Genomic DNA, 115,343 nt, shown 5'->3' with positions numbered 1-115,343 from the left:
AAAATAATACGTTAATGATTAATGGTCAATTAACTAGCTATAAAATTAATCAGCAACCTCTTACTTATAATTTACCAAAAGAGGAGCAATCAAGCGCCGTGATTGCCACTGAATATTTAGCTAAAAAAGCACACACCGTTATGGCTTTACCAGCCAAACCTGCGCTACGCACATTTGGTCCGATAACGGTACCCGAAGGGCAATTTTTAATGTTAGGTGATAATCGTGATGATAGCGCCGATTCACGTTTTTTTGGTTTTGTTCCACGTCAACAAATAATTGGCCGCGCAGAACGAGTCATTATTTCTTGGGATAAAGAAAACTTATATAAGCCACGGGTAAAGCGCTTTTTTCAATCACTGATTTAGGCGCTTTAAAGGGAGGGTACAACGATTATGTCAATTAAATGTTCGGTTTTTATTGCCATGACGCTTGATGGTTTTATTGCTCGCGAGGATGGCGAAATTGATTGGCTTACCCAAGCTAATAATCAAGCCTCTGCTAATGAAGATGGCGGTTATCCAGCATTTATTGAGACCGTGGATGCCTTAGTTATGGGGCGGTACTCTTTCGCTAAAGCGCTAACTTTTGGCCAATGGCCCTATGGTGAATTACCCGTTATTGTCTTAAGTAGGCAGCCACTTCTTATCCCTATGCACTTACAACAATGGGTTCGTAGTTCCACCGAATCACCCACGCAACTAGTTCAGCGCTTATTGCAAGAAGGTTTTAAGCATCTTTATATTGATGGGGGCGTCACTATTCAGCGCTTTCTTAAAGAAAATTTAATTGATGAGCTGACATTAACGCTTACGCCGGTGTTAATTGGCACAGGACGCCCTTTATTTGGGCCTTTACCACAGGATGTCAAATTAAATCATCTAGAAACAAAAAATTTAAGCGGGGGTTTTGTGCAAATTAAATATCGTATTGGTAAACCTAACGATAATAAATAAAGAATTATTTTATCATTCTACTTTGCATTAAATGAGTACCTATTTATGGTTATGCTTCTAAATATATTAAAGAAAATTGGCTAGTTAGTTTAAGGTTGCTAATTATAGCTTTGCGATGCAAAAGGGATGAATGGTTAGAGTAAATTAAGCTATTAACTAGTTTTATTAACTCGTGGTTAAGGCAACGAATGTCTATTTTTAAAAAATTAATTAAATTTTATCGTCAGTCTCCAGAAAATCGTATTCAGCTCATTTTGTTTTTAGGCTTTGTTATTTTACCCATCTTTGGAATGACAGTGCTCTACATTCTAGTTAGACTATTTTGGTTATAAGTTTAAACGAGTAATTGGAAGGCAACTAATGTGCTGCTAGTATAATCTAACAGCATTATCATGAGACGTTTAATCTCTTCCTGTTCTACTAATCATGCTGCAAGCAGCTTGGTCAGTAGGTAAAATAGTCATTTCAGTGACATCAACATGTAGTGGACGCGTCAGTACATATAAAATGGCATCGGCAATGTCTTCAGCAACTAGGGGGTTAAAATCTTGATAAAATTCTTTAGCCCGTTGTGAATCATTCCAGCGCACGATACTAAATTCAGTTTCTACAGCACCAGGTGCGATTTCTGTCACGCGAATTTTTGTTCCAGCTAAATCAAGGCGCATGGATTTAGTAATTGCGCGGACCGCATGCTTGGTAGCACTATAAACATTACCATTAACATAACAATCCTGCCCAGCAATAGAACCAATGTTTACAACATGGCCTTGGTTACGCTCAACCATAGTCGGTAAAATAGCACGACTCATGTAAAGCAAGCCCTTAAGATTGGTATCAATCATCGTGTCCCAATTTTCTAAGTTTGCTTTATGGATAGGATCGGTTGATAGTGCTAAGCCAGCATTGTTAATAAGAATATCGATAGTCTGCCAGGCAGTAGGTAAGGAAGAGTAAAATTGGCTAATTTTCTCTTTGTCACAAATATCTAATTCAACTGGTAAAACCTCTACTTGATAATCTTGTTCTAACGAGGATGCTAAGGCTTTTAAGCGGTCAAAGCGTCTTGCCGTTAAAATTAACTTAGCCCCCTGACTAGCCAATAGCTTAGCACAAGCGGCTCCAATACCGCTTGAGGCACCAGTAATTAAAATAATCTTCTTTTCAAGAGAAATAGCCATAGTTTAATCTTAATTTAAAAGTTAAAAACTATAGCTTATCTCTTCCTTAAAGCAAAGAAGAAAGTGTATAAACCCAGCGGTTTTAAGCGACTTTAAACAACGATTAAGCGCTATAGTTCCTTAATGGAAGTAAATCAGCTAAGTCATTAGCGTGTTCTTCTTCCTCTTCAAGGATAACTTCAAGTATTCTGCGCGTAGTGGGATCTTTATCGCCAAACCAATCAATTAATTTTCTATAAACCATAATAGCAATTCGCTCGGCAATGAGATCTTCTTTGATTAAAGTTTCCAGATCTTGGCCTTGGCCGAATTCAGTGGCAGTTCGTTGCATAATAGTAGAGGGATTAAAATCTGGGTTACCGCCTAATTGATCTATCCGCTCAGCAAGCATTAGCATATGCTTTTCTTCTTCTATGGCATGCTCTTCAAATTCGGCAGCAATTTGAATATAATCGATACCCTTAGCAATAATCTGATGATGCCTGTAGCGCAATACACACATGATTTCTGTTGCTAATGCATCATTTAAAAGCTTACAAGCTTGAGCAATATCTAGCGGGTAATCGGTTGTTATCGCGCCATCGGTAATGGATTTCTCTGCTTCTTTTCTAATCTCGTCAAGATTATAAGGTGTAGATGGTGTTTCAAATGATTTCATAGCGTCCCTTGATTATTTTATAAGTTAACTAAGTAACAAGTATAGTAAAAAATAAAGAAAGACTAAGAAAGTAAAAATTTCTTTATAAAGAACTTTTTATCTTATTATAAAGTGTAGTAGCGTGCTAATAATGATAGCGCTACCGGTAATAAAAAATGATTTTTTTATAGTTAATCTTGCGCAAGGGATTGATTTTTTAAATGAGAAATTTACTAATAAATAGGCTTGCAATTGGCTTGTTGGTTCTTTTAAATGGAGCGACTATTACTTCTGCTGAGTCAAGTTTTTGTAGTGGTAAAAATGCGTTTATTAATATAGTTAATAGACCTAGTAATAGTGATAGTCCCTGTGTTATTCCCTATAAGCACTTTGACCTAGAATTAGGTGCTGCTTATCAAAAATTAGCCCAAGGTATGGGTGAAGGGTATAATTTTCCCCAACCTGAAGTACGGATTGGCCTTTTGCATCAAAGTGAACTCTTTTTCTTCTTGCCTAATTATTATTATCAGCGCCTCCCTGTTCTTTCAGGCTTTACTAATGCCTCGCTCGGCCTTAAACATCAGCTAGGTTATACTGACAAATGGGTCTGGGCTCTAGAAGGAGAGCTGGAGCTGCCTGGTGGGAGTAAAAATTTTGGCACTAAAGCCTTAGGTGGAATTGTTAACGGGATTATAAGTTGTACACTTAGTAACACTTTAAGCTTGACATTCGTAATTGGTGTTAGTACGGAGTCTGATTCAATTAATGCGGGTGGACGCCGTTATAATAGTTTTAATCCCGATGGACTGTTAGCTTATTCCTTTACAGATACGTTATCATTTTATGCTGAAGTTTATGGGCAAACTAAAACCAGTGCCACGACAGGTAGCGGCTTTAATGCCGATGCGGGGTTATTGTACCTAATACGGCCTAATATGGTAGTTGATTTAAGTGCAGGCCAGCGACTTAGCGGGTTTTTAGGTGGTTTTAACCATTATTTTGAGGCTGGTATGTCTTTTTTAATTTAACAAAAAGGGTAATCCTAACTGTTGTTTTAAGGCATTTTGGTAAACGACTTCGGCAACACTTAGGTCTTGAATAGCTAACCCCACTGATTTAAACACCGTCAAAGTATGTTGATAGTTAGGCGTTTTATGGGTCAACCAAGGACCGATTTCAAACAGAGCGGTTTTCGCTAGGGTTTGATGTTTCAAGGCATTAATAATCTCGCCAGCTTCTTTTAACGCCGCCTCCACTTGATCAACGAAAACAATAGCTTCTTTTAATACCGCGGCACTAATTTCTTGCATTGTTGGGCTATGAGAGCCAATCGCATTGATATGTACATTAGGTTTTAACATCGCTAAGTCAATTAAAGGTTCAGTACTGCTCGTTACCGTACAAATTACATCAGCGTGTTTTACTGCCTCTTGTATGGTTGAATAAACCTGCACTTCATAATTTTTATTAATTTTTTGTGCTAAAGACTTAGCATTTTCAATAGTTCTAGACCAAATAGAAACATGCGTTATTGGCCGTACAGCGCTAACTGCTTCTAGTTGCATGTAAGCCTGGGCCCCTGAGCCAATAATAGCTAAATGCTTAGCATCTGCTGGAGCAAAATATCTAGTGGCCAATCCTGAAACAGCCCCCGTACGTAACGCCGTTAAATAGGCGCCATCCATTACTACTTTGGGTTCACCGGTTGAGGCATCAAGTAACATAACAATCCCGTTAATCGCAGGCTTATTATGCGTTAAGTTATGGGGAAAAACTGAAACAACTTTCAGACCTAATGCTTTATGTTGGGCCAAATAAGCAGGCATAGTAAGCATTAAAGCTTCTTCCTCTGCAATAGGAATGCCAGTTCTTAAGGGCATATTAACGGATTGGTGCGCTAATTGGATAAAGGCCTTTTCTAACGCATCAATTGCTTCAAGCATGGAAATGCTCTGCTTTACTTCAGCTAAAGATAATAATGTTAAGCTCATTGCCTTATATCGTAGCAAAGGGGAATTCATTCATTGTGCGTTTTCTTAAGTTTAAATGCAATCTTATTTTCTGTAGGTTTTTTATATCAATAAATGCCTTAATTTAAAGACTATACTACTAATAATACAAAGCCTAAGTAATACGCTATAACTAAGCAAGGATAGTTACTATATGGAAAAGAGTATTCATATTGGCTGTATTATTGGCACTAGACCTGAAGTTATCAAAATGTATCCAATTATCAGGCGCCTTCAAGCCTGCTCGTGGGCTAAAGTAACGATTATTAATACCGCTCAGCATCGTGGCTTATTAGATGACCTGCTTACTTTTTTTCAAATCAAACCAGATATTGATTTAGATACTATGATGGTTAATCAATCTTTAGGGAGTTTAACAAGTAATCTCTGTAGCAAGCTTGAACCACTTATAGCCAAGCATCAATTTCATGTGCTACTCGCTGCTGGAGATACCACGACAGTGTTTGTTTCTGCTTTAATCGCTTTTTACAACCAAATTCACTTTGGTCACATTGAAGCAGGTTTAAGGACCTATAACGCTCACCAACCTTTTCCTGAGGAAATAAATCGAGTATTAACAGCGCCGCTAGCTTCCTGGCATTTTGCGCCAACGATAGCCGAAAAGGAAAATTTAGTGCGTGAAAATATCTCACCAGAAAAAATTATTGTAACTGGCAATCCGGTCATTGATACATTATATTGGACCTTAACTCAAAGCGCTAATTTAAGTCAATTTGAACATTTACATAATATCATTATTGTCACCGCGCACCGCCGTGAAAATTTTGGGAACAACTTAGAAAATATTTGTACATCAATTATTGAGCTGGCCAAAAAATTTGATGTTAATTTTGTTTTTCCAGTACATCCTAATCCGCATGTACAAACTGTTATTGCTAAACGTTTAGCTCATCAATCGAATATCCACCTGCTATCACCGCTACGCTATGATGAATTTGTTCATTTAATGAAATGCTGTATTTTAATTTTAACAGATTCTGGGGGTATTCAAGAAGAAGGGCCTGCCCTAGGTAAGCCAGTTTTAGTGTTAAGAAACACCACTGAAAGGCCTGCTATTATTACGGAAGGTGTAGGGTTATTAGTAGGTACAGAACAAGAAAATATTATAAAATTGGTAGCCAATCTTTTAGACGACTCTAATTTTTATGCCTCTCTTGCTAAGGGAGTTTCCCCGTATGGAGATGGTCATGCTAGCGAGCGTATTGTGAATTATTTACAAGGCGTGCTCTTATAACTTAAGTACTTAAATCAATTAAAACAAAGCGAATTTTTAATGGTCTAAATCGTTGTAAAATACTTTCAATGAGTAGTTCATTGGTTGGATCAGTTATACCAATGGTTACCATTTCTTTATCTTCATTGTAATCTACTATTCGGCTACCGCGATCGGTTAACCATTTAGTCAATTTATTGGAGAGGCCTTTGGGGATAGGCAGGGCGCTTTCTTTAGGTACTAATTCTAAATTATGTTGTTTTGCCAATATTTCAAGTAAGTTTTTTTCACTAATTAATTGTAACCGTGCTAAGACTTCGCCTAGGCGTTCACCGGTTTTTTGCTGCTCTAAAATGGCCTGTTTTAATTGCTCTTCGGTCACTAAGCGTAGTTCTAATAAAATATCACCTAGTCGACGTCGGTAAGGGATTAAAATATGGCTGCCGGGAAATACATGATCAGTTTTATCCCAGCTTGGTTGTTTTGCTAATGTTTTTTTGGTTTTTTTTCGTTCAGCAGCAACGAAATAGAGCTTATAAGCACGTAAGATAGACTGTAAATTTAAAATATTGCCATAAAAAACACGCGGAATAGATAACCAAGCGGGAATAAGGCCATAAACCCTATAAAGACCAATAAAACGTTGCAACATTCGCTCTAACATTAGTAAAGTACTAATAATGATTAATACCCAAACCCAGGGATGGAGATTTAACTGTTCTTGCAGCGAGGGATAATTTGGGTTGCCATAGGTTAAAAGACTATAAATTACCCAAAATAAAAAGATAAGATAACCGACGCCATTAATAAAATGCGTGATGAAAGCTTTTCTATCATGCATTAATGTAAAGCGTACCCGCCATGACTTAGGCCACTTAGCATGCAGCCATTCTTGAAAGACAATACCTATGATCCAGCGTGCTTTTTGTCGAACCGCTTTTTTATATTCTGTTGGAAATAACGCCCGAGTTGCAATATATTCTGTTTTAGGTCGTAATACATAACGCTTACTAAAGAGTCCTCGCCTCTCCCATTTAAGCCGTTGAATCGTTTGCAGCAAAAAAATTTGCTTTAAATCTTTCATGCGAATGGTCAAGGAGGTGCGATAATCTTCGGTTAACGAATCGGTAGAGAAGGGGCCTTCGTTTAAGGGGTCTTCAAGCATAGCGAGTGCTCTACGAGAAAAAGCAGTTCCTACGCCTGCGGAAGGAACATGGCCATGAATAGCTTCGCGCACGATTAAATCTTTAGTATGAATTTCGGCAAACTCATCAGCATATATCCAATGGGTGAAATTGAAATAATTGACTTTCAGGGGAAACATCGGAATTTGAATCATGTCTTTACGGGGGATTAAATAATTATAAAGTTTAAACGAAAGCGGATGAATGACATCTTCTGAGTCATGAAAAACAAAAATGTCAAAGCGTATACCTTGGGCTTGTTCAAAGTCTTTAATATGGTTGTAAATGCCATTTAAATTGGCAGCTTTAGTTGTTGGGCCAGGATTCTTTCCGATAACACATTGGACGTTTTTAATATAAGATTGAACTTGTTGAACTTCAGCTACGGTTTCTGGGTCATTAGGATAGACGCCAACAAATAAATAATATTTATTATAATCAATAGAATAACAATTATTTAAGAGCATAGTGGAAATTACGTTCGCTTCATGCCAGCAGGGAATTAGTACGGCAATATATTTTTCTTCATGATTAGCTAAATCTTCATAAGTAAGCGGTTTATAGTGACGTGTTTTCCATTTGCGAATTAAATACCGCAGCCAATAGTAAAAGTCGAAAAAAAGGTCATCAAGCCCCGATATCATAAAGAGAATGGCAAAAAAAATAAGAAAATACCACATGATCAAAAACAGGGTAATTAAATTTTCATATTCCATTTACATCCTTTTTGACTATATTTTTACGTAATAAAGTAACTGGACTACTTTATTAGTATAGTGCTTTCCGTAAGGATTTACCGAACCGCCTGCTGGTAAATAGGTACCATGAATATAGTCAAAGCGAATTTCTAGTCGATAGCGATTGGAAGGAATCAAGCCTATACCAGGCCCATATTCGGCAATATTATTAAAAAATTCCCGCCGTGTATCCTCTATAACACGACCTAAAAAATATAAATTGATCATCGTGGCTTGGTATTGCAGTATATGTATTCCTTGGCGGGTTATAAAAGTGCCAATGATATTATTGTCAAAACGGGAGTAGTAGGTGACATCGCCATAAAAGGTACTGTAATAATCTGGACTTAGACGTAATTTATCATAGTAGGCGGGCTTAGTACCAAATTCATTATAATACATTAAGCCACCGCGTAAATCGCCTCGCCACCTATCTCGATTACGGTATACTAAGTCATAGGCTCCTCCGGCCTCAACCCACGCAACTATGGGCGTATTGGTAAAGGGCGTAATCGAGCCGCCAACACCGGTGATACGCACATTATCTTCAAAAATTTGTGGTAATTGTCCAGCGTTGGTTGATTTATTGTCATCAGTTCGCCTAAATGTTAAATAAAGTCTTGGTTGCCAGCTACTAGCAAATTCAAGCCCTAAGCGTGCAATCATAGGCCTTACGGTTAAACCAAAGCGGCTTTGCGTAAAGGGTGTAAAGAAGAATTCCCCAAAATAAGGCGGTGGTAGTGCTTTAGTTTGTAAACCAGCTAAATTAGTTAACGCATTTTGGGCGTTAAGCTCTAGTTTTTTATCTGAAGTTTTAGTAGCTAATTCAAAATAACGGTAAGCAAGATTTTTATTGGGTGTATCATTGTATAAATAGCCTAATTGCATCGCGATGGCTGGGTCATATGTTAATTCATACACCCGTGTGAAATAGACAATAGCATCATTAGACTGCTTAAGTTCGATTGCTAAATAGCCTGCCTCTTTTAAAGCTAAGACATTATTAGGATACGCTTGCACTATTTTTTTAATAGCTTGCCAAGCTAGCCTTTTATTTTGCTTTTTTAAAGTATAAAAATTATCCAAAAGTTGCATCTCATGGCTACTAGTCCCTTTAGGCGCTGTAAATTTATTTTTTGGCTGATAAGCGTTAGATGGCTTACTTACGTCGCTAGTACTAATGGGGGTGGCATTTTGCAAATAGGTTAATGATTTAAGCGCGGTTGCTCGTATCTGTTTATTTTGGGATTGAGCGGCAAGTAAAAAATAATGACGAGCAGCTTCTTTGTCCTTTAATTGATAATAAAGATAGGCAATTTGTAAGGCTATTTGCGCTGTAGGCTGTCGATGATAGTTTGCTAAAAAGAAAGGTAGGGCCGCTCTAGTTCGATGGTTTTGTAATTTTAAATAAGCCATTTCTAAATTTAAACGGGGATTAGTCGGTTCAAGAAGGCAAAGTAGGGTAAGCAGGGATTCGGCCGCCGTTTTATCTTCTTGTTTTAATTTATAAAACCAGTTTAAAAAAATGATATTGATAATAGGGCTACTTACTTGAGTATTAATTGTAATAGCATCTGTTTGATAATTAGGAATAAACGATGCCATTTTCTCTAACAACTGAGTTGCTCTAAATTTATTAAGATGATCTTTATTTTGGTTTGCTAATGGCAAAAGGTAATGGTGAGCCTGTGCCCAATCACCTAGCTCATAATAGAGTGCACCCATTTGGAGGCGATATTGTGGCGCGTTAGGTTTCAAGGCTATTAGTCGTTGTACCAGAGGTAGTGCCGCTGAGAGATTCTTTTCTTCTACATAAAGCTGACTTAGTTCTTCTAAAGCAAGGGTATTATTTGGCTCTTGCTTTAAGATAATCTGGAGAGGCTCTTTCGCGGCCTCTTTATCTTTGTTACGTAAAGCATAATATTGATTAAATAAGATATGGGAATCTCGTTTTAAATTTTTTGATTCTTGTCTAGCTAAGAAAAAGAAACTTATTGTAATTAGAAGAAAAATAAAAATCACCACTAAGATTTTATTCCTAAGCATTTAACCTACATCCCTTTTGTATTATTGCTGTTATTACTTAGTAACTTAACTTATGATTTGAGGGTTAAGTTTAAATAACTTGCTTTTATTTTTTTGTGCCTTTTTTAAGACCTCTTTAACAAACTACTCACCGTTAATAAAGCTTGTTTGTTTACAATGATACTCTAAATAATTGCTTAAATGGGGCTAACTAGTTTTGTCAAGTGGAAAGCCGACTAAATACATAATAGTACTGGCATAAGTTATTAATTCTAATTTAAATTATCATTACAACACAGCTTAATTTAAGAGTAAACGCTGGGGTGGCTCTAAGAAGACTTTTAGCAATCAATTTAGGTATTGGTAAGTTAGTATTTCAGCTAATTTAATTTACTATTTATGCGAAAAGCCAAACAAAGAGAGGCTACCATGCTTAAAGTTATGTTTTATCTTCTTCTTATTTTTTTAACGTTGTTAAATACGACTTATGCTCAGCCACCAGCCTCAACATCATTACCTTCGCATAAATTGTTTTCTTTTTTTACTAACAAAAACAGAAGGTTAGAGGTAAAACAAACTAGTTTGCCTGTTCCTTATGATTACTTATTAAAGCAACCGTTATTAACTTTAGGCCTTAAAAAATACTACCAGCGCACCCCAATGATTGAAGTGTTAGCAGCTAAATTGGATTCCCTTAATAAACGTTATAATCGCGTTATCCTTATGCTGATAGTCTAGAAATAATGCAGCGATTGCCAAACGAAAGAAAGAAGCACAAATTATAGAAATAGCTTTTATCACAATAAATTTTGCGGCTTTACCGAAGCCTGTAACTCATCAAGTACTTACCACCACGATTCCTTTTGGCCAGCTACTGGCTGCTCATCATTTAAAAGTAAGAACCAATCATCGTAGCTACTTTACTATTTTATGTGATAAAAAAATCGCTACGTTAACCAATTGCCTAGTAGGACAGAAGCTTTATGGCCGGACAAATACCATAATTAACGCTAAGGATAAGCAGTGGTTAGCGCATGTCATTGAAATTTTGACTTAAAATTATAATGTGGGCGGGTAAAAATTAATTTATCGAGCTTAGCTGCTTTTTTCAACAGCTTACGCTCAATAAATTAGAAAAGTATGGTTTTAATTAGTGTTTTGTCTGGTTTTGCAACCTTTCATTTAAAGCTACTTGCTTACTCTGCGCTTCTAAGTCGCTAACCATTTCTAATAAGGTATTCATTTTAAAGTGAGGAAACTTAAGTTGTTTTAGATTTTGGACAGGCTCCGTTCTTAACTGTGGAACATCAAACTCAGTCAGCTCATAATCTCTGGGATCAATTGATTTCTTGCTTGCCATGATTTATCTCCAGTCTAGTTTCCTCCATTATAAGCATTAATCCTTAAGGCTGTATTAAGGAAACTCTAAGTGAATATTATTTAATCATTTTTTAAGCTGCGCATCATCGTTTGAATAAAAAGTATTAAGTCCACAAGCGTAAATTAAATTTCTTTATTAATTCGGGGCTTATCTCATTAATCACTTATTAAGAAAATATTAACAAATTGATGAAATTTAATTCATTAAGTTGTTAATTTTATCTTAATGTAATTGTGCTACATTACCAATAAAGATGTAAATACTATATATATCATGCAAGAATCTTTTGAAATTGATAAGTCAAGTGCTTCTGAAAGTGTGCTCTCAAACGATAAAACTGGACCTAAACATGCATCTAGTTCATCTAAGTCAATTAGAAAGCGCCCATCTCAAGAAATACTCGAACCAAATAGCAATACTTCTTCTTCTCTTAAAAAGAAAAAAGAAGAAGATTATTTTTTTGAAAAAGGAGGCGTCCCTAGATTAAGTTTTATAGTATTAAACTCCGAAGGAACTATGGTCGGGGCAGGTAGAAGAGAACCTCCTAATAATTCAGATAAATCTTTTTTACTACCACGAAGCACGCCTTACATTGGTGATAAGGAATTTAAAAGTGCTTATGTAGTCTTTAATGGTGTAGATAAAAATGATGAAAAAGTTCAGCTTGTTTTTATGTACGGAATAGAAGCAAGTGGTGGAAGTAACCATAATGGCTTAGGTCAATTTGCGCTGTCTTTAAAAACTATGTTAGAAGAAAAACATGGTATTAAGCTAGCAAATGAGTATTTATTTACGGGTGAATGTAAATCAACTTTAACAGATGATGATATAGCGAGATCCTTAGGCGAATTTTTCTCGGGTATAACCTTTAACACTAAAGGCACGAAAACAGATGGTTTTCGTCATGAAGGAAATCCAGCGATAGAGACCTTCATTCCTAAAGATTGCTTTCGCTTCGATGAAGGTTTTGATGATTATATCAAACAAAATATGAAAGCGCCCATAAAAGCCCAACCAACCGAGTCTTCATCATCTAGTCAGACTTCGTATGGCTTTTTTAATAAGCAAAACAGCAGTCTTGAGTCACGTATCGCGGAAGTCAAAGTAAGGCCTAGTGAAAATCCTGATATAAAGGATGAAAGAGTTTTAGAATTACCACCACAATCTTCACAAGTGTCTAATTTAAATTCAAATCCGCGACTTGGGATTCCGCTTAATAATGACGAAAGTAATAATGAGGCAACTAATAAGGAAACTTGCGAAGAAGAACCTCATGAGCAGAGTGTTAACTCCTATTGTTAAGTGTATTAAGCTTAAATTGCTAATATATTTTTAATTTCCTGGTAAGTATAAGCAATAGTTTTTATTGACTTAGGCGCAATAAAAATAGAATCGTCCCCGGCGATAGTTCCTAAAATTTGTGCTTTCTCCCGATGATAATCTAAAACTCGAGCAACCAGCTGTGCCGCCCCGGGGCTAGTATTGACAATAATGATTGTCTCATTAGCAACGATATCTATAATTAAGCTTGATAATTGGCTTGAGGTAGTGGGAGGTGCCGGTTCACGTGCTAAACGATAGACTACCTGGCCTAATTCATTTTTCGATTTAATAGCGTTTAATTTATGCAGCAAGCGCGATACCTTGGATTGATTTATATGATGTCCTTTCGCTTGCAAGGCTGCACATATATCCTCTTGTGTCGTAACACTACCTTCTAAAAGTAACTGTCTTAAATTATCAATTAAGAGTTGCTCTTGATCATCTTTACGGTTTATTACATTGGACATAATTTATATTTCCTTATTAATTCAGTTAAATTGAATTATTATTCAATATTATGCCATAAATTTGCATAATGTGTTAATTTTTGCTTGCCAATAGTGCCTTTTTAATTTAATATGCAATTATTATGAATAATTAATCAATATGATAGTTTTAATCTGGATATTTATGCATGTTTAAGACAATTAATGTGGCAATTTCAGGTGTTCAAGGCTATAGTGGGCAAGCCTTAATGAAGCTTATTAATAGCCATCCTTATTTAAATTTAACAACAGTTTATAGTCGTCAAACTCAAACTGAAGTTTATCAACAATTGCCGAACTTAAAGCGGCAGCAAATTCCTGTTTATCCGCCTGCAGAAATTAGCAAGCATGTTGCAGATATTGATGTACTATTTCTAGCTACTCCAGCACAAGTATCCCTAGATACGGTAACCACTTTAATCGACAAAGACCTTTTGATTATCGATTTAAGCGGGGGATTTCGCCTACCAGCGGAAGACTTTCACTTTTGGTATGGGTTAGAACATACAGCGCCCACTTTAATTAATAATGCCTGCTATGGTTTAACACCTTGGGTAACTACACAGCCAGCCCATAAACTAATTGCCAATCCGGGCTGTTATGCTACTTGTGCCTTAATGAGCCTATTGCCCTTAGTAAAAGCCCAAGTGCTAAATCAAAATACCGTTATTATTGATGCTAAATCAGGCTTATCGGGCGCAGGTAAACAGGTAAAAGCTGAATTGATGTTTTGCGAAATGGCCAATAATTTTTTGCCCTATAAAATTGGTAAGCATCAACATATACCAGAAATTAAGCAGGCTTTAAAAAGTTTTGGTGGTCAAGACTTAACTATTCGCTTGACCACTGCACTACTGCCACTTCATCGCGGTATTGCCATGACTATTTATGCTGAGGCACAAGCAGGCTTGTCAGATGCTGAAATTGCCAAAGCCATTTATAACGCTTATCACCAAGCCTACCAAGGCTACCCCTTAGTTTATTATCAAGAGTTAGGACAAGAGGCCGCGCTTGATAATTTTATTTTAGCGCTTAACCAGGTGGTGGACACGCCAAATTGTCATATTGGCTATTTTGTTTCCTCAGGTCAAATTACGCTTTTTGCCTGCCTTGATAACTTATTAAAGGGGGCTGCAAGTCAAGCTGTTGAAAATCTTAATGCAGTTTATGGCCTACCGCTACAAACTGGCTTGTTATCGTTACAGGAGACGCTATGATTCTTGGCTCTGGCATTTTTAGAACTAAATTACCCCAAGGGTTTAAAGCCGGTGGTATTAACTCTGGAGTTAGACTTTATCGACCAGACTTAGGCGTCATTATTTCTGATTCACCTGCTGTTGCTGTCGGTGTTTTTACCCAAAATAAATTTAAAGCCGCGCCAGTTACCTATTGTGAAACTTGTCTACCTTCTAACACTATTCGAGCCATTATTACCAATAGTGGTGAAGCAAATGCTGCTACGGGTAATGCTGGAGTCACTAATAATTTTATTATGGCAGATACCTTAGCCAACGCCATAAATTGCCAAACTAACCAAGTATTAACGGCCTCTACTGGGGTAATAGGTGCTTCTTTATCTATAGAAAAAATTACGCAAGCTATTCCCCACTTACTCACGAAAACCACCGATATTGCTGAGAATTTTGCAACAGCTATTTTAACTACCGATTTAGTACCTAAAACGGTTTATAAGGATGTTGAGTTGTCTTTAGGAACGGTACGGATTACCGGTATTTCTAAAGGGTCAGGCATGATTCATCCTAATATGGCAACGATGCTAGGTTATTTCTTAACTGATGCAAAGCTTGCCATTCCTGAAGCTGGAACCTGGTTAAAAGAGGTTTGTGATAAAAGTTTTAATATGATTAGTGTTGATGGTGAAACCTCGACTAATGATTGCGTTTTTTTAATGGCCAATGGGCAGAGTAAAGTCACTTTAGAGAATACCTTTGATCAAGATTTATTTTACGAAGCGCTTTTAGAAATTGCCATTGCGCTTGCTAAAAGTATCGCCCGTGATGGTGAGGGGGCTTCAAAATTAATTGAAGCACAAATAATAGGTGCCGAAAATGAAGCGCAGGCAAAAGAGGTCGCAAAATCGATTATTACCAGCCCATTAATTAAAACCGCCATTTACGGCCAGTCTCCTAATTGGGGCAGGATTATGGCACGAATTGGTAATACCTTAATTACCGAACAGATGCTTAATCAATGTGAAATTGCGATACAAGATATCGTGCTATTTACGCAAGGGGCACCAGTAGCGAATTTAAATACAACGGCCTTTAAAGAGCAATTAGCTAAAGACACCGTAAGAATAACAGTTAATTTTTTTCAAGGTAGCGGTCAGGCTACGGCTTGGGGATGCGATTTAACGGAGAAATATATTAAAATTAATGCGGAGTATGTTTCATGAATGTGCACCCTCTTAACGTTCCTGCTAATACAGGCAAATTAATTCTTATTAAAGCCGGTGGCTCCATTTTACAAGATAGCAGCGCTATCTCTACCTTATGTGGTGATTTAAAAACCTTACTTGCTAATGGTTATCAAGTTGCCTTAGTTCATGGCGGCAGTAAGGCGATTAATGAGGCATTAAATATTTACGGTATTCCCTCAGAATTTATCAACGGTTTGCGTGTTACTTCGCAGGCTGCTATGAAAATCATTGAAATGGTGCTTTGTGGTCAAGTTAATCAAATGCTGGTAAGAGCATTAAATCAGTTTGGCATTAAAGCCATGGGACTATCGGGTGCAGAAAATCAACTTCTCCATTGTGATTACCTTGATGAAAAATTTGGTTTTGTAGGCAAGATAAAACAGGTTAATTCAACTGATGTAGAGCAGTTATTAGCTAATAATGTTCTGCCAGTCATTGCAACGGTGGGGGTAGATGATAAGGGTCAGGCTGTTAATATTAATGGCGATATCGCCGCTTGCCATTTAGCAACTGCACTTGCTGTGGATGAGTTGGTTTATTTAACTGATCAAGAGGGTATTTATAATCAGCATGGGGCTTTACTTTCTAAATTGTCAGCCAACCAATTACAACTACTCATTAAAAAAGCTATTGTAAGTAACGGCATGCTAGTTAAAGTCAATGCTATTTTAAATGCCTTAGAACAGGATTTAGATCAAATACGAATTTTAAATGGCAGGCAACACCAAATTCTAGTAGAAACCCTTTTGCATGGAAAAAATAGAGGAACAATGTGTTTAAAAAATTGATAACCGCCATTGGCAATGTAATTAAATGAGGAGCGTAACATGGCTTTAAGCATTAAAAAAATTGTATTAGCATATTCAGGTGGTCTGGATACGTCTGTCATGATTCCGTGGCTTAAAAATAATTACAAAAATGCTGAAATTGTGGCAGTGATTTGTGATTTAGGGCAACAAGAGGATTTAAAAGCTATTCAACAAAAAGCTTTAAAAAGCGGTGCTAGTAAAGCCTTGGTGTTGGATGTCCAAGAAACTTTCGTAAATGATTATCTTTGGCCTTTAGTAAAAGCTGGCGCTTTATATGAAGATCAATATATTTTAGGTACCATCTCAAGACCACTAATTGCTCAAAAATTAGTCGAAGTTGCTTTGCAAGAAAAAGCAGATGCTATTGCCCATGGCGCAACCGGGAAAGGCAATGATCAGGTTCGTTTTGAGTATACTATTAACGCCTTAGCCCCTAAGCTTAAGGTGATTGCGCCTTGGCGAGTATGGGAGATTAAATCCAGACAACAAGCTATTGATTATGCCGCACAGCATGGCGTTGAACTAAGCGTAACGCCGAAAGCACCTTACTCACGTGATCATAATATTTGGTATATCTCGCACGAAGGGGGTGTTTTAGAAGATCCCGCACAAAGCTGCCCTGATGATGTCTTATTAATGACTAAGCCTTTAGAGCAAACGCCTAATCAGGCAGAAAAAATAACGATTGAATTTAAGCAAGGGATTCCAGTGGCTATTAATAATCAATCCCTGCCAGCGACTCAATTATTAACGCTCTTAAATGAAATAGCCGGTAATCATGGTATTGGGGTTGCTGATATTATCGAAAATCGGCTTGTTGGCATGAAAATTCGCGGTGTTTATGAGGCGCCTGCGGCCGCTGTACTTTATAAAGCGCATAAATTGTTAGAAAGTTTATGCCTTGATAAACACACTCTTCATCTTAAGCAATCGCTACAAGGCACCTATGCGAATATCGTTTATGAAGGTCGTTGGTTTTCAGAAGCGAGAAAAGCATTAGATGCCTTTATGGCGGTAACACAACAACATGTTACAGGCAGCGTTGCGCTTAAACTATTTAAGGGAAATATTGTGCCTTGTGGTATTACATCTCCTTATAGCCTACATCAAGCAGCCTTAGCCACCTTTGAAGAAGATGATGTTTATGATCAGCAAGATGCACAAGGGTTTATCAATTTATTTTCTTTATCGGCTAAAGTTTATGGTCTGGTACATGGAGACGGAAATGAGTAATAAGACATGGGGTGGCCGCTTTAAAAAATCTCTACATCCGCTTGCGGTTAATTTTAATGCATCATTGGCTTTTGATTATGTGCTTTATACCTATGATATTTTAGGCAGTAAGGCGCATGCGCACATGCTGGGGCAACAAGGTATTATTCCGTCTAATGAAGCTGAAATGCTTGTTAAAGCATTAGATGAAATTCAAGAAGAACTTGCCAAAGACAAACATCCCTTAGAAGAGCGATTTGAAGATATTCATATGTTCATTGAACACTTATTAATTCAAAAGCTAGGGGATGTGGGTAAAAAGTTGCATACTGGGCGCAGTCGTAATGATCAAGTTGCGCTCGATTTACGGCTCTATACGCGTGATGCGCTAGATAAAGTGGTTAATCAACTTGAAAAAGTAACTCATGTTTTAGGCAAGTTAAGTGTCAAACATGCTAAAGATAAAATGCCCGGATATACCCATTTGCAGCAAGCACAGCCTGTTTATTTAGGCGTTTATTTAGACGCTTATAAAACTATGTTTGCACGTGATATTAGTCGCTTTTTAGACTTAAAAGAACGAATGAATTTTTCTCCCTTAGGTGCTGGCGCCTTAGCCGGTAGTAGTCTGCCGCTAGATAGAGGGTTAACTGCTAAGCTATTAAGTTTTAATGGCGTGATAGAAAATACCTTAGATGCGGTTAGTGATAGGGATTTTATCATGGAATTTTGTAGTGCCGCGGCCATTGTGATGGTGCATTTATCAAGGCTTGCTGAGGATTTTATTATTTGGGCGAGCGCTGAATTTAATTTTCTTATGTTAGATGACGAGTTTGCGACTGGCTCATCGCTCATGCCCAATAAAAAAAATCCTGATATTTTAGAATTAATTCGTGGTAAATCAGGACGAGTCTTTGGGCATTTAGTGGGTATTCTAACCATTATGAAAGCATTACCTCTAGCTTACAACAAAGATATGCAGGAGGATAAAGAAGGTTTGTTTGATACCGTCACCACACTCACGGCATGCCTTACCATTTTACCGCCTTTCCTAGAAAGCTTGACCTTTAACACCTCTCATATGGCTAAACAAGCTCAAAGTGGGTTTTTAGAGGCAACCGCTGTATTAGAAACCTTAGTGAAACAAGGTATCCCTTTTCGTGATGCCCATCATCAAGTAGGCGCGTTAGTGGCTAAAGCGCTTGCAAAAAATTGCACCTTAACTGAAATTATAAAGGAGAATGACGATGGCATCTCTCATAAAACCCCAGACTAAAGCTACTATTTCGCATCTTTTAACGGGTTTAGAATTAAGCGCAAACGATATTGCCACAATTCTTAAGCTGGCCCGCGAAGTAAAAAGTAATCCCAGCCATTATAAAGAAGCCTTGGCAGGAAAAGCGTTGGCTATGATTTTTGAAAAACCTTCTTTTCGAACCCGTTTAAGTTTTAATTTAGCCATCCAAGGTCTAGGTGGTCATGTTGTTGAGAGCATTAGTAGTACTAGAAAAACAGAACAGCCAAAAGATTTTATCCGCGTATTAAATGGTTATTGCGACTATGTCATGATAAGAACCCATGGAGATAGCCAACTTCAAGAGATGGTAGAGTATGCAACTATACCGATTATAAATGGCTTATCAGCTTTATATCATCCCTGCCAAGTGCTAGCCGACTTACTTTCTTTACAAGAATACTTTAAAACATTAGATAATTTAACCTTAAGTTACATCGGCGATGGCAATAACATTTTACATAGCTTGTTATTAATGGCGCCTCAAGTAGGCGTAAACATTAATTATTGCTGCCCTGTCGGTCATGAACCAGACGCAACTATTTTAGCAGTTAGTAAAAGTTTATTTCCTAAAAAAATTCAGCAATTTACGCTACCGTCTGCGGCTGTGCAAAATACACATGCGGTTTATACCGATGTTTGGGTAAGTATGGGATTTGAAGGGACTGGTAATGAATCTGCTTTTCAAGGATTTCAAGTAAATGAAGCACTAATGGCACAAGCTAAACCTGAAGCTGTGTTTATGCATTGTATGCCAATGGAGCGCGGAAAAGAAGTTTCCGAAACCTTGCCCGATAGTACTAAATCTCTTATTTTTATCCAAAGTGAAAATAGGTTACATGTTCAGAAAGCTATTTTATTATTTCTTGCGGCAAGCTTTTAATACCTTGCTAGATAATTAAGTGGTACGTTATTAAATTGGCTTTTTGGTAAAAATTTGCTAAGGTGCAATTCTAAAATTAGTAGTTATCAATAATGTATAAAACGCGATTCTTACAAATTTGCCTTACATCATGTCTATTTTTAAGTTCATTTTATGTTTTAGCAGAAGAAAAACTTATATTAGCTATTGATTTAATTCGGCATGGTGATAGAACACCAACCATGGAAATTCCTAAGGCACCTTATCAGTGGCAAGAAGGATTAGGAGAACTAACCGAGCAAGGCATTGCACAAGAAGTTAACTTGGGTAAAAAGTTACGCCAAATTTATATCAACCAGTTTCACCTGTTACCTGACAATTATAAACCAGGAACGCTTTATGTACGCACAACTAATTTTAACCGAACGATAGCTAGTGCTAAAGCAGTGCTATTAGGTTTATATCCTCTATCAAAACGCGGGAATCAAACTATTCCTATTGATACAGTTTTACAAACCAAAGATGATTTATTATTAGCACGTCCTAGTAAAAATATTTTATTTTTAGCCAAACTTTTCTTAATAAATCAGCGTTATTGGGCACTTAAAACTTATTCAATAAAAGAAAAAATTAATAATTGGAGTTTAGAAACCGGCATTAAACTTAATAATTTTTTAGCCTTAGGCCGGTTAGCAGATAATCTTTCTATTCGGCAATTACATCATATAGCATTACCACAGGGTCTAACCGAAGAAGATGCAAAAGAAATCACAGACTTAGCAACATGGGCAATGGTGGGTTACTTTAAGTTACCCGAAGTTTCTTATCCGCAGGGTCTGCGCTTTATTCAAGAAGTGACCAATTATTTTACGCAAGCAAGTGAAAATAAATCGTTGTTACGCTACATATTGTATTCAGCCCATGATAGTACCATTATGAGTGTCATGACGACCTTAGGGACGCCGCTTAGCGAGCGTCCTCCGTATGCTTCAAGGCTTAATTTTTTATTTTTTAACAATAATAATAATTTTTATGTAAAAATTAGTTATAACGATAAGCCTTTAAAATTGCCAGGCTGTAAAACAATAGCTTGTACCTTGACAGAATTCAAAAGCCTTGCTTTAAAACAACTACCATTTTAAAAATAATAAAAAAAATTATTAAGCTGGTAATTTTCTGAGTTTATGAGTTTGCTTGCAACGTGCTGAAAACGTCGATTTAAGGGTGAACGTCTATAAACGAAATTGGCTATACCATGCCATCAATGCAGCAGAAGCTAATAAGAAGATGCCACCAATAAAGATTAAACCAAGGGTACCAAAAATAGGTAAAAGGTTAGCGCTTAACCCGGTAATTGCCCATGCCATAGCCATTAAGGCACCTGAAAGCCCCATTACCCAACCCTGAGCTGATTTATCAACGGCATCAGAGAAAGCCGTTAATAAGGCGGTATACGCAATCATATCAAAGGCACTAATAGGAAATGCTAAAACCCAAATTGCCCAAAGGTTCGTGCTTAAAACAGTTAAAATTAAGCCTGTTCCCACAATAAAGAGACAAATAGTGGCAATAGTATTAGCTTGCCAAAATTTTAACATCCATTTCATCCCCACTACTAAAGATAGGACAAAACAAAAACCAATAAACCCATTAAAAGCTCCTAGTTGCCAATTGGAGTACTGATAAGTATTGTGTAGTAGCACTAAAATGAACTGAAAATAAATACTAAAACCGAGCTGCATTAATAAGAAAATTACCGCTAACCAGCGAACTTTTTCATGTTTAATTCCATCAATAAAAATATAAATTGGCCGCAGTAAGTTAGTCGATTTTACCTGATGACTGCTATACGTTTCTGCAAATCCATAATAAAGCCAGATAGCAGCTATCAATGCAAAAGCCGCGGAAATAAAAAAAGGCATTGAAAAATTAAAAAATGCAAAGAGCGAATGATCTGAAAATACGCCGCCAATTAAGGGGCCTGCAACATTAGCAAAACTTAACGCGAGCGTCATAAGGCTCATATTAGAAGCTTTATTTTCAGTCGTACTAATATCGGCAATGGCAGCTTGGGCGATAGGTTGGCTACCAGCCATTAAGCCAGAAAAAGCGCGTCCCAGCATCAAGAGAAAAATGCTTGCAAATAAAACACTTAAACCCATTAACATGAAACTAATAAAGAGGCCAAGCATACAAATTAAAATAACTTTTTTCCGGCCCCAATTGTCTGATAAATCGCCCATAAATGCCGCACCAAAAAACATGCAGAAGGGGTAGAGCATATACCCTAAACCTAAATAAAAATGGCGCAACATAATAGATAAATGGGCAGCAAATACTGTATTTGGATTCGTAAACATGGCAGTCATGATGGGATAGACTAAGCCAAATCCCATACCATCAACCACAATCGCTAATAAACAAGGCAAGACTTTATAACTGGTGTTTTTCATATGGTTTAAGTTAATTTAGTTTAATCCATAAAAAGCATTGGCATTTTACGTTTCATAGCACTAACTTTAACAAACTAAAAAACGCTCTTATATTAAATAATAGCGTTAAAATGATTAAACACCATTTTCAGTTATAAATACTCTTATATTATTAAAACAGAGGGTGATGATTATTTTTTCATATCCGCATGCGGACTAGATAAATTAACTGGCTCATCAGGTAATAAGCTACTATCTTCTGTTTTCTTAAAGAATGTATACCCCAAGATTTTCTCTACCTCTTTGACTCTATTATCGCGCTTTGCACCTATGTATTGTATATGGTTAGCATACATGCTCGCCACTGAATTAAGTTTGGATATCTCTTCTTCAACTTTATCTTTTTTGCTATTTAAATCATCGAGTTTATCTTCAGCTTTAATCACTAGAGAATGTACTTTTCCTACTTTTTCAAGTTCTCTAAGAGTTTGTTTGGCAGCAACATTATCTTCTATAGTATCTTGCTCAGTTAAATACGATTTAACCTCTTGTAATAGGCGTTCATCGTCATTAACCATAAACGAGCTAACACTTTCTCTAATAGATTCTAAGGTAGTTTGTTTTTCATGTTTTAGGTCTGTTGCTTTCTGTGCTTCCTTAAGTTTAATAAGGATACTTTCATACTTAGTTGCTTCTTCCTGATATTTAAGTAATTTTTCACTTTTTTTGATAATTTTTTCGCGCATATCCTTATGAACCTTCAGACCTTTATTGTAGCTTTCATTAAGGTCTTCAACTTCACCTTCAAGTTTTTCTATTTTTGCTTTTTGCTCTCTTAATTTTTCCGCAATATACATTAACAATAAAATAAAGAATAATTGTAAAGCATGCGATGAAACCTTATTGACAAGATTTTCGTTAACACGGCCATCTTTAGAAAGAACAATAAAGATGGGCTCTAATTTAGAACGAGCATAGGCTTTAAACGGGTATTCAATAAACTTTATTACCATATTACCTAAATAGGGCTTTGTTTTTGATAAAGAGATCTCGACAACTTTATTGGCTGCCTCATTAGGCGTTAGATCTTTAGCTTCTTTAGATTGTTTATCAGCCTTTAACTTAGGGCGGGCATTAGTAGTCGGTTCGCGCTTAAGCTGAGTTGTTTTAAGTTGATTTGCAAAGATAAAATGCGGATTCATACTTGTTGTTTTTAAGCTAAAAATTGGTTTTTTAGCTGGCTTGTCAATCTCGGGCTTTACTTCTTTTACTTTATAATATTCGCTGAATCCTTGCTGATATTTTTGTTGTTCAATGCCTTCTAGCTTTGCCGCTTCGGTAATGATTTTGCCAAATTTTTTATCACTTATAGTAACACGTTTGGTTGAAAAAGCGCGCTCAAGTTCTATCGGTTTTTTAGCTAGACTTATTGCAGTTACAGGAATTGCGCTTTTTAAACTCATTATACTTTGTACTTTTGTTATATTTTTAAATACAGGAAACATACAAACTCCAACGAAGTTGACCTTTAGGTATTGGCTCTAGTGCAAGTTAGATTAACAAAAAAAAATTAAGGAAAAATTAAGCAAATTGTTTTAATTTATAAAATTTGTATCAAATTAAGTATAAATTGAAAATATTTTACTCTAATAGGTTGGTTTAGTAATTTAATGTAATAAATCAATAAGAAATAACTTGTATTTTATAAGCCACACCGCTTTTTTTTTTACCGACAGTAATATATATTAATCAAGATAATTGGTAATAAGACAGGAGAGTAGCTTTAACCTTAGTAAAAAGGTGAGCTATTAAGTTATTTTTTTAAAATAAAGGAGTGCTAGGATGAAATCGTCAGATGCTAAAACGGAACCTAAAATTAAGTTTGAAGATACAGCAGCGCAGGTCTTATTAAAGGAGAAGAAACTTAATAAAATTAAAGAAATAGAAAAAAAAATAGTTTTTTTCAGCACGTTAACTAGAAAAATGCAAGAAAATCCTACCCAAGCAAATCTAGATGCATTAAAAGCGGACGATGAGGAAATTAATAATTTTTATTCAGGTATGTAAAAATAATATAGAAGAGCGGGTTGCTTGCCTAAGCTAATTTAAATAATTTTCGGCTATTATTAAAATGCAAAGATAAGCCTAATTTACTTCTATCCAAATCTTCCCAACGCCTAAACAGCTGTGGGAAATTACCTTGCATGATTAGTTGATTGACTATATTCCATTAAGGGTTTTCGGATACTGCCAACCCATTGAGATGCCACACATAATGACATAATGTTGAGCAAATTATGTAGAAAAGGGGAGGATCTTACTCAATAACTCATTCTATTTCATCCTCATAGGCACATTAAAATGAGCTATAGTTTATTTTATATATAGAAGTATGTAGGTTGTATGATATGAAAATAAATTATGAATCTTTAAAAGCTATTTCTAAAGGAAGTAATCAAGTGGTAGTTTATGGATTTAGCCAATTTAAATACCAGGATATTTATAAAGCAATAAATGATATTAGTGATATTACAAACGTAAAAGCATTCAATTGTAATGATTATCAATTTACTGAAAATATCCAATATGGGAAGGAATTTAATTCATTATATGGCCATTTTAAATACCTACTTGATGATTTGTTATTAAGTAATTATAAGAAGCAACAAAAACATGAGCCTATAGTACCTTTAATTTTTATTGTTGGCTTCAATGATAAGAAGTATGAGATCGCTAGGATACTAGAAAGAGTTGATCACTTTGATAAAGGCGTATCTTTAGCAGAGCTACGCAGATGTTATAAGCTAGCTACTGAATTTGACAAATTAACAGAGGTTGCACACCATACTTTTAACTTTGTTGTCGCGACTAAAAAAGATGATTCTTATGATTTAACTGTAGTTGACCCACCTTGGAAAGAAGCCTCATGGGAAAAAGGTTGGGAAGTGAGAAAACAATCTACTGAGAAAAAATCTGGTAGCATACACAAAAATACAATTTGGCGCGAAAACTATAAAAAACATATAGAATCCACAGAAGCTAATAACGGCAAAAGCTCAGACGAAGATCAAACAAATACTATCATTAAAACAAAGAACTAATAGATAGAAAGCTAAACCATTTAAAAAGGCAGTTAAAGAATAATATAATGTCTATATTTGCCATTAGAAACTGAAATGCATATTTTTATTAAAACTATACTTGCTGCCTTAGCTATAACCATTTATTCAACTGCAATAGCCTCACAAACGACTACAGCTGCCTCAAGTATGAAGGCAGAATCACAAATGGTTTTTCAAGTGGTTCAAAGCCAGTTGGTTATTGATAGCTCAATGGTTGAATCTGCAAAAATCATATCGCCAGAAAAGCCATCGGATTCCTATGGGCTTCAATTAAAACTAAAAAGTACTGCAGCCAATGAGCTGACACGTATTAGCAATGAAAACATAGGCAAACATATGAATTTAATCCTAGGTAATATTGTTATATCGTCACCAATAATTCAAAGCGAGCTAGGCGCTGAGTTTCAGATAACTGGTTTAACCAAAGAACAAGCAGAACAATTTATCAAAAGTCTATCATTAGTCTATCATTATCAAAATGATTGTTAGCATTTAAATAGTGTGATTTTTGCTTTGTATCTATATGAGTATAAATATCGATGAAGAACGAGAATATACGCTTAATATAGCAATAAATACTATTATTAAATTAAGTCTGATTATCACAATAATCAGACTTAATGGGTTATATAAACTAGTGTGGCCTACTATTTGATTTGTCTACTTTATTAAATTTTCTTTACTTAATCCAGATTCAGAATTTTCTTGAGGTTGCATAACATTTGGGTTTAAATCCTGCACGAAGCCTTTAAATTCTTGAGATTTCTCTATAAGCGTCTGTGCAGCGCCATAGTTATTATATTCTGGGGTTTTTAATTTAATTGATTCTTGCTTTGGTATCGGTACAGGATTTTTTGATTTATCTATCATATCAATTATAGTCTTGTATAAGTCAACTGTAGATTTTTGTCTCGCGCCCCAACCAAAAAATCCCCAACCTTTATCAAATCAGAAATGTAGCCTGGGTGAAACAAAGTGAAACCCGGGTTTCGGCCCTGCAGGCCTGCACCCAGGCTAAGCCTGCTTAATTTTTCTTTATGTAATACAGATACAGAACTCGATTAAGTTTTCTCAATATTTAAATTTGAAGCCTTCAAGAACTCTTTAAATTTTTGGGATTTTTCTATAAACATCTGTCCAGCCTCATAGTTATAGTCTAAAGTACATTTATGGTGTTGCCCCAGGAAAGCTCGTTATACTATTTTCCTCTTCTTGCTCATCTGTATTTGACTTTTGCTCATTCGGGTTTGGCGTTTGCTTTACCTGTTGGTTTTTAAGGATTTCAGCATTTTTAAACCGCTCAACTTCTGCTTTAAGTCGTTCAATTTCTGCCTCATCTCTTTCTTTTCTTTGAGCTCTTCTTTCAGGTTTAGTTTTATAAAGACCTAATTCTTTTTTTTCCCTCTTAAAAAAAGCATCCAAAGAATTATCTTCTCTTGCAAGCGGCGGCAAATTAAAACCTCTTCTCATATCCCGACGTCTAGACATAGGACTACTCCGATACAATACTCTAGTATTTTTTATTATAGACTAGTCATATTGATTTTTAGTGAGCAAATCTTATATTGGTGAATAGTATATTTTTACCTAATTTAGAAACTATATTAAATAAATAGGTTTTCTGAGCTACTACATTTCTATGGGCTATTCTTCCCTATCATAAATTTTTTCCTTTTTTGTTAAATTCTGGAAACAAGGCAAATCTGAGATAGCAGTTTTTTAAATTTTACCTAAGTTGATTGTCATCCTCATGTCTTCTAATTGCTTTAAAGTCCCATGCCCTAACTTCGGGTTAAAAAGACCGCGCTTAATTCTAAAGAATCTTCCTAAGTTTGAAGCTTTATCTAAACAAGCTGTTATTAGTTCCTGTTTTGTTTCTAGAGGTAACATTTTTATATGCTTAACAACCTCTTCTTTATGGGCAGCAAGGGCTTTTAGTTGCAATGGAGCAATAAATTTTTTTGTTTGTAATGCTGATACTATGTATTGTGCGCTATGTCTATGTTGAAGTATGGTTTTTAGTTCATCTTCTTTTATTATTTCATCAGCATGCAGTGTTTGCAAAAAATTAAAGGGATCGTTCACATTATTAGGATTATAGGTTTCCAAATTGGCATTAGTCGCTTTATGATAACGCCATTTACCAGGATGACGAACTGAACTATAAATTCCTATTTGTCTGTCAGTAGGAAAAATTATTCCAGGTCTAATTTTCGCCTTTACTAAGCTTGCTTCTATTTCTTCTAGTGTGTGCTCACATTCTTTTTCAAATCCAGGTAAAATATAGATAGTAAATTGCATCCCTTCATAGAGCCTAAAACCATTTTTTAATTTTTGTCTTCTTAAGTCAATTAAGCTTTCATAGATAGTTTTAGTGTAAGCCAGCAAATCCTCTTTATTTAACGTATATTGATTAAAGAAACTATTAAATAAAGTATTTGCAGGATCTCCCTCCCCTGCGGATAGTTATTTTATAAAAATAATAGTTAAAAATATCACTGCTTTTTCATATAAGCGCTACTATACTCTGTTACTTTAACTATTTCATCAGCCATCAATTCTAATGCATCTACTGATGGTTTATTACTTGATTCTGTCATTTGACTAACTTCTTTTGAAGGAACATAATTTTCGATATTATGGTTAAGTAATTCTGTTTTTTGTACTCGAGGAAGTCGAAAAAAACTATGGTTTGTTTGGCCTACACGTAAGTCATGAAAACTATTAACGGTAGGATAATAATAGGTTGCACCTGCTTGTGATTCTATAGAAAGACAAGTAGATCCGTCTGATTGCTCAACATAATTTTTACTTCTCATAATATTTGAACCAATTAAATTATAAAGTTTAATTATTTTACCAAATGATTATAATTTAATCAATATATTTGTTGATAAGACAACTATAGAAAAATAGCTAGGCAGTAAAATGATTAAGAGAGATTACTTTAGAAATTTCCTCAATAGGTAATCCCATCACATTATAATAAGAGCCTTTAATTTCTTTAACGAAGGTATTATAGACATTCTGAATGCCATAGCCTCCAGCTTTATCAAACGGGTCACCTGAATCAATATAATGATGTATTTGTTGTTCTGTAAGGGTATTAAAAGTAATACTAGTGGTTACGCAATCAAACCACCATTGTTGTTTTGGTAAAAAAATTAACGCATAACCCGTGTAGACTTCATGTCTATTACCACTTAGCATGCTTAACATGCGATAGGCATCTTCATAGTCATGAGGTTTCTCAAGAATATGATTTTGATAAACTACGGTAGTATCTGCTGCAAGAATTAAGTCTGCTGCACCTAGTTCAATTTGTGGCAAAATAGTTTGCGCTTTTTCTCTTGCAAGTCGAGTTACATAGTCTTTAGCCGCCTCACCTTTTTGCTGGATTTCTTCAATATTAGCAGGCTTTACAAGAGCACTTAATCCATGCTCTTGTAATATTTGTAAACGTCTTGGAGACGCACTGGCTAAAATTATTCTCAATTGCTTTGCTTTCATGTTGTAGTCTTTTAAGCACTATTTTAGTGCACTATGATAACTTCTTAATATAATTTTTCTATAATTAGCTCTTTAAAAGACATGGTAAGTTCATAGAACTAGCATTATATATCTTAATTTCTTATGAATGGCTATCAGCAAATAGATAAAATAGATAAAATATATTTTCCTAATTTATTCAATGTACTTACATGACCAAACTACATGATGTTTTCTTAAAGAAAAATAGCGATATGAACCATGGGCAAGCTATTTATGATTTACTCAAGCACGATAATTTAGATATCAATGCGCAAGATGAACAAGGTAATACAGTTTTACATATAATGGCTATGTATATTTCTAGCAATTATCATAATCCTTATTTTCATAAACCTAATCCGGAAGGTAAATTTACTAATAATACAGGCTATAGTGGTCATTTTTATATGACAAACTATCAAGGCCCTTCATTTCTTGAGGATTTAGAATTATTCTTGCGTCTAGGCGCTAATCCCACTTTAAAAAATAAAAATGGTCAAACTGCAAGTGATCTATTTTTTAAAAATTCTCATTTTGCGCTACAGCATTTAGATAATTATTTTCAGATGTTGCAAAAATATTATCCCCATGCCTCAGAAATTATTGCTGTTATTAATTATGCGGCGTTGCGATCCTCTACATACTTTCAAGAAAAATGCTTCAGTCAAAACCTTTCTTTTTATCCAGCTAATCCGTGGAATGAAGAAAAATTACCCAATCTTTTAGATGAGCGACTTTTACCATTAGATTGCCTAGAAAAACTAATCAAATGGATTGATTCTACTAACCTAAGCGAGCTTATAAGCAAAAAAACCATGAATACCATTCGAGAGCGATTAAATAATCAGCTCAACTTACAGAAATCAAATCCCTTCTTGATTGGTATAATGAGTAAAATTGCAACACTTTATCAAACCCAAAAAAATACTTTCAGGCGCGCTATGCTTTTAAACCATCCTGATTATCCCCTGTTTGATTTAATAAAGCAGCTTTCTGAAGTTAATCATATTGAATCCTTATTAAATCAAGAATTAGTGGACTATTTAAATCAAATATTAAAAGATTATGAAGACACTAGAATTTTTTGGGAGCAACTGAAAGTATCAGCACTAGATCCTATAGCTTTGTCAGAAATTAAACTAATTAAACCCATTTGTGAAAATTTAAGTGATATTCTTGAAGGTGAAAATCAATTAAAAGTAACTAAAAGTTGGAATTTGAAAACGGACTACAGCGAATTGCGTCAGTTTATGGCAGCAAAACAACATCTTTTTTACAGTCAACAAGAGGTTATCAAGGAGCTTAGGCAGCAATTTAAAGAAAATGAGTCTATTAAACCTTCTTTACTGTAGCTAATTTGATACACCTGCTAAATCTAGAAAGCGAGTAAGCAAGTCTGCGCCCTACTCGCTGAAATAATTAAAATCCCCAAACTAACTGCTCTAATTCTTTCAATGAGGAAACTTTACTTTTCCAATCGGCAATTCTTAGCTGAACATTTAAATTACTGTATTTATGGAGCAGCATCAAGGCAGTTAATTGATGGCTTAATTGCGCATTAAGTTCATGAGATAAATAGCCATAAGCAGTTAAAAAATTAACTAATAACTCTTTGTCACCTTGAATTAAAAAAGCGCCTGGACCTAATAAATCATATTGATAATGGCCCAACATCGCATCACCAAAATCAATTAAACCTGAGATGTGCCAACTACCTGTAATATTAGTCACTAAAAAATTCATTGGAGTGTATTCTCCCGTTAAAAGCACTGATTTTTCACTTGCTCGTAATGATTCAGTAACCATTCCAATATAAGCAGGAATTTGTTCAATTAAAGAAGCATTTAATTTTTTAGTTTTATGATTCTCGACACAGGATTCTATTTGCTTTGCAATAAAAGTTGGCCATTGACAATCAATAGCCTCTAATCCTACAGTTGATAGCGCATGAACTTCACGGATTAGTGCCCCTAATTCTTTAATAATGATTAATTTATTATCATGGCTTAAGGTTGGCCAAAGCGTTTCCAATAAGGTACCGTGAAGCTTAGTCATTATTATATAAGGCCATCCCGCTATGTCGCCTTCATGGATAAGAGTTGGGGTCTTAACGGAAAGTTTTCCTGCGAGCGCTTTTAAAACTAATCGCTCACTTACAAATTGATATTGATGAAAAGGAGGAAACAACTTAATAACTAAATGGTTATCATAAGCATATACAACGTTAGTACCTTCGGAAAAAAGCTGTAAAGATTTTAAGGGTAAGTGATGGCGCTCTAGGATGTTTTTGATAACCTCTATAAAAATTTGGCTCGTTAATTTTAACTCTTCAAACTGCTCATAAGAGCTTATTGATGCCAAGGTGTTATTAATTTCATTCATTCTATGTCCCTTTTAACGCGTAAATTCTAGCCTAGAAGCCCAAGACACTATCGTTTAACAAAAACCTAGCAATTAAGCAATCTTATTATAAAATTGCTAGACAATAACCAACACTAAAGCTGGATTGACCTAAATTTAATAGTCCTTACTAGGTCTTATTTCCTATATAATTAGATTTAAATAAACTATTAATGTATTATTTATTGACTAATTGCCATTAATATATTATTTTTATACATATGTAGATGCTTATAGGAGGCTAACAATGAGCAGCCTATCTCTTTTAAAAAATAATCAAGCAAGTGAGCTTAATGCTGATAATTTAAAAAGAAATACAGCCAACATAATCCAACTTTTCAAACACTGGGACTTAAAAGTGGATGAACAATGTAATTTGTTAGGTGGTATAAGCCCCCAGCAATTGAATAAATTTAAAAACGGTAAAGCTCACATTTCCGGCCGAGATACTATAGAACGCGTTGGTAATCTTTTAGGGATACATAAGAGTTTAAGGATTTTATATCCCTACAATAGAACAGTTGTTTATAAGTGGGTTAAGGCGAGAAATAAAAAACTGCATAATTTAACCCCTTTAGAAATTATGCTCTCTGAAGGCTATATTGGCATTGCTCAAGTTAGGAAATTAACGGATTATATGAGAGGCATGTAATGTCGCTGTTTGAAACAATAATTGATTATTCTGAAGACGTTTTTCGCAATATTCCCTCCGTAAGGCCCTCGCAAGATTTATTTGATGATTTAAGTGATGATGCAGATAATTGGGCTGCTGCTAATAATTTAGAAGCCGTTACGCGTATGCCTCTGGAAAATAACCAATTAATACAAAGAGGATTTGAGTATAGTGAAAATCCTTTTATTGATTACCCCTTTGAGAATTTAACCATTTCTCGTTTTAGCAATGGGCAAAACCCCTGCCTATATGCTTCTGAAACATTAGAAACTACCATACATGAAACAGTGTATCATTTTAGCAAAAATATAGCTGATTCTTTAGAGGCTTTCAGTGGCGAAAAACAAATTCTTGCCGACAGGCGCGTAGCTAAAATAGCGTGTATTGGCATAGCGATAGATTTGTCAGCGAAAACAGAGGAATATCCTTGGCTGTTAGATCCAATAAACTACGATAGATGTCAAGAAGTTGGCAGACGTATTGCCAAAGAAGGCCATCCGCTGTTAAGAGTAAGATCAGCTAGGCAATTAGAAGGTATTAATATCGTAGCCTTTAAAAGTAACATCTTATCTAATGTGAGAGAACATTGCTTTTTGCGCTACTGTCTTAATTTAGAGACGATGAAAGTAATTGTTACCCGCGGAGAGGAAATTATTATTAAAATTTAGTCCTAACGCTTTTAATGCTAAATTCAAAAATAATAGTATGGTAATACCTTAATAATGAAAAATAATCATGCACTTAAGTGAAGATAAAAAAATAATTTTAAAAGTAGCTAATGATGAAATTGATTCTAAAGGCACTTACAGTACTCCTGAAGCAATAACAGCTATTGAAAGTAAAGCGTTTTATAGTTGTAACCATTTAAAAGCTATAACGATGCCTAATGTAAAATTAATTGGTTCCTGGGCATTTTATGATTGCATCAATTTAAAGACTGTTAGCATGCTGAATGTTACGGCTATTGGTCCTGGCGCATTTACTAAATGTAGAGGCTTAGAAGCCCTTTTTCTTTCCGAAAAAATTACTGCAATCGGTACTTATGCGTTTCATAATTGTTTAAATTTAAAAAATATTATTATCGATATAAGCGATGACTCTAAGTTAGAATATATTAAAAAGTTATTTCCTAGCTATTTAAGAGATAAAATTATTGCGCTAGATATAAGCGGCACGCGCAACACCTATCTTGCCAGGATTCTGCAAACTCCACAAACAAATGCCCTTTTTCGCTTTTTTAATCCCAACGCAAGGCATGTTGCTAAAGTTCAATTAGATAAGACAAACCAACAGATAGAAAAAGAGTCTCCCAAATTAATTGATGATATATTTTGCTTAATAAATAGTTTTTTAGTAAATGACAATCTCTATTATGCCAAAGTAAAACAATTAATATTTAAAGAGCCTCTACCTTGTAACAAGGCCCAATTCATTGCTTATAAAAATAAACTAGAAACTATAACCCAAGACTGTATTGATAAGGCTAAAGAATGTACACAAATTACCGGGAGTATTACTGCCTTTCATTGATAACTAAATAATTTATCATTAAGGTATACGTTGGCTTGAAAGATCGTTTCTCAATATAGTTGTCTTTTCAAGATATTTACTATAGCCTGCCGAAAAGTAAACAATTGTCCCATCCCATTTTTTATTAAAATCATCAAATTTAACGAGCATATTTGATCCAGCCCAAGGATCATCAATTAAAACTTGATTATTTACCATTCCCTTAACCACCACAAAATGCCCACCAATTTCGTTAGTTCTCATAATTAAAGGGCCATATTTATATAAATAATAGGTAAGATGGCCAGGTAATACTTCTTCTACATATTCTTTGCGATTACCTTTTTCTTTTAGATCAACCTTATTTAAAAAATCACTATAACTTTTCAACTCGGCAGACGTCTTTCCAGAAAATAATTTAATTGGTCTCCTCTCATAATTAGATTTTAAATCGTTTCGTTGTTCGGAGAAATTAGCGTCTTTTAGCTCATTGCACTTTTGAATATGATAGTCTATTAACATTTTCATAGCTGTATCGGCACAATCAAAAATACGAGGCTGATGATAGTAGTTAAGATCTTGATAACAGATGTCGCCTGAGCAACAATCTCGGCCCACTTCTAAACATTCTGTTAATTCCAATGTCTCAAGAGACTCAGGTAAATGATCCTTAGAAGTTTTACCATAGAATATAGATGTCGCTGAGTTTAGGGTTTGATGGGTTTTTGTATAGATTCCTTCTTTTAGGCTTGGACTTTTTGTAGATAAAATTAGCTTATCTGCACAATCCATCCACGTAAACTCCTTACCGCGTATTATGTTATTAGGGTCTGTATATTTGATAATATGCAAAGGGGGCTTTTTGTTTTCAATCACACAAGCAATAAAGGTAGATGATGGCATGGGAATTAATTTGAGAGTAGCTTTCCTAAGGTCTTGTAACGAATCTACTATGGCAATAGAGGTGCACTGGCTTATAGGTTTTGTAAGAGCTATTTCTTCAAATTTCGTAACATCAACTAGGAAGTTAATTTTTATAATTGCGTAAAACATGACTCTCACGCCTCAAAGTCGTTTAATATCTTAATAAATTATAGCAGTACTTATTTAGAGCAAATACACACGCTCAGCTTAAGGATATCACCTAAAGATGTGTTTTAAGTTAGCAAATTTTCCCTAAGCTAATTAGCTTAGGGAATTTAAAGAATTTTTCTTAAGTTACATAGCTAGATTAGTTTGTCGGTGCGTCTGCTGCTGGTGTAGCGCCACCTCTTCTTGGCATTCTCTCACACTAGGTTTCGAACTATTCAAATCAAGTACTGTTTCATTAGCGTTATTGACAATAGTGGTATCTACGCGTGGGTCTTGCAGTAAACGTTTAACACACGCTAGGTGGCCACGTTCGACTGCGTCATGAAGTGCTGTATAGCCCATATTGTCTTGTTTATTAGGATCTAATTTCGGGTCAGCAAGAAATAAATCAAGCACCGCAACATCACCAATGGAGGTAGCCATAAATAGCAGGGGTTCTGAGGAAGCCATAAGCGCATTAATATTAATACCAGGCATTTTAAAGAGCATATTGACTATCTCAAAAGCTTCCTCATGGTCTTTCCCTTTTTTACCAGCAAGTAGTCGTATAGCTTCTGTTAAAGGAGTGGTGCAATAAAGTGAGCTAGAATTAACTACTTTAAGCGTAGGATAGGTGAGTAAACAGCCGCGAATAGCACGAATATCATTTAAGCGAATAGCCACAATTAAATAATCTATCTCTTCATTAATAATACCAAGTTTGCTGTTTTTAAACTTTTCAAAATACGTTAAATCATCTTGCCTTTCTTTTTCTTTTAGTTCAATTAGCTGCTTATTGAATTTTTCAAAATATACTAAATCATCTTGTCTTTCTTTTTCCTTTAATTCAAGCAGCTGCTTTATGTCGCTATCTTTAGTCATATTAACTATCAAGTCACCGCGATATGGCGCCTTAAACAAGGTACCAGGATATTGAATTAATAGCTTAGCGGTATCAGGATGTTCATTTCTAAGCGCTAATTGTAAAGGGGTAACGCCATTGACATCACACGCATCTGGATTAGCGCCGCCATAATAAACCAAATTACGAAGGTTTGTATTATGGCCATTTTTTGCAGCAGCGTGAATGGCACTACTGTAATTGTGGGTAGGTTTTGTTACTATGGTTGGATAAAAATCAATGAGTAACTGTAAAATTTTAGGATCTTTACTCGCGGCATAAGTCGCACTATATTCACTGGTTTTAGCGCCTCGTTTAAGGAGAGCCTCTACTAAATCTACGCGGTTTGCTTTGATAGCATAATCTAGAGCATTATCATACTCTGTCCTCGCAATACTTGCTCCGGCTTTAATTAAGAGATCAATCATCTCAACCGATTTTACGAGACACAAAGGCTCTTCATCAAACCAATTGGTGTGATTGACCGTTTGGGGAAAGAGCTGAATAAGTGAAGTAGCTAAGGCTAAATTGTTATTCATTACCGCAAAATGTAACAAGGAATAACCCTGGATGATTTGCTTATCAAGAGACCATGATTTTAATTCCTCTAAATCATCGCTAGTCACGGTGTCCGTAAGGAAATGATTTAATAGTAGCAAGCGAGGATTTAAGTTAGGCTTAAGAACTATCCCAAGTGATTGTAGTTGCTTATCAAACTGGGTAAGCGAATTACCTTTAACGCGTTTTTTCCATTGATAAAGCATTAATTCAGCTTGCATGATTTCTTGGCTGGCGTCAGTAGTAAAATAATCTTGTAATAATTTTCCTGCTAGCTCCAACTTTTTCTCAGGTAGCAACTTTTGGATAATTAAGCGCATGAGTAGATGCGGTAAAATAGGATTATCAGCGTAGCGCGATAGAAATTCTTCTAAATAAAATTGTTCAAAAAAAGTTATCGTATCAAGGTATAATTCATCAGCAATATCTGCAGGTAAAAACAGGCGATATTTGACTTTCAATGCGATAAGCATACTAGCAAGACTACAATTACCCACGGTTTGAAACTTTCCAGCAATACTTTGATTAAAAACCAAACCGAGAAGCGTATGCAAATCATGTTGAATATAAGGTTTATTTGATTCTAGACGACTTTCTTTAAAGAGCTTGGTTAGTACTTCTGCGGATAAATTTTGCGGTTTAGTTATTTTATAATGCTCAGTGGTAATATCCGTACTACAACCGCCACCATTATTTCGATACAAATTATCTTGGTGAATGATAAGATCTATCGCATGTCCAGACCAACCGGTAATAATTTCAGCACCACAAGTTTTACTATCAGCTAATATAGCTGCCCATAAATCCTCGTTAGAAAATTCCATCGACGGGTAATAATTCCAGGGTGTAGACAACAAGTAAAAGCGCATTGCTTTTAGGGTCATATTTCTTACTTGTTTAATAACATCTTGGTGGACAGTATATTTTCCCTTTTGCTCACAATCTTTCACATAGGCATTCATCAAATGTGTAAGAAATGGCGCGGTATCAGAAAAATGACTGCCAGTTAGTTTAATAGCGTTACTGTTAGTTACAGCGCCACTTAAGGAGAATAAATGACCAAACATTTTACAATCTTTGTTTAAATCTGAATTACTTTTAGTTTGAAGATGGGATTCTTCCCAAGCTAGTATCTCCTCATCAAAACAATCTAAATTAAAAGTAGCTCCTCGGACAAAATTTATAGCTTGTAATTGTTCATCACTGTTTTCGATAGTTAAGTTCTTAACATGCTTAATAATGGTATTTACATCCAAGTTTAAAGCAAGTTTTTTAAGGTTGGCATAGGTTTCATTTCGCTCATAAAAATCTTTACCGATAGCAAGACAAGCTAGGCAATATTCAATATCTATCTCAATATTAGCTTTAAGCAGCGCTTCCGTTAACGTAATAATACTAGTTTTAGCAATATGATTTTTCCGAAAGTCATTAAAGCATTCAGAGATAATAGATTTAAGCAGTTCCCTATTTTCTGTTTGCTTTTTACATAATTTAAAAAAATCGTTAAATTGGGAGGTAACCGAGTAATCGGTACTTTTAAGTAACTCACCTAATATTGTTTTATCATTTGGTTTTTTGGTAAAAAATAAGGTTGGCTGAAGTTTCAGTATTTTTAGAAATAAAAGTAAATTGCCATAGTCTGATCTACCTGCTAGATTGTCGTCAATTAAATCAATAGCTGATTTACCTGCGTAATTAGTATGCGAAATATCAATGCCCTTCTCTATAAGTAAAGTGGCAATCTCTTCGGCTAAATATTGACAATGAATAATTACCAATTGCAAATAATTATTTCCATCCTTATCCAGTGTATTGACGTCAAACTGGTCAGTATTAATTAATTCTTTGATTAACTCCATGTCTTTATATTCAGTACTAGATAAAATCTGAGCTAAAGCTGTTTGTCCATTGTTATTTTTGATATTGGGATTGGTTTTAGGATTTTTAATGACTTGAAAAAGACAGTCTTTATAAGCATAGGCTGGCTCAGAGAGCATATGTAGTAAGATGGAATTATGTTTAGAAGTGGCTTGATTAGGGTTAAAGTTTTTATGTTCAATTAACTTTTTAAAAGAATTGACGATAGTATAATCGTTTAAATTATACATTAATTCAAAAAATGTCTGGTCTGCTTGAAAGGGCTGCTGAAAATCAAAGTTTGGGTTGTTTAACAAGAGATCAAAAATTTTCTCTATATAATAGGATAATAAGACACGCTTTAAATAGTAAGTTAGAAAACTATTCCCCTGCTTATCAAGCGCATTCACTGGCGCCCCAGCCTGTATTAAAAGCTCAGCATAATCAAAAAAACTACTGCTTTTCGTATGTTTTGACTTAGCTAAGACATGTAATATAGAGTCACCCTCTGCAGTTAAGTCCGTAACTTGGAAGTTTTCTTCGTTAAGTTTGCTTAAAATTTCAGAAGGTTGATAGCTATCATTGAGTAGAGCGAGCAGTTTTTCACTTGTCATATTTTTACCAGCTAGCTTTAAAAATCGGCTAGCTTAACAAGCAAAAATTAAGGAAATATTAAGAATTAAGGCTAAAGCTTAAGAGTAGATTAGCCTAGCTAAGTAATCAAATTGAGAGCCTACTTAAATAGGCTGCCCCAAACTAATAAGCTTTTTATCCCAGCCTGCGAGCTCGCTACTGGCCTGATAAGTAGATTCTAAAAACATTAATAAATCAGTTTCGGGTGTTTTTGATGTTCGGATATCGTCATAATCAAGAATAAACAAGCGCATCGTGTTATCCCAACGTGCTGCAGTAGGCTTAATTTTACTTTGTTCAATTCCTGGGGGCTCTGGATAAATAAAGGAATAATAAGCAGGTTTAGGATAATTCTCATTGCCGCTCCACCAACCACATTCAACCTGCGCTTCATTCATCGCATTACGACGAATGTAACCTGAATTAATACCCGTAGTAGGAACCATAGTCCCCTGATAACGCGCATCGCGCAAATCAAATGTACCCCACATAAAACCAATAGGCGGCGTTTTACCATTAAAACGGGCATGATACTGCTGCATCACGCGATACGAACTCACTAGAATGCGCCACCAGGCATTAGCAAGCTTACTATCATAAGATTGCTCTTGAGTATCTTCATCAAAGGGGATAGGATTTACGACTTCCTGCGGCCGAAGATTTATTGGGATAGCAATACCGACTTGCGATAGTAACTCAAATAAAGCGTGCGTAAATTCTGCTACTGACATAGCACGTAATTGAAACTCGCCCATCGTTTGCCAACTCGTTGAGCAACTAACTTTATGCTCAATAAAATCAAGGTCAACAGTAAAAATTCCAGTTTGATAAGGTATAGGCCCCGTAGTTAAACCGCGGCTGGTTATACTAAATGCGACATTTGCCCATTGGGGTTCAAACGGTGTAACTAACTTTAATTTGCCAATAGCTTGCATGCCCATATGCAATAAATGAGAGGTAGAGGCAAAATCCTTATAAGGCAACGTTGGCCATGGTTCATAATGCGCTAACAATTCCATAAGTAGTGCTCCTTTTTTAATTTAATGATAGATGATTTTAATGCTCACCACCAAAGTGAGAAGACAAAGACACCACAGGTCTCTTAGCCCTGATGTCTGCTGAGCTTCTTAAAATAAGCTATATATTAAATTAAATAATCAAAAAGGAATTGCTATGGAAAAGCATGTTAGTAGTCATCATTCTAAAGCACATACCCCATACTATCATTGGGGATGGTACTTTGGTTTAGGCTTACTATTATTGATTTTAGGCGTTATTGGTTTAGGGATGGAAATCGCCTTAACGATTGTTAGTATGTATTTTTTTGCGGTACTACTGTTAATTTCCGGACTGTCACATATCGCTGATGCTGTTCAATATAAAAGATTAAAGGGAGTTGCATGGAAGATTCTCATTGCTATCTTTTATCTTATTGCAGCCGGGATTATCCTCTATGATCCGTTATTAGCATCGACTATTATTACGGCTTTACTGGCATGGTCACTTATCATTATTGGTATTGCGCGTATTGCGATGTCCATCTCATTGCGAGATACCAAAGGCTGGGGATGGATTTTATTTGCAGGCTTAATCTCCTTAATGCTTGGGCTCTTTATTTTATTGCATTGGCCAATGAGTGGATTATGGATAATTGGACTTTTTATTGCTGTTGAAATGATAGTTAGTGGTTGGACTTATATTTTCTTAGCTATTGCTATGCGGGTTTCTAACGCCGCTGCAGTTAAACCATGAAAAAGGCAAAAAAAATAATTAATCCTATTCTTATTGACTTAGCACTCCAAGGGGGTGGAGCGCATGGCGCTTTTACTTGGGGAGTATTAGATAGGTTATTAGAAGAAAAAAGGTTAATAATTGATGGTATTTCAGGTACCTCTGCTGGCGCGATGAATGCAGTAGTCCTTGCTGATGGTTACACCAAAGGGGGTGCAAAAAGCGCGCGTAATTCGCTTGAATTATTTTGGAAGAAAGTCTCTGATGCAGCGCGTTATAGTTTTCTACAACGCAGTCTGTTTGATATTATGATGGGGCAATGGTCGCTTGATCACTCACCTTTTTTCATTACAATGGATGTTTTATCGCGCTTATTCTCGCCATACGATCTCGATCCGTTCAGTGATAACCCTGTTCGTACCATTTTATCAGACCTTATCGACTTTAAACGCCTGCCCGAAAGTTCAATCAAATTATTCATTACGGCCACGAATGTTAGTACGGGTAGAGGCAGAGTCTTTCGCAATGATGAAATCACCGCTGACGTACTTTTAGCATCAGCCTGTTTACCGACTATGTTTAAAGCGGTTGAAATCAATGGTGATTACTATTGGGATGGGGGTTACTCAGGCAATCCCACCATTACCCCGCTTGTGCGCGAATGCAAGTCACAAGATACTATTTTAGTACAAATTAATCCGGTGACACGCCCAGGGTTTCCCAAGGCTGCTAGAGATATCTTCACGCGCTTAAATGAAATTTCGTTCAATGCCGTTTTACTTAAAGAACTTCGCATGATTGCCTTATTAAGACAATTAGTGCACCCGGGTAATTCTGAGGGGGCAAATTGGGCAGGCATGCGCATTCATCGCGTAAGCAGCGACATCATGCTTGAACTCAGTTATTCCTCTAAGCTCAATGCAGAATGGAACTTTTTACTGATGCTTCGTGATGAAGGACGCCGGGCTGCTGAAGTATTCCTGCAAAAACATAGTGATGATCTAGGCAAACGCTCAACACTTGATTTGGATGTATTACTGGAAGGAATTTAATAGGTTAATCCTGTTAACTCGCCTGTGCTTTTCGCCGATACTGCGCGGGAGTTTCACCTGACCATTGTTTAAAGCGGGCGATAAAACTACTATCATTGCTATAACCTAGGCATTGACTTACTTTAGTAACTGAATAGCCACGGGCTAATAAATCAAATGCATGCATTAAGCGCAATTCTAAGCGCCATTTTTCAAAACTCATGCCTATTTCTTTTTGCGTGATTCTATTTAACGTACGGGAAGTAATATTAACAAGGCGTGCATACTCATTAACCGTTTTGGTATCGCCCGGGGCCTTTAATATATAGTTAAAGAGTTCATTTAACCGCTTATCTTTAGGTTTTGGTAGTGACAGCGGCAGTGTGATGGCTTGGTTAATAGCATCAACAATAACCAAAGCCAGCCGATATTCGGCGCTATCTTTAGTATAGCCTGGCTCAAATAGACAAAATTTTTCAATCATAAGTTTTAATAAAGGCTCAACTTGGAGGATTTCCATGTGCTCCGGTAATTGAGCAAATTGCTTAACATCAATATATAAAGAGCGATAGCTAACACTCCCGGTAGAATGGACATCATGTTTTACATTCGGCGGAATCCAAGCAGCTTTTGTGGGTGGTAAGAGAAAATAACGTCCTTGACAGTAAAAATGAGTCACGCCTTTACTGCAGTATAATAACTGTCCTTTCGCATGCGAGTGTTCACCTGGCGTTGTTGGATAATTATCTATAGCAAGCCCTATCATCGCGGCACCAAACTCATCCGGATTAAGATTAACTTCAGAACTATAATAAGGCATGTCTTAATATCATTATATTTTGGCAAAATAAGGATATTAATCCATATTCATACAAAATAAAATGATATTTTAACTTAAAGCGAAGAGTTTGCTATGTATGTTGATTTAACCCTTAAATTAAATAATTTAACTATTAATAAAGACGTTATCGATGAGCGTTCAGATGCTATTATAAAATCAGGTCACTTTGGCACGCACATTGATATTCATCTAAAAACAGAAATCCCGCTAGATTATATTATCAATCGCGGCTTGTTATTTGAGGTAAGTCATATTAAAAATCGAGATATTGCTGTTAGTGATATTGATATGGAAGCGGTAAAAGCTGGCGATTGTGTCTTATTTAAAACCGATAGAATTAAAGAATATAACTATGGTACAAAAGAATATTTTTATGACCATCCTCAACTAGCAGATGAGTTAATTGACGCTTTAATTGCTAAAAAAGTTCATATCATCGCCATTGATGCCGCTGGTATTCGCCGTGGTAAAGAGCATGCGCTAGCCGATAAACGTTGTGAAGCGCAAGGTATTTATATTGTTGAAAATATTGTTAACTTAGATACCTTAGCTGAGAAAGCGCAAAACCCCTTTAGTATTTATCTTATGTGGTTAAATTTGCCAGGAAAAACCGGTTTACCTTGTAAAATGGTTGCTAAATTAAGTTAAACATAGCCTACTTTCTCAAAAGTATTATGCTCAGTTTACTGTAACTATTATTTGTCTTGGTTGAGGGCTAGTTGCCCTCATAATCAGAGTAAAATTAGAAATGTTTTTAAACTAGTTAAGTACCAGCATTTTTAAATTAGTTTAATGTAGGTAGATGATCTGCTGTTTGCGCCGAAGTTTTTTCACTCTGCGGTACGGGCTCAAAAAAGTGGTAAATTAAAGAAGTATTAGATTAATTGTTTTTTTCAGAAATTTCCTTCGCAACTATCTCTTCATTATCGTCCTCTTCTTCATATTTTTTTCGTTGTTTTAGAAACGCTTTCAAATCAGCAAGCGAGCAATCATCTAATTAAAAAAACCGTGTTTTATAGAAAAAATTATCAATTAGAAGCAATATAAATCAAGTTGATTTTTTTATGTATAACTTTAATTTATTATCATTTTTTTAAGGACTTACGCTAATTAAAAATCAGCTTTTTTCTTAATAAATTCTTAAGATTCATCTCTTAGAATGCGTGTTTGTTATTAGCTTGGTAGAAATAACTTTCATTGGTACTGAGGGGAATTTATGAAAAAAGTTATTATTGGCGCAGGTCCTGCAGGTTTATATGCAGCCATTAAATTTAGAAAAAAAGGCTTATTAGATGTCGTAGTTTATGACCCGCGCGCTGGGCGTTACACACGCCCTGGCCATTTAAATACTAATGTTTTTGCTCGAGTCAACCACGGCTTACATAAAGATGTTTGGCCAGCAGATGAAGTTGGCCATATTAGAGATTTAGAAAAAGCGTTGTATAAAGAAGCAAAGCAATTAGGAATTACTATAGAAAATAAACGTTTTCTCCGTTTGCATGAAGATGCTAAAAAACCAGGCGTTGTTGTAATAGACAAAAGTGGTAACGAAGAGATCGTTGAAGCAGACTATGTTTTTGACTGTACAGGCACTAGACGCGAAGTCGTTAATGCAGTAAATAAAGTCGATATCAATTCGCCCTTTAAATTAACTTCTATTACAGAACCTCCAGTACGCAATCATTTTCTTGCCTATGTTAAAATCAATGAAGAGGATTGGATTGATTTCCAAATCGCTTCTAAGTTGCGCACGGATTCTCCTAATGCGATTGACCCGTTATCCTTTACACGCTCTCTTATTAAGTTAAGAGAATTAGGTTGGAAAGAATTTAGACTACCGCGCTGTTATGGCATGGAATTTAACAAAAATAAAGTTTGTTTATATCTGCATGCCCCCGATAATTTAAGCAAGGAGAATTATGATAACTGGGTGCAAACTGTCTTAGAAAGTTACTTTAATCCTATTCATTATAACCATTTGCCAGCGAAGAATAAGCCTTACTTCTTAATGTTTCCTATGAATACGCAAGCTTTGCAACAGGTGTCTTATAAGGGTCGTAATTTACCAACCGTGGTAGCGCTAGGAGATGCACAAATTGATTTTGATTATTTCCTTGCCCATGGTATTAGAGATGGAGTAAAGCGAATAGATGCGTTACTAAAGCATATGGAGATACTTAATAATGAAATCTATTATTTTGATTCTGAAGAGTATTTGCAATGTGTCATGACTGATTTAAAAGATCATAAAGAAGCGCTAATAAAAGAAGCAACCCGTGTTCAAGAATCGTTTACTGAAGCGTTAACAATCGCTAAAAAGAAATTTCAACAAACCTTGCAGTTAACTAATGATCCAAAAGAACAACAAGTTATAACAGCGATGTTAGCAGAAATAAATGGTCGCGAAAGCTATGAAGAAGCACGAAAACTATTTGCTACTTATCATAATCAAGCTAATCAATTGCGCATAACTTATGCCTCTTTAGATAAATTAGTGGAAACATTAGACGCTATAAACTTAAAATTAATACAAGCGCAAAAAAACTTACCAGTCTCATTTAGCAAAGAGCGGCAAATTACACAAGATTTATTAGCCCAGTTAGCTGTAAGTTGGAAAGAATTAGGTAATCATTTATTTAGGCAACGCACTATTTCGCAAGCCATTAATGCTTATCAAAAAGCACTAGCTATTTATAAGTTAGATTATTTTGCCGGGAACTATACTGCACAAGAACTTCCTATCTATTCTAATTTAGCGATTGCCTATTTACAGATGCAGCAATTTAGGGAAGCTATTGCTATTGCAGGTAAGGCTTTACAACTATTAGAGAATAATACCTCACAAACTTGTCCTAAAGCCGTGCAGGAAAAAATTGTCTTTAACTTAATTAAAGCGTTAAGTGAACAAGCCCAAGTCTCACTAGCGAAACAAGATAACCTTGCCGCTCAAGAATACTATTTGCAAGCAGAGAATTTAGTCAATAAATATAGCCACCTCATAACTGAAGCTACTGCACATACAGCGCAAGAATTAATAAATAAGCTCGCAAAGCAGTTAAGCCCTAGACCAGAAAGCAACCTGCAAAAACCAGAGAGTGTGCCAAGCCCTTTAATTTCTTTGAGTGTATTTAATAAGGCTTCAGCACCGGCAACGTATGAATCTATGCTACCAAGCCTATCCTTAAACTTGCAAAGAAACTGAGCCAAAAAGACGTTGATCACCATCAACGTCTTATCTTTATTTAATTAAATTTTTTAAAACGGCTTGGCCTACTTTTTTTGCACTAGCCGGATTTTGACCTGTAATCAGCAAACCGTCTTCAACCACATGACTTTGAAAAGGTAACATTGCTTTAGTGTACTGGGCGCCGCGTTTTTTAAGTTCTTCTTCTAAGTTATAAGGGACTGCTTTATCTCGTTTTGCCCATTTTTCTTCCTGCCAAGAAAAACAAGTTAGCTTTTTGTCATGAACAAGGTACTGCCCATCACTACGCTTTGTTTCTAATAAACCGGCAGGCCCATGACAAACAGCGGCGATAATTTTATTAGCGTCATAAAATTGATTTATTAACTCAATAAGGGATTCGCTTTTAGGAAAGTCAAAACAGACGCCATGGCCGCCGGTAAGATAAAGAGCATGATAATTAGCTGGATTAACGTCTGCTATATTTAATGAGTTTTTAAGTAGATTCATAAAAGCTCTGTCTTGATAATAATGATAGACGTCTCCTGCAAGCCCTAACGTGTGGCCTGTCTCAGGTAGGAGTAGACTTTCAGGATCAAGTGGCACAAATCCCCCTTGTGGACTTGCAATATCCATTTTAATTCCAGCTTTATTAAAAACGTCCCAAAAATGGGTTAGTTCACTTAGCCATAAACCTGTCCGATAACCTACACTTTCATATTCATTCGTATTCGTTACAATAATAAGAACCTTTTTTTCCATAGTATTGTCCCTGTTAATTTGCCTATTTTGGTAAGCTTTTTCATTAGCTTTAGGCATTGAACTTAAAATAGTTAGAATTTAAATGCATAAAGACTTAAAATAAGTGTAGTTATTGACTACTATAATTCAATAGACTTCTGCAAAAACTGCTATTGCCAGTTAATCTTGGACGAAAAAGTGCCACAAAATGCTTATTTAGTGCGCTTCGCAATGCTTTTTGCGCTTGAACTTACCTTGGTACCTAACACTTTTTGCAGAGCTCTATTATCAATATCACTTTTAACCGTTGTGAAAATGAAGAAACCGACTTTAACGAAGATTACTTGCCCTACTTGTGGTACAAAACATACCTGGCAGCTAAAAAATACTTTCAGGCCTTTCTGCTCAGAACGCTGCAAATTAATTGATCTCGGCGAATGGGCCAATGAGACGCGTAAAATTCCTGGTCGAAGCGTCTCGCCGCTAGATGATTTAGACGACTTAAAAGATTAAATTTTTTTATAAAATTAATCAAAATAACTGTTTAATTATTTATCTAATTGTTTATTAATATTTCCTTAATCTTCAGGCGCTAAAATTGTATTAGAGTTGTACTTAAGTTTAGTTCTATGAAAGATTTAAAACACAGCAATTTAGATCCTAATAATAATTGTAGTGATAATAATAATAGTGTTTTTGACCCTAACGGTAATGAAGTAAAGAAAGTAGAAACTTTGCCAGGGCAAGGGCAAAACGATAACGGTTTAAAAAGTACGCGAAAACAGCATGAGCATTATTATACCCCCCAAAAGTTAATAGGCTTTCTCTATCGCATTAGCTATGTGTTGCTAGATGAAAAGGGGACGGTGCTTATGGCAGGCCATGCCAAAGGTGACAATAAAGATGAGCTTTTTTTACAAGAGGGTTTATCTAAGTCAACCAGTATTACAAAATCTACCCATACAGACGCCAATGGAAATGCACAAAATAATACTAATAGTTCGCTTCGAAGTCAGCCTTATACCCATCCTTATGTAGTCTATAATGGGGTACTAAAAATTAATGGGCAAGCAAAAAATATTCAAGTTATATTTATAACTCAGCCCAACGGTAAACTTCAAAGTGGTGATCATAATGCTATAAATACTTCAGTTCGCAGCGTAGTTGAAAACAGACATCGGTTAGCTGTAGCACCTGGCAAAACAGAAGAAGCCTATATAAATATAGATAAAAATCAAATGGAGTACGAGGTAGTAGTAACGCCTGATTTATGCTTATTTGGTAATAATGATATTATACTGGAAACGACAAAAGGCCACTATTTTTGCGGTGAATGCAAATCAAATTTAACAACTGATGATATGCAAGACATGATAGGTCATCCGCTCAGGGATATAGTTTTTAATACTAAAGGTACCTATACGACAGCATTTAAAAATGTAGCGCTTACAGAACTTGCTGATAAACCAACTTTAGAATCTTTTATCCCAGAAAAGTGTATGGATTTTCATCTTACGCCGCTTAATGCTTCTAAAGGGTCAACCTACGATGATAATTTAATGAAAACCATTAACACACCAGAAAGACGTGATACTTATAGACAAAACTTATTCACGAGAATTGGTCATAATAAAAGTATTAACGATGCTCACAATCCTCGAGAAGTCACTTTCTTTAAACGTGAACCCGCTAAAAAAGTACTTAGAGTCGTTGAATTAGATAATGTTGCAGAATTAAATAATGATAATAACGATACCAACAGAAATAGTTTATCAGATAATAATAATGATACTATCAAAAGTACTTTTAGGTAAGTAAATTACCAAGTTATATTCTAATGCTAAAGCTTCTGATTTTCGCCAAATTTGCACCTAAAATTAATATTACTAAAAGAGTTAAGTTAACTTAATTCACGGGTTAGCAGGATTGCACCATCAACAAGCCTGCTAACTAGTGAGTTTAATTAATTATCCCAATCTGGCGCGAGCTCTACCGGGTCGATAAAACGTTTTGCCGGTGTACCTAATTTATTGATCGCCGCCATATCTTCAGCTGAGAGTTCAAAATCAAAAATATCGGCATTAGCTATAAGTCGTTCTTTATGATTTGAACGCACTAATGAGGGAATGTTTAATTGATACAGCCAACGAAATATAATTTGTGCGAAATCTTTTCCGTGCTTTTCCGCTATTTTCTTTAATGTAGGCTCATGTATTAAGGCGCCTTGTGCTAACGAGGTATGAGCCATAATCCCTATATGGTGTGCTTTAGCAAAGTTAATCACTCGAGGTTGCTGCAATAAAGGATGAAATTCAATTTGATTAAACGCAATAGGAATTTTGCTTAATTGGATTGCCTCATTCATTTGAGCAATTGTAAAATTGCTTACGCCAATATATTTTGTATACTTTTTTCGACAAACCTCATTGAGCGCTTCAAGCGTTTCATTTAATGGCATATACTTTACTGGCCAATGAAGTAGCAATAAATCCACATAATCGGTTTGCAGCTTATCAAGGCTAGTTTTTAAAGATAAATATAAATCTTTAGGGTTAAAATTATTAATCCAAATTTTTGTGGTAAGAAATAACTCAGCACGCTTAATAGCTACCTTAGTAATAGCACGGCCAACATCGTGTTCATTACCATAGATTTGGGCTGTATCGATATGTCGGTAGCCGTTTTCAAGGGCATAAACAATATTATCGGTCAATCCTTGCCCGCTTAATTGAAAGGTACCTAAACCTACGGCTGGGATAGAAATAGAATTTATCATTAGATTTTTCATATTATGCCTTTTTTATTGCTTTAAAATTAAACCAAGGTCTCTAACATAGCCACTTCATAAGATTGTAGACTAGCTGCTGCTTGTACACGTTTTACAAAATCCGGATTAGCAATGAACGGTCTACCAAAAGCAATTAAATCAAATTGGTGCTTTTGTATTTGCTCTGCGGCCTTTTGCACCGTATAACTCCCACTGGCAATTAAATTTCCTTGGAAATGGTGGCGCATAAACGCTGTCATTGTTTGATTATCGAGCTCTTTAAAGTGCACCGCATCATCAAAATTTCCAGTATGCACATAGGCAATTTGCCTAGTTATTAATTGCGTTAATAAATAAGCAAAGACCTCAGCATCCCGCTTATCGCCAACCATTTCATTTAAATACGCCCCTGGTGAGAGCCTTAAACCTACCCGCTCACGACCAATTTCCCGAATACAAGCATCAACGACTTCTAAGGCAAAGCGGGCAAGGTTTTCTGGGGTGATGCCATACTCATCTTGACGTTGATTAGTATGATAATGCAGGAATTGATCAATTAAATAACCGTTGGCCCCATGGATTTCAATACCATCAAAACCTGCCTCTTTTGCCGCAGAAGCTGCATTAGCATAGCTATTAATAAGCTCTTTAATTTCACTTACCGCTAGTGCGCGTGCTTGACCATAATAAAGGTTTTCAGCTCGGCGAAGCTTGCCAGTCATCTTAGTTTCTGAAGCAGATATAGGTAAAGCACCATTTAAAAAAATTGGATGTGAAACGCGGCCAACATGCCAAATTTGCAAAAATATTTTACCATCTTGTTCATGTACTGCCTGCGTGACTTTTTTCCAGCCAGCAATGTGTTGTTGGGTATAAATACCTGGCGTATGACTATAACCTCGTCCATCAGGACGAATAATGGCTCCTTCAGTAATAATTAATCCTGCCGCAGCCCGCTTAGCGTAATAGGTTGCCATTTCAGTGGTTGGGCTTAAATCATCGGTTGCCTTATTGCGCGTCATAGGCGCCATCACAATACGATTTTTAAGCTTAATAGCTGCATTAAGCTTAAATGGCTCTAAGAGAATACTTGAATTTGCCATGCTAGTGCTCCTAATTTAGTTCTAAATATCGCAAATTCCCGATATAAAGAGGTAAAAAAATTTATATTTTTGCTTTAAAATCTTGGAAAAACTGCTCAATAAATGCGCGGTTTAATTTGCAATAAGTCCACTGCCCTTGTCGCTCCATGGTAATAATACCTGCTTGATGTAATTGCGCTAAATAAGCTGAAATAGTAGATTGTGATAAACCTGCTTTCTTTTCGATAAGGCCCACACATACCCCATCGATGCTCACATCGCAATGCGATGAGCTAAAGTGTTTAGCAGGTTCTTTTAACCACTCTACAATTTGTAAGCGCCTTTCATTTGACAAGGCTTTTAATACTTGAATAATATTCATAATAATCATTATATCGTAATTTCCCGATATGTCAATATAAGTAGTTTGGGGCGGAATAAAGCTTCTTATAGGATGCGTTATTTAACTGTAACTAATAAAGAAAGGCTTGGCGCGTTTATTAAGAGGGTCATATTGCAAACGGTTAGTAAAATTTAAATTCATACCATAAACATGCAGTGAAACCGCGATGTCGTTAGTTTTATTAATCACACTATGAATTTGGTTGGCAGCGATACTAATTACTTCACCAGGATGACACACAATAGCCGGCTCTTCACGCTTAAGCTCGGCATAATCAGGTATTAGGCCATCATCAAGCCTGGTCCAAAAATAATTTTCTTCAATGCCACACACGCAACCTACGACAGCCCAAGTATTGTGATCATGAGGAGTGATTTCTCGACCTGGCTCCCAAGCGACTAGATTAACCGCTAAAGAATGATTAGGCTCTTCATGAATAAGCCATGAACTAAAGCCACTTAAATTATTAACCTGCTTAAATTGCTCTGAAAGCCAGGTAGGCTCTTTAACCCAGGTTTTTACTAGTAAAGATACGCTTTGTCTATTGTATGCTTCATCATGCTCATCTACCTTTAAAGCCTTTAATTCTTGAATGAAAGGTGCTAAGTCTGGTAAAAGTATAGTATTCATCTTATCTAATTAATGATAGTTCTTAACTTTTAGCTTAGCAGAAGTAAAATCAATGATGCTTAACCCCGTATAGGGGTAATGATTCTTTTATATTTGTTTTTTAAGCAAAAAAAGTATATAACAATTATTTCAGTGTAACCAGCTCAAGCAAGAGCATTGCTCAACTCCCTAATATAAATTAACAAATTATGAGTGAAAAGTTCATGACCACTGCTCCTTATCGCCCCGATATTGATGGCTTAAGAGCATTAGCGGTAATCTCGGTAGTGGGATTTCATGCCTTACCACATAGCCTGCCTGGCGGGTTTATTGGGGTTGATATTTTTTTTGTTATTTCGGGGTTTCTAATCTCAACTATTTTATTAACTAATTTAGAAGCCAATACCTTTAGTTTTCGCTCCTTTTACGCTAAACGCATTAAACGCTTATTTCCTGCTTTATCAATTGTCTTGGTAAGTTGTATGTTGTTTGGGTGGGTGGTTTTATTTTCTGCTGAATATCAACAACTAGGAAAACATATAGCTGGTGGCGCAAGCTTTATTTCCAATTTTATTTTATGGCAAGAAGCGGGATATTTTGATAAAGCGGCGCATTATAAACCGCTATTGCATCTATGGAGCTTAGGCATTGAGGAACAATTCTACATTGTCTGGCCTCTTTTATTATGGCTAGCTTGCAAGAAGCGCTTAACTACTTTAGTTATTATTACCTCGCTAATAGCGTTTTCATTTATGCTTAATATTAAAACCATTCGGCATGATGAAATAGCTACCTTTTATTTCCCTCAAACTCGTTTTTGGGAGTTATTATTAGGCAGCTTATTAGCGTGGGTTACTTTATATAAAGCGCAAGAATTAACCTCTATTAAATTACGTTTTCATCATTACTTAACTACTCTCTTTAAGCAAGATTTTTTTCGCTTAAGCCCTAATCTATTAAATCACGTAGTAGCCTTAATCGGGTTTAGTTTCATTTTATATGCTCATTTTAAAGTTAAGAAAACGTTCTACTTTCCAGGTTTTTGGGCAATTTTACCCAGTGTAGGTACTGTATTAATTATTGCGGCTGGCAGCAACGCTTGGTTAAATAAAACAGTGTTAGCCAATCGGCTAATGGTTTGGTTAGGTTTAATTAGTTTTCCCCTGTATTTATGGCATTGGCCTATTTTATCATTTTTAAAAATTACCGAACTTCATGTTAGTAGAGCACTTGCATTAACAGCAGTTGGGGTGGCCATCCTTTTAGCCTGGATTACTTATCAGTTTGTTGAGCGACCTATTCGTTTCAACAAAGCTTGTAAAAAGCAAACGCCTATCTTATTAATTTTAATGAGCCTTATAGGCCTTCTAGGCGGTATCATTTATTTTAAGGCTGAGTCGCTTTTTAAAGCAAAACAAACGAGTGAACTGATAGAGTTAATCAATAATCCTTTCCCACCGGTCAATGATGTTGACTGCACTACGTTGCTACCAGAATTTAAATCCTATGCCTTTGATGCCGGTTGTAAGTTATCAAAACAGGCTATGCCAGAGATTATGTTTATTGGCGATTCTCATACCCGTCATTATTATAATGCAATATGGAAACAATTTTCGGATAAATCTATCTTGATGATTGCGCAAACTTCCTGCTTTCCTTTTACCGGCCATCAATTTTTGCAGGGTGATTGTAAGGAAAAATTTAATGCCCTCTTGTCGTTTTTAAAAAACAATTCAAGTATTAAACGAGTCTATTTATCCGGTTATTGGTCTTATTTAATGAGTGGTGGTTTTTCAATAGCCAAAGGCCATTGGCGGCATGCAAAACCGGTAAATTTAGTAGAGGCAAAAAGTTTTAAAGAAAATGGTAGACGCTTACTCACTACTATTTTAGACGCTAAGAAAGAAGTGGTTTTTTTAAAAGATATTCCTGATTTAGATTTTGATATTAATTCCTGTTTTCAAGTACGGTCGGTGCGTTTTTCTTTTCAGCCAATTAAAACTGATTGCTGGGTAGATTTTACTAATTACACCCAGCGAATGGCCCCCTATGACGCAGTACTGACTGAATTACTGAGTGAGTTTCCGCAAGTCAAATTATTTGATCCTAAGCCTATATTTTGTCTGAATAATAAATGTTATGCGCGTGATGCTAAGTTTCCCTATTATGTTAATGGCGATCATTTAAACCATTATGGCGCTGAGCAGGTTATTAAAAAACTACGCGAAGAGCTAGGTTGACATTTTTTTTACTTAGTCTCCTACTGTTTGATGGTACTGGTCTAGACCTTCATCCAGGCTTGCCGCATCAGTTAACGCCGCTACATTTTCTTTAGTGAAAAAGCCATCAAAGCCGTGGCAACGTTCTACATACTCTGTAATTAATAACGAGTAATTAGAATGCTTAGAAAAGATTTGTTTTAAATCAGGCGCATCAGAGCATGCGCCAAAAACTTGCGCTAAAAATTGAATAGGTAGATTATCACGAATGGTATTGACTACATAATCAAGATTTTTCTGGCCTGAAGGATGATCACCATCTTTGATTTCATAGGCAATATGATGCATGCGCCGACCATAATTACGGACAAACGTTTCCGTGGGCATGGGTAGATTTTCAAACGAGTTAACCATGTAAGGTGTATTATTAGCTGTAAACACTTTGGCTGGAGAGCGAATATCATTACCATGCGGGCTGCGATTAACGTTCGTTGAAGAGTTCATATCATAAATATTATAAGCTCCCCAAAAATAATAATTGGATAAGCATAGAAACTCTAAAATCGCATCTTCTCGCTCCCCTGCTAAAATGCGGGTGGCCATGTGATCAATCCCTTTAAGTAATCCTTTTGTACCCTGCGCTATACTCCATTCATCTGCTTCATTGAGAATGCTTTCTTGCTCTTTGGTAAGCGAAAAGCGTTGTCCTAATTCTAAGCTATCGAAATCACGTATATAGTCATTGGTATAACCAACACTGTTATAAGTAAAATCCGAGAGTTTGGTAAAATGAATATGTTTACTGCAATAAAATTTATTCTCAGTCATCTCAGGAATACTAAAATTAAAGTCATGCGAAATTAAAATTTTTCGTACCTCATCTTTATCCTTACAATGATAAATTTCACCGACGTAACGCGCATTAAATTTTGGTCGTGCATTAGGATACATTTTATTAAGACGGGTGATATCATCTTTAAAGTTAGGATCTAATGGTTCAAGGACAATATAAACTGGCGCTTCTTCAGGATTTACTAAACAATAAATTTTATGTGTATCGCTAATATAGCTTTTCGCGTAGCGATAAGGCGTCATATAATATAATTCCTTTAAGTAGGCAATCGCATCGCCTGTTTGCACTTGTACCACGATCCCACACATATCGCCGTATAAATCTTCAAGTCCTGAGGTGCATCTTCTTTCATAAATTTTAGTTTTATATTCATTAAAATAAGCAGAGTTTTCTTTGTCACCTTTAGGATGATAAGCCAAGGGATTAATTATCATAACTTACCTCAATTACCAGACAATCTTATAATCTAACTGTCATTACAAAAATATCATTACTAGAGTAAGTATATATCCTCTAGTAAGTTTTGCTTTAAATTAGTTCAAATTGCCTCAATAATTTTCGCCTTAGCTTTAAAACTAAGATTAATAACCGCTATAAAAGTAAATACTGCCGAGCCTATCAGATAAAAAGCTGGTGCTTCGTTGCAATCAAAAGTTTGAATTAACCAGGTAAATCCCAAAGGCGCAATGCCACCAAAAAGAGCTACTCCTAAACTGTAACTTAGCCCTACCCCAGAATAGCGCAAAGAAGGCGGAAAAGATTCAACCAGCAGCACGACATAGCTGCCATTAATTAAGCCGCCTAATAAAACGAAACCAGCTAAAAATGGTAAAAGAAATATCTCCCCTTGCGCCGTTAAATTATAAAATAAAAAGTAACTCAAAAAGATTAAGCTTAAGGTCGCCCCTAGAAATAATTTTTGCCGAGAAAAATAATCTGATAACCAACCTGCAAAAACGGTCATTAGCGCAAAGCCTAAAAAGCTTAGCAGGTTAAGCCAATAAGTATAGGAAATTTTTATTCCCACAAAATTGGTTAGATAACTTGGCAAATAAAGAAATAAGGAAATAATAGAGGCAGGCACCGCACTCAGTAAAAAACCATTTATTAATGCAGGACGCGACATTTTTAACACGTTAAAAAGTGGAATTTGCTGTGTTTTTTTCTGCTCTTGTAGTTTTAAAAAGACAGGCGTTTCAATGACCTTGCGCCGAATAATAAAACTAATCAGGCCTAAAATAAAACCTAAAATAAAAGGAATTCGCCAACCCCAAGCCATCATCTGATTTTCTGACAACATAGTCGTTAAGAATAACCCCACTATGGCACCTAAGGTATTGCCAAGCGTAATACTCATAAAAACGAAACCAATGGAAAAACCATGCCTGGCTTTTGCCACATGCTCAATAATGAAAATGGCAGCTCCCGGGATCTCGCCGCCTACGGAAAAGCCCTGTAATAAACGTAGTAGGATTAATATCAGCGTTGCAATCGAACCAATCGTTTGATAACTAGGCAAACAACCTATTAATAGTGTGGCCAGTGCCATTAGAAAAACGGCTAGCGAAAAAGCTCTCTTGCGGCCGAACTTATCGCCTAAATGGCCAAAAACAATGCCACCTATCGGGCGAGCTAAATAACCTAAAGCAAAAACAGCAAAGGTATTAATTAAGCTAATTAATACATTAGTGTTGGCAAAAAAATGATAACTTAAATACGGTGCAAACAGTGCATAGATAGTAAAATCATAAAATTCTAAAATGCCACCTAAGGCAGTTAATTTTACAATGTTGAGTTGATCTCGAGTCATGCTGTTAAACAGAGTGTGAAAAATGAGGAGGCCAACTATATCACAAACTTAAGCTTAGCGCTTACTTAGCTCTAGGTGTATTAGCTACATTTTCCTGCAAACTCGGTGTTAAACCTAAGCTGTCGGGTGTATAACCAGCTCGAGTTAACGCTGATTGAAATTGCCCGATAAGATAGTCAGGTGTTTCTCTTTGTCTTTGGCTAGGCTTAGCACTTTGACCGCCCCCATGCATAGTCACGGTTGCTTTTTTACATTCATTAGTTTTTTGAGCAGTTTTTTCGCTGGTTTTTTTAGCATTTTTCTTAGCTTTTTTTCCAGGGAGTAAAATATGAGCGTGAATATTATTTATACTGATTCGACACCGATTAGCCCCTGTAGTTACTATTTGACCGTTTAAAGCTTCACAAAGCGCTATTAAAGCTTTCTTACTCGGCTTAGGTACCTGTTGTTTTATCCTTACCTGCTTATCTGTAAATAAATTTAGTAGTGTTTCTTCATGCTGGGTATTATGAAAACCTTTAATAAAGATTTTTTGTGCCGATTGAGGTTTACTTGCACTTACTTCATTGACTTTAGGTTTGGTATTAAAATGTGAATAATGAGGTTGTGTATAAACTACTTTATGCTGAGTTTTTTCCTGCTTACCCTCATTTTTTGTAAGTGTTGACGTAGCATTATCTTTTTCCTGCTTACTCTCGTTTTTTGTAGATGCAGACACTGTATCATCTTGGTCTTTTCCTTCTTTGGCATCAGGTTGTGTAATACTTTCTGACAAAGCGGGCTCTTCGTTTGGTTTTATATCTGGTTGATAATTTTTAGCTGGCGGCTCTTTCTTATTTAAATTTGCTAAAGTTGCTGGCGTTTTTTCTGGATGTGTGGGCGCTATTTCAGGTGGTTGCTTGTTGGCAGATGGCAAAATGGGTGATAATGTAACGACAGCTTGCAGTTGCCTTTGCTTTTCTTCCTGCTTTAATTGGTTAAGTAGTGTTTCAAGCCTAGCTTCTACTTCATATTTGTGCTTCATCCTCTCAAATACCGTAATTGTATTGACAAAGATATCGCCTTTACTGTCGACTGGTGCAGTTAGCTCATCAATAGCACTGTCACACTGTTTTATCAATTCACGTAATGAATTATTGTCTGGGTATTTAATTAAAAACTGTTCGGCATTTCTTTGAATTTTACTGTTAAAGGCGCTTTTTTTAAATGAAATACCTATAGCTGCATAACTAGCAGATTCTTGTATATTACAAATTTCTATCTCGTCAAAAAGACGAAGGCAGTGCGGACTTACATGAGCTTCGAGTGACTTTAAGGCTTGATTTAGAGCCCGTATTTCAAGAGTTATATCTGATGTTTTATTATTTATGTTCTCTAATGCTTTGCGAGTTTTTTGTTCAAGCACAGGATCTTTAAAAAAATGAGAAAGGACTGCTCTAATACTTTTAGCGTTAATTTTATAAAGATTATTAAGTAGTATATTATAGGAAAGATACATGCTTACATAGAGGTAATCAATATTACCAGTATCAGCAACATGTTGCTTCATTACTTTATAATCTTTTAAATCCTCAATAATTTGAGTCATCGTTTCTTGTTTTACAAGCTTAAACACCTCATCATTAATTTGATTAACAGGTTCGGGGCAATCTTCTAAGTCAATATACAATGAGGCCATAATTTCATAGGCCTCTTCAGTAGAGCCATTATATATCTGTTTATATAATAATTTATTATAATCAATTTGAGCATCTAACATTTTATTAATTTCTGTTCTAACGTCAGCTAACTCAGGTTTTTTGGGCTCATCTTCAAAAGAAAAAAAAGAGGGTTTATTGAAGTTCATTTTAAAATAAAACAATTTGAATAAAAGTTTTACAATAATACCATTTTATTAAAAAAGAATCAATGTGATTATTATTTAGTAATAAAGATTTTTATTTGTCCTATTTATTACATTTTGCTAACCTAGAAATTAATAAGTAGTTACTTAATCTAAACTAAATTTAAATAAATATGGACGGAGTTAAACTAAAATGCCAAAGATAAAAATTAATGATATTTCCTTGTATTATGAAACACATGGTCAAGGCGAGCCCATTATTTTTATTGCAGGATTTAGCGTGGATCATACCGTTTGGCAAGATGTATTAACTTATTTGCAAGATGACTATCAGTTAATTTTATTAGATAACCGTGGGGCAGGCCAAACTGATGCACCAAACACGGCCTATACTATCAAGCAAATGGCTGATGATGTGGTTGCCTTGTGTGATAAGCTTGGCTTTAGTAAGGTTTATGTAGTTGGCAATTCGATGGGTGGCTGTATTGTACAAACCTTAGCGTATCACTATCCCGATTTACTTCAGTCAGCCGTAATTAGTAATTCCGTTATGACCCTCAATACGCCCTATCAATTTTATCTCGCGGCCCAACTTGAATTACTAAGAGCTCAAGCCCCCATTATTCCCGTGCTTAGAAGCTCGCTTAGTTGGGTGTTTTCTTATCAATTTCTTTCTAAACCAGGAAAGTTTGATGAGCTGATTGAGCTTGCGCTAAATAACCCTTACCCTTTTACTCTAGCAGGCTATGAAGGGCAATATGCAGCCCTTACTCATTTCGATGCTAGTGCGTGGGCTAAGAACATTAAAGTGCCTACTTTAGTGCTTGGCTCGGAGCAAGATTTAATTTTTAATGAAGCAACAGTCAAGTTACTAGCCCAACAAATTCCCAATGCGCACTATTTTTGCTTTAAAGAGTGTGGCCACGTACCTTATCTTGAATATCCCGAACAATTTGCGCAAGTGATTAAAAATTTTTTTAATAGTTAAGCAAGTGGGCTTAGCTTAACCAATTTATAGCTAAAAAGATAATATCCGCCTACTATAAAGGTAAGAGTACCGCAAAAACTTAATAGCAGTGCTAGTTGATAGTTTGCGGGTGTAATGGTTAACGTTGCTGGTGGAGAAAAGCTCACGACAAAAGCAATTGTTGAACCAACAAGTCCAAGGCTTGCTAAAATTAAAACTTGCCACCTTAAGTTTGTATTTCCTTTTAATCGTCGTGCTAAGCAGATAGCGCCAATGAACATTAAAAAATACATTACTAAATACATTTGCGTCGCTAACACAATCATTATCCAATAAGAAGCATTTAATGAGGGGAAAAATAAAAAAAGGCTGCTAATAATAGAAACAATAGCGGCCTGCCCCAGCAATAACGCTTTATGAACACGCCTATCAGTTATAGTACCTGCAGCAAAAGCTAGTCCTTTAATAGGAGAGATTAGCCAATTATTTGCACAACCTAGGCAACCTACAATAATTAATAAATCTATAAGCAAAGCAAGGGGCGCTAAATTAATTTGTTTGAAGAAAAAATGAAATAATTCAGGAATACCAGTAATAAAATTTAACTGCTCGGCAGGAATAATCAGGGCGAGCGTTAACGCGCCAAATAGCATGGTGACAAAAATAATAATAACAGAAAGCGCTATAGCTTTAGGCAAGGCTTTTTCTTTACTTTCTTTAGCATGTACTGCTGCAATTTCAATACCGCAGAAAGAAAGAATAATGGCGGTTAAAGCCGCCCAAGAATGCTCAGCGTTTGTAGGCAAGGTTTTTAACGCTTGCGGATAGAGTATTAGCCAGTTACTGCCAATGACTAAAATTATTATAAAAGGAATAATTAATCCTAGCAGCGCGCAAATCACTGTTAAGCGGGAAGATAAGGCAAATCCATGAGTATTTAAACCAGTGAGCCCCCAAATTAAGCCATTAGCAATAAGAAAAATAAGTAGGTTATTTTGGGTTAATGTTGGTGCAAGACAATATAATATTAACCCCGCAATAAAAGCTAAAAAAGTAGGAAAAATAAAAAGGTTTTGCATCAATTGCAGCGAAATAGCAATAAAACCTAATTTTTTGCTCAAGCTTAATTTAACCCAACCATAAATGCCTTCATCAGAATACTGAGTAAACCAACTGGCAATATAGGCGCTTGGCAAAAGAAAAAGGCCAAAAGCAAGCCCAAAATATAAAAATAAATCCTGCCCAATAATAGCTATAGCGGGTAGATTGCGAATGCTATCGACGGAGCAAACAATAATCAGTGCTAATTTAAAGCTAGTTAATTTTTTTGCCATTAAAATCTCAATGATAAGCAGCTTAAGCCACCATCAATTTTTTGAAATTCTGACATAGCAAGCGGACAGATGTTAAAACCTAACGCTTCTACTGCTTTGCTGGTGATAGAAAATCCTGAAGGCATTAAAATGGTATTATTAATGGTTATCGTATTGGCAGCATACGTTTCTTCAGGCAATACTTTGATTTGTTTAAAGCTAGAAAATGCTGGATGATCAATAAGCTCCCCTGCAACTAATAAATAGCCCTCACCTAAATATGAGACGCCTGTCTTTAAATGCAAGTATTCTTTTAATTCAATAGTTGAACTGGTATAGCCATACGCTGTTAAAATGGCCGCTAATTGGGTAGCACCTTCTTGATTGGTGCGCTTGGAAAGACCGATATAAAAGTGATTGTTAACCCTTAAAATATCGCCTGCCTCAAGCGTGCCCGGGGCGTTGATAGAGGTAATTTTGTCTTGATAAAATGATTTAATGCACGGTTCGATTAAAGCGACTTCTCCTTGGCGAGTTAAGGCGCCAGGCCGTGTTAAAATAGCTATTTTTTCTGTTAATAAAGCAACATCTTCAACAAAACAGGCATCCGGATATTCTGCTATAGCAGGAAGAATCGTTACCTCTGTGCCACCTTTCTTTAATGCATTAATATAATGTTGATGCTGTACTAACGCTTGGGCATAATCAGGTGAGCTTGTCGTTTGTGATGTTAGGCCATGAATTAGACTTGTCGCAGGCGTGCGAACAATAACGTTTGAATACATAACTGCTCTATTTATGAAGAATTAGGGCATTATAAAAGAAAAATTAAAAAAATTAAGTTATTTATTTAGGTACTGGTAACTCCTACCAATACTCACTTATCTCAGCCCTACCTAAGTATTCCTCAATTCGCTTCTTAGTAGCAGGCGATATATCGGTGGGCAACTGATTTAAGTTAAACCATTGCTGCTCAGCAATTTCTGGTGAATGAACCCTTTCTTGCTGATAAACATGACAGATATAAAAAATGATGTAATCGTCTCGCCGTTCATTACGGCTATAATACACAGCAAACAATTGGGGCGGCGTAGTTAATGTCGCTCCTACCTCTTCTTTAATTTCGCGTAGTAAAGCTTGATGCGCTGTTTCACCGGGTTCAACCCCACCCCCTATAGTATACCAACCCGCTTGATAAGTGTGTTTCACTAATAAAGTTTCATTTTCTCTTATCAATAAGGCTCTTACTCCAACAGTTCGTTTAGCCAACACAGACAATAAAGCAGTTTTTAATAAATAGTAAATACGATACACAATAAGCGCTTACCTTTTGCAAAAGCTTATTATCATGAAAGGAAGAAACGTATTAGTCAATTAAAGCTTTAATAAAAATAGAAAAAAAGAATCTATCAGGTTAGGCTTCTATTAAAAGAAGCCTAACTAAAAATAGCTATTAAGGAATCATAACATCTTTTTGAACTAATTCAGAACGCTTACCATTTTGACAAACAGTGTCTACAAAGTAGGTAAATTTTCCAGCAGTGCCTGGGAGTGATTTATCAGTAAACGTTAATGCATTACCTTGCCACATGACATGCTTCATCCAATCACTTATCTCATAAGAGGCAGCAGCAGAGCCACTAGCAGGCGCAGTCCATGTTAATGTAATTGATTTTTTGTCTGGCGTATAAGTTGCGTTAATATTACTTGGCGGATTACAAACATCATCCGTTGTCATATTGACATCATATTCTACATTGGAGGACTCTTGGCCATTACACACGGAGCTTAAAAAGTATACATAATTTCCAGGCTCGCCAGGTAGCATCTTATCAGTAAAAGTTAGTTGGTTACCTTCCCAAAGGAGGCGCTTTTGACAATCTTTAACCCGGTATAATTGAATAGGCAAACTACCTTGTGGCTGCTGCCAATTAAGGGTAGCGCTTTTTTTATCAGCAGTATAAGACGAAGTAATATTAGTTGGTGCAAGACACTTATTGGCTGGGCCGCTACCACCTACTTGATAGACTTTAATACTGTTAACATCCATACTAGCACGTTTCATTTGCGGATTAGGTGCATCAGCATAAGGACCGCCTACCGCTAAGTTAACAATTAAATAATAACCGCCATTCGGGTCATTAAAACCACGGCTTAGGGCATTAGGGCCATCAGCAGGCAACGTATCGGTGCGCAGCGGTCCCCATATTTTAGCGTTATCAATATAACCGTTAAGGATATATCCTCCCTTCGTGCTTTGTGGGTCTTTTTCCCATTCAAATCCCCAAGTATGCGGTTTTGCGTAAGCTAATTCAGGAAAGGTATGATTACCTAAACCAAAACCTATACCGCGGCAATCGTTACCACCACAACGAGGATCATTACCATTAAAATGCAATGTCGCGGTCACGATATTAAACGCTGTATTTTTTAGATAAGCCTCCATAATGTCAATTTCACCATTTTGTGGCCAATTAGCATCAAAGGTAGGCTCCATCCAAATGGCAGGCCAAAGTCCGCGATTATATTCTGCAGGATTACTACCATTTTGACATTTACCATCAGTACTGACAGTGCACGAAGGTAGTTTAACATTAACTTCGACATAACCATGAGTGGTAGTTTGGGTTGTCCAAACAGCTGATGGCGTAGGCGAGTTATAAGGGGGAGCTGTTAGATTAGCGCGGGTCATAATTTCACCCGAGCGCCAAAAGCCGGGATTAACAACATCAGCTAATAGCGTTAAGGTGCCATCCGCTTTTTTAATCACTTTTGATACATCATAAACATTAATTTCACCCGATATACGATGATCATAATTAGTGGGGGCATAAAAATTTAAGCCCTGTGCTGATTTATCCTTTAAGATATCCGTTTTCAAATCACAGTTTTTTGATTGATCAAACGGGCAAGGCGCAGCATTCAGTAATTGTGAAAATACTAGTGAGGGTAGGATCCATTTTTTCATAACTCTTCCTTATTATTAATTAAATAATCCTTACAACCTGTAACAGCTTAGCATAAGTATGGTGGGATGCGAAAAATCATCTGCAAGGCTGTTAAAAATCAATCCAACTTGGCCCTACTTCTTTGGTTGTTATAACGTTTTTATCAAAATTAAGCTTTTAATAGGGGAATAAATTTAGTATTTTACAAGACTTTTTAAGTAACCTTAGATAAATTAAATTAATAAGCGAGCATAAAATCAATGTGCTTTAATTAATTTAAATATTTAATGATGATTGGAATTAATAATGACAAAACTGGTGCGCATATTAATTGTTGAAGATGCCAAGACAGCGCAGGCGGTAGCTAAGTTACATTTAACGGAATTAAATTGTACTGTAGATACAGCAGATAATGGTATAGCGGCTCTAGCTAAAGCCAATGCAACCGCCTATGATGCTATTTTAATGGATTTAAGCTTAAGTAATGGCCCTAATGGTTTTGAAACCACTCATTTAATTAAAACGCAAAGTCGCCTTAACAAAAATACCCCAATTATTGCATTGACTATCCACAGTGAAGCGCAATTTAATGTTCAAGCTGCAGCGGTCGGTATGGCCGGGTTTTTATATAAACTCTTTACTCTCTCTGAAGCAAAAGAATTACTAGATTCTATTAAAAAGGATAAGTGATTTATAACTGATAACAGCGGTTAAACACATTCCCCACACACTTATCCACAGTTTCTGGGGATAAGTTGTTGCGTAATTATTTAGTATATCTCCCTAAACTGGTAATTCTGTAATACCACGTTATAACAAACTATGAAAATTAATGACCTGCTTTGCAAGTTTTGCAAAGCAAGGTCATTGGAAAGAAAGTGGAAAGTTAAAAGGTTAACGCCCGAGAACATCTAACGCCAAGCAGATTATCCTTACCGCTCGCGTCCTGGCCATTAAGACCGCTAGAACCAAAGCTCTGGTTCCACGCAGCGATTTGAGGACCCAGTGAAAACTCAGTAGAACTCCAGTAGGTACCTGTAGGAGCACTAAACCCACTATTATCAATCAAGCTTAATTGTATATTTTGTACTGTCGGCGAAGTTGAAGTGCCGCAAGCAAGGCTTCCATATCCAAGCTCACAAATCGCCGGCAGATACCAATCTGTATAACTTGCAATCGGTTGCTTGCATAAACCTGCAGCATAGTAAGCGAGGTTGGTTGGCCCAGGAGATGCCGTAAAGGGAGCAGAGCCGCCGCTTCCTGACGTGTTATTGGTAATAAATTGATTATAAAACGTCACGATATTAGCTGTATTGCAAGAACCATCTGAGCTCCCCTTGCAGTTAGCAAAAGAGACTGGGGTAAATGGATTTGGATTGGTATAGGTATTAGAAAAGAATGTAGTAAAGGTACCATAGGAGGGGGAGCCAATGGTGGAAGTAGAGGTGTTATCAATTCCGGGAAGAGTATCATTACTTACATCAATAGAGTCAAAACCGCCACTTCCACTACCAGTGCCTCCATTAGAACTCCATACAATGCCGTTAGGCGCTGCAGCTGCTTGGTCAGTGGTGGTGACAACTTTACCCCCTACACTGCCAGTATTGGGGGTTGTGTCATCCAATGCATACACGTAGCCGCCTTGATAAACACAACCATAGCCTAATACAACGACATTGCTCGTCACTGTATTCGCATTGTCAGCACTGACTTGAACCACGCCGGGAACAGGGGCTGTTCCACCTGAACAGGGATTCGTGCCATCCGAGGTGGCTGTAGCGCCCGGTGTGATGGTAATCGTGCAGCTGCTATTCACCGGCAGTGTGTTGCCACAAGTAGTGGTGTTGGAGGTCCCGGTAGGCCAAGTTGGTGGCGTTACCGATAAATTGATGGCAGCATTATTGCCTGTATTGGTAATGGTAATGATACGAGCAAGCCCAGAGGAAGGGGTTCCACTGACACCATATTCGGTAAGCCCGGTGACACTTAAAGCCAGTTGACTGACGCTTGCGCTTAAGTTGGCCAAATTCGTGACACAGTTAACGCCAACATTGGTCACGTTCGCTCCACCTATGATCCCACTGCCATTAGTGACAGTACAGGTTTGGTTTGCAGGTTGACTTCTTACAGTGACTAAATAAGTACTTCCTGGAGGCAGCGCATTAGAAAAAGCAAAAGTTCCGTCTGCATTCAGGGTTAATGCATCACCACCATTGTCTTCAAGCACCAAAGTTCCTGAGAGACCAAATACAAATCCTCCTACGGTATAATCTATCACAGAGCCTTTAGTAATATGTAAGCTGTTGGCGCTGCTCGGTTGATAACATTGATTTGGGTTGTCTTGACTACAAACGATAGGCCCACCCAGTATATTATCCATTAAAGCACTGCCGTTAATAGATAGATTTAAAATACACGATTGTTGGTAACCTAAAACAAAGAAGGTTTGACAACTCCCAGTTGTCGTTATCTGTGTAACGCCCGGCATCGCTTTCATTACTAAAGTATGTGGCTTTCTGGATTGATTGGTGACTTGATAGCGTACGGTAGCGGTGTCGTTCGCTGCGACTGTGATGGTTGTTGCGGTTAATGGGGTAAACGTCCACAACGGTGTCCCTGCATGTACCCAAGTCATGACCCATGTAAGCCATAGGCTTATCATTAGTTTGGTAATAAACTTTCTGCTGTTCATCTGCTGTCCTTATGCAATGTATGTCAACTTAAATAAAACCTTGTTGGTGTAGAGAAAATAAAATGGTAAACACTTAAGTGGCAATTGATTAGAATAACACGAGAATAAAGGCACAAAAATTTTTATTCCCAAAATTTACCCAAAATATTACTCAATCTCAATGAAGTCAGTTAGCTTGAGATAAGTTAGGAATCGTAACTATTTACCCTTGTATCGATAAGCGGCTGCTGAAGGGAGAAAAACTTCATCTTCAATTTTTTTATCCGATCTAACCGTTAAGAGCGAACGCTTTTGCCGCCGGCTAAAATTAACTAATGGTTCTGGTAAGTCAGTTTGATGTAGATAAACTATTGGCATAGAAGTCATTAGTTTTTTAGTAGATGATAAGCCTTCTTCGTTTTTAAAAGTAGCAATATTAGCAGCCCATAAAAATTGGGTATCGCGATGAATCGCTAATTTTTCATCATCAAGATATTGTAACATCTGTTGTTGCACATCAATATGTCGCCCTTTGCCTATTTTATTTAAGCGTGCTGCCAATTCTTTTTTACTGATAACTATATGAGAATTATGTTTTACTTGGGTAAAAGTAATCCGTCTAGGATGATAATCAATACAAGGTATATGGCGATAAACTTGTTTAAGTTTAAGACGCGAAAACCCTGCATTTTTAAAGATAGTATGAATGACCTGGGTATCTTTCATATTTATTTCTTGGAGATAATTATTAATTACAGCCTTTAATTGATCTTTACTTTTGTTAATGACCTCTACTAATTGCAAAGTGCGCGTGCTACCACCTAAGGCTCCTTGAAAGGATTTAGTATGCTGAGGTGTTTCTAAATCACCTGGATAAAAATCAGTTAAGGCAGCAAAAAAATAGTTGTAATCAGCTATTAGGATTTCTTTGTTGGCAGGATCATTAATCCAAACTGGATTGACTTGTAATTCGGTATCCAGATGGTTTTTTAATTCATCTAAATTTTTAAGCAAAGTATTATAGCTAGCAATGATATCGCTTGCGCTCATAGACTCTAATCTTATTTTTATCTTAATTATTAAAATAGTATACGAATAATTATTAATTGTTAAAAACTAAATTAGCAAAATAAATGTTTTTATTGGCATAAAATTTGCACGACAAGCTCTATTTAAATATATTGGTTAACAGTTTTTAAGCAACAGTCTTTTGGTTAACAATTAAGTTAGGCAAAAATAGAGGGAATAATGTTATGCAAATAAGAAAACATATTACCAAGGGTTTAATTGGAGTTTTATTCTCCACATCGAGTTATGCTTACTACACCAAAACTGGGAGCATCTATGATAATGCTGGCAATTTAGTAAAAATTGATGGCGTTTCGTGGTCAGGCTTTCAGGATTCCAGAATTGTCCAAGGGCTAGCTTCTAATCCTTTTTATTCTCTAAGCGGTACTTCTACTTCTTACAGTAAAAGCTATGGTATGTTAGATGCCTTAGTTCGCCCGTGGGATTTTACGGATTCGGGTGTCACCAAAGCCACTGGAGTGGGTTTTAAAACAGTTCGTCTCCCCATTCAACCTGGGGTGCTTTATGATGACAAAAATGAAGTGGATATGAATAAATCCCTAACTAATAAAGCAGCGCCAACCAAAGGTAATGGTATTTTTTGTAAAGTTTGGGAAACCAATGGCCAAGCTTGTGCACAAACAGTATCGCCTAAAGAAGCCTTTTGGATAACTCTTGCTGAATTGCAAAAAAATAATGTTAGAGTCATGATCGATATCCATCATCGTTATGGCTATGGCGATAATTTTCGTGATGGAACGGTTTATGATTTAGCGCAATATGAGGCAGATTTAAAATTATTAGCAACTGAAATTAAAACACGTAATTTAACCAACGTTATTGGTATTGATATTTTTAATGAGCCCCATCTACTCTATTGGTTTCGCGATAACAACGGTCAACCTGCCTGGGTAAAAGTTATTGCCTCCGCAGCTAAAGTGCTTAAACAAAATAATCCTGATTTATTAGTTTTTGTCGAAGGTCCAGACAATGGCTCGGGCGATCCTGATCAACCAGTCGCCTGTGTAAAAGCTGCCGATTTAGTTGATGATCCAGAAGCCTATAGTATTTCGGATGATCCTAGTAATTGTGCAACTGGAACCAAACGAGTTGAGTTTAAAGGTAACTGGGGAGAGGATTTTAAACCGCTATTAGATAAAGCCAATGCTAAAATCGGTACACCAAGCTTTAATCGTGCAGGCTTTACACAACAATTAAAAACTGCAGGCCTAGATGATGTAACGATTACTTGGCTGCTAGGTGATGCGAGTGCTAATAACGCGCATCTCGTTTTTTCTCCACACGTTTATCCTCGTGAAGTAGGGACTTGGGAGTCTGCTCCAGGTAAACCTAGTAATCTTCGCTTTGATTGGACTTGGGGATTTTTAAAGAAAGCTGGTTATCCTGTAGTCCTTGGTGAATCTTCTTGGAAAAGTGCTGAAGGATTAGCCTTCTTTCAAAAAGCATTAGTTCCTTATTTAGTAGCCAATGGCATGCAAAATGATTTATTTTTCTGGGCAGTTGGTTACTTAGGCGATACCATTAGTATTATTGATCCTAATAGTGGCGCGCTTAACCTACAAGCTGAACAAGTATTACATGATTTATATAATCAAACTATTGCCACTGGAAAGCTTAATGTTTCTTTCACCAGTCCTGGGTTCCCCGTTAAAGGAAATGCCACTTTAACTATTAAAGAAACTCAGCAAACTTATAGCTGCGACATTACAAATGGTTGCTCTTTAAACTTAGATAATGGTTCTTATACTTTATTAGTTGCAGATACCTATCAAGTAGATAATACAGCTCATATGGTTTATCAAGTTAAAGCAAGCAATTCCCCCCTTGCCTTTAAAATTACCAATGGACAAGCCACTAATGTCAATGTGAATTTACAAGGCCAACAAACAGGTACCCAACCTGCAACTCAGGTAAGTTATAAAATTAATTTGTTAGATGACAAAGGAAATCCTGTCAGCAGCCAAGCACTAACTACTACTTTGACCTTTACCTCAGATGTTAATAGTCAGAATCAAGTTAACTGTAAAGTGACCAATGGCACTTGTACCTCAACAATTTATAATCAAAATATAAATAGTCAGACAGGCACATTTAGCAATGAAAACTACACCGTAGGCTTACCTAGCTCTATTCAATTTAATGGTAAAGCTTACAGTTTAGTCGCAGATAAAAGTGATAAAAGCTTTGCTGTTAAAGGAGCAACTAGTCAGCTACAGTTAAATGCTTTTTATCAAGCCGGTGCAGTTAACCAACAAAATTGTAGTGTTAAATTTACGCTACAAAATCGCTGGGATAGCGGTGCCGTATTCCAAGGCAGCATTACCAATACTAGTCCCACCACTGCGATAAAAAGTTTTACTTTTAAAATAAGCTTCAATAGTAGTGAAATAACTAATCCTGTTATTGCCAATTACTGGATTGGTAACAATCAAACCGTTACAGCCAATGCTGGCGTGTTTACGTTTAGTGCCAATACTTATGACCCTTATAATGGTATACCAGCAGGTCAACAACAAGCTATTGGCTTTCAAGTATCAGGTAGCGTTGCAAAAGATCCCGTTGTAAATGTTATTAGTTGTGAAGCCAAATAATTTCTAGGTTGAGCCTTAGGGCTCAACCTTTATTTCAAGTATTTCAAAAGTTATACTCCATGCTGTAATAATTGACAAAGAGAGCTCAAAATGTTATGTTAAAACTTACCACCATTAAAGTTAAGGGGTAAAAATATGAATGATGTTTATTTATTACTTTGGCTTATGCGCCAAGCTTCTGCTGACATTACAGCTCGCGATCTTCTTTCATTTGCAAAAACTACCCTTTCTACTACCACCATCTCCTCTACCTCTACCACCACCGTTGCTTAATTAAGCAATTTGTTACTAACAAAATTAACGGCTCATTGCTGAGTGTTTATAACACTACAAGCAGCTATTTTCTTTTTTGAGGTTTAACATGTTAATTAACCCTGCTTATGCTATTTATAAATTTGGTGGTAGTAGCCTTGCTGATGCAAAACGATTTACAGCGGTCAAATCACTTTTACAAGGTAATGAAATTATTGTTGTCTCAGCAATTTATGGAACTACTTCTTTATTGCAATTATTACTTGATGCTGCAAAAAACCATTTACAGTATCAGCACTATTTAACAGAAATCAAAGATAAACACTTATCTATAATACAGGAATTAGCCTTATCTCATCTCCATATTGGAAATATCATTAAAGAGGATATCCAAAAAATTAACGATATTTTATATGCTATTCAACTAGCCGGCAGTTACTCAAAAGAAGTACAAAATTTAATTTTAGGTTATGGCGAGCTGTGGTCTGCCATGATTTTAAAAGAATATCTTTCTAAAGAAAATAAGGTTGCTTTTTTAGATGCTGCAAAAGTTTTATTCATCCAAGAAAAAAATGGCTTAATTGAAATTGATTGGCAAACAAGTAAGGCGGCTCTTAAAGAGTTTTTGCAGGGTGAAATCTTTAATCAATTAGTTATTACCGGATTTATTGCCTCAACTTTAGATGGCCAACGAACTACATTAGGACGTAATGGTAGTGATTTTTCTGCGGCAATTTTTGCTAATTTATTTAACGCTCAATCTTTAACCATTTGGACTGATGTAGATGGAATTTATACAGCTGATCCTAACTTAGTACGCTCAGCTTTTGTGATTGAGTCTTTGTCTTATCAGGAGGCATTGGAATTAGCTTATTTTGGTGCTAAAGTTTTACACCCTATGGCTATCGCGCCAGTTGTTAAAGATAAAATTCCTATTTATATAAAAAATAGTTTTAACCCTAGCGGTAAATATACCTGCATTTCAGCACAACCTAAAGAATCGCAAGCGCTTATTAAAGGTATTAGTTGTATTAAGGAGATAGGCCTATTTAATATAGAAGGTGGTGGCTATCTTAATTCATCTAACCTGATTGCTCGCGTATTTAGCATTCTTTATTACGCTAATATCAATGTGTTATTCCTAACCCAGGCAAGTTCTGAGCATTCAATGTGTTTTGCGGTCGCTGCAGATTCTGTCGCTAGAACAAAAGAAGCGCTCTTTGAAAACTTAAAAAATGAAATTAAAAGTAATTATATTAAGACTATTACGCTTGATGAGAATTGCTCTATTTTGTCAATTGTTGGTGATAAAATGATTGGGGCTATTGGCATCGCTAATAAACTTTGTAAAGCCCTTGCTAAAGTCAATATTAATATTCGTGCTATTTCTCAGGGCTCTTCTGAACGCAATATTACACTTATTGTTAAAAAGAAAGATGCCGTTAAAGCTATGCAGGCTATTCATTCTGGATTTTACTTGTCAAGGAAATCATTAGCGATAGGATTAATTGGCCCAGGGCTTGTCGGTCAAAGTTTACTTAAGCAATTTACCGATACATTAACTGATTTAAAATGCACTTATCAAATTAATTTAACTGTGCGCGCTATTATAAATAGCAAGAAAATGCTCCTATTAAATAATGCAGAAGCGTTCAAAGACTGGAAACCTAATTTCAACGCCTACGCCATTGATGCTGATTTAGAAAAATTTGTGGCGCATCTAACTGCAGATAATATTCCTAATGTAGTAATTATTGATTGTACTGCAAGCCCGCAAGTTGCCAGCCTTTATCAGCGCTTTATGGCTAAAGGTATTCATATTATTACTCCCAATAAATATGCTAACGCTGGCGATTTGTCTTATTATCAAAAGCTACAAGCCTTAGCCAGGAAAAATCTGTTTTATCTTTACGAAGCTACAGTATGTGCAGGCCTGCCAGTTATTAGTACTCTACAAGATATTATTAAAACTGGAGACCAGGTTGAGAGAATAGAGGGTGTATTTTCAGGAACACTCAGTTATATTTTCAATGCGCTAAAAGAAGATAAAACGTTTTCAGAAGCGGTTCTTCAAGCAAAATTGCTAGGATATACCGAGCCTGATCCACGTGAAGATTTATCTGGTATGGATGTTGCGCGTAAGCTAGTTTGTTTGGCACGAGAAATAGGTCATAACATTACTATCAATGATGTAATTGTTTCTGATTTAGTACCGCCAGAATTAAAATTAGTTAGCTTAGATGAGTTTTTAAACAAATTACCTGCCTATGATCAAAGTCTAACTCATCGGCTTGCAGCGGCTAAAGCTAACAATCAGCATTTGTGTTATGTAGGCTCTATTACCAAAGAAGGAAAGCTTAAAGTAGCAATTGAAGCGTTTGCTAAAGACCATCCTTTTGCAAAACTTAAAGGCACAGACAATATTATTATGTTCCATACCAAAAGATACTCTACACATCCACTAATCATCCAAGGACCCGGTGCAGGTGCTGAAGTTACCGCTGCAGGTATTTTTTCAGATTTACTACGATTAGTAGCAAGCTTGTGAGGTGGTAAAATGAAAAAAATTAACAAATCTATCCAATCAGTTAAAGCATTTGCACCTGCGACGTGTGCAAATGTGGCTGTCGGCTTTGACATTTTAGGCTTTGCTGTAGATTCTGTGGGCGATTATGTTACCGTTACTAAACGGGAAGACAAAAAGATAATTATAGAGTTCATTGAGGCTGTTGAGCCTTTGCCCTTTAATAGCTATAAAAACACTGCATCTGTCGTTATACATAAATTTTGTGAAGCATTAAATTTAGAAATTGGCTTTTCAATTTCTATTAAAAAGGGAATTCCCGTAAGTTCTGGTCTGGGAGGCTCTGCTGCATCGGCAGTTGCTGCATTAGTTGCCTGTAATAACTTCTTAACTGCCCCGTTATCTACTCTAGAACTTGCAAACTTTGCGGTTATTGGTGAGCAAGTTTCAAGTGGTCAGCCACATGCAGATAATATTGTTCCTTGTTTGTTTGGCGGACTCACGTTAATCCATTCGCAACAGCCATTAAAAGTTATTAACTTACCTTCTCCTAATCTATATTGTGTATTAATTTACCCGCATTTGCAGGTTCCTACGCGCTTGGCAAGAAAAGTACTTAAAAAAACTGCGCCTTTAGCAAAGTATATTCAACAATCTGCTAATTTAGCGACTTTCATAACTTCGCTTTATACAAATGATCATAACTTATTAAAAAATGCTTTAAATGATGTGCTTATTGAACCTCAACGAGCACAGTTTGTACCACAATTTTATCGAATAAAAGAGGCTGCATTGCAAAATGGCGCATTAGGCGCATCCTTTTCCGGATCAGGCCCTACTTTATTTGCTTTAACAAAAACAAAAAAAGAGGCCCAAAAAGTCGCTGAGAGCATGCAGTTGGTATTGCAAGAAAATAATATTGCTTCTAACTATTGGCTATCTAGAATTAATAAAACTGGCGCTTTGCCTGTGGAGATAAATTCATGCGCTATTTAAGTACTCGTAATAAATTAGATTTTTTTTCATTATCTCAAGCAATGCAAAGTGGATTAGCTCCTGATGGTGGTTTATTTATTCCTGAGACAATACCTATTATCACAAATCAGTTAGATTTAGCTGATTTAAATTTTACTGAATTTTCTTCGCAACTATTAGATGGTTTCTTTGTAAACGATCTACTTAAATTAGAATTAAATAACATTTGTAAGAAGGTTTTTAACTTCCCTATTCCAACTCTTAAAATTAACAGAAACACGTTTGTTCTCGAACTTTTTCACGGGCCAACATGCTCATTTAAAGATTTTGGCGCCCGCTTTTTAGCTGAGTGTTTGAACTTAATAGAAGATGATAAAAAAATAATCTTAGTTGCTACTTCAGGTGATACAGGTTCAGCTGTAGCAAGCGCCTTTTACCAAAAGAAAAATTATCAGGTTATCATTTTATATCCACAAGGCCAGATCTCAGCTAAACAAGAGCAACAAATAACTTGTTGGGATGAGAACATTTTTTCCTTCGCAATCCATGGTACTTTTGATCAATGTCAGCAACTTGTTAAATTAGCCTTTCAAGATTTAAACTGTCAAGCGATCACAAAACTTGGTAGTGCTAATAGCATTAATATTGGCAGGCTATTACCGCAAATGACTTACTATGCCTATAGCAGTCTACAATTTTACTTAAAAAATAAACAAGAACCTGGTTTTATTATTCCGTCAGGAAACCTTGGTAATGCGACAGCAGCTTATTGGGCTAAAGCCATGGGCTTTCCTATTAGAAGAATTGTGTTGGCAACTAATGCTAATCGAGTAATTTCTGATTATTTAACCAACGGTCATTATAATCCAAAACAAAGTATCACAACGATAGCTAATGCAATGGATGTTGGAAATCCAAGCAATTTTGAAAGATTAAAGCACTTATTTATTTCTTTTAAAGATTTTTATAATCATGTAACTGCAATTGCTGTTGATGATAGCCTTATTTATAACACAATTGCACATATTTATAAGCAATACAATTATATTTGCTGCCCGCATACTGCAACAGCGTTTTATGTGAGAAATCATTTAGACAATGGACCTTGGATTATTGCTTCTACTGCTGATCCAGCAAAATTTGATAATATAATTGAGCCTATTATAAGTTCGCCAATTGCTGTAGTTCCGCAATTACTAAATTTGTTAGATAAACCGAATAAAATTTTTAAATTAGAACCTAATTTGCAAGCTTTGCAAAAGGTTTTATCTTCTATTAGTAGCTGATTTTAAAATTTTGAATGATTTTGAATCTTGATACCCTGAATTTATAAAATTTGATAATGTGCTAAAATATAATTTATTAAAGGTAACTCTAGTTTCATGATGATTAATTTGTTTTTTAGTGAAGTTTTTGCCCGTTTGGAATTATAGAGTCAACTGTAGCTAGACATATTGCTCCTTGTGCATCGGAAAAACCGACTAATAAAAATTGTGATGTAAAACCGGCAATATTTTTCTCTCCTAAATTTACACATCCTATTATCTTTCGCCCTATTAATGATTCTGGTGTGTAATGGACTGTCACTTGAGCTGATGTCTGTAAAATTCCTAGTTCAGCGCCAAAGTCTGCCCATATTTTATAAGCAGGCTTTTTAGTACGTGGAAACAATTCAGCTTTAATAATTGTTCCTGAGCGTAAATCTACTTTTTCAAAATCAGCATAACTTATAATCATCTCGCCCTACCCTATTTAAACGTTTTTATAGTAAAATTTATTCTGCAAGCTATTATAACTATTTCTATTTTTATATGAATGCCTACCTTTTAGCTAAAACTATTCATATTATTAGTTCAACTATACTATTTGGTACGGGTATGGGTATTGCCTTTTTTATGTTTCGCTCGAAATACACTAATAGCCTTCAAGAAAAATACTATGCTATTCGTAATACAGTTTTAGCCGATTTTATTTTTACTACACCGGCAGTAATCATACAGCCGTTGACGGGTATTTGGTTAATTTGGCTTATTGGTTATCCTTGGAATTCACCTTGGCTTTTAGCAACTTATACTTTATATATATTAATTGGTTGCTTTTGGTTACCTGTTGTCTGGATTCAAATTAAACTCCGAAATATTCTAGCCGATTGTCTACAGTCTAACTCTGCTTTACCAAAAAAATTTCATACGCTATTTAATATTTGGTTTCTCTTTGGTTTTCCAGCTTTTTTAGGCCTAATATTCATTTTTTATTTAATGGTTGCAAAAGCGATTCCATGGCAATAAGTCAAGTAGTGATTATCCTTTAAATAATTTATTCGCAATCAAAGTGATAAAAATAATATATTGACGAACGAAAATTAGGCCTAGACTTTCTTAAATAGACTAGGCTAAGTTGCCAAGTTATTATACTGTTAAGGTACTATTTTCATTAAGTTTTTCTGAAGGATTATTAACATTGGCAAGCTTTAAATTTAATTTATTAGTTTCGGCAATGGTTACATGAAATGGAATTTCTATTTTCAAAGAGTTCCTAAGCTTAAAATTAGAACCAAATACACAAGCAAGTATTTGTCCAAGTTCATTTTGCGTGGCTTGGCTTGGTAAAAGGTTTAGTATTGTATCTCGACCATTACCAACCATAGATGCGTAAGTAACATCAGCCTTAGTATTAATATGTTTGTATTCTTTGCTAGTAGAAACTATTTGAAAAGCACAATCGTTGTTGATTTCAAAAGAAATGACTTTACCATCTAATTCTTCATATGCTGTATCAACTTTCTCTTGATCAAGATCATTTTCTGGATTTCTATCTTTACGGAAATCAACAAAGTAAGCGAGTGAAAGATGGCAGACATCTGTCATACCAGGTGCTAATTTATAAGTTTCAAAGAGATTACCAACATCTTCATCATTAACTTTAATTACAGGAAAACTTGGTTTTAAAGCTTCAAAAGTACTTTTTACAGTAGAAATAGGTTTACTATCGATTTCTGTAATTTTGAGTGCTAGAAAATAATCATTTGGAATTTTTTTTACCGACTTGCCTGTTCGGCCTTCTGTTTCAATTAATTCAATTTTACCTACAATTTTCATTATTTCTCCCTTGCTAAAATGGCGGGCACATTATGATCAACACTGGTCACTTTGTCAATTTCTTATAATATACAAAGAGTTAAATTTAAGGTTAAATTTAGGTATTACTCTATAATTGTTTATAGCAATAATAGTTAAATAAATATAATTTTTTAAAGCGATAGTCATGGGTAATGTGCTAAAAAATAATAGAGAAATAGTCAATTCTAAGTATTCAATTAAGATAATGATTTGAAACCTAGGTAAGATCTAAAGCAGGTAAATGTTGGGCCAAGGCTTAGCCTACCTTAATTCATTTATATACAAGTTGCTACAACTTATCACTTTGTTATAAGGTGCAAGTGGTCCCCAAATTAACTACTTTAAGCCCGTGTTTGCCCATCGCCATAAACTAACCATTTATAACTGGTTAAAGCCTCAAGTCCCATAGGGCCGCGGGCATGAATTTTTTGTGTGCTAATACCAATTTCGGCACCTAAACCAAATTGACCACCGTCGGTAAAGGCTGTTGAAGCATTTACATAGACCACTGCTGCGTCGACTTCTAATAAGAATTGTTGGCTGACATTTTTGTCTTCAGTAACGATAGCCTCACTATGATGAGAAGTATATTTTTGGATATGTTCTACAGCTTCTTTAAAGTTATGGACTGTTTTAATAGAGAGCTTATAATCTAAATATTCCTGACCAAAGTTTTCTTCTTCAGCAGCAAATAAAAGTTTATCAGGATAGTAGTTAATTAAAACTTGATAGCTAAGTTTATCAGCATAAATTTTGACATTTTTATTAGCTAACGGTTTTACTAATTCAAATAGGTCAGCAAGCCTTTCTTGGTGAATCACTAAGGTATCTAAGGCATTACATACACTGACTCGTCTAGTTTTAGCATTATAAATAAGAGCCTGCCCTTTTTCTAAATCACCACTTTTATCGAAATAAGTATGGACTATCCCCGCCCCTGTTTCTATTATTGGCACACGAGCGTTTTCTCTAACAAAGTTTATTAAGGATTGGCTACCTCGAGGGATACATAAATCAATATAGTCATTAGCTTTTAATATAGACAAAGTTAATTCACGTTCTGGAGGTAATAGATAAATAAAATTAGGATTTAAATTAAACTCCGTTAAGACTGCTTTAATTAGAGAAACTAAACATTGATTGGAATAAAAAGCCTCTTTTCCTCCCTTTAATACACAAGCATTTCCAGTTTTAAAACATAAACTAAAAACATCGATTGTAACATTCGGCCTTGATTCATAGATTACTAAAATCACACCAATAGGTACGGTCACTTTCTGAATTAATAGACCATTGGGTCGTTTATTTTCACTGATTACTTTATTTAAAGGATTGTCTAACTCTGCTACAGCCTCTATTTCATCAGCTATTACAGCAATTCTTTCATGATTTAGAAGTAAACGATCATATTTAGGATCAGCCTTATCCATTAGTGCTAAATCTTTTTTATTTTCTAAAATTATTTTATCACTAGCTGTTCTTAAATTCTTTGCTAATTTTTTTAGTACATCGGCTCTTACTAAAGGATTTAAATTAGCAAGGTCATAAGAGGCATGCTTTGTGGCTTTTAAATTTGCAATGATTTCCGAGTTCATGTTCATATCATTTCACTATAAAATGTGTAAATAGTCATAATGAATAAAAGCTGGCTTATTTTTTTCACCTATATATTCATCTAAGCGTTTTTGATCATAACGAGCAAGGCCTACCCCTATTCTCTTACTTTCAATGTCTAAAATATCAATTAAATCACCTCGCTGCCATTCACCAACATAACTTACAATGCCTACTGGAAGTATGCTTAACACCCGATTATTTTCTTTAAGCAAATTAAGTAAATTGTTATTGATAATAATACCAGGCAATTGTTTTTTATTATGAAGAGCTAGCCATCTTTTTATATTAGATGTCTTTTTCGTGGCAAGAATGGTGGTACCAACTTTTTCATGATTAATAATTCTCGTAATGACATCTTTTGTATTAATATTGGCAATGGTTGTTTGTATACCCAAAGTTGACATCTTACGGGCTGTAGTTAATTTCGCTAACATCCCACCGCGTCCTAGAGCTGATTTAGCTGCTGTTATGATAGGCCAGCTATCATTAGGATCAATCACATCAATTAACTTTGCCTCAGGATGTTTGGGATCACCTGTAAACACGCCATCAACATTGGTTAAAAGAAGCAAATAATCAGCATTAACTTGAGCGGCAATAAGGCCTGCTAACTCATCATTATCCGTAAACATTAACTCTTCAATAGCTACAGAATCATTTTCATTAATTATAGGAATAATATTTTGATACTTTAATAATTCAGACAGTAAGCGCGCTATATTTAAATAATGTTGTCGAGTTTGAAAATCTTGTTTAGTAAGTAGAAGTTGAGAAACAAGAATATTCTCGGTTTTAAATAAGGCAGAGTAAATATTTATTAATTCAGGCTGCCCTATTGATGCTAGTAATTGTTTTTCACCTACAGTATTGTTATGGGGCTTTTGTAAAAAAGTGCTTGCTACTTTTCGGCCTGATCCAACGGCACCTGAACTTACTAAAATGACATGATGATTAGCTTGTAATAACAAAACTATTTGCTTTACAAGTTTCTTAAGTAACGGTTCAATGGGGCTACCATCTTCTTTTAGAATACTTTGCGTGCCAACTTTAATCACTATTTTCATAAACATTAATCGTGAAGTTAATTAGGTTATATTGGTTAATACTCCTTTAATTATAGAAATCCTATTAGATTTAAATTAATTTAATATATAGTATTAATTTGCAAATATTTTAATCAGTCAAATCATTTAAAGCAAACTAATATAGTAATTATTTGAAATTTATAAATTTTTTATAAAAGTAATTTTACCGTTGCGCTCTAAATAAGCATAGTTAATGGTTTGTATATCGTCGGAATTAAGCTGCTCGCATATTACCTCTTGTAAATTCTTATCGACAATATGGTAATGTGCTAAATTTTCTTTAAATAAAATTGTCGTTCTTAAAAAGACATAAATTAGATTTTAATCTTGATTAATAGCAGATATGCATATCAATATAAAAAACTATATTATAATTTAAAATTATCGAAGTGCTTTATTACTAAAAGTAAGCTTTAATTTACTAAATAGCCTATGTACATAGGCTATTTAATTAAAAGGCTTCTAAACCCTCTTCCTGTAGTGATTTTTTAACCGCCTTATGTTGGCTTAATTCTTTTGCGAAATGGTTTAGATTTTCCCATTCAGTTAAATCAATTTTAAAATTCCTTGCCCACATTAACATGACAAATAAATAAGCATCAGCAATAGTAAAATGATTATCTATTAAATAAGGTCGTCCTATATGTTGATTTATGAAAGAAAACTTGGATTTTATAAGTGGTTTAAAGATGTCATTTTTTACTTGTTCTGCTAAATTAGGATTAAACAAGGCGCCAAAGCTTTTATGTACTTCTGTAGTAATATAATTAACCCATTCTAAAACTCGATAGCGTTTAATATCACCCATAGCAGGCAAAAGCGTTGTAGCTTGAGCTTTATCAGCAAGGTATTGTAGTAATACTGCATTTTCAGTAAGGACTTCGCCGTTATCTAATTCTAAAGCAGGTACCGCACCTTTAGGATTAATTGCTAGAAAGTCTTTACCCGTTTCAGTTTCTTTTGTTTTAAGATTAACTGACTCATATTGGGCATTTACTCCAAGCTCATTAATAATAATTCGCTCAACTAATGAACAAGCCCCTTTAGTGTAATAAAGCTTCATTCTTTCTCCTTGTTGAAATCATAATGTTAAAAAATTAATCATCATTCTTTGGTGAGTTATTTTTTGTATCTGTTTCTTTAGCAATTGTTAATAAAATGTTTTCTTCTAATTCTTTAGCTTTTAAAATATTAGTGTTTACACCATTAGAAATGATAGCAAAAATATATTTTTTACCATTTGGTGTCGCTAAATAACCTGAGAGAGCTGATACATCATGCATTGAACCTGTTTTAGCAGCAATTTTACCAGCAAGAAGCGTTTTTTTCATTCTATCTTTCAGCGTACCTGAGCGGCCCATTTTAGGTAAGATAGTTAAGAAAATAGGTCCAATCTTTTCATCGTGATAAAGATCAGACAACAAAATAACAAGTTGCTCAGGAGTAATTAAATTATACCTTGTACCCACACCATCTGCTAATTCTATTTGCTTCATATCCAGGTGGGTGTGTTGCGTTAAAATAGTTTTAATACTGTATGCACCTTGTTTATAAGTACCTTCGCCAGTTAAAGTCGCTGCTAATAATTTAGTGATGCTATCGGCATAGAGATTATCTGATTCTTCTAGCATATGAGCCAATAACTTAGTTAATACATCCGATTCAACTTTGGCAATAGTTTGTGCGCTAGAGGGCGTACTTCCAGAAACAATTTTTCCTTTTAATTCAATTCCATTTTTAGTCAGCGTTTGCTTTATAATTCCTTCAGCAAATAAATTAGGATTAGGAATTGCTAACATCATCCGTTTAGGCTGCTCCGTTTTTGCAATACAGCCATAAAGACGAAGAGTATTATCTTTTAAAATTTCTATATTAAGTGAACAATGTTCTTTTTCTTGTGCTCTATTTACTGTAGTTAATTCATTAATAATAGTTAAAGGGTTATCTACTGCTTTTGAGGTAACTTCAGCAACTTTATTAATTTCTTTAGCATTAAAATCATAAGCAATAGCATTTTCATTAATAATAATGGCACTACTTGGCGCTGCATAATACCAGCCTAAATCATCGTATGAGGTACCAGGCGCATAAAACGGTGGTTTGAAAAAAGAAGCATCAATAATGAAATTACCAGCAATTTTGTCAAAACCTAATTTAGGTAGTTCTAGAATTAAACTTTGTAATTTTTCAGCCGTAAGCGATGGTGCACCATTAAAAATAAGATAAACATCATTGTTTTCTTTAGCTAATTGAGTAACGTAGCGATAATCTGGCCCAAGTTTATAGAGAGCTGCTGCTGCAGAAAGTAATTTCATATTACTTGCTGGATTTAATAATTTAGTAGCATTACGCTGATAAACTATTTCTCCAGTTTGTAAATCTTTAACGAAGACACCTACATTGGCCAATGGTAGCGTTTTATCAATTAAACTATCAATTTCTTCTTGTAGGGTTACCTGAGAATATAATGCATTGGATAATAACAGCGCTATAAAAACAAATGGGATTTTTAATAAACGCATAGTAAGCTTAGAGAAATTATACCATTCTTTTATTTTGAGCTGATCAACCCTAGTCATCAAGTTTTAATTAAAATTTTTTCTGTTTCAGTTTTTATATTTTTCATCTCGCTTTAACGATAAACAGCCTTATTAAATTATTAACTTAAATATTTACGGCTACTTTTGCAGCTAGGGCTAATTGATAAAGAATTGAAGTCATCATGCCTGTGACTTTAATACCATTTTCAGTTTCCTTAGGCAAAATAATAAGCTGGTCGCCACCTTGTAAACCTACTTGACTTGAATGCCAATTATTTTTAACAAGTTCAACTTGCCCATTTTGCCTAACTAATAAAAACTCAGACTGATTAGCTGTTTTTTGAAAACCTCCAGCTGATTGGACATAGTCAATAAGCCGATAATTAGGATGAACCGTTAAGGAAATTGAATTGACCACATCTCCGCTAATGGTGACAACTGATGATTTTACCGGAATATTAATAACATCATTATTTTGTAGTAAAATATTATCCCAGTGAGCTTTCGGCCCTAAAACCACCTGACCTTTGGGTTCTACTTGCTTAGCTTCACGTACGAATTTCGTGATAAGCTCAGAGCGAGATACCTGCAACCTGGCATCATCACCTGTCAAAGTTTCACCAGTCATAGTTTGCCGCTGTAGGCGGGAAAGATTAGCATTTAAAGCTTCTTTTTGTTGCCTAGCTACTGAGTCACGAAACAATTGTACATTATCTAAGTTGGCATTAGTTGCTATAGGGAGCGTTTTTAAAAATTGCCCTAAGGTAGTGCCTTGTTTAACTACATATTGATGTGGGCCTTTAACTTGACCTTTTACAGTGATTAACGTTTGTTGTATTTCTTTATCAGCCACAAAAGTAATACGATCGCCAGCTTTAATACGTACCGGCTTTGACTGATGGATTTGTTCATATAAAAATGTAGGTGCAATACCTTGGTTGCGCTGAATTCGCACATACGTTGCTGTAGGCTCAACGTTAGCTAAATGCATCAGTGTTGCCAAAGGCACTTCTTGTTCTAGTAGTTCATACTGATAAGGGCTTTTTACATCGCCTGCGACCGAAACAATGTATTTTTGCGCCCGAACTAAGATGGTATCGCCTTGATGTAGTTGAAAGGGATTAATATTACCGTGCAATAGAAAGTTATATAAATCTACCTGGCGAAGTGGCTTGCCATTGCGAATAATAGCTATATCACGAAAACTACCCTCATTTAAGTTAATGCCCCCAGCGGCACATAAAAAATAAATGACTGAGTCAGAAGATAATCCATCATAAAGGCCAGGAGAATTAACAAAACCGGCAACATAAACTTGCACTGGTTGTGCCGTTACTAAATCGGCATATAGATTAACTCCTTTTTTAAAACTATTTTTGACATATTGCTGAATCACTTCATTAATCCGTTGATTTTCAACGCCTTCAACTTTAACTGGACCTACTTCAGGAATAAAAATATTTCCTTGACTATCAACGGTTAATTTTTGTGACAACTGATAAGCACCCCACAGCTGTACATTTACTTCATCACCGACTGTAATACGATATTCTGGATTAAAAAAACGTGCTTGATGCAGCCGCTCACATTGTTTGCCAAATAGATTACGACCAAACACAGGAAGCTGCTGATTTAAAACAGCACCCATATGCACGGTATTTTTTAAATGAATATTCGTTTCCTCATCATCAGCTAACTCATTTCTGTCATCGTTACTATTAGTTGAGGCAGAAAAATCTGTTGCAGATAAAGCAGCGGTATTTTTGGCTTGGGCAATAGATGTATTTTTCACTTGTTCTATAGACGAATTAATAGGCTCTACAGCTTGCTGCATTGATTCTTCAGCAATTGCGCATAAGGGTAGCAAAAGTATTAAAAAAATAAACTTTTTCATTAATCCCTATGCTCCTTAACAATAATAATTGCCATTTTTGTTAGAACAAATAATAAAAGTAATAAAAATAATAAATTAGTTAAATCATAAAATGGTACAGGCCTACTAGGTTCATCAGGTAAGTTAGGTGCCTCAATTTGAATTAAGAGATTTTGATTTTTAGATAAATTAATGGCAGCAGCATCAAATGCTTGTTGTGCAGCTTGATATTCTGCTTGGGCGAATTTAAGTTGCAGTTGAATCCATTCAAAATCGGTCATGATTTTATTTAATTTACCATGTTTTTCTTTATCACCTAGTAAAAGGTTGGTCTGCTGTTCAATTTGCTCTTTAATCGCTTTAATTTCTTCAGTTAAAGTTACTACTTTATTTGAGTTAGGTTGCATAAATGATGAATAGGTAATAAGCTCCGTTTGCTTTTCAACTAATGTACCCTTTAATTTAGCCATTACAGCCGATACAACTTGCGCTGTCTCTTTGGGATCAAACAAGCCATTTTGGTTTTGCCACGCCATAACGTCTTTTCCAGCTTGAAATAATTTATTTTTAGCAAGGCCTAATTTCATTTTGGCAAAGGAATATTGTTTTCTTGCAAGAGTATTTGAAACTTTATTCACAAATTGTTTTGTTTCTTTAATTATCTCTGTCAGAATTTTTTTTGCAGCTTCCGGTGTAAACGCAGCCACTTTAATAATAATTTCATAGGTATCAGGCTCAACTACTGCACTTACTTTATTACGATAATAATTTAAAAATTGGTTTTGAGTCGCTTTTATATTTAACCGTGAGAGAAAATCATTTTTTTTAGATTGATAATGACTTTTTATCCCAAAACGCTGTTCAATATGAGATAAAATTTCGCGAGATACAATATATTCGCGAGTTAAATAAATTTCTGAAGGTGCGGCATTTCCTCCACTCCATATTCCCGTATTTGTATTAATAAGATCGCGGGAGTCATCACGCTCAACCAAAATTCTAGCATTACTTTCATAAAGTGGTGATTGAATAAATAAAATATAAATAGCAGCAATTAACCAGGGAAATAAAACTAAAGATGAAAAAAGCCTTTTAGTTTTAACAAAAATAAAAGCGCGCTCACTAAGTGGATGTGATCTTAAAGCTAGATAAGTTTTATGTTGCTGTAAGGACTTTATTTCAAGAGGAATTAAGTCGGTCCCACGCTTAATGATCCGTCGCAGCTGTTTCAAATATTAATCCATAATCAACTAATTCATTTAACAAAGTATTAATTTACTAATTTTTTATTAATTCCATATAAACTAACACTGTTGACAAATATGTTAAGGGATTTCGTTATTCTCTGCAAGAATCAACATAAACTTCTTACTATTTATTAATAGAACAATTTTTAATTAATATTATAGAACTTAAGATAACCCATCGTTAATTTCCTCTTTACTTTTTGTTTTTATTCAATATAGTATTGACGATTTATTATCCCGAAGCTTATTAATTTTCAAGGAGGAAAGTTGAAACAACTTTTTACAAAACATCCAAATGAAATTGGCGAGTCTTATTTTCAACATATGGCTTTTGCGCTTAAATTTTCTTTTAATATGTTCTTGGGTGCAGTAGCTTGTTTTCTCCATGGATTATTTCCCTTTACATTTCAAAAAACAGGAAGCAATTTAGTATTAAAAATGTTTACTCATTTAAATCAAGGAAATCGTAAAGATTTAGTTCAGTTAAAACTTAGAAATAATACTTACAAACGATAGTAATACGCTTTTTTTATTAAAAAACTTAATTAAAAAGAATATTGATTATGTTTGAAATCAACATAATAGGATTGTTTAAATTTAAATTTTTCATACAATCTTTGCATTAATATCTCAAATTCCTGTAAGCGACGCTTATTAATACCAAAGTTTGCAGTACCAAATTCATTACACGTTGTCCTCGAGTTAGCCCGGTGAGCTGCAATAGTTAGTACTATAGGTAAAACGATAAGACTACGCGCTCCATAAAATAGGCGTATTCTTTCAGGATATTCAGAATCTGCGCCTAGTAAATCAGTATAAAAATACCCTAGGCTATTTATTATCTCACGTTTAAATAATAGGGAAGATATACACATTCGATTTAATGGATAAATATGTTTTGAAAAAATTTCGCCTGTAGGTTTTATTCTAATTAATTTAGACATAGAAGCAACTACATTATGTTTAACTAATCCTTTAAGTTGATAAGCTATACGTTGAGGATGTGCCCAGTCATCTGCCCCATGAAAAGTAATGAACTCTCCTCTTGCAGCTTTGAGCCCTAAATTCATACAGTAAAATGGACCAACATTTTTATCTAAGTTAATTATCTTAAAATCATGAAAATGATACTTATTGCAGGTGGTTAAAAAAATATCTTGTGTGCTATCTTTAGAGGCATCATTAATAAAAATAATTTCAATGTTTTTATAAGTTTGTTTAATTAATGATTCAGTGGATTTCTCTATTAAAAGTTCTTCATCTTTAGCACTCATAATGATGGATACTTTCCCGTAATTTTCATCATTCTTAATATACTTATTTGAAGTAATGTTATTTATATAAAGTGGCTCATTAATATTTATTCTTTTAATAGAAGATAAGTTATGTGCTAAAAAATATTGATTAAGAATCTCCTCACATTGAGGTGATTGATAAAAATGCAGATGATTGTAAATGTTAAAAATAAGAGAAGGTTTGATTTTCTGCAATTTTATTAATTTTGGCTTATCTTTCTTGCTTGGAAATAGGTGGGAGCGATAAATAAAAGCTAACTTAGAATTTTCATTAGTAGTTTTCTGCAAAAGCTTTAGGCCAATTTCAGGTTTTAGCTGTATACAAACTTTTATAATTTTTTCTAAATCTTTAATTCGGAACTGATCGATAAGTGAGATAATGTCATTAAAAGAATCATCACTTACACCTTCTAAATGCAAATGAGTTAATATTGAGAAAAAATTATTTTTCCCTAAGCTTAATTCATGACACTTTTGCAAAAATTGTCGCTTATAAAGCAACTGAAAATAGAATCTATTATTGGTAAGTTTCAATAATTCAAAAAGATAAATAAAATGAAATAAATGAGTATTTATTATTTTTTTCAACATACATATAACCTTAACCAGGAATGTCTAGAATTTTTCTAATAAATAAAAATGAATATTTGAACTATTATTCACTACTTTATGTTTACTTAAGCAAAATACTTTAACTAAAATATTATTTTTAGCCAAAGTGTTTGCTATGCGCTTAAATCGCTGATTTTCTACCAAATCATTCATACTAAGAATAGTAACAGAGCGAGCACCATCTATTAGTTTTAGTAATTTTTCCTCTTGCGATTGCCAAGTATATGTTTTATTAAAAAAAGATATATTATCCTTATATAAATCTAGATTTTGTAAGAGGTAATTTATTGACTTTGCCCAACCTTCTTCTTTTAAATTATCTAAGGTAATACCACACGTATGTTTCTGCAATAAAGCTGTAATATCAGGTATATTAGGTGAAATGATAGGTATATTTGCCGCAAAATAATCGAACACTCGATTAGGAAGCGATAAATAACTATTTAACCTTTCTGTATTTAACAAAATTAATCCAATTACAGCACAAGAAATTGTTTTTAATAAAGCAGTATAAGGTACAGGATTAAGCCAATGGCATCTTTTAGAAACTTTTAGTTTTTTTGCTAACTTTTGCATCGACAATTTATAAGAATCTGGTCTCACATTACCCAAAAAAACTATATCAATATCATTAGGAAGATAAGGAATACTTAAAAATAAACTTTCTATACCACTTGTTATAGTACTTAAAACTAATATTAATCTTTTAGTATTTTTTATTCCACATAACTTATGTAAACAATTACTATGGCAATCTTTTTGAACTGCAAATGACTCATTTAAACGGTAATTTGGAAGAACATGGATAGGCACATTATAATTGGTTAAATACTTGCCTAAAGCATTACTGACAGTCATGATTTTTTTTGAATTCCTTATATAAAAATCACTTAAATTATCTAATGTATTTAATATAACTGGATGTGACTTATCTGGTATATTTCTATGAGAAAGTGACGGAATTTCAATAGCATCATAAATGTAATTTGTGTCTGTTGCTAAGCTAATAGCGTGAGTGGCTGCTAAAGCTCTAACTCCATGGGAAATATATAAATCTGCTTTAAGAACATCACAATAATTATATGCATATCTTGAAAATGTTAAAATACGATCAATATGAAAGTTATAAATATACGAGTTATGTTGTTCATGCAGTTTGTTTACAATTTTTTTATTATATCTTTTTCGTAGCAAAGAATTAAAAAAAGCACTCATTATTTACTTATTAGTTTTTCTAAAATATTAAAAAGATAGATTGAATCAAGAATACTAGGAGATTCTTTTATTTTGTTATTAACAAGATTATTAAGATATTCCTTGATTTGTGCTGTAAATAAATTAATTGATGGAAAATCTAATTTATAGTGTCCACATTGATAATTATTTTTTTCTTTAATCAAATAATAACTTGAAGGTTTATCTGCTTGGATAGAGCCGTAAAAGCTTCCATTATCTCCTTGGATTTCAATAAATTGACTAAACGCCGGTGTAACTAGATCCGCTTGTAAATTAATGTAATTACTTGTATCTGTAAAACCCGACATAAATATAAAATCTTCAGCATTAGCAGAAATTTTTTGGCCATTAATAAGACGTTCAGGACGAAGCAACAGTATTTCACAATGATTAACATCAATTATCTCGCCTAATAACCAACCTGACAAATCTAACATATGCATGAACATTTCATTAATAGCCCCGCCTCCTAAGTCTTTCTTATGTTTCCAGGCGCTATGATCACCTCGTCCTCCGATTCTAAAATTAGCAAAACTTATGTGCCCTAGGGGCTGCTCCGGAGCTTGAAGCATTTTTTTTAGCTCTCTAAAAGCAGGCACCTGGCGATATACGTAACCAACTTGTACAAAACAACCAGTTTCCTCAGACAATAATTCTAGTGTTTTCGCTTGATTAATATTTTCACAAAGAGGTTTCTCACAAAAGACATGCTTTCTTGCCTTGAGTGCTAAGCAAATTAAATCAAAGTGGCTAGGAGTTGGGGTAGATATAATAATGCCTTTAGTATTTTTATCAGCTAGCATGTCTTCAATGGATTCAATATTAACACCATATTCTTGCGCTAGCTTGCAACAAACTTGCTGATTGATATCATAGATTACAATATTATAAAAATTATTTTCACGTAGCGCTGTAATATGTTTAGCAGCTTGCTTACCACATCCTATAATCCCTATCTTCATTGAATTACAACCTTTATAACTTTATTCATTTACATCAAATAAGCCTAAAATTAAAATAAATTTATACGTAATAACATGTTATATTTTTATGAAGATTTAAATTCTTATTTTTAAATTCTTCTTTTACTGCAATTTTTACCTCAATACCATTTTGCGCCAAAGTTTTAGCTATACGCATGCTGCGGTTATTATTTAAAATGTCATTATTTCCTAATAAAGTAATTGTTTTTATATCTCCAAAGAAATCTAAAAGTTGGGCCTCTTTTGATTCCCAGGTTAATTTTTCTCTTGCTGCTAATGTATTTTGCTTAAATATGTCTCTTTTACTTAAGGCATATTTAATACCTTCAGCCCAAACCCAAGGATCGTTTTCAGAAATAATATGTCCGCAGTTATTTTCTTTAATAATTTTAGAAATATCTTTAATGTCGAGTGAACACACAGGTAGACCAGCACTAATTAAGTCAAACAGTCGATTAGGAAGAGCAACTTGATGATTTAAAATTTTAGGATTTAATATAATTAAACCTATGTCGGCTGCTGATAACACTGTAGTTAATTGAGCATAAGGAAAAAATCCGAATAAATGTATTCTATTTTCTAGATTTAAAGATTTAATTTTATTTTGAATTTCAAGTTCATATTCCGGTGGAGAAAATTTACAAATAATTGCTAAGTGAATGTTAGGATCTAAATATCTCATACATTCTATTACAGGTTCTAAAGAGCCTTTGACCATAATATTAATTGCTACAATTAATTTATCCTGTGGTAAAAGCCGACACTCTTCTCTTAGAAAATTAGAGCTTTGATATGGCTCTGCATAACGATAATTTTCAATCACCTGAACTGGTATATTATATTTTTCTAAATGTAATGCTAATGCATGTCCAACGGTTAAGATTTTATCAAAATTAAATAAATAAGTTTCAAATGCATTGTCTATAAGCTGTGTAAACTCAGGCATCCAATTTAACTTTAGACTTCTATGTGCTAAAGAAGGAATCTCTATGACATTACAAATTTTTTTCCCTGGGAAAATTTTATTTATCTCTTCCGTAGCAACCATCGCCTGCATACAATAAGCTAAATAAGCATCTGCTTTTAAAATATTACTTACTTTTAAACATCTAGCTGTATAATTTAACGTGCTATAAAGATAGTTAGCACCACATATTTTATAATTTTCATTTAAAAGCCTTAGTTTTTTAATAACTTCATCTTTTTTTAAAATTTCCTTCTTAAATCTTTCAACTTGTATATTTTTAGCAACTAATTGAGCATTCATTAATTTAAAGTTTTTATAGGCTTGCTGCTTATTTTTTAGCATTAGTTTCAGTTTGTACGTTTTATTGCTTAATTTCAATTTTTGGGCTCGTGATTTCTTTTTTATCAATTTTTTTGGGTGTAATAATTTTCTTAAGTTATTTAGCTGAAAGCTTGAAAGGTAACCTTTTTGCTTTATTTTTTTTACGCGAAAAGACTTAACTTTTTTTAAAAAAAAATATGGTTGGTAGACAGCATTCTTTATTATAGTTATCTTTTTTCTTACCTTAGTTCGATATAAATCCATATAAATCTCACCATTTTAATAAATATATCTACTATCCTAAGCTAAAGAAGTCTTTACCGCCTGAGTAATATAGTCTATATCCTCATAGGTTAAGCCATGATGAACTGGAATGGCAAATATCTGTCTTGTTAACATCTCTGTAACAGGTAAATTCTGTTCTCCATACAATTCTATAAAAATAGGCTGTTGATGAAGGCCACGTGGATAATGGATACCAGTCTCAATTCCCTTACTATTTAAAGATTGAACTAACTGATCTCGCGTAACGCCAGCTAAACTAGGGTCAACACGTAAACAATATTGATGCACAGCATGCTTTGTATTTGGCAATGACTTTTGCGGAATTAATCCAGCAATATTCGCTAAATGTTTATTATAATAGTTATAATTTTTAGTTCTTATTGCTAACATTTCATCTAAACGCTTTAATTGCTCACGACCAATAGCCGCCTCAATATCTGTCATCCTATAATTTAGGCCAAGCATAGTATGATAATATTTTCCAGTCTGGCCATGAGTACGCATAAAACGAAGTTTGTAGGCTGCATCATCATCATTGGTAAGGATCATCCCTCCTTCACCAACGAACATATTTTTTGATGGATAAAAGGAATAAGATGTATAATCGTTAAAGCAACCGACGTCTTTACCTGCATACTGAGCGCCATGCGCTTGAGCATTATCCCAGATAACTTTAAGCTTATACTTCTTAGCAAAATTTTGTATGCTATCTACATCACAAACATTACCAAATAAGTGAACAGGCGATATAGCTACTGTCTTGTCAGTTATGCGATTGGCAGCGTCATCTAAATTAATTAAAAAATTATTTGGATCCACATCACAAACTATAGGCTTTCCTCCAGCCATGGTTACCATTGACCCTGTTGCCATGAAAGTAAAAGAAGGTACTAAAACTTCATCACCAGGTTTAAGGAAAGTCATATAAGCTAGATGCAATGAAGCCGAACCATTGGCGCAAGTAATCGCATGACGAGCGCCTACTTTTTCAGCAAATTCTTTTTCAAAAAGTTCACACTCTTTACCCTGTCTTAATGCTCCAGATTTTAATACTGCCGTGGCTCTTTCTATTTCAGTCGTAGATAAACTAATTTCAGCCATTTTAATTTTCTTAACAGTAGACATTTAATCTATTCCTAAAATTTATAATAACTAAGCCGGCAAATACTCTCTCCAACTTAATGCCATATTCCTTTCTTTAAGCTCATCTGGAAGATTAGTTATTTTTCCAGGAAAACCTATTACTAAACTCATAGGGGGGATATCTTTAGTGACAACTGTACCGGCAGCTATAAAGGAACCTTTGCCTATTTTAATACCAGGAACAATGACGGCTCCGCCACCAATTGTTACTTCATCTTCAATAGTTGGACCTTGAGGTTTATAATTATCTCGCATTTTTAAAGGGTATTTATCATTAGTCATGGTTACGCCTGGCCCAATGAATACACGTGAACCAATAAGTGTATGCGTAGGGATATAACAATTGGATTCAATTTTTACATAACTACCTATAATAACGTTTCCATCTATAATAGTATTCGTTCCTATAACAACATGTTTACCAATTTCAGTATGTTCTCTAATTAAAACATTGTGGCCGGTTTGAAAATAAGCACCGCACGTCACATCGCAATAAATAATAGTTCCTGCGCGAATGATAGTATTTTGCTCCAACATTACAGCATTACTATTTTCTTTATACTTTAAACCTACTATAGCGCCTGGTTGAATCTGAATATCTTCTGAAGCTGTATAACAACTTTGATTTATACTCACTTTTATTCCTTAAAAAGGCTTTATAAAACTTTCTACCATTTAATTCCTCTAAAAATAACATCCTTACGAATATTATCTTTATAACGGTTTACTACTTCAAAAATACTTTGCATAGTATCTTCAGTAAGATAGTGAGGTTGAACGCCAATATTTTGTAGGCCTTGATAGGTAGGATTGTAATAGTGCTCTTCTTTTTCTATACGTGGATTTTCAATATTGCTAATCTCTACATTAAAGCCTAAACTATCGCCTACTTTTTTAGTGAGATTAGCAAGCTCAATGGCAGTAAACGTTTCCATTATTTGATTAAATATACGAAGTTCACCTGGTTTAGCAGAGTTTTTTTCGGAAGCATGCACGCATTGTAAAGTATCATTGATATTTAAGTACCCACGAGTTTGCCCACCTTTTCCATAAACTGTTAAAGGATAACCTACCACCGCTTGGGTAATAAAACGATTAATAATTGTGCCAAAAATCTCGTCATAATTAAAAATAGTTTTTAAGCGAGTGTCTATTTCAGACTCAGGTGTATCTATGCCAAAGACTGGTCCTTGCATTAAATCGGTACATTTAAGATTCCACATACGCACAGCGAACCAAATTAAGTCCGTATCCATAACTTTAGTCGTATGATAAATTGAACCTGCTTGGCGTGGAAATAAAAATTTATCTTTACGTCCCTTATGCTCGATTTCAAGCCACCCTTCCTCAATATCAATATTAGGCGTACCATATTCGCCCATAGTACCTAATTTAATTAGATGCGTATCACGCGCATAATCTCTTAAGGCAAATAAAATATTATTTGTAACTAACAGGTTGTTTTGAATGGTCTTATTAGCATATTTATAATTAATTAAAGAATAAGGTGCTGAAGGTTGCTCTGCATAATGAATGACTGTATCAGGAATACCTGTAAAGCGATTGCTTCTTGCCCACTGATACGTAACTTGACTATTAAATAAGCTCCGCATTATTTCTGGATCGCTAAGATCACCAATAACGACCTTAATTTCTTTACCTGTTAATTCGTGCCAAATTTTAGCACGCTCGATTAGAGAAGGAACAGAATATAGCATGCCTACATCAAGTTCTACACACGCATTTCGCCTTAGATAATTATCGACAATCGTTACATCATAACCACGATTTGAAAAATACATGCTTGTAGGCCAACCAAGATAACCATCGCCACCCAAAATTAAAACATGAGGCACGATACTTCTCCTTACAGCTTTTATAAAGTTAATGCCAGATAATCCTGATTTACTTCTTTGTTAGTTATTGGTATCACATGTTTAATAATATTATTAGGGGTTGATCCTTTATACTTAAAGCAGTCTAGTAGGAAATGAGATAAGAGGTAATCTTTGATTTCTGCAACTGACATAAAACTCTCACTTGAGCTTATATAGGGTTTAGTTACATTTTTACTGACTAAAGTTTCATAGTTACTATAGTCAATTTCTTCATATAAAGGTAGCATAGCGGGCTTGACAACAAACATATGCTTAAGTTCATAAGCTCTTTCAGTTTCATCCTGAGTCATTAATTCTTCATAAAGTTTTTCACCTGGTTTTGGCCCAATAAACTCAATCTCAATATCTTCTGGGTGGCGATTGAACTTAGGCGCTACCAACTCTATCATAGCACTTGCTAAATCTATAATGCGCATCACTGGCATTTTTGTAATAAAAACTTCACCGCCTTTAGCAAGAAGTGATGCCTCAATAACTAACTTAACTGCCTCATCTGCCGTCATAAAAAAACGCGACATCCGGTTATCGGTAATAGTAAGTTTTCTGCCTTCTTTAATTTGAGAATAAAAAATAGGTAGCACTGAGCCACGGGAACCGATAACATTACCGAAACGAGTACTACTAAAAATAATATTGCTAGATCCTTTAAGATTGCTGGCTGAAGTAATTAGGCGTTCACCTAATAATTTGGTAGTACCCATAACATTTGTAGAATTAACTGCTTTATCACTACTGGTGTATATAACACGACTAACAGTAGCAGACTCGATAGCAGCACTAATGACATTTAAAGTTCCTTCAGCATTAGTTCTAACCGCTTCAAAAGGGCTTTGCTCGCTAATAATGACATGCTTCATGGCAGCGGTATGTATAATTATATCTACATTACGCGCTAAGTATCTAAGTCTATCTAAATCCCTTATATCAGCAAAAAAGCCATTGAAACGGCTCTCTTTACGATGTTTTTCATTTAAGTAAAATAATTCTGACTCATTGTTATCAAGCGCTTTTACTTCTTTAACATTGAGCCTTAATAATTTTGAAGTTAAAACAGTACCAATTGTTCCTGCAGCACCAGTAATTAGAACCCTTTTTCCTTTGTATACTTGTTCCATGTACTCCCTTATTAGATCTAATATACATTAGCGCAGAAAACAGTAACATAAATTGATCACAAAATCTAGAAATTAAACTCCCAACATAATTGCCTAGGCTAATGCCTTATATTGCGCTATTACGTCTTCTATATTATTAGCTTTAGTTATAGAATCACCATGCAAAAAAATTCCTTGATCACAGAACTCTTTTATTAAACCTATGCTGTGAGAAACCATAATAATGCCTTTTGATTTAGCTTTTTGATTAAAAATAAGTTTACATTTTTTTCTAAATGCTAGATCGCCTACTGCTAAAGCCTCATCAACTATATAAAAGTCAAAATCAAAGGCCATTGATAAACCAAAGGCTAAACGTGATCGCATTCCTGAACTATATGTTTGCATAGGCATATCGAAATAATGACCAATTTCAGCAAAATCTTGTACAAAATCAAGTTTTTCTCTTGTTTCTTCTCGCTTGGTTTTAAAGAGTCGACAAACAAATTTTACGTTTTCTCGGCCCGTTAAATTATTAATAAATCCACCCGCTACCCCTACAGGCCACGATAATCGGCTAGTAATATTTACAATACCGGAACTAGGCTTTTCTATACCACATAAAATACGCAATAAAGTTGACTTACCTGCACCATTTCGGCCCATTAAAGCAATTCTTTCACCCGGTTTAATACATAAAGACAAATTATGGAATACGGTATGTTTTTTTCCTTGAACCTTATAATATTTACTAATATTTATTGCTTCAATCATCGCTGTTCAATTTCAATCATTATTTTTTGATACAAAGCTAAATACAACGCCAGCCCCGTAGCTAATGTTATTAGGGATGCCTTTAACAAATAATTGCTTGAGGCATATGGCACATAAGAAAAAGGAACACTAAAACTTTCTCGGGCCAGCTCAATAAATTGAAAAATAGGATTATATAAAGCTATCGTTCTTAAAGGTTTTGGTAGCATATTAGAGTTAAAGAAAACTCCGCATATTATATAAGTGAAGCGATTAGCAATACTAATAAGCGTGTTCAAAAAGCTAAAGAAAAAACAGCCAATAGCAATACATAAAGAAAGTCCTAAAATGAAGCAGGAAAAACTAAAGGCATTAAATAATAAAGCTGAAAGATTATAAAGCTTCCATTTTATTCCAAACCAACTTAAGCCAATTAATAAAATTAAAAAAACAAGTACTGAAATTAGAAACTCACTAATCACTTTAGCAAGAAGCGGATCGAACGGTTTAACTTGTCGAAACAGATAAAAACTTTTATTACTTTTAATGCAGTTTTTACTATTTGTTACTATACGGCGAAAAAACAGAAAAGGTATAACACCTAATAATATGAATAGCGGCATTGGAATAACAGTATAAATATTCCTATCTAAGACAACACGTATTAACATCCAGATGCCAATATGAGAGATAGGCTCTAATACTACCCATAAAACACCTAGAGAACGCTTAGTATTAACTGTTTTAATAAATCTGTTTTGAATATCTCGAATGACAAGAGCGAAAACAGATGCATGCATAACTTGCCATGAATAACGCATTGAGTGACTAAGCATAGCTAAGTTTTAAATCACTGTAGTAAGATAAGCTAGCAAATATAATTGCTAGCAATTAATCTAATTAACTAAACTTATTGACAAAGGAGAATATCATCATCATCGTCATCATGATTACCAGAAAATGCAATGATTCCACCTACTACAGCAGCTGCTAATATACCACCTGCTATCCAACCTGGGGCTAATCGCTGAGGAAAGGGGCTAGCAGCAAATGCAACACTATTAGCAAAAGCAATATATAACCCTATAGTATATCTGTTAATAAGTTTAGATAATAATGTTTTCATTCGTTCATCCCTGTTTATGAATATTTAAAAAGATGGCTAAGCAGTTATTATTTTGAGGATAATAACAAGTCTTTTTGCTAATTTCAACCTGAAACCTCTAGACACTAAATATACGTAAATCATTAATTATTATAATATTATTGACAAATAATAATATTTTCTTCGTCATCAACATCAGAAACAAACGCAACAATAAAGCCAATAGCAATAACTGATAATACACCACCCGCTATCCAGGCAGAAGTATATCTAGAGAAATTAGAGCTTGGGCTTCCAGCAAAAGCAATTGAATTCACTAGAGCAATATATAATCCAAAAGTAAATTTGTTTATAAATTTAGATAATACTGCATTCATTCTCTCATCCTTGTTTATAAAATTTCTTTAGTTAAAACCCTAGAAATGCCTAGATGTTATCAACAATAACTTTTAGTATCAATTTAAATAATCTTATAGAAGTTTATTTTGCAAATAATGATTCTGTAAAATGTCTTCTTAAATAAAAACCACGAGGAAGAGTAAGAATTTTACTCCCTTCACTATTAAATCCATAGCAAAGTGACTGTGCATTAGCAGCTTTAGGCCGCACTTGTAGATACTGGCCCATGGTTGCATCAATTTCTTCTAAGCGCCCCATACCTATCATCGTTGTTAATTCTAGCCAATCTTGTTTTAAAATAGCTTCCTCGCTAGCTGTAGGTGACCATAAATACGCCTGGCCAATACGCCGTGCTTCAAATGGAATATCGCGCAAACCTTCCACCGGAATCCAAAGTATGCGTTTTAACTTTTTGTAGCACTCAGAGCTGTACCAATTTTGTTGATGCACATGTAAAAGAGGAATAGTTGTAATAAAAGTTGACTCTGCAGGCTTTCCCCAAGCATTAAAGGGAATGGTTTTTAATTCAATACCTAAATGATTGAAATCAGGTAAAGCTTTAGTCCCGGCCGTTGCCCCTAAGATTGCTTCTATAGCCAAACCTGCCCACCCTTTACGTTTAGTCGACTCTTTGGGAATAGCTAGTTGGACTAACTGCGCTAATTGCGCAAAACTAATACCCTCGATTTGCTGACAACGTAACAATAATTCGCATTCATTAATTGGGGGAGCTTTTGGTAAGTGCACGCTCATAGTTTTTTTCTTTTTCTTGTTCTTTTTTTATTTCTTGGTCTTCTATTTCTTTTAATTGTACATTAATGGGAGGTATAGGCGGCTTAATCCCTGCTTTTCTGAATTGCTCCATAATAGCAAAAAGCACATTAGAACGTACCTCAAAGCGTGTATGAGTTTGCACATTAATAAAATAGCGGACTTCAAACTCGATTAAAGCTTCATCAATTTTCTTTAAAAATACTTGTGCCGGAGGTTCACTGACAATTTCTGGTGCTGTAGCCAACACATCTAGGATTAATTGCTGCACAATACTTGGATCATCTGCGCGACTTACTTTAATCGGAACAACTGTTCTTATAATACTATCTTGATGAGTCCAATTGGTAAAAGGTTTATTAAAAGTTTCTGCATTAGGAATTAAAACTTCCATATTATCCCAGGATGAAACACGCATAGAGCGAATACCAATATGTGATACACGACCTTCATAATTGCCTAAGGTAATTAAATCTCCTTCCCGGACCGGTCGCTCAATAAGCAGCATTATCCCGCCAACTATGTTGCTTGCAAAATCACGCAGACCAAATCCCATTCCAACAGCAAGCCCACCAATTACCATTGACATACCGCTAAAATCAAATCCTAGAACGCGCAATGTAATAATACTACCAATCAAAATAACAGCATATTGTGTAAACACCGATAAACTATTACGAATTCCAGCATCGCGCGTATTACTGTATAACCAGCGATAACAAAATTCACGTGTCCACTTAGCTACCCAATAGAAGACAGCAAGCACGATAATAAATTCAATAATGCTAACAGAGGTTATATGAATGCCGGAGATACTTACTAAAGGATACTCACCAAATTGCTGTAACCTAGCTAGCATAGTCGAGTCCGATAACCATCCAAATAGCTGACAAAAAACAACTAAAGACAAAATAAGTAAAAGCACTCTTAAAACTTTATCTAAGGGTTTTAAAATCACTTCAATCCATAACCACCCATTAGCTGAATGCGATATCATCCATTCTGATAAAAGTTCTAAAGCATCAAATATTAGTCCTCTAAGCACTATATAGCCGGTAATAATAAATAAAATTTGCACCTGATACCGGCTCATTGTCCAAGCTAAATTAATATAACCAATTAATCCTATAACCGCTGTAACAAATAATGTAAGCGGAGTAAGTATCATTAATATCATCACCGCATTACGCACATAACGTTTTTTAGTTTTTAAGACAGGATATAATAAATGGGTAATAACCTCTTTACTTTTTAAAACAAGAATAGAAACCGCTACTAAAAACGACATAAATAAGCGGTTAAAAATATCTTGCAAAAGTAAAGGTAGTGGTAATTGATAACTAAATACCATTAAAGCAGTTGTCCACCCGCCAGCTAATAATAACCATTTGACTCGGTGATATAATCTAACGTCTTTACCTGAGGAGTCACTAATACGCTCAAGCAACACTAAACGACCAATTAATAAAACTGTTCTAAAGGTTAACCAAACTACAAGGAGATTAAACAATAATTGATAATTACTAAAAGGAACTTTATTAAGATAGAGCATAACAAATAAAAAGCCTGCCGATGCTAAATAAGGCATATTTCGGCTAATTAAAGTTAACACACCAGCATACAAATGGCCTGATAGCCTAGAGCGTTCCTTATCAAGTGTTAAACGCTTTAAAAGACGATGAAGAAGATAAAAGGCGGTACCTGTAACAGTGAGCATAAACCAAAAAAGAAGCGCTGGCATAGTATCTTGCCATAAATAGTTATCTCGTGTTTTTAAAATAAGAGACTTTACATAATTATAAAACTGGGCAGGAATTCGCGATAATTCATGAATAATTAGCGGCCAGCTGTCCATTCTATACTCTGACAAACTTTGCCTTACAGATAATTGTTTTTTTAATTCCTGCTGATGATTTTCTAAATCCTCTTGAAGAGTCTGCTCTTGAATTGTAATATCAGCAAGACGCTTATTAATAATTTTAATTAAGGTTGTGAATTGTTGCTTTAAATTCACATCATTAAGATGGCGCTGCTCGACATTTAAGGTATTTACCATTTTCTTTAACACCAGCTCCATATCTGAAAGCTGTAAAATGGTACTTTTGTAAACTTCAGTTACCGTTTGCAAAGTACGGATATCTGGCGTTTTTAATAGCTCATAATCTGCTTTAATTAATTTCCTTTGTAAATTAAGGCTTGCAATCTTATGTTGGGTAAGGTTTATAACCTGATTATTTAGTAATAATTTTGCATCAAGTAAATAATTAGCTTTAGGATTGGTTTCAGCTTTAATTTTTTGTTGAATAACTAAGCTATTCTCATATAATTTATCTAACGATTGATTTAATTTATCTTCTTCAGCATGTAAATTATCCAAACGTTGACGCATTTGTACTTTTAATTTCCAAAGCTCAAGCTTATGGCTTTGTTCAACTAACAAATCCTGATAACGATTAGCTAAATTTAAATTCTCATTAATAAGCTCTATAGTTTTCTTATTAACTTCATTAAGCGCATTAATACGTTCAATTTTAGCTTGAGAATTAATCTTAGGCACATCAGCTATTGGAAATTGCTGCAATTGCTTCAGACGTGAACCAAAATCAGCTTGCAATTTCTTTTGGGTGATTTGAAAACTTTCTAAATTAGTAATTTTTGCTTTGTTTAAAGCCATGAAAGCTTCATTTTGCTGCACCCGCTTTAAATACTCTTCCTCCGTTGCGGGAGAGGAAAATAATTTAGCCTCATTGATAGATAAAGTTAAATTTGTTTTTTCTTGTGTTAAATACTCAATGAGTTTACTAGAGTTAATGGTTGAGGAGCGGGCAAAAGCCGTGGTAGTACTCAATAAAAGCACTACCACCATGAAACTTAGCCAATTCCTTAGCATAGTAAAACATCCTTTTTGTATTTTACTCGGATGTTGATAAATTAGGTGCAAGACGAATTCCCAGTTCATTAAGTTGAACTTGGCCTACCGGTGTAGGCGCATTAGTTAATAAACATGATGCAGATTGTGTTTTAGGAAATGCAATCACATCACGTATCGATGTAGAATTAGTTAATAACATAGCTAGCCTATCGACGCCTAAGGCTATACCACCATGGGGAGGACAACCAAATTGCAACGCATCTAATAAGAAGCCAAATTTATCTTTTGCTTCTTGCTGATTAATACCAATTAAATCAAAAACAACTTGTTGCAGCTCAGGTTGATGAATACGAATAGAACCTCCACCAATTTCATAGCCATTGATCACAATATCATAAGCTTTAGCTAACGTTTTAGTAGGTTCTTTTTTAAGCGCTTCTTTATCAAGTTGTCTAGGTGAAGTGAAGGGGTGATGCATAGGCTGCAGGGCATTTGTTTTAGGATCAATTTCAAACATTGGCCAGTCCACAACCCATAATAATTGCCAATCAGATTGAACTAAACCACAATCATGACCAAGCTTCGTTCGCAACGCTCCCATAGATTCATTGACAATATTGGCTTTATCGGCACCAAAAAATAAAACATCACCTGTCTGGGCCTCTAGCCTATCTAAAATAGCATTTACTGTATTTTCTGCTAAAAACTTAATAATGGGTGATTGTAACCCTGCTATACCCTGAGTCCGATCGTTTACTTTAATGTAAGCTAGGCCTTTAGCGCCATAAATACTAACAAATTTGGCGTAATCGTCTAACTCCTTACGACTTAATTTAGTCCCATTAGGTAATTTTAAGGCAACAACTCGGCTATCATTACTTTGCGCCGCTGCAGCAAATACTTTAAATTCTGAGTTTTGTACTAAGTCAGCTATATCGACTAATTCTAATGGAATACGTAAATCTGGTTTATCACTACCGAAACGATGCATAGCTTCAGCATAACTCATTTTAGGTAAAGGAAGTGCTAATTCAATTTGCAAAATATCTTTAAAAACTTTTGCCAACATACCTTCAATTAACTGCTGTACGGCCTGCTCGTCAATAAAAGACATTTCGATATCAAGCTGAGTAAATTCAGGCTGCCTATCAGCTCGTAAATCTTCATCGCGAAAACAACGTACAATTTGATAGTATTTATCAAATCCTGACATCATTAATAATTGTTTAAATAGTTGCGGGGATTGCGGTAAGGCATAAAATGAGCCAGGATGTACTCGTGAAGGAACTAAATAATCTCTAGCACCTTCCGGTGTTGCTTTCGTTAACATCGGTGTTTCAATATCGAGAAAGTCTTGTTCATTTAAATAGTCACGTATGCATCTAATTAAATTATGCCTTAAAATTAAATTCTTTTGCATATCAAGGCGACGCAAATCTAGATAGCGATAACGATAACGTAAATCTTCATTTACCGATTGATATTCATCTGGTAAAAATGGTGGTAACTGCGATTGATTAAGGATATCAAGCTCAAGTCCTAAAATTTCAATTTGCCCTGTAGCCATCTTAAGATTAACCATACCTTCGGGACGAGCACGTACTTTACCTTTAACTTGAATAACAAATTCATGACGTAATTTTTCTGCTATTTTAAAAATAGGTGCTAGTTCAGGTTCATAAACCACTTGTACCAAACCGCTACGATCGCGAATATCTAAAAAAATCACTCCACCATGATCACGACGATTGTGTACCCATCCACAAATGCTTACAGTTTGACCTATCATTGTTTCATTAATTTTTGCACAGTAATGTGATCGCATGGGACACCTATTTTAATAAGGGTAAGTAACTGGAGCTGTATTTTCTTTTGATGGCATAACGCCTAAAGAAATTGTAAATTTCAAAGCCTCATCAATTGTCATTGTTAACTCAATAACTTCTCGCTTGGGCACTATAATTAAAAAACCAGATGTTGGATTAGGCGTTGTAGGAATAAATAAACTAACCATTTCTTCACCCGTATGTGATGCAATTTCATCATTTGCCATACCCGTTTGAAAGGCTAGCGTCCAAACTCCTTTTCTTGGATATTGAACCAACATAACTTTACGAAATGCTTGGCTATTTGTAGCCAAAATAGCTTGAATGATTTGCTTTGCGGTATTATAAATTGAGCGCACTAACGGAATACGAGCAAGTATTGCTTCCCCCCAGCCCATTAAACGTTGGCCAAGGATATTAGTTGCAACCATTCCTGTTATGATTAATAACAGTAAAGATAATAACACTCCTAAGCCTGGTATGTGAACACCGAACAAATGCTCAGGTTGATAAGCACTCGGTAGGAGAGCAATGGTTGAATCTAAGAGATCAATAATAAATCTTAAAACAACAAACGTAACTAAAATAGGCAGCCAAATTATTAAACCTGCAAAAATGACGCTGCGAATTGATTTAGGTTTCAATCTTTTTCACCTTTTGGTTTATCAGTCTTTTTCTCAGTCGTTTTTTTCTCAGCATCACTTCCACTACCTTTAGTACTATCTGTTTGCTTTACCGGCGCAGTTCCCTTATTTTTAAAATCTGTCACATACCAGCCGCTACCCTTTAGCTGAAAACCTGCAGCTGAAATTAGTCTTACTGCCGTATCCTTAAAGCACTGAGGACATTGCGTTGCTGGGGTATCGTTTATCTTTTGCATTAAATCAAATTTATGATGGCAATTTGAACACTCATACTCATAAATTGGCATCCATGAATCTCCGTAATAAAACGTTTAGAGGAATAGAAGAATATAAAGCTAATATTTCAAGCCACTTTTTATATAGTGATCTTAACTAAAATTTCAATAATAAAATGCTAAATAAATAGAGACAAATTATAACCAACTAACTGAGCATAAACAATGCATAATTAGTATAAATTATGGTTTAAAAAAATTTAATCTTTTCGCAACACCGATTGAATAAGTATAAATATAAAAAAACTATTATTATATGGAATAAAATGCAACCAATAAGTATTTTTTTAAGTCAATTATTACAGATTATACCTAAACTCAAGCAGATAACCAAATTGGATAAACTCCGTGATATCGCTAGAAGTGAGAGCTTCTAAAAAATCTAAAGAATATAACTTAGATAAGTTAAAACTTCTTACGGTTACTCTCTACAGTTTTATCACAAAATCACTCATGGTTTTATTTGTTATATTAACAAATTATTATCAAATTCTATATTAAAATGATTCAATGCATCATAATAAACTCTACCAATGAATGGCATATGCATCATTGCTTTTAAAGTGCTAATATTTTCTTCTCTAAACAACATTTCTTTACTAACATCATTTGCTATCCAGCCTAAACAAGGCACTTGATGTGCCTTAAGTAGAGCATCGGTTAGTAAAGCATGATTGATACACCCTAAACGCATGCCAACTACTAAAATTACAGGGATATTAAATAATTTTAAAAAATCAAGCCAAGTTTCATGATTGTTTAATGGAACAAGCAGCCCTCCTGCCCCCTCAATCAATAAATAATCAAAATAATTAAATTTTGTTTGTTCGCAAAATTGCATAACTTGAGTTGCAGTTACCTCTTCATTTACCAAATGCGCTGCAAGATGAGGAGCTATAGGTTCTTTATATTTCCAATAGTTAATAGAAGTATTTTCATCAGCATTATAAGCCTGTAAACGTACTACATCTTGACTAACTAACTGGCCTTTAACTTCTTCACACCCACTCGCTATAGGCTTTATAGCTTGTGCTTTATATTTTTGATTTAAATAAGCTAAAAGCATACAGGTGACATAAGTTTTACCACAATCGGTATCTGTACCGGTAATAAAATATCGTTTCATAATACGAAACTCCTAAGCTTATCAATAAAATCGGCTTGATGAGTTATAAAAGGCATATGTGCTGCTTTAGGAAATAAAATATAATTAAATTGCGGATATAATTCTTGCATACGCGGCAATAAATGCCTAGGAACAATCGCATCTAATCTACCAAACATATAACATGTTTGACTGATAAGTTGGTTTAAAGAGGGCCGCAAATCCCAATTTGCTAAAATATTTAAGCCATTAGCAAGCGCTTCTTTGGACGATGAAAAAACCTCAGACTTAATATCAAAAGTATTTAGGGAAAAATTTTGTAATTGTAAAGCAATAAATTCTGCGGTAGTTTTTTCCGGATTCTGACTTAAATTTGTATAAAACTGGGCCAATGTTTGCTGATTAATTCCGGGCCAGTAGGTATCTTTTATAAAATAAGGTGAAGAGGCTACATTAATAAGATGTGAAATACGCTTTGGCTCTTCAATAGCAAGTCTAGTGGCGAAAAGCCCACCTAATGACCAGCCTACTAGGGCTACTTGCTTTGGTAAATGATTCAACAGCTCGGCTTTAAATTTTTCCCAATTCATCAAGGAGCTCTGTCCAAAACCAGGTAAATCAATTAAATAAATACTAAATTGCTCCATTAACTTTGGTAATAACGACTTCCAGATTAGTTGGTTAAAACCCCAGCCATGTAAAAAAACCAAAGTCTTATCATTATTTCCTATTTTATTAATATTTAATTTAGTCAATTTGATGCAACCTATAAAACAACTTATCAATATCATTTTGCTCATGATTGGCATTTAAGACCACTCGTAACCCAGTAGCCTTACGACATACAGTGGGCTGGCGTATCGCTTGACAGATAATACCGTGGTTTCTTAACTGTAGTGCATAATATAGCGCTTTATGAGGACAGCCTAGTTGTAATTGTTGGATTGGCGTATGAGACTCTTGCCACTGCAGTGGCGAATTTCTAACCTGTTGTTGAAAGTATTGCATTAACTCTCTTAGTTTTTGCCGCCTGTCATCTAAAGTAACAAGTAATGCTAAACTTTCTAATAATCCAAAAGTTAAAGCAGGGCTTAGAGCTGTAGAATAAATATTTGAGCGTGCGTATTGAAATAATGCTTCTATCCATTCCCCTTGACCTGCAACTATAGCACCTTGCCCTCCCAACGCTTTACTGAAGGTAATTAAACGTATAGGGACTTGTTGTTGAGTTAACTGATAGTAATTAACAGCGCCCAAGCCATGCCTACCCATTACACCAAAAGAATGAGCCTCATCAACAAAAATGGGTACAGTTTTTGTTGCACAAATTTGATTAATATTTTGTAAATCAGCCTGTTGACCACTCATGCTAAAAATAGCTTCCGTCATAAAAACCGAATTATTGCCAACAGTAGCTACTTTTGCTGTTAAATCATCATAATTATTATGTAAAACACGTTTATAATTTATTTTAGTTAATTTAATACCATCATAAACAGAAGCATGTACTGCTTTATCAATTAATACATGACATTTCAAATTAGCTAATAAAGAAATAATACCAAGGTTAGCGGCATAACCTGAGCTAAACAGTAAAGCTTTATCTACCTTTAAATAGTGGGCAAAAGTATTTTCAAGGCTTTGATGGATTTTATGATAACCACAAACAGACATCGAAGCACCACTACCTGAAGGATAATGATTAAATCCATTACTATAAGCTTGCTTAACCCGTTTATCTTCTCTTAAAGATAAATAGTCATTTGAGCTAAAGTTCAGTGTAGGATGCTTAAATTCATCAATAACCAAACGCTCTCTATATAAGCCTTGTTCTTTCAACAACCTATTATGTTGCTTTAATAGCTGTTTAATCATGCTAAGGATGCTTGCAATCCTAATTTATTAAATAGTTGTTGATCTTTATCAATTTCTGGATTTTTTTGAGTTAATAATTTTGTACCGGCCCAAACTGAGTTAGCCCCAGCGAAATAACATAATGCTTGTAGCTCATCGCTCATTTTAGTACGCCCAGCACTAAGCCTTATCATACTTTTAGGCATTAACAGACGGGCTGTTGCAACAGTGCGTACAAGCTCGATACCATCGATGGGTTTTGCTTTAGCAAGTGGTGTACCTTCTACAGGAATTAGACTATTTATAGGAACACTCTCAGGCGGTGAAGGTAGATTAGCTAAAGTTAGTAAAAATTCAATGCGATCATCTCTGCTTTCACCTAAACCTAAGATACCACCGCAACATACTTTCATTCCCGATTTGCGCACTTCTTCAAGAGTTGCGAGTCTGTCTGCAAACGTGCGGGTAGTAACTACTTTGTCATAATAAGAAGGTGAGGTATCAATATTGTGATTATAAAAATCAAGCCCTGCTTCATGTAACATTTTTGCCTGCTCTGTACTAAGCATTCCTAACGTCATACATGTTTCAAGACCTAAATTCTTGACTTCCTTAATAGCGTCTATAATCTTAGGCATAGCCTTATCTGGCGGACTTCGCCAAGCTGCTCCCATACAAAATCGAGTAGCGCCAGAATCTTTAGCTTGTTTCGCTTTTGCAATAATTTCTTCAACAGAGAGCAATTTCTCTTTTTGAATATCCGTTTTGTAATGTCCGCTTTGTGAACAATAGCCACAATCTTCAGGGCAAGCACCAGTTTTAATATTTAATAAGGCAGCTAGTTGCAATTGATTTGCTTGATGATATTGGCGGTGGCAGTCATGTGCTGCATATAATAAATCGTTAAACGGTTGCGTATAAATAGTTTCAATCTCAGACTTAGTCCAGCTCAGTATATTTTTATTCACAAAACTATCCATTTTATTATTTTTTTCTACATGATAAAGTGCCGGTTTTTATTGTCAACTTAAAATTTAATTATGGTTAACAAGGAACAAATTATTACGCAAGATTTAAATCACATTTGGCACCCTTGCACGCAAATGAAAGATTTTGAGCAAATCCTCCCAGTGATTGTTTATAAGGCACAAGGAAGCTATCTGGAAACAAGCGCAGGCAAATTAATTGATGGAATTTCAAGTTGGTGGTGTAAATCGTTAGGCCATGGACACCCTGCAGTAACCGCTGCTATTCAAAAGCAACTTACTTTATTTGAACATGTTATTGCCACGACAACTACGCATGCTCCTTTGGCTGCGCTTGGTCAAAAATTAGCTGAGATAACGCGAAATCAACACCTTTTCTTCGCAAGTGATGGTTCTTGTGCAGTTGAAATTGCACTTAAACTAACTCTACATGCACAAAAAATAAAAGGGCAAATGCAACGACAAAAATTTATTTCTTTAAGAAATAGCTATCATGGCGAGACAATAGGCGCATTAAGTGTTAGCGATTTAGGTATTTATAAAGAACCTTATAATAATTTTGGGCTTCCTTGTCATTTTATTGATTCAATCCCGTATGTTAGCGGTGAGCAAGATCCACTTTGGCAAAATGCCTTTAACTATTGGCAAGCCGCCCTTAAAAATATAGAACCCTTTAAACATGAACTATGTGCTGTGATTATTGAGCCTATTGTTCAAGGCGCCGGTGGAATGCGTTGTTATAGTGCAGATTTTTTAAATAAACTATGTAATTGGGCTAAGCAGCAAGGTATTTATATTATTGCTGATGAAATCATGACCGGTATTGGACGAACCGGAAAATGGTTAGCTTGTGAATATGCAGCTATTGAACCTGATTTAATTTGCCTTTCTAAAGGACTAACATCAGGCAGCATTCCACTTAGTTGCGTCATGATTGACCATGCCGTTTATGAGCTTTTTTATGCTGATTATGAATTAGGGCAATCTTTTTTACATTCACATACTCATAGCGGCAATGCATTAGCAGTCAGCGCTGCATTAGCAACCATTTGTGCTATTGAAGAAGAAAATCTCAATCACAAGGCCACTGTATTAGGAAAATTAATGCTTGAACTTTTTCAAGAAATTGCTAATAAAACTGGAAAATTAACTAATATTAGATCAATTGGTGCCTTAGTTGCAGGCGATCTTGCTGAGTTACCTAATCAACGAATAGGTTTTAAATTTTACCAGCAGGCATTAAAACGAGGAGCTTTTTTACGACCCTTAGGTAAGACATTATATTGGTTGCCACCTTTAAATACTGATGAACAAACTATTATGCATTTGGCAGAAATCACTCTAAACTCTATTTATGAAGTTTACGATATGACTTAAAATTATGGTTAAACAGGCTTCTGGTGATAATTTACAACAAAAATTTAGTATAGCTTGGGCTATTTTAACATTGCTCTTAGCTCTAGTTATTAGCTTTTATCAGTGGGAGCATTTAAAATATAAACAATTAAGCCAACTTCAATTACAAGCAAGTCATCTAGCTTATAAATTAGATAATTTTGTTGATTCTATTTTTGCAGCCGTCGATCTCTTACCACTTGATAAAAACCAAGTTAAAAATTGTCAATCCTCTTTATTAACTCAATTACAATCTATTGTTTTTAACAGTCCTATTATTACAGGTATTATTGTTTACAACCCTACTAATCAATTTGTTTGTACGACATTTGATCCTAAAGCACCTCTACCTAATCCCTACATTCAACAGCAAGTACTACTTGGACCAATGAAAACAAAAGAAGTTGACAATGACTTTTTTTTACTTCAGCGGCCTTATCATGATTATTATTTAGGAGTTTATTTATTAAAATCTTCACTTGAATTGCTTATCCATATTGATGAATTAGATTTTAAAGCAGTTAGCTTATATGATACGCAGAAAAAGCAAATTATATTAGGTAGCAATACCCTAATCACTGATCAACCAGTTACACCAATTACGATCAAGGATTTAGAAAACGATAATAAGAAAGTATTAATTATGCCCTTAGAATCGTTAAAAAATGTTAATTTAATTATTAGTACCGCGGGAATAGATTTAAAGAAAAATTTATTATTTCGCTTATTACTAACTATTTTACCCCTCTTGTTACTCTCTTGGCTATTACATCGTTATTTTCAAGCAACCATGAATAAACATTTTTCAATTACGCTTGCTTTAAACGACGCCTTAAAATTGCAACAATTTTATCCTACTTATCAACCAATATTTTCTAGCAAAACAAAGCAAATTTATGGCGCAGAAGTATTAATTCGCTGGGTCAATAATGAAAATGAGTTAATTATGCCTGATTATTTTATAGAAGATGCTGAACATTCAGGGCTTATTGTACCCATTACTTTACAATTAATTGAAAAGGCATTATCTGAAAGTAAAGATCTTTTTGCAAATAACCCTAGTTTTCATCTTAGTTTTAACTTATGCCCTAGTCATTTTAAGAGTGAATCTTTTTTTAATGACTTCGTAAGAATTTGTGATTATTACCATATTTTGCCAGAACAGATTATGTTAGAACTAACAGAAAGAGAACTATTTGAAGAAAATGAGCAATACATTATTAATAAAATGCAAGAGCTAAGAGCAAAAGGGTATTCTTTAGCTATAGATGATTTTGGTACGGGGCATGCTAGTATTAAGTATCTACAACATTTCCCATTTAATTATTTAAAAATAGATAAAATATTTATTCAATCGATTGGAACTGGCGCAATAACTGAAACTTTAAATGATGCCATTATTAACATGGCTAACTCATTAAAATTAAACATTATTGCTGAAGGTGTTGAAACTGAGCAACAATTTAATTATTTAAATTTGCGAAATGTTGAATTTTTACAAGGCTGGTATTTTTCTAAAGCTGTTAATTTTCAACAATTGCACGAGTTGATAGTCAATACAGGGAAACATCATGTATAAAAAACAAATTTACATTTTAGTAAGCTCTTTTATCTATTCTCAACTTGTATTAGCACAATGGCATTGCAAAGCAGAAGATAATGCAAAGCAAGAATGGCTCGCTGAAAGTAGTTATCAGCGAAGTGCTGTTAATAAAGCGATGGAGGCCTGCAAAAAAATGAGTCGCTCACCTGAAACCTGCCGAGTTTTCCAGGGAGATTGCGAGCTATTTGTCAACGGTGAATCGGTAAGACCAGCCTGGCAATGTACTGCTTTAGACCAGATGGCAAAAGCATGGAAAAGTAATTTTTATCCTAATAGCGATGATGCAGCCCTTGCAGCTAAAGCGTATTGCCAACAACATAGTGCCTTTCCTAATACCTGTTATGTTAATTTATTAACTTGCAAAGATAGTAGTATTTTACAGGATTAAAATAATGTATTGTGTAGGCTTAACAGGCAACATTGGCAGTGGCAAAACCACAGCAATTACTTTTTTTAAATCGTTAGGGGCAGGAATAATCATTGCGGATGAAATTGCACGCGATATTACAGCAGCTGGTCAACCTGCGTTTATAAAAATTCAAGAGCATTTTGGTGACAAAGTAATTACTCAATCAGGGCAGCTTGATAGAATTCAATTAAGAACGATTGTTTTTAATCATCCACAAGAAAGAATCTGGTTAGAAAATTTATTACATCCCTTAATTCGCCAAACAATTGAAGTTAAAGCCAAAAGCAGTCAAGGCCCTTATTGCATTATTGAAATCCCTCTATTAACAAATCGAATTGATTATCCTTACTTAAATCGAATTTTAACTATCCTTGCTTCATCTACCGTACAAATCAATCGTATTAGCAAGCGTGATTTATGTTCAGCAGAACAAGCTTTGGCAATACTTGCAACTCAACCCAGTGAAACACTACGTCGTGAGCTTGCCGATGATATCATTTATAATGATGGCAACTTAGAGCAATTAGAAACTAAAATAAGAAAATTACATAGAAAGTATTTACAATTATCCCTTGAAAAGTCATCATAAATCTTTTCACAGTAACTTTAATAATTAAAGTTCTTACCAAACTGTTAGTACTGAAATAAAAATCAGGCGAGAAAGGAATAAAAAAGCGCAGTTTACATGAAGTAAATAAGCAGTTTGAATTTTTTCGCTTAAAATTATTCTAAAATAGCAGTTTTAAGGAACTCTAGTGTTTAATAATTGCTCTTAAAGAATAAAGTTTTATGGCTTCTAATACTATTATTTTTCAATTAGCAACAGGATATTTGCCTAAAATTGCCCTACGGTTAGAATCACTTTATCAAACAATTATTCAAGCTTGTGAAGAGACTCATCCTGTGATTCATCATTATGCTTTAAAGAACATTATTGAAATTATACAACTTATAGAGAAACCAGAGTTAAAAAGCCGTTTTCTAAAAGAATTGATGCGGATAGAACATCATTTAAATAAGACGAATTCTGCTGACTCTAATGATTTAAATCAAAAGTTACATGCACAAATTTATACGTTAACTCACGTTGCTGGACGCTTTGGCGAGAAAATTCATTCCGATCCATTTCTGCATTCAATCCGAATAGCTCAGCCTAATATTGATGCAGAGATGCTCTCGCCACAATTATTATTATGGCTAGAATCTAGTTCTACCTTACGTCAACGTGATTTAACTTTATGGCAATCATGTTTATATACACTCTACTCAGTGGTTAATTTGTATTTACAATTATTACGTGATACAGCTCAATTTCAAGAGGTTCAAACTAGCAATGGCTTTTATCAATGCCCCCTACCCCCTAAACCTTCTTGTCATTTAATTCTTTTACGTATGGATAAATCATTTGGTATAGTCCCACGAATGCAGCTTGGGCATTATGGATTAAGTGTAAGACTATGTGAGGCAGCGACTATGCGCGAAGTTAAGGAATTGAATGCTCAATTAGATTTAGCAATTTGCCAACTTTAATACTATCTAATTAAGTAGTTCTCTTACATATTTAAAATAAATTATAACTTTATTTTATCTATAGTTGGTACAAATCATACTTTCAGATAAAATTAGCCTCTAACTGAAATCTAATTTTTAGCTAAACATGAAAAGCTTTTGCATGAACTATAAATTTTATTTTTACTGTTAACATACTAGCGTTATTATACAGAAGATAATTAGTGCAAATATTACACAAAAGTTCTAGTAGACTTCTTTAGAAACTGTTAGTGCTAAGACAAGGTCAAACAAAAATGGCGCTGCAAAAGCGCAGTTTACCTAAAGTAAATGAGCATCTTGAAGCGCTTTTTTTATTTGAGATTGGCCAGCAATAGCAGTTTCAGAAGACGTCTAATAGCTAAACCTAATTTTGGAAATATTATGAATACTGTAAAAAAGACTGCTGCCCATAGAGCTGCTGAAACTATTATGAATCGTTTACCAAATTTTAAACCAACTATTGGTATAGTTTTAGGATCAGGATTAGGTAGCTTTGCTGAGCAATTAGAAGATGCAGTAACAATTAGCTATGATGATTTGCCAGGCTTTCCTAGATTAACTGTTTATGGGCACAAAAGTAACTTAGTATTAGGCTACTTAGGAGGAATTGGGGTTGTATGCTTACAAGGTAGAGCCCATAGTTATGAAGGGTTTGATTATGAAATTGTGAGAACTTATGTGCGTACTTTACGCTTATTAGGCTGCGATTATTTCCTAGCTACCAATGCTTCAGGCTCTTTACGTGAAGATGTAGGACCTGGCGAATTAATGTTAATAACGGATCATATTAATATGCAACCTGGCAACCCACTAGTTGGTCCTAATGATGATGAATTTGGACCGCGCTTCTTTCCGTTAGATAATGCCTATGATTTAAGTATGCGCGAGCGTTTACTGCATATAGCTCATCAAGAAGATATTAATTTACATCAAGGTGTTTACCTTTCTGTTTTAGGACCTAATTATGAAACGGCTGCTGAAATAAGAGCCTTTAGAATTATGGGGGCAGACGCAGTAGGTATGTCGACAGTACCAGAAGTTTTAGTTGCTAATCATTGCGGAATGAAAGTTGCTGTAATTGCTACTATTACCAATTATGCTACTGGCTTGACGTTTTGTAGTCATAGTCATGAAGCGGTGGTTTTAATGGCCTCTAAAGCTGCTGAAAAATTAAATCATTTAGTTAAACAATTTATATTAAGCCTTGCATGAATTTTAATTTAGAAAAGGAATTTCTAACAACACTTGAAATTCTTAATAAAGAAGAATCAGTGTTTTCATCTGATTTAATCAAATCGGTAATCGATTTAACTTTACTTGATGAATCAGCAAGTATTGATTCATTAAAGTTATTGCAAGAAAAGGCTAATATTAATCAAGTAGCAGCTATTTGTGTTTTACCTAACCATTTAACTATTTTTAATCATTTAAATAATATTAAACGAGCAACTGTTGTTAACTTTCCTACTGGCCAAGAATCACAAGCTGCTAATTTAACTTTAATACAAGAACTAAGTAGCACTAATCTAGCTCAGGAAATTGATTATGTATTTCCTTATCAAATTTATTTAGATGGCCAACATAAAGCTGCATTACGACAATACCAAGACATTTATTTATGTTGCCAAACTTATGACTTAAAAATAAAAGTTATTATAGAAACAGGTGCGTTTCCCAACGCAGACTCAATTTATAAAGTTAGTAGTGAGATATTAGAAATTGGCTGTGATTTTTTGAAAACATCAACTGGTAAAATCGCAATTGGCGCAACACCACTTGCAGCATTTAGTATACTTAAAGCTATTGTTGATACTAAACGCCAGGCTGGACTTAAAGTTTCTGGCGGTATAAAAGACCCTAGGCAAGCTTACTTATATATGTCATTAGCTAGCTTTCTTAACAAAAGAAAAATTACTCCATCTTGGTTTCGTATAGGAGCAAGCAGCTTACTTAGTAAGCTTTAATATTAGACCTTTGGAGAATATATCTAATCTTAGTAGAAGATTGGATTTAAGTGCTGTTTGGACGAATATAATACTAAAAAAGCGCAGTGTAGTCTTCTACATGAGCCTTTTGAAGCGTGATTTTCGCCCAAAATGTACCAAATAACAGCCTTTCGGTGAGAACGAGCTACTATGTGCTATGTGCAGCCACTTATTTAAAATTAAACCCTAATATAATAGCGACCCACATGACCAGGCCATACCAACCATTCCAAGAGAAAGCTTGTAAACAGTTATCTTCTTTACGATCACTAGTTAACCATTGTTGATACAAAAGTATAGTGGCGCCTAAAGCCCAAACAAAGTAAAAAACGTGCGATAAACTTAAGTAATTGACTAATAAAATCCAAAGAAGGTGTAGAAATAACTGTAATAAACCAATAATTAAGCGATCAGAATTAGCAAATAAAATAGCAGTAGATTTTACGCCAATCTTTAAATCATCTTGACGGTCAACCATAGCATATTGCGTATCATAGGCAACTATCCAAGTATAATTAATAAGTAACAAATAAAATAAACTTTTATCAAAAAAAACATTAGAAGCAACATAAGCTATCGGTATGCCTAAAGAAAATGCAATACCCAAAATAAGCTGGGGACCTTGAATAAATCGTTTACAAAATGGATATATAAAAGTAATGAATAAAGCAAATAAAGCGTAATAGAAACAAGTAAACGGTAGCTGTATTAAAATAAGAAAAGCTGCAATTAGAAAGAAAAGCAATAAGCCTACTGCCTCTTTAAGCGATACGGTTCCTGCAGTTAAAGGCCTATCTCGTGTGCGTTTAACATGTAAGTCAATATTTCGGTCAGCAATATCATTTAATACACACCCTGCGGCGCGCATAAAAATAGTACCAAGGAAAAGTAAGATAGTTAGACTTATAGGTGGATTACCTTTATTAGCGACCCATAATGCCCAAGCGGTAGGTGACCAAAGCAAAAGAGTACCAATTGGTTTATGAAAACGGGCTAATTGATAATAGTTATGCCAATTCATTAGTTGCCTCTAAAAGATCTGGTAATAATATTTCAATTAAATAAAAGGGTAAGTGCTTATTTATAGCAAACACCGCGAACCTTGCCCATAAATCTTCATTCACATGCAAAAAAGGCTTTAACCAGTAATACTCTATAGATTGTGCTGAAATGCAATAATAATTAAGATTCATGCGAGTTATTAAATTATTACCAAAAATAAGTTCCCCTAAGCTCTCCTGTTTTAAACGAGCAAAAAAATCTTCATAATGTTGATAGGTATTTATAGGAATTACAGTGCGCCCATACCAACACTCTCTAGCATTAATAGAGATGACAATCTCACGATGTAGAGCTTTTTCACCCTCTTTAAGGCCTAAAACATGCTGATCCCACCAGTCAACCTTATGCCATTGTTGTTTCAGTAATGTTAACTGTGGAACTTTTCCAACAGTATTTTGTAAACGCCTAGTTAAAGATTGCTGATGCGTTAGCCAAGGAAGTAGCGCTGCAGAAGGTTTACTCGTTACTGCTTCATTTTTAAGAAAATTAAATGACATTTAATAAAAATTAAACTATCAAAGCGCTTATTATAA

Annotated in this window: 108 protein-coding genes (1 of these 108 only partly in view); 44 read left to right on the top strand and 64 right to left on the bottom strand. The window is 35.0% G+C overall.

The window, feature by feature from the left end; all coding sequences use genetic code 11:
• The 3 genes from lepB to ACNVED_RS07760 all read left to right on the top strand — a co-directional run.
• On the top strand, positions 1–368 hold the 3' portion of the coding sequence (lepB, locus tag ACNVED_RS07770; protein ID WP_419418455.1) for a signal peptidase I. The gene continues 307 nt to the left of window position 1, outside the view; 368 of the gene's 675 nt are visible here — the last part of the coding sequence; the start codon falls outside the window, past its left edge; its stop codon occupies positions 366–368.
• Between the two features lie 27 nt (positions 369–395).
• Entirely contained in the window at positions 396–956 is a 561-nt protein-coding gene (locus tag ACNVED_RS07765; protein WP_419418454.1) for a dihydrofolate reductase family protein, read from the top strand.
• A 188-nt stretch (positions 957–1,144) separates the two neighbouring features.
• Positions 1,145–1,288 carry a hypothetical protein gene (locus ACNVED_RS07760; RefSeq protein WP_419418453.1) on the top strand — a complete coding sequence of 48 codons (144 nt, stop codon included), beginning with the start codon at positions 1,145–1,147 and terminating at the stop codon, positions 1,286–1,288.
• 69 nt (positions 1,289–1,357) lie between these two features.
• On the opposite strand, the gene ACNVED_RS07755 is transcribed toward ACNVED_RS07760, so the two are convergent.
• Together ACNVED_RS07755 and ACNVED_RS07750 are read right to left on the bottom strand one after the other, a co-directional pair.
• The gene (locus ACNVED_RS07755) at positions 1,358–2,137 is read right to left on the bottom strand and encodes an SDR family NAD(P)-dependent oxidoreductase (RefSeq protein WP_419418452.1); all 780 of its coding nucleotides are present in this window, start codon (positions 2,135–2,137) and stop codon (positions 1,358–1,360) included.
• A 103-nt stretch (positions 2,138–2,240) separates the two neighbouring features.
• Positions 2,241–2,795, bottom strand: coding sequence for a ferritin-like domain-containing protein (locus ACNVED_RS07750; RefSeq protein ID WP_419418451.1), 555 nt, complete (start codon positions 2,793–2,795; stop codon positions 2,241–2,243).
• A 200-nt stretch (positions 2,796–2,995) separates the two neighbouring features.
• On the opposite strand from ACNVED_RS07750, the gene ACNVED_RS07745 reads away from it, so the two are divergent.
• Positions 2,996–3,802, top strand: a complete 807-nt coding sequence (locus ACNVED_RS07745) for a transporter (RefSeq protein WP_419418450.1) — start codon at positions 2,996–2,998, stop codon at positions 3,800–3,802.
• Here ACNVED_RS07745 and ACNVED_RS07740 read toward each other — a convergent pair.
• Positions 3,794–4,765 (bottom strand): ornithine cyclodeaminase family protein, encoded by a 972-nt coding sequence (locus ACNVED_RS07740; protein WP_419418449.1) that lies wholly within the window; start codon positions 4,763–4,765, stop codon positions 3,794–3,796. The two genes, ACNVED_RS07745 and ACNVED_RS07740, sit on opposite strands and share 9 nt — an antisense overlap.
• Before the next feature lie 172 nt (positions 4,766–4,937).
• Here ACNVED_RS07740 and wecB point away from each other — a divergent pair, with 172 nt between their 5' ends.
• Complete coding sequence (gene wecB, locus ACNVED_RS07735) at positions 4,938–6,038, top strand: non-hydrolyzing UDP-N-acetylglucosamine 2-epimerase (protein ID WP_419418448.1); 1,101 nt, start codon at positions 4,938–4,940, stop codon at positions 6,036–6,038.
• A gap of 1 nt (position 6,039) precedes the next feature.
• Here the strand turns inward: wecB and ACNVED_RS07730 are convergent, their stop codons facing one another.
• The gene (locus ACNVED_RS07730) at positions 6,040–7,917 is read right to left on the bottom strand and encodes a glycosyl transferase family protein (protein ID WP_419418447.1); all 1,878 of its coding nucleotides are present in this window, start codon (positions 7,915–7,917) and stop codon (positions 6,040–6,042) included.
• A gap of 15 nt (positions 7,918–7,932) precedes the next feature.
• Positions 7,933–9,984 carry a tetratricopeptide repeat protein gene (locus ACNVED_RS07725; protein ID WP_419418446.1) on the bottom strand — a complete coding sequence of 684 codons (2,052 nt, stop codon included), beginning with the start codon at positions 9,982–9,984 and terminating at the stop codon, positions 7,933–7,935.
• Positions 9,985–10,392: 408 nt separating this feature from the next.
• On the opposite strand from ACNVED_RS07725, the gene ACNVED_RS07720 reads away from it, so the two are divergent.
• Positions 10,393–10,701: a hypothetical protein gene (locus tag ACNVED_RS07720; protein ID WP_419418445.1), complete on the top strand. Its 309-nt coding sequence runs from the start codon at positions 10,393–10,395 to the stop codon at positions 10,699–10,701.
• A 412-nt stretch (positions 10,702–11,113) separates the two neighbouring features.
• Here the strand turns inward: ACNVED_RS07720 and ACNVED_RS07715 are convergent, their stop codons facing one another.
• Positions 11,114–11,323, bottom strand: a complete 210-nt coding sequence (locus tag ACNVED_RS07715; RefSeq protein ID WP_419418444.1) for a hypothetical protein — start codon at positions 11,321–11,323, stop codon at positions 11,114–11,116.
• 294 nt (positions 11,324–11,617) lie between these two features.
• On the opposite strand from ACNVED_RS07715, the gene ACNVED_RS07710 reads away from it, so the two are divergent.
• On the top strand, positions 11,618–12,646 hold the full coding sequence (locus tag ACNVED_RS07710) for a hypothetical protein (RefSeq protein WP_419418443.1): 1,029 nt from the start codon (positions 11,618–11,620) through the stop codon (positions 12,644–12,646).
• A gap of 11 nt (positions 12,647–12,657) precedes the next feature.
• Here ACNVED_RS07710 and ACNVED_RS07705 read toward each other — a convergent pair whose 3' ends face one another.
• Positions 12,658–13,134 carry an ArgR family transcriptional regulator gene (locus ACNVED_RS07705; RefSeq protein WP_419418442.1) on the bottom strand — a complete coding sequence of 159 codons (477 nt, stop codon included), beginning with the start codon at positions 13,132–13,134 and terminating at the stop codon, positions 12,658–12,660.
• A 167-nt stretch (positions 13,135–13,301) separates the two neighbouring features.
• Between ACNVED_RS07705 and argC the strand changes: the two genes are divergently transcribed.
• The 7 genes from argC (at position 13,302) to ACNVED_RS07670 (ending at position 20,911) form a co-directional block, all read left to right on the top strand.
• A complete protein-coding gene (argC, locus tag ACNVED_RS07700) occupies positions 13,302–14,369 on the top strand; it encodes an N-acetyl-gamma-glutamyl-phosphate reductase (protein WP_419418441.1) in 1,068 nt (355 codons plus the stop codon).
• The gene (gene argJ, locus ACNVED_RS07695; RefSeq protein WP_419418440.1) at positions 14,366–15,568 is read left to right on the top strand and encodes a bifunctional glutamate N-acetyltransferase/amino-acid acetyltransferase ArgJ; all 1,203 of its coding nucleotides are present in this window, start codon (positions 14,366–14,368) and stop codon (positions 15,566–15,568) included. Before argC ends, argJ begins: the two co-directional genes overlap by 4 nt.
• Entirely contained in the window at positions 15,565–16,380 is an 816-nt protein-coding gene (gene argB / locus ACNVED_RS07690) for an acetylglutamate kinase (RefSeq protein ID WP_419418439.1), read from the top strand. Before argJ ends, argB begins: the two co-directional genes overlap by 4 nt.
• Before the next feature lie 39 nt (positions 16,381–16,419).
• A complete protein-coding gene (locus ACNVED_RS07685) occupies positions 16,420–17,634 on the top strand; it encodes an argininosuccinate synthase (protein WP_419418438.1) in 1,215 nt (404 codons plus the stop codon).
• Complete coding sequence (argH, locus tag ACNVED_RS07680; protein WP_419418437.1) at positions 17,627–18,889, top strand: argininosuccinate lyase; 1,263 nt, start codon at positions 17,627–17,629, stop codon at positions 18,887–18,889. Before ACNVED_RS07685 ends, argH begins: the two co-directional genes overlap by 8 nt.
• Positions 18,861–19,790 (top strand): ornithine carbamoyltransferase, encoded by a 930-nt coding sequence (gene argF / locus ACNVED_RS07675; RefSeq protein WP_419418436.1) that lies wholly within the window; start codon positions 18,861–18,863, stop codon positions 19,788–19,790. Before argH ends, argF begins: the two co-directional genes overlap by 29 nt.
• Positions 19,791–19,882: 92 nt before the next feature.
• Positions 19,883–20,911 carry a histidine phosphatase family protein gene (locus tag ACNVED_RS07670; protein WP_419418435.1) on the top strand — a complete coding sequence of 343 codons (1,029 nt, stop codon included), beginning with the start codon at positions 19,883–19,885 and terminating at the stop codon, positions 20,909–20,911.
• A 90-nt stretch (positions 20,912–21,001) separates the two neighbouring features.
• Here the strand turns inward: ACNVED_RS07670 and ACNVED_RS07665 are convergent, their stop codons facing one another.
• Entirely contained in the window at positions 21,002–22,222 is a 1,221-nt protein-coding gene (locus ACNVED_RS07665; protein WP_419418434.1) for an MFS transporter, read from the bottom strand.
• Between the two features lie 170 nt (positions 22,223–22,392).
• Positions 22,393–23,706, bottom strand: a complete 1,314-nt coding sequence (locus ACNVED_RS07660; protein WP_419418433.1) for a coiled-coil domain-containing protein — start codon at positions 23,704–23,706, stop codon at positions 22,393–22,395.
• Between the two features lie 337 nt (positions 23,707–24,043).
• On the opposite strand from ACNVED_RS07660, the gene ACNVED_RS07655 reads away from it, so the two are divergent.
• The 3 genes from ACNVED_RS07655 (at position 24,044) to ACNVED_RS07645 (ending at position 25,812) form a co-directional block, all read left to right on the top strand.
• Entirely contained in the window at positions 24,044–24,268 is a 225-nt protein-coding gene (locus ACNVED_RS07655; RefSeq protein WP_419418432.1) for a hypothetical protein, read from the top strand.
• A gap of 341 nt (positions 24,269–24,609) precedes the next feature.
• The gene (locus tag ACNVED_RS07650; RefSeq protein ID WP_419418431.1) at positions 24,610–25,302 is read left to right on the top strand and encodes a hypothetical protein; all 693 of its coding nucleotides are present in this window, start codon (positions 24,610–24,612) and stop codon (positions 25,300–25,302) included.
• Positions 25,303–25,377: 75 nt separating this feature from the next.
• A complete protein-coding gene (locus ACNVED_RS07645; protein ID WP_419418430.1) occupies positions 25,378–25,812 on the top strand; it encodes a SecDF P1 head subdomain-containing protein in 435 nt (144 codons plus the stop codon).
• A 171-nt stretch (positions 25,813–25,983) separates the two neighbouring features.
• Here the strand turns inward: ACNVED_RS07645 and ACNVED_RS07640 are convergent, their stop codons facing one another.
• The 5 genes from ACNVED_RS07640 to ACNVED_RS07620 all read right to left on the bottom strand — a co-directional run bounded on the left by ACNVED_RS07640 (position 25,984) and on the right by ACNVED_RS07620 (position 28,833).
• The gene (locus tag ACNVED_RS07640; RefSeq protein WP_419418429.1) at positions 25,984–26,193 is read right to left on the bottom strand and encodes a hypothetical protein; all 210 of its coding nucleotides are present in this window, start codon (positions 26,191–26,193) and stop codon (positions 25,984–25,986) included.
• A gap of 297 nt (positions 26,194–26,490) precedes the next feature.
• Positions 26,491–26,811, bottom strand: a complete 321-nt coding sequence (locus ACNVED_RS07635; RefSeq protein ID WP_419418428.1) for a hypothetical protein — start codon at positions 26,809–26,811, stop codon at positions 26,491–26,493.
• Between the two features lie 231 nt (positions 26,812–27,042).
• Complete coding sequence (locus ACNVED_RS07630) at positions 27,043–27,711, bottom strand: hypothetical protein (RefSeq protein ID WP_419418427.1); 669 nt, start codon at positions 27,709–27,711, stop codon at positions 27,043–27,045.
• Positions 27,712–27,818: 107 nt separating this feature from the next.
• Complete coding sequence (locus ACNVED_RS07625; protein ID WP_419418426.1) at positions 27,819–28,142, bottom strand: hypothetical protein; 324 nt, start codon at positions 28,140–28,142, stop codon at positions 27,819–27,821.
• Between the two features lie 97 nt (positions 28,143–28,239).
• The gene (locus ACNVED_RS07620; RefSeq protein WP_419418425.1) at positions 28,240–28,833 is read right to left on the bottom strand and encodes a Maf family protein; all 594 of its coding nucleotides are present in this window, start codon (positions 28,831–28,833) and stop codon (positions 28,240–28,242) included.
• Positions 28,834–29,024: 191 nt separating this feature from the next.
• Between ACNVED_RS07620 and ACNVED_RS07615 the strand changes: the two genes are divergently transcribed.
• On the top strand, positions 29,025–30,206 hold the full coding sequence (locus ACNVED_RS07615) for a hypothetical protein (RefSeq protein WP_419418424.1): 1,182 nt from the start codon (positions 29,025–29,027) through the stop codon (positions 30,204–30,206).
• A gap of 67 nt (positions 30,207–30,273) precedes the next feature.
• On the opposite strand, the gene ACNVED_RS07610 is transcribed toward ACNVED_RS07615, so the two are convergent.
• Complete coding sequence (locus ACNVED_RS07610; RefSeq protein ID WP_419418423.1) at positions 30,274–31,236, bottom strand: aminoglycoside phosphotransferase family protein; 963 nt, start codon at positions 31,234–31,236, stop codon at positions 30,274–30,276.
• Between the two features lie 265 nt (positions 31,237–31,501).
• Between ACNVED_RS07610 and ACNVED_RS07605 the strand changes: the two genes are divergently transcribed.
• The 3 genes from ACNVED_RS07605 (at position 31,502) to ACNVED_RS07595 (ending at position 33,457) form a co-directional block, all read left to right on the top strand.
• Positions 31,502–31,906: a hypothetical protein gene (locus tag ACNVED_RS07605; protein WP_419418422.1), complete on the top strand. Its 405-nt coding sequence runs from the start codon at positions 31,502–31,504 to the stop codon at positions 31,904–31,906.
• On the top strand, positions 31,906–32,595 hold the full coding sequence (locus ACNVED_RS07600; protein ID WP_419418421.1) for an RES family NAD+ phosphorylase: 690 nt from the start codon (positions 31,906–31,908) through the stop codon (positions 32,593–32,595). Before ACNVED_RS07605 ends, ACNVED_RS07600 begins: the two co-directional genes overlap by 1 nt.
• A 67-nt stretch (positions 32,596–32,662) precedes the next feature.
• Positions 32,663–33,457, top strand: a complete 795-nt coding sequence (locus ACNVED_RS07595; protein ID WP_419418420.1) for a leucine-rich repeat domain-containing protein — start codon at positions 32,663–32,665, stop codon at positions 33,455–33,457.
• Between the two features lie 18 nt (positions 33,458–33,475).
• Here ACNVED_RS07595 and ACNVED_RS07590 read toward each other — a convergent pair whose 3' ends face one another.
• From ACNVED_RS07590 to ACNVED_RS07580, 3 genes are all read right to left on the bottom strand, one after another.
• The gene (locus ACNVED_RS07590; protein ID WP_419418419.1) at positions 33,476–34,489 is read right to left on the bottom strand and encodes a cysteine peptidase family C39 domain-containing protein; all 1,014 of its coding nucleotides are present in this window, start codon (positions 34,487–34,489) and stop codon (positions 33,476–33,478) included.
• A gap of 165 nt (positions 34,490–34,654) precedes the next feature.
• Positions 34,655–38,437, bottom strand: coding sequence for an ankyrin repeat domain-containing protein (locus ACNVED_RS07585; protein ID WP_419418418.1), 3,783 nt, complete (start codon positions 38,435–38,437; stop codon positions 34,655–34,657).
• 123 nt (positions 38,438–38,560) lie between these two features.
• Positions 38,561–39,475 (bottom strand): DUF5996 family protein, encoded by a 915-nt coding sequence (locus ACNVED_RS07580; protein ID WP_419418417.1) that lies wholly within the window; start codon positions 39,473–39,475, stop codon positions 38,561–38,563.
• Between the two features lie 154 nt (positions 39,476–39,629).
• On the opposite strand from ACNVED_RS07580, the gene ACNVED_RS07575 reads away from it, so the two are divergent.
• The gene (locus ACNVED_RS07575; RefSeq protein ID WP_419418416.1) at positions 39,630–40,208 is read left to right on the top strand and encodes an HdeD family acid-resistance protein; all 579 of its coding nucleotides are present in this window, start codon (positions 39,630–39,632) and stop codon (positions 40,206–40,208) included.
• Entirely contained in the window at positions 40,205–41,239 is a 1,035-nt protein-coding gene (locus ACNVED_RS07570) for a patatin-like phospholipase family protein (RefSeq protein ID WP_419418415.1), read from the top strand. Before ACNVED_RS07575 ends, ACNVED_RS07570 begins: the two co-directional genes overlap by 4 nt.
• Positions 41,240–41,252: 13 nt before the next feature.
• Here the strand turns inward: ACNVED_RS07570 and ACNVED_RS07565 are convergent, their stop codons facing one another.
• Positions 41,253–42,038, bottom strand: a complete 786-nt coding sequence (locus ACNVED_RS07565; protein WP_419418414.1) for an AraC family transcriptional regulator — start codon at positions 42,036–42,038, stop codon at positions 41,253–41,255.
• Positions 42,039–42,131: 93 nt separating this feature from the next.
• Between ACNVED_RS07565 and ACNVED_RS07560 the strand changes: the two genes are divergently transcribed.
• Together ACNVED_RS07560 and ACNVED_RS07555 are read left to right on the top strand one after the other, a co-directional pair.
• Positions 42,132–42,707 (top strand): cyclase family protein, encoded by a 576-nt coding sequence (locus tag ACNVED_RS07560; protein ID WP_419418413.1) that lies wholly within the window; start codon positions 42,132–42,134, stop codon positions 42,705–42,707.
• A 568-nt stretch (positions 42,708–43,275) separates the two neighbouring features.
• Entirely contained in the window at positions 43,276–45,261 is a 1,986-nt protein-coding gene (locus ACNVED_RS07555) for an FAD-dependent oxidoreductase (protein WP_419418412.1), read from the top strand.
• A 36-nt stretch (positions 45,262–45,297) separates the two neighbouring features.
• Here ACNVED_RS07555 and ACNVED_RS07550 read toward each other — a convergent pair whose 3' ends face one another.
• Entirely contained in the window at positions 45,298–46,005 is a 708-nt protein-coding gene (locus tag ACNVED_RS07550) for a type 1 glutamine amidotransferase domain-containing protein (RefSeq protein ID WP_419418411.1), read from the bottom strand.
• 294 nt (positions 46,006–46,299) lie between these two features.
• Here ACNVED_RS07550 and yacG point away from each other — a divergent pair, with 294 nt between their 5' ends.
• Positions 46,300–46,497 carry a DNA gyrase inhibitor YacG gene (yacG, locus tag ACNVED_RS07545; protein ID WP_419421158.1) on the top strand — a complete coding sequence of 66 codons (198 nt, stop codon included), beginning with the start codon at positions 46,300–46,302 and terminating at the stop codon, positions 46,495–46,497.
• Between the two features lie 116 nt (positions 46,498–46,613).
• Positions 46,614–47,798, top strand: coding sequence for a hypothetical protein (locus ACNVED_RS07540; RefSeq protein WP_419418410.1), 1,185 nt, complete (start codon positions 46,614–46,616; stop codon positions 47,796–47,798).
• Positions 47,799–47,947: 149 nt separating this feature from the next.
• On the opposite strand, the gene ACNVED_RS07535 is transcribed toward ACNVED_RS07540, so the two are convergent.
• The 4 genes from ACNVED_RS07535 to ACNVED_RS07520 all read right to left on the bottom strand — a co-directional run bounded on the left by ACNVED_RS07535 (position 47,948) and on the right by ACNVED_RS07520 (position 50,866).
• Entirely contained in the window at positions 47,948–48,772 is an 825-nt protein-coding gene (locus ACNVED_RS07535; protein WP_419418409.1) for an aldo/keto reductase, read from the bottom strand.
• 26 nt (positions 48,773–48,798) lie between these two features.
• Positions 48,799–49,854, bottom strand: coding sequence for an alkene reductase (locus ACNVED_RS07530; RefSeq protein WP_419418408.1), 1,056 nt, complete (start codon positions 49,852–49,854; stop codon positions 48,799–48,801).
• Positions 49,855–49,915: 61 nt separating this feature from the next.
• A complete protein-coding gene (locus tag ACNVED_RS07525; RefSeq protein ID WP_419418407.1) occupies positions 49,916–50,215 on the bottom strand; it encodes an ArsR/SmtB family transcription factor in 300 nt (99 codons plus the stop codon).
• Positions 50,216–50,296: 81 nt separating this feature from the next.
• Positions 50,297–50,866 (bottom strand): cupin, encoded by a 570-nt coding sequence (locus tag ACNVED_RS07520; RefSeq protein WP_419418406.1) that lies wholly within the window; start codon positions 50,864–50,866, stop codon positions 50,297–50,299.
• Between the two features lie 188 nt (positions 50,867–51,054).
• Between ACNVED_RS07520 and ACNVED_RS07515 the strand changes: the two genes are divergently transcribed.
• Positions 51,055–53,085, top strand: a complete 2,031-nt coding sequence (locus ACNVED_RS07515; RefSeq protein WP_419418405.1) for an acyltransferase family protein — start codon at positions 51,055–51,057, stop codon at positions 53,083–53,085.
• A 12-nt stretch (positions 53,086–53,097) separates the two neighbouring features.
• Here ACNVED_RS07515 and ACNVED_RS07510 read toward each other — a convergent pair whose 3' ends face one another.
• From ACNVED_RS07510 to ACNVED_RS07500, 3 genes are all read right to left on the bottom strand, one after another.
• Positions 53,098–54,348 carry a hypothetical protein gene (locus ACNVED_RS07510; RefSeq protein WP_419421157.1) on the bottom strand — a complete coding sequence of 417 codons (1,251 nt, stop codon included), beginning with the start codon at positions 54,346–54,348 and terminating at the stop codon, positions 53,098–53,100.
• Positions 54,349–54,455: 107 nt separating this feature from the next.
• Positions 54,456–55,727, bottom strand: a complete 1,272-nt coding sequence (locus ACNVED_RS07505; RefSeq protein WP_419418404.1) for an MFS transporter — start codon at positions 55,725–55,727, stop codon at positions 54,456–54,458.
• A 61-nt stretch (positions 55,728–55,788) separates the two neighbouring features.
• A complete protein-coding gene (locus ACNVED_RS07500) occupies positions 55,789–57,573 on the bottom strand; it encodes a hypothetical protein (protein WP_419418403.1) in 1,785 nt (594 codons plus the stop codon).
• Between the two features lie 190 nt (positions 57,574–57,763).
• Here ACNVED_RS07500 and ACNVED_RS07495 point away from each other — a divergent pair, with 190 nt between their 5' ends.
• Positions 57,764–58,558 carry an alpha/beta fold hydrolase gene (locus ACNVED_RS07495; RefSeq protein ID WP_419418402.1) on the top strand — a complete coding sequence of 265 codons (795 nt, stop codon included), beginning with the start codon at positions 57,764–57,766 and terminating at the stop codon, positions 58,556–58,558.
• On the opposite strand, the gene ACNVED_RS07490 is transcribed toward ACNVED_RS07495, so the two are convergent.
• The 4 genes from ACNVED_RS07490 to ACNVED_RS07475 form a co-directional block, all read right to left on the bottom strand.
• Positions 58,555–59,871 carry an APC family permease gene (locus ACNVED_RS07490; protein ID WP_419418401.1) on the bottom strand — a complete coding sequence of 439 codons (1,317 nt, stop codon included), beginning with the start codon at positions 59,869–59,871 and terminating at the stop codon, positions 58,555–58,557. The two genes, ACNVED_RS07495 and ACNVED_RS07490, sit on opposite strands and share 4 nt — an antisense overlap.
• The gene (locus ACNVED_RS07485; protein WP_419418400.1) at positions 59,871–60,635 is read right to left on the bottom strand and encodes a dimethylarginine dimethylaminohydrolase family protein; all 765 of its coding nucleotides are present in this window, start codon (positions 60,633–60,635) and stop codon (positions 59,871–59,873) included. The genes ACNVED_RS07490 and ACNVED_RS07485 overlap by 1 nt, the downstream gene beginning before the upstream one ends.
• A gap of 82 nt (positions 60,636–60,717) precedes the next feature.
• Complete coding sequence (locus ACNVED_RS07480; RefSeq protein WP_419418399.1) at positions 60,718–61,164, bottom strand: NUDIX domain-containing protein; 447 nt, start codon at positions 61,162–61,164, stop codon at positions 60,718–60,720.
• A 139-nt stretch (positions 61,165–61,303) separates the two neighbouring features.
• Entirely contained in the window at positions 61,304–62,818 is a 1,515-nt protein-coding gene (locus tag ACNVED_RS07475) for a glycoside hydrolase family 16 protein (protein ID WP_419418398.1), read from the bottom strand.
• A gap of 286 nt (positions 62,819–63,104) precedes the next feature.
• Here ACNVED_RS07475 and ACNVED_RS07470 point away from each other — a divergent pair, with 286 nt between their 5' ends.
• On the top strand, positions 63,105–63,488 hold the full coding sequence (locus ACNVED_RS07470; RefSeq protein WP_419418397.1) for a response regulator: 384 nt from the start codon (positions 63,105–63,107) through the stop codon (positions 63,486–63,488).
• A 196-nt stretch (positions 63,489–63,684) separates the two neighbouring features.
• Here ACNVED_RS07470 and ACNVED_RS07465 read toward each other — a convergent pair whose 3' ends face one another.
• On the bottom strand, positions 63,685–65,490 hold the full coding sequence (locus ACNVED_RS07465) for a hypothetical protein (protein ID WP_419418396.1): 1,806 nt from the start codon (positions 65,488–65,490) through the stop codon (positions 63,685–63,687).
• Between the two features lie 198 nt (positions 65,491–65,688).
• A complete protein-coding gene (locus tag ACNVED_RS07460; RefSeq protein WP_419418395.1) occupies positions 65,689–66,519 on the bottom strand; it encodes a hypothetical protein in 831 nt (276 codons plus the stop codon).
• A 203-nt stretch (positions 66,520–66,722) separates the two neighbouring features.
• On the opposite strand from ACNVED_RS07460, the gene ACNVED_RS07455 reads away from it, so the two are divergent.
• The 5 genes from ACNVED_RS07455 (at position 66,723) to thrC (ending at position 74,186) form a co-directional block, all read left to right on the top strand.
• Positions 66,723–69,149, top strand: coding sequence for a hypothetical protein (locus ACNVED_RS07455; protein ID WP_419418394.1), 2,427 nt, complete (start codon positions 66,723–66,725; stop codon positions 69,147–69,149).
• 135 nt (positions 69,150–69,284) lie between these two features.
• Positions 69,285–69,422, top strand: coding sequence for a hypothetical protein (locus ACNVED_RS07450; protein ID WP_419418393.1), 138 nt, complete (start codon positions 69,285–69,287; stop codon positions 69,420–69,422).
• Between the two features lie 88 nt (positions 69,423–69,510).
• Entirely contained in the window at positions 69,511–71,949 is a 2,439-nt protein-coding gene (gene thrA / locus ACNVED_RS07445; protein WP_419418392.1) for a bifunctional aspartate kinase/homoserine dehydrogenase I, read from the top strand.
• A 9-nt stretch (positions 71,950–71,958) separates the two neighbouring features.
• The gene (locus tag ACNVED_RS07440) at positions 71,959–72,921 is read left to right on the top strand and encodes a homoserine kinase (RefSeq protein WP_419418391.1); all 963 of its coding nucleotides are present in this window, start codon (positions 71,959–71,961) and stop codon (positions 72,919–72,921) included.
• Positions 72,909–74,186 carry a threonine synthase gene (gene thrC, locus ACNVED_RS07435; protein ID WP_419418390.1) on the top strand — a complete coding sequence of 426 codons (1,278 nt, stop codon included), beginning with the start codon at positions 72,909–72,911 and terminating at the stop codon, positions 74,184–74,186. Before ACNVED_RS07440 ends, thrC begins: the two co-directional genes overlap by 13 nt.
• Before the next feature lie 115 nt (positions 74,187–74,301).
• Here thrC and ACNVED_RS07430 read toward each other — a convergent pair whose 3' ends face one another.
• Positions 74,302–74,637, bottom strand: coding sequence for a tRNA-binding protein (locus ACNVED_RS07430; RefSeq protein WP_419418389.1), 336 nt, complete (start codon positions 74,635–74,637; stop codon positions 74,302–74,304).
• Between the two features lie 74 nt (positions 74,638–74,711).
• Between ACNVED_RS07430 and ACNVED_RS07425 the strand changes: the two genes are divergently transcribed.
• Positions 74,712–75,188: a DUF2269 family protein gene (locus ACNVED_RS07425; protein ID WP_419418388.1), complete on the top strand. Its 477-nt coding sequence runs from the start codon at positions 74,712–74,714 to the stop codon at positions 75,186–75,188.
• Positions 75,189–75,308: 120 nt separating this feature from the next.
• Here the strand turns inward: ACNVED_RS07425 and ACNVED_RS07420 are convergent, their stop codons facing one another.
• The 7 genes from ACNVED_RS07420 to ACNVED_RS07390 form a co-directional block, all read right to left on the bottom strand.
• The gene (locus ACNVED_RS07420) at positions 75,309–75,998 is read right to left on the bottom strand and encodes a hypothetical protein (RefSeq protein ID WP_419418387.1); all 690 of its coding nucleotides are present in this window, start codon (positions 75,996–75,998) and stop codon (positions 75,309–75,311) included.
• Between the two features lie 362 nt (positions 75,999–76,360).
• Positions 76,361–77,614: a glutamate-5-semialdehyde dehydrogenase gene (locus tag ACNVED_RS07415; protein WP_419421118.1), complete on the bottom strand. Its 1,254-nt coding sequence runs from the start codon at positions 77,612–77,614 to the stop codon at positions 76,361–76,363.
• A gap of 15 nt (positions 77,615–77,629) precedes the next feature.
• On the bottom strand, positions 77,630–78,700 hold the full coding sequence (gene proB, locus ACNVED_RS07410) for a glutamate 5-kinase (RefSeq protein ID WP_419421117.1): 1,071 nt from the start codon (positions 78,698–78,700) through the stop codon (positions 77,630–77,632).
• Between the two features lie 472 nt (positions 78,701–79,172).
• On the bottom strand, positions 79,173–79,784 hold the full coding sequence (gene gstA, locus ACNVED_RS07405; RefSeq protein ID WP_419421116.1) for a glutathione transferase GstA: 612 nt from the start codon (positions 79,782–79,784) through the stop codon (positions 79,173–79,175).
• 34 nt (positions 79,785–79,818) lie between these two features.
• A complete protein-coding gene (gene dacB / locus ACNVED_RS07400; protein ID WP_419421115.1) occupies positions 79,819–81,300 on the bottom strand; it encodes a D-alanyl-D-alanine carboxypeptidase/D-alanyl-D-alanine-endopeptidase in 1,482 nt (493 codons plus the stop codon).
• Between the two features lie 85 nt (positions 81,301–81,385).
• Complete coding sequence (locus ACNVED_RS07395) at positions 81,386–83,155, bottom strand: SLBB domain-containing protein (RefSeq protein ID WP_419421114.1); 1,770 nt, start codon at positions 83,153–83,155, stop codon at positions 81,386–81,388.
• Positions 83,155–84,366 carry a hypothetical protein gene (locus ACNVED_RS07390; RefSeq protein WP_419421113.1) on the bottom strand — a complete coding sequence of 404 codons (1,212 nt, stop codon included), beginning with the start codon at positions 84,364–84,366 and terminating at the stop codon, positions 83,155–83,157. Before ACNVED_RS07390 ends, ACNVED_RS07395 begins: the two co-directional genes overlap by 1 nt.
• A 282-nt stretch (positions 84,367–84,648) precedes the next feature.
• Here ACNVED_RS07390 and ACNVED_RS07385 point away from each other — a divergent pair, with 282 nt between their 5' ends.
• Positions 84,649–84,897 (top strand): DUF6356 family protein, encoded by a 249-nt coding sequence (locus ACNVED_RS07385; protein ID WP_419421112.1) that lies wholly within the window; start codon positions 84,649–84,651, stop codon positions 84,895–84,897.
• A 29-nt stretch (positions 84,898–84,926) separates the two neighbouring features.
• On the opposite strand, the gene ACNVED_RS07380 is transcribed toward ACNVED_RS07385, so the two are convergent.
• The 21 genes from ACNVED_RS07380 to bioB form a co-directional block, all read right to left on the bottom strand.
• Entirely contained in the window at positions 84,927–86,267 is a 1,341-nt protein-coding gene (locus tag ACNVED_RS07380; protein WP_419421111.1) for a glycosyltransferase family 2 protein, read from the bottom strand.
• Positions 86,268–86,291: 24 nt separating this feature from the next.
• A complete protein-coding gene (locus ACNVED_RS07375) occupies positions 86,292–87,503 on the bottom strand; it encodes a hypothetical protein (protein ID WP_419421110.1) in 1,212 nt (403 codons plus the stop codon).
• Complete coding sequence (locus tag ACNVED_RS07370; RefSeq protein WP_419421109.1) at positions 87,503–88,486, bottom strand: Gfo/Idh/MocA family protein; 984 nt, start codon at positions 88,484–88,486, stop codon at positions 87,503–87,505. The genes ACNVED_RS07375 and ACNVED_RS07370 overlap by 1 nt, the downstream gene beginning before the upstream one ends.
• A gap of 61 nt (positions 88,487–88,547) precedes the next feature.
• The gene (locus tag ACNVED_RS07365; protein WP_419421108.1) at positions 88,548–90,059 is read right to left on the bottom strand and encodes a glycosyltransferase; all 1,512 of its coding nucleotides are present in this window, start codon (positions 90,057–90,059) and stop codon (positions 88,548–88,550) included.
• 36 nt (positions 90,060–90,095) lie between these two features.
• Positions 90,096–91,205 (bottom strand): DegT/DnrJ/EryC1/StrS family aminotransferase, encoded by a 1,110-nt coding sequence (locus tag ACNVED_RS07360; RefSeq protein WP_419421107.1) that lies wholly within the window; start codon positions 91,203–91,205, stop codon positions 90,096–90,098.
• 27 nt (positions 91,206–91,232) lie between these two features.
• Positions 91,233–91,859: an acyltransferase gene (locus ACNVED_RS07355; protein WP_419421106.1), complete on the bottom strand. Its 627-nt coding sequence runs from the start codon at positions 91,857–91,859 to the stop codon at positions 91,233–91,235.
• 32 nt (positions 91,860–91,891) lie between these two features.
• Positions 91,892–93,079 (bottom strand): NAD-dependent epimerase/dehydratase family protein, encoded by a 1,188-nt coding sequence (locus ACNVED_RS07350; RefSeq protein WP_419421105.1) that lies wholly within the window; start codon positions 93,077–93,079, stop codon positions 91,892–91,894.
• Between the two features lie 20 nt (positions 93,080–93,099).
• Positions 93,100–94,236, bottom strand: coding sequence for an SDR family NAD(P)-dependent oxidoreductase (locus tag ACNVED_RS07345; RefSeq protein WP_419421104.1), 1,137 nt, complete (start codon positions 94,234–94,236; stop codon positions 93,100–93,102).
• Positions 94,237–94,329: 93 nt separating this feature from the next.
• Positions 94,330–94,989, bottom strand: coding sequence for an ABC transporter ATP-binding protein (locus ACNVED_RS07340; protein WP_419421103.1), 660 nt, complete (start codon positions 94,987–94,989; stop codon positions 94,330–94,332).
• Positions 94,986–95,789: an ABC transporter permease gene (locus ACNVED_RS07335; protein ID WP_419421102.1), complete on the bottom strand. Its 804-nt coding sequence runs from the start codon at positions 95,787–95,789 to the stop codon at positions 94,986–94,988. Before ACNVED_RS07335 ends, ACNVED_RS07340 begins: the two co-directional genes overlap by 4 nt.
• An 89-nt stretch (positions 95,790–95,878) precedes the next feature.
• The gene (locus tag ACNVED_RS07330) at positions 95,879–96,094 is read right to left on the bottom strand and encodes a hypothetical protein (RefSeq protein WP_419421101.1); all 216 of its coding nucleotides are present in this window, start codon (positions 96,092–96,094) and stop codon (positions 95,879–95,881) included.
• 137 nt (positions 96,095–96,231) lie between these two features.
• Positions 96,232–96,450: a hypothetical protein gene (locus ACNVED_RS07325; RefSeq protein WP_419421100.1), complete on the bottom strand. Its 219-nt coding sequence runs from the start codon at positions 96,448–96,450 to the stop codon at positions 96,232–96,234.
• Between the two features lie 103 nt (positions 96,451–96,553).
• A complete protein-coding gene (gene mutH, locus ACNVED_RS07320) occupies positions 96,554–97,225 on the bottom strand; it encodes a DNA mismatch repair endonuclease MutH (protein WP_419421099.1) in 672 nt (223 codons plus the stop codon).
• Positions 97,191–100,133, bottom strand: coding sequence for a mechanosensitive ion channel domain-containing protein (locus ACNVED_RS07315; protein ID WP_419421098.1), 2,943 nt, complete (start codon positions 100,131–100,133; stop codon positions 97,191–97,193). The genes mutH and ACNVED_RS07315 overlap by 35 nt, the downstream gene beginning before the upstream one ends.
• Positions 100,134–100,155: 22 nt before the next feature.
• Complete coding sequence (gene aspS, locus ACNVED_RS07310; protein ID WP_419421097.1) at positions 100,156–101,940, bottom strand: aspartate--tRNA ligase; 1,785 nt, start codon at positions 101,938–101,940, stop codon at positions 100,156–100,158.
• Between the two features lie 12 nt (positions 101,941–101,952).
• Positions 101,953–102,585, bottom strand: coding sequence for a DUF502 domain-containing protein (locus ACNVED_RS07305; protein ID WP_419421096.1), 633 nt, complete (start codon positions 102,583–102,585; stop codon positions 101,953–101,955).
• On the bottom strand, positions 102,582–102,872 hold the full coding sequence (locus ACNVED_RS07300) for an FmdB family zinc ribbon protein (protein WP_419421095.1): 291 nt from the start codon (positions 102,870–102,872) through the stop codon (positions 102,582–102,584). Before ACNVED_RS07300 ends, ACNVED_RS07305 begins: the two co-directional genes overlap by 4 nt.
• 454 nt (positions 102,873–103,326) lie before the next feature.
• Positions 103,327–103,986, bottom strand: coding sequence for a dethiobiotin synthase (gene bioD / locus ACNVED_RS07295; RefSeq protein ID WP_419421094.1), 660 nt, complete (start codon positions 103,984–103,986; stop codon positions 103,327–103,329).
• Positions 103,983–104,720 carry an alpha/beta fold hydrolase gene (locus tag ACNVED_RS07290; protein ID WP_419421093.1) on the bottom strand — a complete coding sequence of 246 codons (738 nt, stop codon included), beginning with the start codon at positions 104,718–104,720 and terminating at the stop codon, positions 103,983–103,985. Before ACNVED_RS07290 ends, bioD begins: the two co-directional genes overlap by 4 nt.
• Positions 104,713–105,840, bottom strand: coding sequence for an aminotransferase class I/II-fold pyridoxal phosphate-dependent enzyme (locus ACNVED_RS07285; protein WP_419421092.1), 1,128 nt, complete (start codon positions 105,838–105,840; stop codon positions 104,713–104,715). The genes ACNVED_RS07290 and ACNVED_RS07285 overlap by 8 nt, the downstream gene beginning before the upstream one ends.
• The gene (gene bioB, locus ACNVED_RS07280) at positions 105,837–106,787 is read right to left on the bottom strand and encodes a biotin synthase BioB (RefSeq protein ID WP_419421091.1); all 951 of its coding nucleotides are present in this window, start codon (positions 106,785–106,787) and stop codon (positions 105,837–105,839) included. Before bioB ends, ACNVED_RS07285 begins: the two co-directional genes overlap by 4 nt.
• A 72-nt stretch (positions 106,788–106,859) precedes the next feature.
• Between bioB and bioA the strand changes: the two genes are divergently transcribed.
• From bioA to ACNVED_RS07245, 7 genes are all read left to right on the top strand, one after another.
• Positions 106,860–108,182, top strand: a complete 1,323-nt coding sequence (bioA, locus tag ACNVED_RS07275) for an adenosylmethionine--8-amino-7-oxononanoate transaminase (RefSeq protein ID WP_419421090.1) — start codon at positions 106,860–106,862, stop codon at positions 108,180–108,182.
• A gap of 4 nt (positions 108,183–108,186) precedes the next feature.
• Complete coding sequence (locus ACNVED_RS07270) at positions 108,187–109,779, top strand: EAL domain-containing protein (protein WP_419421089.1); 1,593 nt, start codon at positions 108,187–108,189, stop codon at positions 109,777–109,779.
• The gene (locus tag ACNVED_RS07265; protein ID WP_419421088.1) at positions 109,772–110,191 is read left to right on the top strand and encodes a hypothetical protein; all 420 of its coding nucleotides are present in this window, start codon (positions 109,772–109,774) and stop codon (positions 110,189–110,191) included. Before ACNVED_RS07270 ends, ACNVED_RS07265 begins: the two co-directional genes overlap by 8 nt.
• Positions 110,192–110,195: 4 nt before the next feature.
• Positions 110,196–110,801, top strand: coding sequence for a dephospho-CoA kinase (gene coaE / locus ACNVED_RS07260; protein WP_419421087.1), 606 nt, complete (start codon positions 110,196–110,198; stop codon positions 110,799–110,801).
• Between the two features lie 200 nt (positions 110,802–111,001).
• The gene (gene zapD, locus ACNVED_RS07255; RefSeq protein WP_419421086.1) at positions 111,002–111,742 is read left to right on the top strand and encodes a cell division protein ZapD; all 741 of its coding nucleotides are present in this window, start codon (positions 111,002–111,004) and stop codon (positions 111,740–111,742) included.
• A gap of 402 nt (positions 111,743–112,144) precedes the next feature.
• Positions 112,145–112,975, top strand: a complete 831-nt coding sequence (locus ACNVED_RS07250) for a purine-nucleoside phosphorylase (RefSeq protein ID WP_419421085.1) — start codon at positions 112,145–112,147, stop codon at positions 112,973–112,975.
• Positions 112,972–113,727, top strand: a complete 756-nt coding sequence (locus tag ACNVED_RS07245; RefSeq protein WP_419421084.1) for a deoxyribose-phosphate aldolase — start codon at positions 112,972–112,974, stop codon at positions 113,725–113,727. Before ACNVED_RS07250 ends, ACNVED_RS07245 begins: the two co-directional genes overlap by 4 nt.
• Before the next feature lie 190 nt (positions 113,728–113,917).
• Here the strand turns inward: ACNVED_RS07245 and ACNVED_RS07240 are convergent, their stop codons facing one another.
• A complete protein-coding gene (locus tag ACNVED_RS07240; RefSeq protein ID WP_419421083.1) occupies positions 113,918–114,769 on the bottom strand; it encodes a 4-hydroxybenzoate octaprenyltransferase in 852 nt (283 codons plus the stop codon).
• Positions 114,756–115,307: a chorismate--pyruvate lyase family protein gene (locus ACNVED_RS07235; RefSeq protein WP_419421082.1), complete on the bottom strand. Its 552-nt coding sequence runs from the start codon at positions 115,305–115,307 to the stop codon at positions 114,756–114,758. The genes ACNVED_RS07240 and ACNVED_RS07235 overlap by 14 nt, the downstream gene beginning before the upstream one ends.
• Positions 115,308–115,343 lie beyond the last annotated feature (36 nt).

The sequence above is a fragment of the Legionella sp. D16C41 genome (assembly GCF_048541585.1).
In the GTDB taxonomy this organism is placed as follows: domain Bacteria; phylum Pseudomonadota; class Gammaproteobacteria; order Legionellales; family Legionellaceae; genus Legionella_C.
The sequence above is the reverse complement of the archived record's forward strand: the minus strand, read 5'-3'. Positions and strand labels throughout refer to the sequence as shown.

What these genes read in the sequence shown, in the direction of transcription:
- ACNVED_RS07765 (WP_419418454.1), top strand. Translation starts at nt 396, where the DNA reads ATGTCAATTAAATGTTCGGTTTTTATTGCCATGACGCTTGATGGTTTT.
- ACNVED_RS07760 (WP_419418453.1), top strand. Translation starts at nt 1,145, where the DNA reads ATGTCTATTTTTAAAAAATTAATTAAATTTTATCGTCAGTCTCCAGAA.
- ACNVED_RS07755 (WP_419418452.1), bottom strand. Translation starts at nt 2,137, where the DNA reads ATGGCTATTTCTCTTGAAAAGAAGATTATTTTAATTACTGGTGCCTCA.
- ACNVED_RS07750 (WP_419418451.1), bottom strand. Translation starts at nt 2,795, where the DNA reads ATGAAATCATTTGAAACACCATCTACACCTTATAATCTTGACGAGATT.
- ACNVED_RS07745 (WP_419418450.1), top strand. Translation starts at nt 2,996, where the DNA reads ATGAGAAATTTACTAATAAATAGGCTTGCAATTGGCTTGTTGGTTCTT.
- ACNVED_RS07740 (WP_419418449.1), bottom strand. Translation starts at nt 4,765, where the DNA reads ATGAGCTTAACATTATTATCTTTAGCTGAAGTAAAGCAGAGCATTTCC.
- wecB (WP_419418448.1), top strand. Translation starts at nt 4,938, where the DNA reads ATGGAAAAGAGTATTCATATTGGCTGTATTATTGGCACTAGACCTGAA.
- ACNVED_RS07730 (WP_419418447.1), bottom strand. Translation starts at nt 7,917, where the DNA reads ATGGAATATGAAAATTTAATTACCCTGTTTTTGATCATGTGGTATTTT.
- ACNVED_RS07725 (WP_419418446.1), bottom strand. Translation starts at nt 9,984, where the DNA reads ATGCTTAGGAATAAAATCTTAGTGGTGATTTTTATTTTTCTTCTAATT.
- ACNVED_RS07720 (WP_419418445.1), top strand. Translation starts at nt 10,393, where the DNA reads ATGCTTAAAGTTATGTTTTATCTTCTTCTTATTTTTTTAACGTTGTTA.
- ACNVED_RS07715 (WP_419418444.1), bottom strand. Translation starts at nt 11,323, where the DNA reads ATGGCAAGCAAGAAATCAATTGATCCCAGAGATTATGAGCTGACTGAG.
- ACNVED_RS07710 (WP_419418443.1), top strand. Translation starts at nt 11,618, where the DNA reads ATGCAAGAATCTTTTGAAATTGATAAGTCAAGTGCTTCTGAAAGTGTG.
- ACNVED_RS07705 (WP_419418442.1), bottom strand. Translation starts at nt 13,134, where the DNA reads ATGTCCAATGTAATAAACCGTAAAGATGATCAAGAGCAACTCTTAATT.
- argC (WP_419418441.1), top strand. Translation starts at nt 13,302, where the DNA reads ATGTTTAAGACAATTAATGTGGCAATTTCAGGTGTTCAAGGCTATAGT.
- argJ (WP_419418440.1), top strand. Translation starts at nt 14,366, where the DNA reads ATGATTCTTGGCTCTGGCATTTTTAGAACTAAATTACCCCAAGGGTTT.
- argB (WP_419418439.1), top strand. Translation starts at nt 15,565, where the DNA reads ATGAATGTGCACCCTCTTAACGTTCCTGCTAATACAGGCAAATTAATT.
- ACNVED_RS07685 (WP_419418438.1), top strand. Translation starts at nt 16,420, where the DNA reads ATGGCTTTAAGCATTAAAAAAATTGTATTAGCATATTCAGGTGGTCTG.
- argH (WP_419418437.1), top strand. Translation starts at nt 17,627, where the DNA reads ATGAGTAATAAGACATGGGGTGGCCGCTTTAAAAAATCTCTACATCCG.
- argF (WP_419418436.1), top strand. Translation starts at nt 18,861, where the DNA reads ATGGCATCTCTCATAAAACCCCAGACTAAAGCTACTATTTCGCATCTT.
- ACNVED_RS07670 (WP_419418435.1), top strand. Translation starts at nt 19,883, where the DNA reads ATGTATAAAACGCGATTCTTACAAATTTGCCTTACATCATGTCTATTT.
- ACNVED_RS07665 (WP_419418434.1), bottom strand. Translation starts at nt 22,222, where the DNA reads ATGAAAAACACCAGTTATAAAGTCTTGCCTTGTTTATTAGCGATTGTG.
- ACNVED_RS07660 (WP_419418433.1), bottom strand. Translation starts at nt 23,706, where the DNA reads ATGTTTCCTGTATTTAAAAATATAACAAAAGTACAAAGTATAATGAGT.
- ACNVED_RS07655 (WP_419418432.1), top strand. Translation starts at nt 24,044, where the DNA reads ATGAAATCGTCAGATGCTAAAACGGAACCTAAAATTAAGTTTGAAGAT.
- ACNVED_RS07650 (WP_419418431.1), top strand. Translation starts at nt 24,610, where the DNA reads ATGAAAATAAATTATGAATCTTTAAAAGCTATTTCTAAAGGAAGTAAT.
- ACNVED_RS07645 (WP_419418430.1), top strand. Translation starts at nt 25,378, where the DNA reads ATGCATATTTTTATTAAAACTATACTTGCTGCCTTAGCTATAACCATT.
- ACNVED_RS07640 (WP_419418429.1), bottom strand. Translation starts at nt 26,193, where the DNA reads ATGATAGATAAATCAAAAAATCCTGTACCGATACCAAAGCAAGAATCA.
- ACNVED_RS07635 (WP_419418428.1), bottom strand. Translation starts at nt 26,811, where the DNA reads ATGTCTAGACGTCGGGATATGAGAAGAGGTTTTAATTTGCCGCCGCTT.
- ACNVED_RS07625 (WP_419418426.1), bottom strand. Translation starts at nt 28,142, where the DNA reads ATGAGAAGTAAAAATTATGTTGAGCAATCAGACGGATCTACTTGTCTT.
- ACNVED_RS07620 (WP_419418425.1), bottom strand. Translation starts at nt 28,833, where the DNA reads ATGAAAGCAAAGCAATTGAGAATAATTTTAGCCAGTGCGTCTCCAAGA.
- ACNVED_RS07615 (WP_419418424.1), top strand. Translation starts at nt 29,025, where the DNA reads ATGACCAAACTACATGATGTTTTCTTAAAGAAAAATAGCGATATGAAC.
- ACNVED_RS07610 (WP_419418423.1), bottom strand. Translation starts at nt 31,236, where the DNA reads ATGAATGAAATTAATAACACCTTGGCATCAATAAGCTCTTATGAGCAG.
- ACNVED_RS07605 (WP_419418422.1), top strand. Translation starts at nt 31,502, where the DNA reads ATGAGCAGCCTATCTCTTTTAAAAAATAATCAAGCAAGTGAGCTTAAT.
- ACNVED_RS07600 (WP_419418421.1), top strand. Translation starts at nt 31,906, where the DNA reads ATGTCGCTGTTTGAAACAATAATTGATTATTCTGAAGACGTTTTTCGC.
- ACNVED_RS07595 (WP_419418420.1), top strand. Translation starts at nt 32,663, where the DNA reads ATGCACTTAAGTGAAGATAAAAAAATAATTTTAAAAGTAGCTAATGAT.
- ACNVED_RS07590 (WP_419418419.1), bottom strand. Translation starts at nt 34,489, where the DNA reads ATGTTTTACGCAATTATAAAAATTAACTTCCTAGTTGATGTTACGAAA.
- ACNVED_RS07585 (WP_419418418.1), bottom strand. Translation starts at nt 38,437, where the DNA reads ATGACAAGTGAAAAACTGCTCGCTCTACTCAATGATAGCTATCAACCT.
- ACNVED_RS07580 (WP_419418417.1), bottom strand. Translation starts at nt 39,475, where the DNA reads ATGGAATTGTTAGCGCATTATGAACCATGGCCAACGTTGCCTTATAAG.
- ACNVED_RS07575 (WP_419418416.1), top strand. Translation starts at nt 39,630, where the DNA reads ATGGAAAAGCATGTTAGTAGTCATCATTCTAAAGCACATACCCCATAC.
- ACNVED_RS07570 (WP_419418415.1), top strand. Translation starts at nt 40,205, where the DNA reads ATGAAAAAGGCAAAAAAAATAATTAATCCTATTCTTATTGACTTAGCA.
- ACNVED_RS07565 (WP_419418414.1), bottom strand. Translation starts at nt 42,038, where the DNA reads ATGCCTTATTATAGTTCTGAAGTTAATCTTAATCCGGATGAGTTTGGT.
- ACNVED_RS07560 (WP_419418413.1), top strand. Translation starts at nt 42,132, where the DNA reads ATGTATGTTGATTTAACCCTTAAATTAAATAATTTAACTATTAATAAA.
- ACNVED_RS07555 (WP_419418412.1), top strand. Translation starts at nt 43,276, where the DNA reads ATGAAAAAAGTTATTATTGGCGCAGGTCCTGCAGGTTTATATGCAGCC.
- ACNVED_RS07550 (WP_419418411.1), bottom strand. Translation starts at nt 46,005, where the DNA reads ATGGAAAAAAAGGTTCTTATTATTGTAACGAATACGAATGAATATGAA.
- yacG (WP_419421158.1), top strand. Translation starts at nt 46,300, where the DNA reads ATGAAGAAACCGACTTTAACGAAGATTACTTGCCCTACTTGTGGTACA.
- ACNVED_RS07540 (WP_419418410.1), top strand. Translation starts at nt 46,614, where the DNA reads ATGAAAGATTTAAAACACAGCAATTTAGATCCTAATAATAATTGTAGT.
- ACNVED_RS07535 (WP_419418409.1), bottom strand. Translation starts at nt 48,772, where the DNA reads ATGAAAAATCTAATGATAAATTCTATTTCTATCCCAGCCGTAGGTTTA.
- ACNVED_RS07530 (WP_419418408.1), bottom strand. Translation starts at nt 49,854, where the DNA reads ATGGCAAATTCAAGTATTCTCTTAGAGCCATTTAAGCTTAATGCAGCT.
- ACNVED_RS07525 (WP_419418407.1), bottom strand. Translation starts at nt 50,215, where the DNA reads ATGAATATTATTCAAGTATTAAAAGCCTTGTCAAATGAAAGGCGCTTA.
- ACNVED_RS07520 (WP_419418406.1), bottom strand. Translation starts at nt 50,866, where the DNA reads ATGAATACTATACTTTTACCAGACTTAGCACCTTTCATTCAAGAATTA.
- ACNVED_RS07515 (WP_419418405.1), top strand. Translation starts at nt 51,055, where the DNA reads ATGAGTGAAAAGTTCATGACCACTGCTCCTTATCGCCCCGATATTGAT.
- ACNVED_RS07505 (WP_419418404.1), bottom strand. Translation starts at nt 55,727, where the DNA reads ATGACTCGAGATCAACTCAACATTGTAAAATTAACTGCCTTAGGTGGC.
- ACNVED_RS07500 (WP_419418403.1), bottom strand. Translation starts at nt 57,573, where the DNA reads ATGAACTTCAATAAACCCTCTTTTTTTTCTTTTGAAGATGAGCCCAAA.
- ACNVED_RS07495 (WP_419418402.1), top strand. Translation starts at nt 57,764, where the DNA reads ATGCCAAAGATAAAAATTAATGATATTTCCTTGTATTATGAAACACAT.
- ACNVED_RS07490 (WP_419418401.1), bottom strand. Translation starts at nt 59,871, where the DNA reads ATGGCAAAAAAATTAACTAGCTTTAAATTAGCACTGATTATTGTTTGC.
- ACNVED_RS07485 (WP_419418400.1), bottom strand. Translation starts at nt 60,635, where the DNA reads ATGTATTCAAACGTTATTGTTCGCACGCCTGCGACAAGTCTAATTCAT.
- ACNVED_RS07475 (WP_419418398.1), bottom strand. Translation starts at nt 62,818, where the DNA reads ATGAAAAAATGGATCCTACCCTCACTAGTATTTTCACAATTACTGAAT.
- ACNVED_RS07470 (WP_419418397.1), top strand. Translation starts at nt 63,105, where the DNA reads ATGACAAAACTGGTGCGCATATTAATTGTTGAAGATGCCAAGACAGCG.
- ACNVED_RS07465 (WP_419418396.1), bottom strand. Translation starts at nt 65,490, where the DNA reads ATGAACAGCAGAAAGTTTATTACCAAACTAATGATAAGCCTATGGCTT.
- ACNVED_RS07460 (WP_419418395.1), bottom strand. Translation starts at nt 66,519, where the DNA reads ATGAGCGCAAGCGATATCATTGCTAGCTATAATACTTTGCTTAAAAAT.
- ACNVED_RS07455 (WP_419418394.1), top strand. Translation starts at nt 66,723, where the DNA reads ATGCAAATAAGAAAACATATTACCAAGGGTTTAATTGGAGTTTTATTC.
- ACNVED_RS07450 (WP_419418393.1), top strand. Translation starts at nt 69,285, where the DNA reads ATGAATGATGTTTATTTATTACTTTGGCTTATGCGCCAAGCTTCTGCT.
- thrA (WP_419418392.1), top strand. Translation starts at nt 69,511, where the DNA reads ATGTTAATTAACCCTGCTTATGCTATTTATAAATTTGGTGGTAGTAGC.
- ACNVED_RS07440 (WP_419418391.1), top strand. Translation starts at nt 71,959, where the DNA reads ATGAAAAAAATTAACAAATCTATCCAATCAGTTAAAGCATTTGCACCT.
- thrC (WP_419418390.1), top strand. Translation starts at nt 72,909, where the DNA reads ATGCGCTATTTAAGTACTCGTAATAAATTAGATTTTTTTTCATTATCT.
- ACNVED_RS07430 (WP_419418389.1), bottom strand. Translation starts at nt 74,637, where the DNA reads ATGATTATAAGTTATGCTGATTTTGAAAAAGTAGATTTACGCTCAGGA.
- ACNVED_RS07425 (WP_419418388.1), top strand. Translation starts at nt 74,712, where the DNA reads ATGAATGCCTACCTTTTAGCTAAAACTATTCATATTATTAGTTCAACT.
- ACNVED_RS07420 (WP_419418387.1), bottom strand. Translation starts at nt 75,998, where the DNA reads ATGAAAATTGTAGGTAAAATTGAATTAATTGAAACAGAAGGCCGAACA.
- ACNVED_RS07415 (WP_419421118.1), bottom strand. Translation starts at nt 77,614, where the DNA reads ATGAACTCGGAAATCATTGCAAATTTAAAAGCCACAAAGCATGCCTCT.
- proB (WP_419421117.1), bottom strand. Translation starts at nt 78,700, where the DNA reads ATGAAAATAGTGATTAAAGTTGGCACGCAAAGTATTCTAAAAGAAGAT.
- gstA (WP_419421116.1), bottom strand. Translation starts at nt 79,784, where the DNA reads ATGAAGCTTTATTACACTAAAGGGGCTTGTTCATTAGTTGAGCGAATT.
- dacB (WP_419421115.1), bottom strand. Translation starts at nt 81,300, where the DNA reads ATGACTAGGGTTGATCAGCTCAAAATAAAAGAATGGTATAATTTCTCT.
- ACNVED_RS07395 (WP_419421114.1), bottom strand. Translation starts at nt 83,155, where the DNA reads ATGAAAAAGTTTATTTTTTTAATACTTTTGCTACCCTTATGCGCAATT.
- ACNVED_RS07380 (WP_419421111.1), bottom strand. Translation starts at nt 86,267, where the DNA reads ATGTTGAAAAAAATAATAAATACTCATTTATTTCATTTTATTTATCTT.
- ACNVED_RS07375 (WP_419421110.1), bottom strand. Translation starts at nt 87,503, where the DNA reads ATGAGTGCTTTTTTTAATTCTTTGCTACGAAAAAGATATAATAAAAAA.
- ACNVED_RS07370 (WP_419421109.1), bottom strand. Translation starts at nt 88,486, where the DNA reads ATGAAGATAGGGATTATAGGATGTGGTAAGCAAGCTGCTAAACATATT.
- ACNVED_RS07365 (WP_419421108.1), bottom strand. Translation starts at nt 90,059, where the DNA reads ATGGATTTATATCGAACTAAGGTAAGAAAAAAGATAACTATAATAAAG.
- ACNVED_RS07360 (WP_419421107.1), bottom strand. Translation starts at nt 91,205, where the DNA reads ATGTCTACTGTTAAGAAAATTAAAATGGCTGAAATTAGTTTATCTACG.
- ACNVED_RS07345 (WP_419421104.1), bottom strand. Translation starts at nt 94,236, where the DNA reads ATGGAACAAGTATACAAAGGAAAAAGGGTTCTAATTACTGGTGCTGCA.
- ACNVED_RS07340 (WP_419421103.1), bottom strand. Translation starts at nt 94,989, where the DNA reads ATGATTGAAGCAATAAATATTAGTAAATATTATAAGGTTCAAGGAAAA.
- ACNVED_RS07335 (WP_419421102.1), bottom strand. Translation starts at nt 95,789, where the DNA reads ATGCGTTATTCATGGCAAGTTATGCATGCATCTGTTTTCGCTCTTGTC.
- ACNVED_RS07330 (WP_419421101.1), bottom strand. Translation starts at nt 96,094, where the DNA reads ATGAAAACATTATTATCTAAACTTATTAACAGATATACTATAGGGTTA.
- ACNVED_RS07325 (WP_419421100.1), bottom strand. Translation starts at nt 96,450, where the DNA reads ATGAATGCAGTATTATCTAAATTTATAAACAAATTTACTTTTGGATTA.
- mutH (WP_419421099.1), bottom strand. Translation starts at nt 97,225, where the DNA reads ATGAGCGTGCACTTACCAAAAGCTCCCCCAATTAATGAATGCGAATTA.
- ACNVED_RS07315 (WP_419421098.1), bottom strand. Translation starts at nt 100,133, where the DNA reads ATGCTAAGGAATTGGCTAAGTTTCATGGTGGTAGTGCTTTTATTGAGT.
- aspS (WP_419421097.1), bottom strand. Translation starts at nt 101,940, where the DNA reads ATGCGATCACATTACTGTGCAAAAATTAATGAAACAATGATAGGTCAA.
- ACNVED_RS07300 (WP_419421095.1), bottom strand. Translation starts at nt 102,872, where the DNA reads ATGCCAATTTATGAGTATGAGTGTTCAAATTGCCATCATAAATTTGAT.
- bioD (WP_419421094.1), bottom strand. Translation starts at nt 103,986, where the DNA reads ATGAAACGATATTTTATTACCGGTACAGATACCGATTGTGGTAAAACT.
- ACNVED_RS07285 (WP_419421092.1), bottom strand. Translation starts at nt 105,840, where the DNA reads ATGATTAAACAGCTATTAAAGCAACATAATAGGTTGTTGAAAGAACAA.
- bioA (WP_419421090.1), top strand. Translation starts at nt 106,860, where the DNA reads ATGGTTAACAAGGAACAAATTATTACGCAAGATTTAAATCACATTTGG.
- ACNVED_RS07270 (WP_419421089.1), top strand. Translation starts at nt 108,187, where the DNA reads ATGGTTAAACAGGCTTCTGGTGATAATTTACAACAAAAATTTAGTATA.
- ACNVED_RS07265 (WP_419421088.1), top strand. Translation starts at nt 109,772, where the DNA reads ATGTATAAAAAACAAATTTACATTTTAGTAAGCTCTTTTATCTATTCT.
- coaE (WP_419421087.1), top strand. Translation starts at nt 110,196, where the DNA reads ATGTATTGTGTAGGCTTAACAGGCAACATTGGCAGTGGCAAAACCACA.
- zapD (WP_419421086.1), top strand. Translation starts at nt 111,002, where the DNA reads ATGGCTTCTAATACTATTATTTTTCAATTAGCAACAGGATATTTGCCT.
- ACNVED_RS07250 (WP_419421085.1), top strand. Translation starts at nt 112,145, where the DNA reads ATGAATACTGTAAAAAAGACTGCTGCCCATAGAGCTGCTGAAACTATT.
- ACNVED_RS07245 (WP_419421084.1), top strand. Translation starts at nt 112,972, where the DNA reads ATGAATTTTAATTTAGAAAAGGAATTTCTAACAACACTTGAAATTCTT.
- ACNVED_RS07240 (WP_419421083.1), bottom strand. Translation starts at nt 114,769, where the DNA reads ATGAATTGGCATAACTATTATCAATTAGCCCGTTTTCATAAACCAATT.
- ACNVED_RS07235 (WP_419421082.1), bottom strand. Translation starts at nt 115,307, where the DNA reads ATGTCATTTAATTTTCTTAAAAATGAAGCAGTAACGAGTAAACCTTCT.